The 94,787-nt window shown below is 57.0% G+C and carries 56 protein-coding genes and 1 tRNA gene (1 of these 57 cut by a window edge); 27 read left to right on the top strand and 30 right to left on the bottom strand.

From position 1 onward, the window contains the following. A partial coding sequence (locus R2A130_RS15510) for a tandem-95 repeat protein (protein WP_009758774.1) occupies positions 1 to 16,886 on the top strand: 16,886 nt, incomplete at its 5' end. A gap of 106 nt (positions 16,887 to 16,992) precedes the next feature. Here the strand turns inward: R2A130_RS15510 and R2A130_RS15505 are convergent. From R2A130_RS15505 to R2A130_RS15480, 6 genes are all read right to left on the bottom strand, one after another. After that, entirely contained in the window at positions 16,993 to 17,655 is a 663-nt protein-coding gene (locus R2A130_RS15505) for an outer-membrane lipoprotein carrier protein LolA (protein WP_009758773.1), read from the bottom strand. A gap of 119 nt (positions 17,656 to 17,774) precedes the next feature. Then, positions 17,775 to 20,309 (bottom strand): DNA translocase FtsK, encoded by a 2,535-nt coding sequence (locus tag R2A130_RS15500; protein ID WP_247869285.1) that lies wholly within the window; start codon positions 20,307 to 20,309, stop codon positions 17,775 to 17,777. Positions 20,310 to 20,715: 406 nt separating this feature from the next. Continuing rightward, positions 20,716 to 21,924 carry an ammonium transporter gene (locus tag R2A130_RS15495; protein ID WP_009758771.1) on the bottom strand — a complete coding sequence of 403 codons (1,209 nt, stop codon included), beginning with the start codon at positions 21,922 to 21,924 and terminating at the stop codon, positions 20,716 to 20,718. 222 nt (positions 21,925 to 22,146) lie between these two features. Next, positions 22,147 to 23,493 carry an ammonium transporter gene (locus R2A130_RS15490; RefSeq protein WP_009758770.1) on the bottom strand — a complete coding sequence of 449 codons (1,347 nt, stop codon included), beginning with the start codon at positions 23,491 to 23,493 and terminating at the stop codon, positions 22,147 to 22,149. Positions 23,494 to 23,518: 25 nt separating this feature from the next. After that, on the bottom strand, positions 23,519 to 23,857 hold the full coding sequence (locus R2A130_RS15485; protein ID WP_009758769.1) for a P-II family nitrogen regulator: 339 nt from the start codon (positions 23,855 to 23,857) through the stop codon (positions 23,519 to 23,521). A 206-nt stretch (positions 23,858 to 24,063) separates the two neighbouring features. Next, complete coding sequence (locus tag R2A130_RS15480; protein WP_009758768.1) at positions 24,064 to 24,996, bottom strand: acyl-CoA thioesterase II; 933 nt, start codon at positions 24,994 to 24,996, stop codon at positions 24,064 to 24,066. Positions 24,997 to 25,116: 120 nt separating this feature from the next. On the opposite strand from R2A130_RS15480, the gene R2A130_RS15475 reads away from it, so the two are divergent. Beyond that, a complete protein-coding gene (locus R2A130_RS15475) occupies positions 25,117 to 26,367 on the top strand; it encodes a ubiquinone biosynthesis hydroxylase (RefSeq protein WP_009758767.1) in 1,251 nt (416 codons plus the stop codon). A gap of 13 nt (positions 26,368 to 26,380) precedes the next feature. On the opposite strand, the gene R2A130_RS15470 is transcribed toward R2A130_RS15475, so the two are convergent. The 10 genes from R2A130_RS15470 to R2A130_RS15425 all read right to left on the bottom strand — a co-directional run bounded on the left by R2A130_RS15470 (position 26,381) and on the right by R2A130_RS15425 (position 37,031). Beyond that, positions 26,381 to 27,130, bottom strand: coding sequence for a carbonic anhydrase (locus R2A130_RS15470; protein ID WP_009758766.1), 750 nt, complete (start codon positions 27,128 to 27,130; stop codon positions 26,381 to 26,383). Between the two features lie 85 nt (positions 27,131 to 27,215). After that, positions 27,216 to 27,404 carry a Trm112 family protein gene (locus tag R2A130_RS15465; RefSeq protein ID WP_040306302.1) on the bottom strand — a complete coding sequence of 63 codons (189 nt, stop codon included), beginning with the start codon at positions 27,402 to 27,404 and terminating at the stop codon, positions 27,216 to 27,218. A 73-nt stretch (positions 27,405 to 27,477) separates the two neighbouring features. Continuing rightward, positions 27,478 to 28,158, bottom strand: coding sequence for an LON peptidase substrate-binding domain-containing protein (locus R2A130_RS15460; protein ID WP_009758764.1), 681 nt, complete (start codon positions 28,156 to 28,158; stop codon positions 27,478 to 27,480). 69 nt (positions 28,159 to 28,227) lie between these two features. After that, positions 28,228 to 29,955, bottom strand: coding sequence for an FAD-dependent oxidoreductase (locus R2A130_RS15455; protein WP_009758763.1), 1,728 nt, complete (start codon positions 29,953 to 29,955; stop codon positions 28,228 to 28,230). A gap of 18 nt (positions 29,956 to 29,973) precedes the next feature. Next, complete coding sequence (locus R2A130_RS15450) at positions 29,974 to 30,603, bottom strand: hypothetical protein (protein WP_009758762.1); 630 nt, start codon at positions 30,601 to 30,603, stop codon at positions 29,974 to 29,976. An 18-nt stretch (positions 30,604 to 30,621) separates the two neighbouring features. Next, entirely contained in the window at positions 30,622 to 32,826 is a 2,205-nt protein-coding gene (locus R2A130_RS15445; RefSeq protein ID WP_009758761.1) for a xanthine dehydrogenase family protein molybdopterin-binding subunit, read from the bottom strand. Positions 32,827 to 32,829: 3 nt separating this feature from the next. After that, on the bottom strand, positions 32,830 to 33,357 hold the full coding sequence (locus R2A130_RS15440; protein ID WP_009758760.1) for a (2Fe-2S)-binding protein: 528 nt from the start codon (positions 33,355 to 33,357) through the stop codon (positions 32,830 to 32,832). Between the two features lie 79 nt (positions 33,358 to 33,436). After that, positions 33,437 to 35,056 (bottom strand): ABC transporter ATP-binding protein, encoded by a 1,620-nt coding sequence (locus tag R2A130_RS15435; protein ID WP_009758759.1) that lies wholly within the window; start codon positions 35,054 to 35,056, stop codon positions 33,437 to 33,439. Between the two features lie 5 nt (positions 35,057 to 35,061). Further along, positions 35,062 to 36,051 (bottom strand): ABC transporter permease, encoded by a 990-nt coding sequence (locus R2A130_RS15430; protein ID WP_009758758.1) that lies wholly within the window; start codon positions 36,049 to 36,051, stop codon positions 35,062 to 35,064. An 8-nt stretch (positions 36,052 to 36,059) separates the two neighbouring features. Further along, the gene (locus tag R2A130_RS15425; protein WP_009758757.1) at positions 36,060 to 37,031 is read right to left on the bottom strand and encodes an ABC transporter permease; all 972 of its coding nucleotides are present in this window, start codon (positions 37,029 to 37,031) and stop codon (positions 36,060 to 36,062) included. A gap of 235 nt (positions 37,032 to 37,266) precedes the next feature. On the opposite strand from R2A130_RS15425, the gene R2A130_RS15420 reads away from it, so the two are divergent. Together R2A130_RS15420 and R2A130_RS15415 are read left to right on the top strand one after the other, a co-directional pair. Then, complete coding sequence (locus R2A130_RS15420) at positions 37,267 to 38,886, top strand: ABC transporter substrate-binding protein (RefSeq protein WP_009758756.1); 1,620 nt, start codon at positions 37,267 to 37,269, stop codon at positions 38,884 to 38,886. 170 nt (positions 38,887 to 39,056) lie between these two features. Further along, complete coding sequence (locus tag R2A130_RS15415; RefSeq protein WP_009758754.1) at positions 39,057 to 41,060, top strand: CocE/NonD family hydrolase; 2,004 nt, start codon at positions 39,057 to 39,059, stop codon at positions 41,058 to 41,060. A gap of 18 nt (positions 41,061 to 41,078) precedes the next feature. Here the strand turns inward: R2A130_RS15415 and R2A130_RS15410 are convergent, their stop codons facing one another. The 3 genes from R2A130_RS15410 to R2A130_RS15400 all read right to left on the bottom strand — a co-directional run bounded on the left by R2A130_RS15410 (position 41,079) and on the right by R2A130_RS15400 (position 43,258). Further along, positions 41,079 to 41,969 (bottom strand): DMT family transporter, encoded by an 891-nt coding sequence (locus R2A130_RS15410; RefSeq protein WP_040306140.1) that lies wholly within the window; start codon positions 41,967 to 41,969, stop codon positions 41,079 to 41,081. Positions 41,970 to 42,455: 486 nt separating this feature from the next. Further along, positions 42,456 to 42,531, bottom strand: a tRNA-Ala gene (locus R2A130_RS15405). Between the two features lie 283 nt (positions 42,532 to 42,814). Then, positions 42,815 to 43,258, bottom strand: coding sequence for a TIGR02300 family protein (locus tag R2A130_RS15400; RefSeq protein ID WP_009758752.1), 444 nt, complete (start codon positions 43,256 to 43,258; stop codon positions 42,815 to 42,817). A 194-nt stretch (positions 43,259 to 43,452) separates the two neighbouring features. On the opposite strand from R2A130_RS15400, the gene aroA reads away from it, so the two are divergent. The 3 genes from aroA (at position 43,453) to gyrB (ending at position 47,865) form a co-directional block, all read left to right on the top strand. After that, on the top strand, positions 43,453 to 44,814 hold the full coding sequence (aroA, locus tag R2A130_RS15395; RefSeq protein ID WP_009758751.1) for a 3-phosphoshikimate 1-carboxyvinyltransferase: 1,362 nt from the start codon (positions 43,453 to 43,455) through the stop codon (positions 44,812 to 44,814). Then, positions 44,811 to 45,248 carry a dUTP diphosphatase gene (gene dut, locus R2A130_RS15390; RefSeq protein WP_009758750.1) on the top strand — a complete coding sequence of 146 codons (438 nt, stop codon included), beginning with the start codon at positions 44,811 to 44,813 and terminating at the stop codon, positions 45,246 to 45,248. Before aroA ends, dut begins: the two co-directional genes overlap by 4 nt. Before the next feature lie 163 nt (positions 45,249 to 45,411). After that, entirely contained in the window at positions 45,412 to 47,865 is a 2,454-nt protein-coding gene (gene gyrB, locus R2A130_RS15385; RefSeq protein WP_040306290.1) for a DNA topoisomerase (ATP-hydrolyzing) subunit B, read from the top strand. Positions 47,866 to 48,464: 599 nt separating this feature from the next. Here the strand turns inward: gyrB and R2A130_RS15380 are convergent. Further along, a complete protein-coding gene (locus tag R2A130_RS15380) occupies positions 48,465 to 49,028 on the bottom strand; it encodes a hypothetical protein (RefSeq protein ID WP_009758748.1) in 564 nt (187 codons plus the stop codon). Next, positions 49,016 to 51,775, bottom strand: coding sequence for a hypothetical protein (locus R2A130_RS15375; protein WP_009758747.1), 2,760 nt, complete (start codon positions 51,773 to 51,775; stop codon positions 49,016 to 49,018). Before R2A130_RS15375 ends, R2A130_RS15380 begins: the two co-directional genes overlap by 13 nt. A gap of 155 nt (positions 51,776 to 51,930) precedes the next feature. On the opposite strand from R2A130_RS15375, the gene R2A130_RS15370 reads away from it, so the two are divergent. Then, positions 51,931 to 54,000 (top strand): hypothetical protein, encoded by a 2,070-nt coding sequence (locus R2A130_RS15370; protein ID WP_156798556.1) that lies wholly within the window; start codon positions 51,931 to 51,933, stop codon positions 53,998 to 54,000. Positions 54,001 to 54,017: 17 nt separating this feature from the next. Here the strand turns inward: R2A130_RS15370 and R2A130_RS15365 are convergent, their stop codons facing one another. The 3 genes from R2A130_RS15365 to R2A130_RS17820 are packed head-to-tail and all read right to left on the bottom strand — an operon-like array spanning position 54,018 to position 57,535. Beyond that, positions 54,018 to 54,704 (bottom strand): SH3 domain-containing protein, encoded by a 687-nt coding sequence (locus R2A130_RS15365; protein ID WP_009758745.1) that lies wholly within the window; start codon positions 54,702 to 54,704, stop codon positions 54,018 to 54,020. Between the two features lie 12 nt (positions 54,705 to 54,716). Then, complete coding sequence (locus tag R2A130_RS15360) at positions 54,717 to 55,469, bottom strand: hypothetical protein (protein ID WP_009758744.1); 753 nt, start codon at positions 55,467 to 55,469, stop codon at positions 54,717 to 54,719. Then, the gene (locus R2A130_RS17820; protein ID WP_009758743.1) at positions 55,466 to 57,535 is read right to left on the bottom strand and encodes a VWA domain-containing protein; all 2,070 of its coding nucleotides are present in this window, start codon (positions 57,533 to 57,535) and stop codon (positions 55,466 to 55,468) included. The genes R2A130_RS15360 and R2A130_RS17820 overlap by 4 nt, the downstream gene beginning before the upstream one ends. Before the next feature lie 132 nt (positions 57,536 to 57,667). On the opposite strand from R2A130_RS17820, the gene R2A130_RS15350 reads away from it, so the two are divergent. The 9 genes from R2A130_RS15350 (at position 57,668) to R2A130_RS17815 (ending at position 66,119) form a co-directional block, all read left to right on the top strand. Further along, entirely contained in the window at positions 57,668 to 58,750 is a 1,083-nt protein-coding gene (locus R2A130_RS15350; RefSeq protein ID WP_009758742.1) for a hypothetical protein, read from the top strand. Positions 58,751 to 58,761: 11 nt separating this feature from the next. Beyond that, positions 58,762 to 59,346: a LemA family protein gene (locus R2A130_RS15345; protein ID WP_009758741.1), complete on the top strand. Its 585-nt coding sequence runs from the start codon at positions 58,762 to 58,764 to the stop codon at positions 59,344 to 59,346. A 25-nt stretch (positions 59,347 to 59,371) separates the two neighbouring features. After that, positions 59,372 to 59,794: a hypothetical protein gene (locus R2A130_RS15340; RefSeq protein ID WP_009758740.1), complete on the top strand. Its 423-nt coding sequence runs from the start codon at positions 59,372 to 59,374 to the stop codon at positions 59,792 to 59,794. A gap of 409 nt (positions 59,795 to 60,203) precedes the next feature. Beyond that, complete coding sequence (locus R2A130_RS15335; protein WP_198008764.1) at positions 60,204 to 62,039, top strand: serine aminopeptidase domain-containing protein; 1,836 nt, start codon at positions 60,204 to 60,206, stop codon at positions 62,037 to 62,039. A gap of 93 nt (positions 62,040 to 62,132) precedes the next feature. Beyond that, complete coding sequence (locus R2A130_RS15330) at positions 62,133 to 63,407, top strand: transporter solute:sodium symporter (SSS) family (protein WP_009758738.1); 1,275 nt, start codon at positions 62,133 to 62,135, stop codon at positions 63,405 to 63,407. 563 nt (positions 63,408 to 63,970) lie between these two features. Then, entirely contained in the window at positions 63,971 to 64,447 is a 477-nt protein-coding gene (locus R2A130_RS15325) for a TetR family transcriptional regulator (RefSeq protein ID WP_009758736.1), read from the top strand. A 52-nt stretch (positions 64,448 to 64,499) separates the two neighbouring features. Then, entirely contained in the window at positions 64,500 to 65,423 is a 924-nt protein-coding gene (locus R2A130_RS15320; RefSeq protein ID WP_009758735.1) for a hypothetical protein, read from the top strand. An 18-nt stretch (positions 65,424 to 65,441) separates the two neighbouring features. Beyond that, positions 65,442 to 65,849 (top strand): NAD(P)H-binding protein, encoded by a 408-nt coding sequence (locus R2A130_RS15315; protein WP_050786181.1) that lies wholly within the window; start codon positions 65,442 to 65,444, stop codon positions 65,847 to 65,849. Positions 65,850 to 65,873: 24 nt separating this feature from the next. Beyond that, complete coding sequence (locus tag R2A130_RS17815; RefSeq protein WP_009758733.1) at positions 65,874 to 66,119, top strand: hypothetical protein; 246 nt, start codon at positions 65,874 to 65,876, stop codon at positions 66,117 to 66,119. 171 nt (positions 66,120 to 66,290) lie between these two features. On the opposite strand, the gene R2A130_RS15310 is transcribed toward R2A130_RS17815, so the two are convergent. Both R2A130_RS15310 and R2A130_RS15305 read right to left on the bottom strand, forming a co-directional pair. Next, positions 66,291 to 66,575, bottom strand: coding sequence for a hypothetical protein (locus R2A130_RS15310; RefSeq protein WP_040306138.1), 285 nt, complete (start codon positions 66,573 to 66,575; stop codon positions 66,291 to 66,293). Positions 66,576 to 66,656: 81 nt separating this feature from the next. Further along, positions 66,657 to 67,709 (bottom strand): glutathione S-transferase family protein, encoded by a 1,053-nt coding sequence (locus tag R2A130_RS15305; RefSeq protein WP_211098059.1) that lies wholly within the window; start codon positions 67,707 to 67,709, stop codon positions 66,657 to 66,659. A 121-nt stretch (positions 67,710 to 67,830) separates the two neighbouring features. On the opposite strand from R2A130_RS15305, the gene R2A130_RS15300 reads away from it, so the two are divergent. Continuing rightward, the gene (locus tag R2A130_RS15300; protein ID WP_050786180.1) at positions 67,831 to 68,793 is read left to right on the top strand and encodes a LysR substrate-binding domain-containing protein; all 963 of its coding nucleotides are present in this window, start codon (positions 67,831 to 67,833) and stop codon (positions 68,791 to 68,793) included. A gap of 94 nt (positions 68,794 to 68,887) precedes the next feature. On the opposite strand, the gene R2A130_RS15295 is transcribed toward R2A130_RS15300, so the two are convergent. Next, positions 68,888 to 69,547, bottom strand: coding sequence for a GntR family transcriptional regulator (locus R2A130_RS15295; RefSeq protein WP_009758729.1), 660 nt, complete (start codon positions 69,545 to 69,547; stop codon positions 68,888 to 68,890). 184 nt (positions 69,548 to 69,731) lie between these two features. Here R2A130_RS15295 and R2A130_RS15290 point away from each other — a divergent pair, with 184 nt between their 5' ends. The 9 genes from R2A130_RS15290 to R2A130_RS15250 all read left to right on the top strand — a co-directional run bounded on the left by R2A130_RS15290 (position 69,732) and on the right by R2A130_RS15250 (position 77,107). Next, complete coding sequence (locus tag R2A130_RS15290; RefSeq protein WP_247869278.1) at positions 69,732 to 70,724, top strand: ABC transporter ATP-binding protein; 993 nt, start codon at positions 69,732 to 69,734, stop codon at positions 70,722 to 70,724. An 11-nt stretch (positions 70,725 to 70,735) separates the two neighbouring features. Then, on the top strand, positions 70,736 to 72,025 hold the full coding sequence (locus R2A130_RS15285; RefSeq protein WP_009758727.1) for a PotD/PotF family extracellular solute-binding protein: 1,290 nt from the start codon (positions 70,736 to 70,738) through the stop codon (positions 72,023 to 72,025). A 28-nt stretch (positions 72,026 to 72,053) separates the two neighbouring features. Beyond that, positions 72,054 to 72,953 carry an ABC transporter permease gene (locus tag R2A130_RS15280; protein WP_083804345.1) on the top strand — a complete coding sequence of 300 codons (900 nt, stop codon included), beginning with the start codon at positions 72,054 to 72,056 and terminating at the stop codon, positions 72,951 to 72,953. 2 nt (positions 72,954 to 72,955) lie between these two features. Then, positions 72,956 to 73,798, top strand: coding sequence for an ABC transporter permease (locus tag R2A130_RS15275; RefSeq protein WP_009758725.1), 843 nt, complete (start codon positions 72,956 to 72,958; stop codon positions 73,796 to 73,798). 2 nt (positions 73,799 to 73,800) lie between these two features. Then, a complete protein-coding gene (locus R2A130_RS15270) occupies positions 73,801 to 74,460 on the top strand; it encodes an aspartate/glutamate racemase family protein (RefSeq protein WP_009758724.1) in 660 nt (219 codons plus the stop codon). Next, positions 74,460 to 75,329: a GNAT family N-acetyltransferase gene (locus tag R2A130_RS15265; RefSeq protein ID WP_009758723.1), complete on the top strand. Its 870-nt coding sequence runs from the start codon at positions 74,460 to 74,462 to the stop codon at positions 75,327 to 75,329. Before R2A130_RS15270 ends, R2A130_RS15265 begins: the two co-directional genes overlap by 1 nt. Before the next feature lie 414 nt (positions 75,330 to 75,743). After that, positions 75,744 to 76,085: a hypothetical protein gene (locus tag R2A130_RS15260; RefSeq protein ID WP_040306133.1), complete on the top strand. Its 342-nt coding sequence runs from the start codon at positions 75,744 to 75,746 to the stop codon at positions 76,083 to 76,085. Between the two features lie 92 nt (positions 76,086 to 76,177). After that, on the top strand, positions 76,178 to 76,645 hold the full coding sequence (locus R2A130_RS15255; RefSeq protein WP_156798555.1) for a hypothetical protein: 468 nt from the start codon (positions 76,178 to 76,180) through the stop codon (positions 76,643 to 76,645). A 30-nt stretch (positions 76,646 to 76,675) separates the two neighbouring features. Next, on the top strand, positions 76,676 to 77,107 hold the full coding sequence (locus R2A130_RS15250; protein ID WP_211098058.1) for a BLUF domain-containing protein: 432 nt from the start codon (positions 76,676 to 76,678) through the stop codon (positions 77,105 to 77,107). Positions 77,108 to 77,374: 267 nt separating this feature from the next. Here R2A130_RS15250 and R2A130_RS15245 read toward each other — a convergent pair whose 3' ends face one another. From R2A130_RS15245 to R2A130_RS18560, 3 genes are all read right to left on the bottom strand, one after another. Further along, complete coding sequence (locus R2A130_RS15245) at positions 77,375 to 78,685, bottom strand: HlyD family type I secretion periplasmic adaptor subunit (RefSeq protein WP_040306130.1); 1,311 nt, start codon at positions 78,683 to 78,685, stop codon at positions 77,375 to 77,377. Then, positions 78,672 to 80,432, bottom strand: coding sequence for a type I secretion system permease/ATPase (locus R2A130_RS15240; RefSeq protein ID WP_009758715.1), 1,761 nt, complete (start codon positions 80,430 to 80,432; stop codon positions 78,672 to 78,674). Before R2A130_RS15240 ends, R2A130_RS15245 begins: the two co-directional genes overlap by 14 nt. A gap of 63 nt (positions 80,433 to 80,495) precedes the next feature. Beyond that, on the bottom strand, positions 80,496 to 94,787 hold the 3' portion of the coding sequence (locus R2A130_RS18560) for a tandem-95 repeat protein (RefSeq protein ID WP_009758714.1). Its footprint extends 7,710 nt past the window's final position; only the last 14,292 of its 22,002 coding nucleotides appear in the window; its start codon lies off the right edge, out of view; it ends in the stop codon at positions 80,496 to 80,498.

Here is a 94,787-nt window from a genome sequence, read left to right as displayed (position 1 = left end):
TAGACGGTACCGTTACGATCAATGGTGATGGCACTTTGAGCTATACGCCAAACACAAATTTCAGTGGCAGCGACACGATCAGCTACTCGTTGGAAGATGGAAACGGCGGTGTAACTTCCGGTACGGTTTCCGTAAATGTGTCCGATGTGAACAGCGCGCCTGTCAGCGGCACACCTGCTGTGCAGGTCACGGATGAAGATCTATCGCTTAGCGCTATCGACGTATTGTCTGCCGCCAGCGATCAGGATGGTGACACGCTATCAGTGCAACCGGGTTCGGTCTCGGCCCTGAATGGCACTGTGACTATCAATGGTGATGGCACACTCAATTATACACCTAACGCAGACTATAACGGTTCCGATACAATTTCTTATGCTGTCGAAGATGGCAACGGAGGTATCGCCAACGGCACCGTTGATATTACGATTAATCCCATCAACGATGCGCCTGACGCTGGTACTCCTACGGCACAAACTACGCAGGAAGACGTGTCTATCGGGTCCATCGACGTGCTGGCTGCCGCCAACGATCCTGATGGCGATGTGCTTTCTATTTTGCCCGGATCGGTATCTGCCACCAACGGCACCGTTACAATTAATGTTGATCAGACCCTGAGTTACACGCCGGACGCAAATTTCGACGGTATCGATACGATCACCTACATGATTGATGACGGCAATGGCGGGCAGACAGCGGGCTCGGTACTCGTCACCGTAAACGATGAAAACGCTGCGCCGGTTGCAGGCACACCTGCTGCCGTTTCAACCGATGAAGATGTGGCGCTTGCATCCATCGATGTCGTTTCCTCTGCAACCGATCAGGATGGTGATCCGCTTATTGTCGATCCGGGTTCGCAGTCTGCATTGAACGGTACGGTAACGATCAATGGCGACGGGACGCTGAATTACATTCCTGACGCCGATTTCGTTGGTAACGACACGATCAGTTATATCATTTCAGACGGTCGCGGCGGGACATCAGCCGGTAGCATCGGTGTGACGGTATCGCCCGTCAACGACGCGCCAACCCTCGATTTGGGCGACACGGAAAACGTTGTTGTCAATTCTAATTTCCAACCGGTTTCTCCGGCCGATTGGGCGAACTGGACTGAGACGGGGACCTTTTCTTCAAGCGGTGCCGCAGCCTTCGCGCCAACCATGGTGGTTGACGGTAGTGGAGCAACCGCCAGTGTGACGCAGACCGGTCTCACCGGCTTGAATGATGGTCCTGGAGCTTTTGGTGCCGCGATCGTTCGTATGTCCGTTGGTTTCAACGAAGCTGGCGGTTCCAATTCGATACAGCAGCAGGAAGTGCGGGTCACGATTGGCGGCGTGGACTACGCTGTCATAACCTCACCCAGTGATACGACCCCCGTCAGTATCCAGTATCTGAACGGGGCCAGTGGCTCAACGACTACGCTTACCGCCTCGACTTATCTCGACTGGACCTATGAGTCGTTTGAATTCGCGTTGCCTGCAACGGTGGCAGCAAGCGGTGATGCCGTGCTCACCTGGACAAATCTTTCCGGTGGGAGCGGCAGTAATGACGATATTTCTGTCGATACATTCGAAGTCATCGTCAACTCCGCGATACCCAGCCAGATCGACCGCCTCGTCAACTATGAGAACGACGATCTGCCCGTTCAGCTGGTCGATGATACGGCCTCGATTTCCGACATTGATAGTGCTCAGTTACAGTCGGCGCAGCTTACGCTGACCAACCCGCAGGTTGGTGACAGCTTTCAGCTCAACGGCGCGATACTGGTCGATGGGAGCAATGGTTCGCTGCCGTCTGGTATCAACTTTTCGGCTTCGATTTCTGGTGTGAGCATGGTGATTAATTTTACCGGCACTGCCTCGCCTGCCGATTATCTTACTGCTTTGCAGGGTGTAACATTCACCAGTTCTTCGGCAACACCTTCAGCAGTGAACCGCAGTATCGATGTGTTTGTGTCTGATGGTGAAGCCGTCAATGACGCTTCGCCTATCGCGACGACGACCATTATCTTCGATGCAACACAGCGCGCCGCGGACGTGATGAGCGATAGCGGCTCCGGCCTCGAAGACAACGTTGTGACTGTCGATGTTCTCGCCAATGACTCGCCGGGCTCCAACGCTATCGATCCTGCCACTGTGCAGATTGTCGGCACTGCTGCTGCAGGCGACAATCTGTTGGTAGCTGGTGAAGGTAATTGGACGATCAACTCGGTGAGCGGTGCGATTTCGTTCAATCCGGAAGCTGATTTCAACGGAACACCGACGCCGATTTTTTATTCGGTGGAAGATATTTCCGGCTTCAGGTCTGCTGAAGCTCAAGTCGTTGTCACTGTGACCGCCGTCAACGATGCCCCCACGATTGATCTTAGTGCAGCGCTTGCCGGTACCGGTAATTCCGTGGCCTACGCCGAGGGTAATCCACCGGTTGCTCTTGCTGCTGCCGATGTGGTGGTGAGCGACCCGGATAGCGATATTTCGAGCATCACGATTGGGCTGACTTTTTCGGGCGCATCTGATGGTAACGATGAAATACTGAACCTCCCCACCGGGCAGGTGATCATGGGTGGTGCAGCCAGTTCCGGTTCGTTCGCATTTGCGGGTGTGCCTTTTGCTTGGTCGTATAATCCGTTTCCTGCCGAGTTGACCATCAACCACCAAAGTGGTGCTGCTACGCCGCTGACTGTCGCGCAGGTTGAGGGGCTTCTTCAGGCGTTGACCTATCAGAACAATGCTGCAGACCCTTCCGCAGGTTTCCGTAGCTTCGATATTACCACGATTGATATGGATGGTGCTGCATCCAATGTGGCAACTTCGACGGTCTCGGTTGTCACCAGCAACGATGCCCCGACCGACATTACATATCCATCTGCCGACATTGATGAGAATTCTGCGCCGGGTGAGGTGGTTGCCAATATGTCGGCAGTGGATTCCGATTCCACACCTCCATTCACTTATTCCATCCTGTCGGACCCATCGGGGTTCTTCGAGATTTTGGGCGATCAGATCGTTGTAGCTACCGGCGCTGCACTCGACCGCGAAACCGCGACGTTCCACGATGTTTTGGTGCAGGTGGAGGACAGCGGTGGCGCGACCTATAGCGAAAGCATTCGCATTACCGTCAATGATGTGAATGAGGCGCCTGAGGCAGGCCCGCCGCTGACCCGCACCGGTAGTGAAGATGTGCCGCTGACAATCACGAATATCCTCGATGGTGCCACCGATCCCGACGGCGACCCGCTCCAGATCATTGCTGCCAGTTCGCCCAACGGTTCGGTGCTTATCAATCCGGACAATTCGCTCACCTTCACCACGCCGCCGGAATATAGCGGCATTGCGACGATCAACTATACGATCAGCGACGGTCGTGGCTTGTTCGATAACAACTCGATCACAGTCTTCGTGAATGACGTCAACGATGCGCCTGTGGCGGTTGCTGACAGCGCAGCGGTTGCCGAAAACGGTGCGGTTATCATCGACGTGCTAGACAATGACAGCGATATCGATGGCACGCTGGACCCGGCGACCGTTCAGATTGTGGGAACTGCTGCTGCAGGTGATCCTCTTTTGGTTGCAGGCGAGGGTAGCTGGACCGTCAACCTAACCACGGGTGCGATAACGTTCACACCGGAGACCAATTACGACGGTGCTATTACAGACATACAATACACCGTTCGTGACGATGGAGGTGTCGCGTCGAATCCCGCAACCATTTCGGTTTCGATCGCTGCAGCGAATTCGGCACCGACCTTCACGCCCAACCCAAGTGGCGGTGGCATCATCGTCACCGACTTTGACCCCGGTACGAACGAACGTGCATCCAGCATAGCGGTGCAGGATGATGGCAAGACGCTTGTTGGTCTTGGTCCGGAAAATTTCGTAAATGGTGACGCAGTGCTTGCGCGTTACAACGCGGATGGCACGCTGGATGCCAGCTTCAACGGCGGCGGCACCGTCACATTTACCGGAGGTGATAGCCACGCGGTTAAAGATATTTTTGTGCAGGCCGATGGCAAGGTTCTGGTCACCCACACGGCTTTTACCAGCGGCTTTCCCGGCACCACAAGCGCTGAACTGACACGCTACAATTCCGATGGTTCCCTCGATACCACGTTCGGCGGTGGTACCGGGTCAGTTGCAGCAAGCGGTATCGACACTCAGGCGGTCTTGGAGCGCAGCGACGGGACGATCGTTACGGTTGGTACTTACATACAGTCAGATCCGTTTGGCCAGGACCCAATCGGCATTCAACTGAGCGGTTTTCAAGGTGATGGGTCGATTAACACCGGCTTCGGTAGCGGCGGTTCTACATCATTTGCCATTAGTGGAGATAGCGGGTTCTCGCCCGAACGGTTGATCGAGCAGGCTGATGGCAAATTCATAGTCACCGGTTCATTGTATGATCTCGGCCCAACGGGGCTGCTTCTGTTCCGCTTCAACGCAGACGGAACCGTGGATACCAGTTTCGGCGGTGGCAACGGTTTCATCTATTCGGATTTGAGCGCTGGCCAAGATATTGGCCACGGGTTGGTAATTCAATCCGACGGAAAATATCTTGTTGCCGGCGAAGCGGATGGGGAGTTTTCCGTATCCCGCTACAACACAGACGGTTCGATAGACACGAGCTTCGGTGGCGGCGACGGAATTTATACCAATGCTGCGCTGACATCCGCCAATCAGATATTCATTCAACCCGATGGCCAGATCCTTGCGATGGGTTCATCGGCAACAGATTTCGTTACGGTACGGTTGAACCCGGATGGGACCATTGATGGCAGCTTTGGCACCGGTGGTACCGTTACGACCGACGTTTCTAGCAATACCGACAACGCATTTGATGCTGTTCTTCTGGCAGATGGATCATTCGTCCTGGTGGGCTCTGGCAACGGCGACACAGCTATCGTGCGCTACAACGCTGATGGCACAATTGCGTCGTCTATCGGTATTCTCAACTCCAGCCTCGACGCCACACCCAGCTTTATCGAAGGCGGCACTGCCGTCGTTCTCGACACTATCGTTGACGTGTCTGACCCCGAACTTGATGCATTAAATGGCGGGCTTGGCGACTATGACGGCGCGTCCATTGCGTTACTACGCGATACCGGTCCTGACGCTGATGACGCTTTCGGTTTTGCAAACGGTAACGGTATCACGCTGGTAGGCGCGACGCTGGTGAAGAACGGGCAGGTGATCGCCCAGTTCGATACGACTAGCATTGCGGGACAGCTTACCATCGCATTCGACAATGCGACCGGTGAAATTCCGACTTCTGCTGATGTCGATTTAATCCTGTCGCAGATCACTTATTTCAATACCTCCGACACCCCGCCTGCATCCGTGCAGATCGACTGGACATTTGATGACGGTAACACCGGAGCGCAGGGTGCTGGCCCCGCGTTGCAGGCGCTGGGCTCAACCACTGTCACCATCACACCGGCAAACGACGCGCCGACAACGGTGTCCGACAGCGGCGCCACGGCGGAAAACTCGTCCGTCACCATCGATGTGCTGGCCAACGATAGCGATGTCGATGGAACCGTGGACCCGACGACCGTGCAGATTGTCGGCACCGTATCTCGGGGCGATCCGCTGGTGGTGGCTGGCGAAGGCACATGGTCCGTCAGCGCAACGACGGGTGAGATCACCTTCACGCCGGAGGCGAACTACACGGGTGCGGTGAACGATATTCAATACACTGTTGATGACGATGGTGGGGCGACCTCTATACCGGCAACGGTTTCAGTAAGCATTTCTGCAATCAATAGCGCGCCTACATTCGTCGCCTCCGATGGAACGGCGACTTACGATTCGACGCCGAATAACGATGTGCCGCGCACGGTTTCCCTGAATGGCGATGGAACATTCTACACTGCAGGCAGCTCGTTTGGGACGATCACAGTCGGGGATTTTTTCCTGACAAAGCACGACGCAGATAGCACACTGGACCCATCATTCGGTACCGGTGGCATCGTTGTAACCGATGCGGCCGGTGGCCGGGATGTAATGCTGGACTCAGTGGTGCAGCCGGACGGCAAGATCGTGCTCATGGGGTACGAGCAGGCGAGCAGAGACATCCTGATGGTCCGCTACAATGTGGATGGCACGTTGGATGGAAGTTTCGGCACCGGCGGCATCGTCCGTGAAGCCTACGCTGGAAGCTCGCCCTGGCTCCGCGATCTCGAATTGCAGGCCGACGGAAAGTTGGTGATCGGAGGCGAGACCGAAGTTGGTGGTGGAGGCGATGTTTTCACCCTGATCCGTTTCAATGGCGATGGGTCCCTCGACACAGGCTTTGGCTCGAGCGGCTTTGCTACTACCGATCTAGGGTTCGACGGGCAGACAGTGAGCAGTGTCGAACAACTGCCGGACGGAAAGTTGCTGGCTATCGGTTACAACTTCGACAGCGGCGGTTTCGCGCCAGTGCTTCTGAAATACAATACCAACGGTTCGCTGGACACTAGCTTCGGCGCTTCAGGAAGCGTCGTGACGCCAAACGGTGGCGACATTTGGCTCCTGCGAACGGGAATAGTGCAGAGCGACGGAAAAATCGTCGGCGTTGGTGTGTCAGGATCTGGTGCAGCCTCAGATATTCTCGTCATCCGATACAACGCAGACGGTACGCTGGATACCGGCTTCGGTGGCACCGGCATAGTTGAAACGCCAGTGGGCCCATCGGCTGAACAGGCCTATGCGGTCACCGAGCAGTCTGATGGCAAACTGATCGTGGCTGGTTCTGCACTTAACGGTAGCAACTCCGACTTCGTGATTGTCAGATACAACTTGGATGGAAGCCTCGACACTAGTTTTGGCACAGCTGGTATTTTTACGTATGATCTTGGTGGATCGGACACAGTCAACGACATCCTGGTGCAGCCTGACGGCAAGATCCTTGTTGTTGGATACACAAATAGCGACGATGCTAAACTCATTCGCTTGAATGGAGACGGCACGCTAGACACGGATTTCGGTAGTCCGGTCACAACGCTGGATGGCTTTTCGGCCTTCACCGAAGGGGCCGCAGCGGTTGTTCTCGACAATACGGTGAACATTTCCGATCCCGAACTCGACGCGCTTAATGGCGGTGCTGGTGACTACGACGGAGCCACTGTCACCCTGCTACGCAACGCTGGTGCTAACGCCGACGATGTGTTGGGCTTCCAGAACGGTAGTAATATTGCGCTCGTGGGCGGCAATCTGGTCAAGAACGGTCAGGTGATCGCCACGTTCGATACGATCACTACAGCCGGTGAACTCACCATCACCTTCACCAATGCCAATGGTGAACTTCCCGACTCTGTCGATGTGGATAACATCCTGTCGCAGATCACTTACTCAAATTCGTCCCCCACACCGCCTGCATCCGTGCAGATCGACTGGACATTTGATGACGGCAACACCGGAGCGCAGGGTTCCGGGTCGAACCTGACCGCAATTGGGTCGTCAACGGTCAACATTACCCCGATTAATGATGCGCCAGTGACAGCCGCTGATAGCGACACGGTTACGGAAAATGCCAGCGTCGAAATTGATGTTTTGGCCAATGATAGCGATATCGACGGGACACTCGTTCCTGCCACCGTGCAGATCGTCGGCACCGCGTCGCAAGGGCAGTCGCTCACCGTTTCAGGGGAAGGTGTATGGAGCATCAACGCGACCACAGGCGCGATCACTTTCACGCCGGAAGCGAATTACGATGGTGCGGTGACAGACATTCAATACACCGTTCAGGACGATGGCGGCGCCACGTCCAATCCGGCAACCGTTTCGGTTTTAATCAACAGCACAAACGCTGCGCCAACCGCCGTTGAAGTGACGGGTATTCAGGCATCCAATGGTACAGCCATCAACATGGATGGTGGAAACGCAGCCTATTACGAGGCCACTGCACCGGCGGCGCTTGCGGGTCTGACGCAACTTACGCTTGAAGCGCAGTTCTCGGTTGCAACCGGTCTTGCCGATCAGGATCAGTTCTCACTGATCAGCTACAATAACGGTTCGCCAGGCGATCAACTCGAATTGGGAATTTCGACCGACCAGGGTTTTTTCGCACCGGTCTTTTACTTCGAGGTTGCCGATAATGCCGTCTTTGCTGCAGGTGTCGACGCCACCCCATATCTCGATGGCGGCCAGCACACGCTTGCCGTGACTTGGGTAAGCGCAACCGGTGCCTGGGAAATCTTTGCAGACGGCGTATCCGTTGCGACGGGAACTGGCCTCTCTACCGGCGCATCGGTTGCTGCGGGTGGCGTGCTTGCAATCGGCAAGGAGCAGGATGCGCCGGGCGGTGGTTTCGATCCCACACAATCTCTCTCTGGTTTGTTGCACGATGTCCGGATTTTCAACGATACCCGTACACCAGCTGAGCTTGCTGCTTCATCCAACGCCACTCTTGCTCCCGGCGAACCGAACCTGGTCGCCAACTGGGTGTTCGGTAACGGCTCTCTATCCACCATCCCGGACACAGCCGGTTCCAGCGATCTGACGCTTCAGCAAGTGACAGGCGCAGGTTTCACGCCATCCGCCCCGCAGCATGTCGTCACGATGCGCGAAGACGCCGCTGCTGCTACCGACGTTGCGAGTGTGCTCGGGATCGATCCGGATACGGGCGACACGTTTACCTACACCCTCTTGGACGACTCATCAGGTCGCTTTACGCTTACGGGCGCCCTTCTGGAGCGGTCCAATTCCAACTCGGTCAGTTTCGAAGATGGTCCGATCTATACTGTGCTCGTTCGTGTCGAGGATCAGTCCGGTGGGGCTTATGATGAGGCGGTCAACATATATGTCAGCGACGTGGCTGAAAGCCTGACCTTTACCACCGCGACAACGTTTCAGGACGATGGCGTAGCCGAGCTTTCGATCATTGGCAGCAATGATGCCGACACGTTCATCGGCAATTACGGTGACGATAATATTGATGGCCGGTTTGGTAATGACGTTATCTATGGGCGTTCCGGTAGTGATACGCTGACAGGCGAGTTAGGCGACGATCAACTCTTCGGTGGAAATGGCGACGACATCCTCCGAGGAGAGGCCGAAAACGACCTGCTCGAAGGTGGTGCTGGTGCCGATGTTCACGATGGCGGCTCAGGCTTCGATACGGTCAGCTATGCGGACGCTAGCGTTGGCGTTGATGTTCTGTTTTCAGACAGCGATACAGGAGGCCTGAACGGCGCCTATGTGTCTGACACAGCAGGTGGCAAAACCGGTATTGCAAGCGGCGACACCTTTACTTTGGTAGAAGCCGTTGTTGGCAGCGATCATAATGACCGGATCTACGGACAGGATGGCAACTTCACCGCAGATCTTGGCGGTGGCAACGATCTTTATGACGTTACGAAAGCTGATACCGGTATCGATACCGTCGACGGGGGCGCTGGCAACGACACGATCTTCACCGGCGCGGGCGATGATATACTGTCGGGTGGAGATGGTGACGATGAGCTTTCCGGGGAAGCCGGAGCAGATGTGATTGATGGCGGCGCGGGAAGCGATACCGTCTCATACCGCTATGCCTCATCCGGCGTTGCGGTCCTTCTGGACGATACAGATGCAAACGGTGTCGCTGGGGTCTTCACTAACACCACGGCTGGTGGATACCTGTCAGACGCTGCCGGCGATACATTTACAGACATAGAGAACGTGGTTGGCTCTCGATTCGACGATGTCGTGTTTGGCGGGGCTGCCGCAGGCACGTTCGAACTTCTGGATGGCGACGACCGGTTCGATAACGATTCCGCAGTCAGCGTTACCGTATTGGCAGGTGGCGGTAATGACATCGTCTATGGCGGTGCGGGTGTCAGCACCATAGAGGGCGGGGCCGGTAACGATTTTGTCTATGGCGAAGCGGGCGATGATATTCTCAACCTTGGGACAGGTGATGACGTTACGTCTGGCAACGAGGGTAATGACACGATCGATGGCGGTGCCGGTAGTGACACAGCAATCTACCTCGGCAACCGCGCCGACTACACGATTACCAACAATCCAGACAACTCGATAACCATCGTGGATAACCGCCCCGGTTCGCCCGATGGCACGGATATTTTGCGCAATGTGGAATTCGGCGAGTTTGCCGATGGTACGATTGCCTTTGGCTCTAACAGCAGTCTCATAATCGGCACACCCTCCGCAGATGCTGGCCTGACAGGTTCCGGCTCGGCCCAGTACATCTATGGTCAGGGCGAAGCTGACGCGATTTCAGGCGGTGGCGGCAACGACGCTCTGCATGGACAGGATGGTTCTGACACGATCAGCGGTGGTGACGGCGACGACACGATCTTAGGTGATCGGGTGACGCAGGTAACGGATTCCGTCGGTGGCCAATCCGTCATCAATACGACATCCATTGGTATCCAGTCCGGGCCCGTCACCGTGGCATTGGCGGACGGCAGCGTTTTTGTTGCTTGGTATGATGACGCTTTTGGAGATGGTGCCGATACGTTGATTGTTCGCGGCCAAATCGTTCAACCCAACGGCACTAAAGTTGGCAGCGAGTTCGTCATCTCACCGTCTGCGACGGTAGAGGGGTCTCAGGCTCTAGAGCTTCCGCCATTGACTGCCACTCGTCTTGCTGATGGTAACGTGCTTGTTGGCTGGGTCAGCGATAATGCTCTTGTGACTTCGCCCGACGGTGACTTGAGAGCTGTTGTTGGTTCGATTGTGGACGTTACTTCTCAAACGGCTGGCCCGGAATTCACGATCAATACGACCGGTACCGGAAACCAGTCTGCCCCGCTGTTCGCGACACTTGATAGCGGACAGGTTCTGGCGGTCTGGTACGATGTGTCCGGTGGTGCCGGGGCCGGTTCGCAAATCCGCGGGCAATTCTTGAACGCTGATGGATCGACCAGCGGTACCGAATTTTTGATCGGCACCAGCAGTGTCGAGGGTAACGACCTGATGCCAACCGCACCGTTATCAGTGACCGCGCTCTCGGACGGCAATGTCAGCGTTGTCTGGGCAACCGATGATGGCACTGCGACCGATGGCGATGGTGGTGGAATCGCAGCCTCAATCATTAATTCGACCACGCAAACCGCAGGACCGGAATTCTTCGTCAACACATCAACTGCGACCAGTCAGGGTGGCCCAGTAACTGTGGCTTTGTCAGCCGGTGGAATGCTGGTTGTCTGGTACGATGATGCCTTTGGTGGGAATAATGGCAGTCTCCAGCTACGAGGCCAGTTTATAAACGATGATGGCAGTATGGCAGGTAGCGAGTTTGCGGTCACTGGTGGCCAGATCGAGGGTGCTCAAACAATTGAGCAGAACCAGATTGCATTGATTGAGTTGGCGGATGGCAACGTCATGCTGGGCTGGCAGAGCGAAGGAGATTTGAATCTCGATGGGAGCGTAGCCGCGGCCGTGATCTCGGTCATCGATACCGGCACACGCACGGCTGGTGCGGTGCAAGTGGTCAATACCAGTACAGCAGCGTTCCAATCAGCGGCGGTTCTGACAGCCCTGCATGATGGTCGTGTCTTTGCGACCTGGTTTGACGACTCAAATTTCTCAAATGGCAACGCTGTGGTTCACGGACAGTTTCTGAACGCCGACGGATCGTTGGACGGCTCTGAACTCATCCTTGGAACGGCTCGTGTTGAGGGTGACAACACCATCGACATGCCGCCGCTTACCGCAACCGCCACGATGAACGGTGATGTCTTTGTGTCATGGCAGAGCGATAACACGCTCGACGTCGATGGTGATGGAACGGCTGTAGTTTCGGTTCTTGTGACCACACGCACCACGTCAGGCAATGATATTCTGTCAGGTGGTGACGGCAACGATATTATCGACGGCGGCGACGGCGATGACACGCTGACCGGCGGTGCTGATGATGACACGCTTATCGGTGGCCTCGGTTCCGATACAGCCGTCTTCAGCGGCAACCAGGCTGATTACACCATCACCGATCTGGGTGGTGGCCAGGTCGAAGTCCGCGACGACCGTGTGGGTTCCCCCGATGGCACCGACACACTGACCGGCATTGATTTCCTCGATTTTGCCGATGGGCCAATCCCGACACCCGTTACTCCGCCGCAGCCGCCTTTGTTCCGTCAAGGCACGCCTAATGTCGATGCCTTTGCCACCCAAAGTGAGTTCACTTACGGCCAAGGTTCAGACGATACCATCACCGGTGATAGCGCTGACAACAGTATTTTTGGGCAAGACGGTGGCGACACGATTGTTGGTGGTGCTGGTAATGATACGCTCGTTGGCGACCGCATTTCGCGCATCGACGCAGTTGGCACTCAACAGACGATCAACCAAACAACCGCTGGCGATCAGGGTGGACCGCTTACCGTTTCACTCGCCGACGGCACGGTGTTGGCTCTGTGGTACTCCGATCCCAATGGCTTCGGTCCGAAGCAGATTTCGGGACGTATCCTGAATGAGGCCGGTACACCGGTATCCAGTGAGTTCGCTGTTGGCACCTCACCAGTTGATGGCAGTGACAACATCAATCAGCCCGTCCTTTCAGCAACATTGCTCGCCGATGGAAACGTGTTGGTTGGCTGGTTGTCCAACGACAGTCTGAACGCGGATGGAGACGGCAGCGCTACGGTGGGCGTTGTGGTCTATCCTGCCGTTCCAACCAGTGGCCCAGAATTCGTCATCAACACCTCATCTGCGGGTGATCAATCTAGCCCTGTCCTGATGAGCCTCGATGGCGGTGGCGCGCTGGCCGTGTGGTTTGACGGTGCGCTTGCCGATGACAACTCCATGCAGGTGCGCGGGCAATTCCTTGCAACAGACGGTAGTAAAACCGGTGGTGAGTTCTCCATCGGCACATCGCCCGTAGAGGGGGGCAACGCGCGCGATATGCCACCGCTTACCGCGGCCAAACTTGCAAATGGCGATGTTGTCGTTGCTTGGAGCACCAATGACTCCGATGCTGTGAATGGTGATGGTGACGGTTCTTCCGTGGCCGGGGTCGTTATCGACACGGTAGCGCGTACGGCGGGTGGCGAATTCCAGATCAACGCTGATGCGATTAGCGATCAGTCCGGTCCCGTCATCGTGGCGTTGGCGAACGGCGAGTTCTTCGCGACATGGTATGATGTTGCCGATGGCGACAGCAATGCGGGGATGCAGGTGCAATACCGTTATTTCAATGCGGACGGCACACCGGCTAGCGGAGAGATCGAAGCCAGCCTCACCACGATCGAGGGTTTCGATAACCACGACATGCCACCTCTCACGGCGGTGGAACTTGCTGATGGCAACATCCTGCTCGCATTTCAGGCGGACAATGGCGAAGCGGTTGAAGGGTTTTTCGACAACAACGGTCTGCTCGGTATCGTCGTTGATTCCGTGTCCCGGGCTCCGGGAGCCGAATTCGTCATCAACACCAGCACAGCTTTCGACCAGTCGGGTACAGTTCTCTCTGCCCTGCATGACGGGCGGGTGTTTGCGGTCTGGTATGACGATTCCGATCAGGATGCTTCAACCAACATGCAGGTGCGTGGACAGTTTCTGAATGCAGACGGAACCAAATCCGGCGCAGAAGTGATGCTGGGTGTGAGCGACGTCGAGGGCAACAATTCCATGGACATGCCACCGCTCACGGCAACGGTGACCATGAATGGCGATGTGCTGGTGACTTGGCAATCCGAGGATTCCGTTAATGCGGATGGTAGCGGTTCGGCGGTTATTTCCGTGATGGTGCGAACGCAGACGACGGCAGGCGATGACGTTCTGTCCGGGGGACTTGGCGACGATGCCCTGTTTGGGGGTGGCGGTAGCGATTCTCTCTTTGGCGAACAGGATAACGACAATCTTTTCGGTGGCGCTGACGATGATGATTTGTTCGGCGGCGCTGGCGACGACCTTCTCAACGGTGGAACCGGCAACGATATTCTTGACGGTGGTGCGGGTGCAGACTCCTTTGATGGTGCCAGCGGTACGGACCGCGTGACCTATCAGACTTCCGCCACAGGCGTGGATGTTCTTTTAGAATCCACCGGACCAACCGGCGACGTTTGGGGTGCCTTTAACAACACCGCAGCTGGTGGCTATTCCGGCGACGCGTTGGGTGATGATTTCACCTCTATCGAGGCACTGTCCGGTAGTGAATTTGGCGATCGTGTTTTTGGTACCTCATCGGGCATGGATGTCGACCTTCTCGGTGGTGATGATGATTTCAGCGTCTCTGCGTTTTCGACTGCCATTGATACCGTGACCGGTGGTGCGGGCGATGACCGCATCTTCACCGGTGGTGGAGACGATTTCCTGTATGGCAGCACCGGTAATGACACGCTCGATGGTGGTGCTGGCTCGGACGAACTTTACGGAATGGAAAATCGCGACACGCTGAACGGCGGTCAGGGTGATGACTTTCTATACGGTGGAGCTGCTGCGGACACCCTTGATGGTGGTCAGGGTTCCGACACATTGTACGGAGAAAGCGGCATCGACACGTTGATGGGCGGGGCGAACGACGACTTCCTTAATGGCGGTAGCGGTAACGACATTCTTAATGGTGGTGATGGCAGCGATATTTTATACGGCGGCAGTAACAACGACGTCCTGTCCGGCGGTAATGGAAATGACGATCTGTTCGGCGAAAGCGGCAACGATAGGCTGCGTGGCGATGCAGGTAACGACTTCATGGACGGTGGTTTCGGAACGGACACTGCTGATTACTCTGCTTCCGGTGCGGGCGTCGTGGCTATTTTCTCCAACACAGATGGCGCTGGCATTCAGGGCAATTTCACCAATACCGCATCCGGTGGCTATCAAGGTGATGCACTTGGCGACAGCTACACTTCTATTGAGGTGTTTGAAGGTACGTCCTTCGATGACCAGGTTTGGGGGCGCGCCGATAGCTTCACCGCCAACCTTGGTGCGGGCGATGACATCTACGAAAATGGCGCAACCGGCAGTGACAACGTTTCAGGTGAAGCGGGCAACGACATCATCGTGACGGGTGGTGACGCTGACCTCATCAACGGCGGTGCCGGTGATGATCGCCTTCAGGGCGGTGGTGGAGATGATAACATCGACGGCGATGCTGATACCGATACGGCTGTCTATTCCGGCAACCGCGCGGACTATTCCATCAACGATCTCGGCTTTGCTTTACAGGTTGTCGATAACCGTCCCGGCTCACCGGATGGCACCGATGTGCTGTTCAATGTGGAGTTCATCGAATTTGCTAACGGAACTATCGACCCGTTCAACGAAGCAGATACGCCACAGCTGGACTTGAACGACAACGCCGTTGGTCGCGGCCACGAGACCCTCTACAGTTCCCTGATGCCCGATGATGCCAAGTTCGTGGCACCGAATTTCACTTTGTCTGACCTTCAGGAAAATATCACAACGATGACAATCGTTGCTAGCGGTATCACAGAGGCCAGTTTCGAATGGTTCCAGGTCGGTGGTTCGGGCGGTGGCGTGCGTATGGATACTGACTCATTAGGTACACAGGCTCTGACCAGCGTGTCGGTCGACGTCATCTATACCTCTTCGACCAATACCCTTGTTATCACCAAAACAGGTGGCGGCAACTTCACGGATGCCGAAGCGCAATCGCTGTTGGATGATATTCGCTACAGACACGATAATGTCGGCACAACCATGAGCGACAACGACCGTAGCTTCTCAATCACGTTTGAAGATGCTGACGGTAATGTTTCGCTGCCGTCAATCTCGACGATCAGTCTCGTGGACAACGATCGCGCGACCAACAACATGATCAATGGTTCATCCGGCAATGATGTGGCGCTGAACGGCACGGCGGCGGATGACCTGATCCAAGGGCTTGGCGGTAACGATACCATCGATGGCTTGGACGGTGATGATAACCTCGTCGGTGGCAGCGGTAATGACATCATCAACGGTGGCCAGGGCAACGACCGTATTCTGGGTGGTGATGGCGATGACACGATCACTGCCGGAGACGGCAACGACGTCGTCTATGGTGAGGATAATAATGACACGATCACCGGTGGTCTCGGTGCCGATGTGCTGCATGGCGGTAATGGTGATGATACCATCATGGGCGGTGACGGTGCCGACCATCTCGATGGTTTTGCAGGAAATGACACCCTGACGGGCGGCGCGGGTTACGATATCATTGAGGGTGGCGGCGGTAATGACATCGCGATCTATAGCGGCAACCAAGCTGACTACACTGTCATGGATAATGGCGATGGTTCCCACACCATATCCGATAATCGCGCCGGTTCCCCAGACGGTGTCGACATTGTTCGAAATGTGGAAATTTTTCGTTTTGCTGATGGAGACTTCGGTCCCAATTCCATTGATGTGCCTTCTCCCATCGCTTTCGACTTCGACCGTTCAGGTGCAATCGAAGTGACCGGTGAAACGACTGCCCGAGACAAGTCCGATACCGAAATTGGCGAGACCGTCGAGTTCGATATGGATGGTGACGGTAGTCTGGAAACTATCGAATGGCTTGCTGGCACAAACGGTGGTTCCGGCGACGGTTTCCTCGTGGACAACCGCGATGGCAATGCCGCAACCGACATGAACGGTACACGCCTCTTCGGTGACGAAGACGGCAAGTACGAACACGGCTACGAGAAGCTCGCCGAGCTCGATGCCGATGCCGATGGCAAGATTGCCGGTGAAGAACTTGATGGTCTTCAGGCATGGATCGACGATGGCGACGCCAAGGTCGAAACCGGCGAATTGTTCTCGCTTCAGGACATGGGCGTGAGCGAAATCTCGCTCAAGCTGGAAGCCGACGCGGTTGATGCTGAAGGGCGCGATCTCTTCCGCTCAACGGCTGTCATGGCAGATGGTTCAGAGGTGATGACCGAAGATGTGTGGTTCATGGAAGACATGAGCCATGACGAACGGTTGATCCGACCTGAGCCCGTGGAAGACACCCGCGTGCTGGAAGATGCGCATAATTAATCCGGAAAGTGCTGCAGGGTTTTGGAAATCTGGCGATATTTTACGAAAAAGGGGCGGACCTTTGAAAAGATCCGCCCCTTTTGGCTAAAAACTTTGTGCGGTGAGGCTAGCGGTCGTTGCTGTTCTGCATGCGCTGCAGAATTTCACGCTGATTCATATAAAACAGGCGTTTCGACAGTTTTACGTTTTTCTGCACGTTGAAGATCATGACCGAGGTGTCTTTTCCCTGATCGTCCGTGATCGTCCATTGGCGCAGGTCGGAGGTTTCCGGGTCGAACATCATGGTGATCTTGGAATTGCCGAAGACTGATTTGTTGGCCAGCATGACGGTGGTCAGGTCTTTCTCGCGCTTTACAGATTTGATGGACTTGTCGTTCACATCGATCTTGTCGGACAGCAGCAGGCGTAGCGGTGTTTTGCGCAGCGGGAAGAAGTCCCACGTTTTCAGCTTCTTGTTGTTGATGCCGACCGTCTTGCCATCGGCCTTTACCGTGATCGGCGAGGGGTTCGCATAATCGAAGCGGATTTTGCCGGGGCGCTGGAGGTAGAATTTGCCGCCAGTCTGTTCGCCGTTGGGGCCGAACTGAATGAACTCGCCCGCCATGGATGGCACGCTGGAAAAATGCTGCGAAATCTGCGCGACGGCTTTTTTGTCAGCGTTCGTCACCTTGGCGCTGGCCGGGTTTGCCATGAGGCTCGCGATGCCCGCGATCATAACCACAAGCGCCGCAATGGCGGAGTTGCGCAGAACGGTTGCGAAGTTTGCCATGTCGTATTCTCTTTCGCTGTTCAGCCCGAACGGTTGGGCTTGAAGGCTTCAATCTGGTCTATCTGCCCCGAAAACGGCTGAAGTCGGGCAGAATTCGTGTCACTATGTGATCGTTTGCATCACATTGTTTCATCTTCGGCAGGAACAAGAATTTCGCGTTTGCCGGCATGGTTGGCGGCCGAGATCAGCCCTTCCTGTTCCATGCGTTCGATGAGCGAAGCGGCGCGGTTGTAGCCGATGGAGAGGCGACGCTGGATGTAGGATGTCGACACTTTGCGGTCACGCAACACCACGGCAACCGCCTGATCGTAGGGATCATCACTGTCTTCCATATTACCGCCGCCCGACGAGCCATCGCTGCCGCCTTCGTCCTCATCATCTTCTTCCGTGATGGCTTCGAGATATTGCGGCACGCCCTGCATTTTCAGGTGGTTGACGATGTCTTCGACTTCCTGGTCGTCGACGAAAGGTCCGTGGACGCGGGTGATGCGGCCACCACCGGCCATGTAAAGCATGTCGCCCATGCCGAGCAGTTGTTCGGCACCGCTTTCGCCCAGCATCACACGGCTGTCGATTTTCGACGTCACCTGAAAGGAGATGCGGGTGGGGAAGTTGGCCTTGATCGTGCCGGTGATAACGTCTGTCGACGGGCGCTGGGTCGCCATGATGACGTGGATACCGGCGGCGCGGGCCATCTGCGCGAGGCGCTGAACGGTGCCTTCGATGTCTTTGCCGGCGACCATCATCAGGTCGGCCATCTCGTCGATCACGACGACGATATAGGGCAGGGCTTCCAGATCCATCTCTTCGGTTTCGTAGATCGCCTCGCCGGTGTCGCGGTCGAAACCGGTCTGTACGGTGCGGGTGATCGGCTCGCCGCGCGCGGTGAATTCTTCCACCTTGGCGTTGAAACCATCGATGTTACGAACGCCGACCTTGGACATTTTCTTGTAGCGGTCTTCCATCTCGCGCACGGTCCATTTCAGCGCGACGACGGCCTTTTTCGGGTCGATCACGACCGGCGTGAGCAGATGTGGAATGCCTTCGTAGATCGACAGTTCGAGCATTTTCGGGTCGATCATGATGAGTTTGCAGCGGTCCGGGCCATGCTTGTAGAGCAGCGACAGGATCATTGTGTTGATCGCCACCGACTTACCGGAGCCGGTGGTACCGGCGACCAGAAGGTGAGGCATCTTGGCCATGTCGGCGATCACGGGTTCGCCGCCGATGGTTTTGCCCAGACACATGGGCAGCTTGGCCTTGGTTTCGCGGAATTCTTTGGAGCTCAATTGTTCGCGCAAATAGACGGTCTCGCGACGCTTGTTGGGCAGTTCGATGCCGATGGCGTTGCGGCCTGGGACGACGGCAACACGGGCGGCGATTGCCGACATGGAGCGGGCGATGTCTTCGGCTAGGCCGATGACACGGGACGATTTCACGCCAGCTGCCGGTTCCAATTCGTAAAGCGTGACCACGGGGCCGGGGCGGACCTTGATGATTTGGCCTTTGACACCAAAATCTTCCAGCACGCCTTCGAGTTCACGAGCATTGGTTTCCAACGCTTCGGTGGAGAGCGTGGGGTCTTGCACCATGGCCTTTTGTTCGGACAGCAGTTCGAGCGCGGGCAGTTCGAAATTGGCAGGATCACCGGCGAGAGACGGTGCGCGAGCCACGATTTTACGAGGCGGTGCGCCTGCTGGCTGTTTTACTTTTGGCGCAGCAACTGCTGCATCGGTGTGGGGTACAGCTTCATCATCGGCATGGGCCTGTCCGCGGTCGAGCACGACGCGGTGGTCTGCGAAGGTTGCTGGTGCGACATCCGTTGCAGCTTCCATATTCATCGCAGGTGCCATCTCTGAAGCTAGTGTGACTTCCACTTGCTCCTGAGTGACGAATGAACCGGACGTTGCGAAGTCTGGTCCTGCGTTGAAGCCGGGTTCGATACGTGGTGTCGACGCGTGTTCTACAGGCGCGATTGTGCTCTCGCCGAAGGGGTCACGTTCTGCGCGACGGCGCGCAACGGCGGCCTTGGCGCTATAAACCCAGTGACCGATCATGCCGATGGGAGCCATCAACAAACCGCTCCAGTCGCGACCTTCGTCTTCGAGATCATCATTGCCATAAGGATCAGCGACCAACGGTGCATCCTCTTGTGCAACAGTCTTTTCGGTGGTGGCGTGAGCGCCGATCAGGTCTGTTGCCGAAAGAGCAAGCCAAGCTGCAGGTGCTGCGAAAGCGAGACCGATAATTGTTGCCAAGATGCCGCCGGGATACGAGCCGAGAAAGGCGCGGGGAACAGACAGGATGGCATCGCCGACAACGCCGCCAAGCCCAACATGCAGCGGCCAACCTTCAGAGATTGGCAGGCAGCCGAGTGCAGCACTGGTGCAACCAAGTGCAGCAACCGCAAAGCCGATGCGGCGTAAGAGCGGAGAACGATCGCGGTTGCGGATGATGAAGAACGACCAGACCATCGGAATGGCCAACAGCAGTACGGCGGCAAAACCGATGAACTGCATGGTGAGGTCAGCAAAGCTTGCGCCCCAGAAACCCAGCCAGTTTTCAGCGCTCTGGCCGTTGGCAAATGTGAGTGACGGGTCGGAAATGGTCCATGTGGCGAGCGATACTGCGCCTGCAAGGCAAGCGGCACCCATGGCCCAACCGGCAGCGCGCAGCAGTGGCGCGCGCAGGGGGCGGGGGATCAAAAGGCGGACGAGCGAAATCGTGGGTCGGCGGTTGGCCATCTTCGCATCGTGTGCGCCACCGGCGGTTTCGCCATCGAAACCCGTTGCCCGCTCCGCCGTCATCATGTCTGCCTGCATGCTCACGCGCCCGCATCCCTTCATTACGCAATCGCCAGATGCCCGAGATCGTCATGGGCTTCTGACGCGACGCGGCATATGCCGCACCGATTCACCGTTCGTTCCGGCTCAATCTAGGGCGGGCAGGGTTAAAGGCGCATTAACCATGGGCCGTTCGTCGTGAAGCTGCACAAAAAGAAAGGCCGCCCTTCCCGTAAGGAATGAGCGGCCTGACCTGGTGCTCTATATGGATTGCGATTTAGCGCATCATATCGCTTTCGGGGTTGGCTCCGATCTTATGAATGGTGAGGTCAGCGCCCAGCCGTTGCTCTTCATCGGTAAGGCGTAGGCCCATGATCGCGCGCAAAACGCCATAGACGATAGCGCCTGCGATGGTGGCGTAGATGATACCGGCGAGTGAGCCGATAAGCTGGCTCATGAACGATACGCCGCCCATGCCGCCCATGGCTTCGACACCGAAAATACCGGCAGCGAGACCGCCCCAAAGGCCGCAAAGACCGTGGAGAGGCCAAACGCCCAGCACATCATCGAGCTTCAGCTTGTTCTGGCACCAGTCGAAACCATAAACGAAGATCACGCCAGCCAGACCGCCGGTCACCAGCGACCCGATGGGATGCATGACGTTGGAACCGGCGCATACAGCGACAAGACCGGCAAGCGCGCCGTTGTGGACAAAGCCCGGGTCGTTCTTACCAACGATCAACGCCATTACGATGCCGCCGACCATGGCCATGAGCGAGTTGATGGCGACGAGACCGGACACGGCCTCCAGCGATACGGCGGTCATGACATTGAAGCCGAACCAGCCAACGCAAAGCATCCACGAGCCCATGGCGAGCCACGGGATTGACGATGGGGGAATGCCGCGCGTCTTTCCGTCAGCGCTGTAGCGGTTGTAGCGCGGGCCGAGCAGCATAACCGCTGCAAAGGCCATCCAGCCACCGACTGCGTGGACCACGATAGAGCCTGCAAAATCGTTGAACGGCGCGCCGAAGGTTGTTTCCAACCAGCTGTTGAAACCGAAATTGCCGTTCCACATGATGCCTTCGAAGAAGGGGTAGAACAGGCCGACGATCATCACGGTTGCCACGCATTGCGGCAGGAACTTCATGCGCTCGGCGATGCCGCCTGAGATGATGGCGGGGACGGCTGCAGCGAAGGTGGTGAGGAAGAAGAACTTCACCAGATCGTAGCCCTGCGGCGCAAAGCCCGTGCCTTCGCCACCTGAAAGCGTTGCAGCCGAGACGAGGAAATTCACGCCGTAAGCGACGGAATAACCTATGAAGAAATAGGCGATGGTGGAGAGCGCAAAATCCACGAGGATTTTCACCAGCGCATTCACCTGGTTCTTGTGTTGGACGGTGCCCACCTCGAGAAACGCGAAACCACCGTGCATGGCGAAGACGAGAATCGCCCCGACCAGCACGAAAAAGACGTCACCACCCATATCGAAATTCCCCAGACAATTGATCGCCCGTCGCACCTTTCCGGTGCGTTCAAGCGGTGTGAGGTGCGTTATTCAGCGATGCACCTCCACTGACAAGGGCGCCTTCTCCCTCATGGCTTGTTGCCCAAAGAAAAAGCCACGCTGGCTGCCCATTGGGCAATCAGCGTGGCTTTGAAATCTGCGAAGCTGGCGGAAGAATTCTCCCGCCAGTCCGTTGGTCGGTTAGCCGCGACCGTAGGTGAACTCGGGATAGGCTTCGACGCCGATCTCCGCTTTGTCGAGGCCCATGACCTCTTCTTCTTCACTGACGCGGATGCCGATGGTGGCCTTCAGCGCAAACCACACAATGGCGGAAGCGACGATGGTGAAGGCTGCGTAGGCCGCGATACCGATGATCTGTACGCCGAAGGACGCATCACCATTTGTCAGCGGCACAGCAAGTGTGCCCCAGATGCCTGCGAACAGGTGTACGGGAATCGCACCCACGACATCATCGATTTTCAGCTTGTCGAGCATTGGCACCGCGAAGACCACGATAGCACCACCAACAGCACCGATGAGGATCGCCATCAGGGGCGATGGAGCAAGTGGTTCAGCAGTGATGGCAACGAGACCGGCGAGAGCACCGTTCAATGCAATCGTGACGTCGAGCTTGCCGTAGAAGATCTGCATCAGCACCAGCGTGGCAACGACACCGCCAGCGGCAGCAAGGTTGGTGTTGGCGAAGATGCGCGACACGTCGGAAATATCACCGATGGAACCGGCAGCAAGCTGCGAAGCGCCGTTGAAGCCGAACCAACCGAGCCACAGGATGAACGTACCCAGTGTGGCGAGCGGGATGTTGGAACCAACCATTGGAACGACGCGACCGTCAGCAGTGTATTTGCCTTTGCGGGCACCGAGGATGAGCGCACCGACGAGAGCGGCCCAGCCACCAACGGAGTGAACGAGGGTCGAACCGGCGAAGTCCTGGAAGCCCATGGCATCCAACCAACCAGCGCCCCATTTCCAGGAGCCTGCAATCGGGTAGATGAAGCCGGTGAGGAACACGACGAAGATCAGAAAAGGCCAGATCTTGATGCGCTCGGCAACCGTGCCGGACACGATAGAAGCAGCCGTTGCCACAAACACCATCTGGAAAAACCAGTCGGATGCTGTGGAATAGCCGGTGCCCAGAAGAGCAGCTTTTGCAGCATCATCGCCAGCGCCGACCACGTCCCACGAATAGGGCAGGAAGGAACCGATATAACCGCCATCAACGCCCGTATACATGAGCGAGTAGCCGACGACCCAGTACATCAGGCCAGCAATGGAATAAAGGCCGATGTTCTTCAGGCACTGCATCGACACGTTTTTGGAGCGAACGAGGCCCGCTTCCAGCATGGCAAAACCTGCCGCCATGAACATGACGAGGAAGCCGCCGATGAGGAAGAGGAAGGTGTTGAAGATATAGGCGACTTCGGGCGAAACGCCTGCGGGAGCAGCTGCGTCCTGCGCGAAGGCAGGAAACGCTGTCATCGTCGTCAGAGTGGCAACCACCAGTCCAACAGATTTGAGATCGAGTTTCATAGGAGGAATTCCCGTTGAACTAAGGTTAAAGGGCGTCCGCACCGGCTTCACCGGTACGGATGCGAAGGGCGGATTCAAGATCGAGCACGAAGACTTTGCCATCGCCGATCTGGCCGGTGGAGGCGTTGGTCTGGATGGCTTCGACGACCTGCGCTGCAAGCGCATCGTCGACCGCGATTTCCAGCTTGAGCTTTGGTACGAAATGCACCGCATATTCAGCGCCGCGATAAATCTCGCTTTGCCCTTTCTGGCGGCCGTATCCTTTGACTTCCGTCACGGTCAGACCCTGCACGCCGATGGCGGAGAGGGCATCACGGACTTCGTCGAGCTTGAACGGCTTGATAACTGCCACGACAAATTTCATGTCTTGCGTTCCCGTCTTTGTGGCCACCGATCCTGCGCCGGTGCCTTCATTCGTTTCATGGCGCAAAAACGCCACGGCACGACGAAGTACATTCAAGACTCGTGCCAGTTTGGCAGAGGCTTGGAATCATTGACGAAAAGTTAAGGCAGGCTGAAAGGCGGCAGAATTACGCTCAAATTGTGAGCATTAATAATGTGCCTATGTATTTATGCCTGTTTTTTAGGCATTCCTGATTGCGCTCTGTGGGATGGGTCGCGGGGACGCATCAGTCCCTCCTGCGCGGTGGAGGCCACCAGCGTGCCGTCTATCGAATAAAGTGACCCGCGCGACAGACCACGCCCGCCGTTCGAATTCGGCGTATCCTGTGTGAACAACAGCCACTCGTTCATATCAATTGGGCGATGAAACCACAGGGAATGATCTAGGCTCGCCGTCTGAAGATCGGGATCATAGACCGTGCGCCCGTGCGGAAAGAGCGCGGTATCGAGCAGGGTCATGTCGGACGCGTAGGCGAGTACGGCTGCTTGTACCGCCTGATCTTTCGGAATTGGGCCGGTGGCGCGCACCCAGACATGCTGGTGCGGTGGTTGAGGATCGCGGGACAGATAATGATCCAGCGACGTCCAACGCACCTCGATAGCCCGCTTGCGCTTCCAGTAATTTTTCACGCCATCCGGCGCGTGGTCCATAAATTTCTCTTTCAGTTCAGCTTCGCTGGCTAGTGTGTCCGGGTGGGGCATGTCCGGCATGGGCATCTGGTAGTCGAGACCTTCCTCACGTTTGTGAAAAGAAACCGACGTCGAGAAAATTGCCTTGCCGTGTTGAATGCCGATCACGCGACGGGTCGTGAACGACCCCCCGTCGCGAATGCGGTCGACCTCGTAGATGATGGGCACGGAGGGATCACCGGGCCGCAGGAAATAGCCGTGCAGCGAATGGACGGGGCGGGCGTCATCACCTTCGTTTTCCACCGTCCGTTGCGCTGCCACCAGCGCCTGCCCGATGACCTGACCACCGAAAACGCGCTGCCAACCCGTCGCGGGGCTGCGACCGCGATACAGATTGCGCTCCAGCGGTTCCAGGTCGAGTATGGCGAGGAGCTCTTCTACAGCCGTGAGTTCGGAATTGTTGTCTGACATGTGGTCGCTGCGGGTGGTGTCATCCCGCGCCCTGCACCATATGGAAGGTGAAGTGATGTTACGCCACCGGGCCGCCGCTTGGTAGGCCCATCTGCATGGGCCAAAACAGAAAGTGCGATTATGAGTGATGTTGAGATTCGTGATGTTGTTATCGCCGGTGGCGGCTATGTCGGCCTGTCCACTGCTGTAGCCGTTGCCCACGCTGCGCCGCACCTGAAATTGACGCTGGTGGATGCCGCTCCTGCCGATGCCTTGTCGAAAGACGAACGTGCGTCGGCCATCGCCGCTGCTGCCGGTCGGATGCTGGACCAAATGGGCATCTGGAATGGCCTGCTCGACCACGCGCAACCGATCAATGAAATGATCGTCACCGATAGCCGCACGAATGATCCCGTGCGCCCCGTGTTCCTTACCTTCGGCACCGGTGGCAAAGATGTGGAGGAGGGCGAGCCTTTCGCCCACATGATTCCCAACAAGGCGCTGGTCGGCGCATTGCGTGAACGGGCCGAAACGCTGGGCATCGAAATGCTGCACGGTGAGACGGTGGCTGAGTTCGAAACCGAAGATCCGGCCACGCTGGTGACGCTAGGTTCCGGTCGCACCCTTCGCACCCGCCTTCTGGTGGCCGCTGATGGTGTGCGCTCCGGCCTGCGCCAACAGGCGGGCATTCGCACGGTGAACTGGCAGTATGGCCAGATGGGTATTGTCACAACGGTCACCCACGAAAGGCCTCACAATGGCCGTGCCGAAGAGCATTTTTTGCCCGGTGGCCCTTTTGCAACGCTGCCGTTGAAACCGGATGCCGATAAAGGCAACCGCTCGTCGCTGGTGTGGACGGAGCCGGATGGCAACGCCAAGCGGTTGATGGCGGCAGACGATTTCACCTTCGAGTTGGAGCTGGAAAAACGCTTTGGTCACAAGCTGGGCGAAATTTCATTGGCTGGGCCCCGCAAAGCATTTCCGTTAGGATTAACCCTGGCGCGCGACTTCATCCGCCCTCGCTTTGCGCTGGTTGGAGACGCTGCCCACGGCATCCATCCCATCGCAGGCCAAGGCCTTAATCTCGGCTTCAAAGATGCCGCAGCATTAGCGCAAGTGATCGTCGAAACCGACCGTCTCGGCCTCGACATCGGTTCGGTGACAGCGCTGGAGCGTTACGAGCGCTGGCGCCGGTTCGATACTGTCCAAATGGGCGTCGTCACCGATGTGCTCAACCGGTTGTTCTCCAACGATATCGGCCCGCTTCGCATGTTACGTACCGTTGGTCTCGGCATCGTAGATCGCCTGCCGCAACTCAAGTCCGCGTTCATCGATCAGGCCGCTGGCCGTTCGGACAGTTCGCCTGCTTTGTTGAACGGTGAGGCCATCTGACCGTTAGCGAAATCTACCCAAACGGCTTTTCAAACTCACCTGTTTCGGCGTCCAACGTCCACAACTCGCCGTCTGAAATATCGAACCATGCGCCGTGGAGCGATAGTTGTTCGCGTTCCAACAGAATGGAAACGCACGGAAAAGTCTTCAAGTTTTCGATGGATTGGCGGATGCCTTCTGCCTCCAATTTGAACTGAAGGTCGGATGCGCTTTCGCCTTCCGTGCGGGTGATGCGGGCGGCTGCCGGCTCCAGAAGCGAAATCCATTTGCCGATGAAATCGCCCGGTGACAGAGGTTTGGAAGCTGCTCCTGTCATCTGCTGAACCACAGCGCCGATGCCGCCGCAGCGACCGTGGCCCATGACAACGATATGTTTTACGCGAAGCTCCTGAACGGCATATTCCAGCGCAGCTGATGTGCCGTGAAAGTCGCCGGTGTCGGCGTAGGGTGGTACGATGTTGGCGACGTTTCGCACCACGAACATTTCACCCGGTGCTGCGCCAAAAATCGTTTCCGGTGCAGAACGGCTGTCGCAGCAGGCTACGATCATCGTGTCCGGGCGTTGTCCGGCAGCGGCCAGTTCCTCGTAGCGCTCGCGCTCGCGCGACAGGCGGTTTTTGCGAAAATGCGCGTAGCCCCCCAGCAGCTTGCGTGGAAATTCAGGCTCCACCAATTCCCGGCGTCGTTTTGGAAAGGGCGCTTCCACTTCCACACCGTAACCGCTGGACTGGTTGGCGTAGTTGGTATCGGTTTCGTCAGCCATTTCTCAAGCCCCGGCAGTCATTGTTGGCAGGCGCTATAGCAGAGGGTGATAGTGTGGGCCAATCAACAAAACCGCCGTCCATGCTTTAGTCTTCGATGGCGCGGGCTTCGCTTTCCAACAAAATCGGCACGCCGTCACGCACCGGATAGGCGAGCAGCGAGCGTTTACAGGTGAGTTCCTGTGCGGTTTCATCATAAACCAGCGAGCCATGGCTGCGGGGGCAGACCAGGAGCTCTAGCATCTTCACCGAAAGCGATGGCGCCTCGCCACGCATTGCGTGAGCGGAATGGCCGACGCTTGGAACGGCTTTCTTCTTTTTTGCCACTTCTTTGGGAGAAGCCATGACCCTACTGCAACGTCGAGGATGACGTGCCAGCTTCGCGTGCCAGCATGATTTCGGTGATCGCCACCAGCGTTTCAGAACGTGTTTTCAGGTCCGGTGCCTCAAGCAGCGCCTGCTTTTCGGCGGGGCCGTAGGGGCTCATCATCGACAGTGTGTTGACCAGCGTTTCGGTGTTGGCTTCACGCACGCCATCCCAATCGGCTTCCATATCGTTGGCCTCGAGGAACTGCTTGAAGGTTCGTAACAGGCCATCGCGGTCCACAGCCTTCGCGGCTTCCGGGTCTTCGGAAAGATCATCTGCAAAGCCTGCGACTTTCGCTGTGCGGTAACCGTTGACCAGTTTGGTTTCTTCACGAATACGGAAGCGCGCTACGCCGGACAGGTTGATCATAACCCGCCCGTCACCACTTTCCTGATGTGCTGTGATGCGACCCATGCAGCCCACTTCGCACAGTTGTGGATGGTCTTCGCTCTGTTCACCATCGGCAAGATCGAAGCGCGGCTGCACCATACCGATGATACGGTGCCCGGCAATCGCGTCCTCCAGCATGGAAAGATAACGCGGCTCGAAAATGTTCAGCGGCATGTTACCAGCGGGTAGCAAAAGCGCGCCTGTCAGCGGAAAAAGCGCCAATGATGTCGGTAGGTCCGCAAGGTCCAGATATGTCTGATTTCCAGCTTTCATGGTGCGCGGTCCTCCTTACCGGTGCTCTAGAGGTAAGCGTCCGCAGCGCGGTTCACAACCGGCCCGTTGTCACATCTGCGCGTCGGGTGGCATCATGTCCTCGCGTTCCCGCAGGGCGGCAAGATATTGATGGACGGAAGAGATGCAGACCGACCCTTCGCCAACGCCGGATGCTACTCGTTTGACCGAGCCCGAACGCACATCGCCCACGGCATAAACACCGGAGACAGAGGTGTCGAATGGCGTGTCGGCGTCTTTGCGTGCTTTGGGTCCGGACAGCACAAAGCCCCGCTCGTCCAGTTCCACGCAATCACCCAGCCATCCGGTGTTCGGAACAGCGCCGATCATAACGAAGACGTTGCCCATTTCTTTGATCTCGCTTTCGCCGGTCTTCGAATTCTTCCACGTTACCTGCTCCAACATCCGACCACCGTCCAACGCGGTGATCTCGGTATGGCTGTGCAGCGTAATGCGAGACGATTGATCGATGCGTTGCACCAGATAATCCGACATGGTGTCGGCCAAACCATTGCCGCGCACGAGAACATGAACGTGGCTGGCGAAGCCGGACAGAAACACCGCTGCCTGACCGGCAGAATTTCCGCCGCCGATGACGGCGACTTCAGTGCCGGAGCAAAACTGCGCTTCCAGAGCGGTGGCTGCATAGTGGATGCCCTGACCTTCGAATTTCTCGTAGTTTTCCAAATTCAAGCGCCGGTATGTTGCCCCGCACGCTAGAATGACGGCGCGGGCTTTTACGCCGATGCCGCCTTCGGTTGTGAGGTCGAAGATATTGCCGTTCTGCCCGATTTCGGTTGCACCGCGAGCGATCGCAAATTGCGCGCCGAATTTCTGCCCCTGAATCCATGCACGGCCAGCAAGCGCCTGTCCGGAAATGCCGGTGGGGAAGCCGAGATAGTTTTCGATCTTCGAGCTGGTACCTGCCTGCCCGCCGGGCGCTTCCGCTTCGATGACGATGGTGTCGAGATTTTCCGATGCGCCATAGACGCAGGCCGAAAGGCCTGCTGGCCCAGCGCCCACCACGGCCAGATCGAAAACGTGCTCGCTGTCGATGTCCTCTGTCAGACCCAGATTGTCGGCCAACTCAGCGGTGGTGGGGTTCTTCCACACTTCGCCGTCCGGCGCGCGTACCAGTGCCACGTCTGCAGGTTCGATATTGCACTCGCTCATATAGTGCTTCGTCTCGGCGGCGGATGGCTCCATGACGGAAACGGGGTAGCCGTTGCGCGTGAGAAAACGCTGCATCCGCACCACATCGCGGCCATTGGGATTGCCGATAATCGTAACGCCGGCCTCTTGATGGATAATGAAAGCCGTGCGCCTTAAAATGAATGCGCGCATGATGATCTCGCCGATATCCTGCTCGGTCGAAGACATGCGGCGAAACTGGTCACGGGTCAGACGCAGCAGGCATGAATCTTCGCCTGTCTTGCCATCGACCAAAATTTTGCGCTGGTTGAACAGGTCTAACTCGCCGGTGAACTGGCTCGACCCATGGGTGGTTATTATGTTGTCGCCGCCATCCACATCACCGTCGATAATTTGCACGCTGCCGGACAGAATGACGAAGAAATCGACGCCGCGCTGGCCTCGCTGAAACAACATCGTTCCCGCTGGAGTGTCCTCAACGGTGCCATAGGCCGTGATGCGTTTCAGCTGTTCGTCGGTGAGCTTGGGAAAAGTTTGCGCTTCACGTGCATAAGGATCGGCTGCGCCTGTGGCGGCTTCTCTTGCGCCTTCCGCAGCAGAACCTTGGGTGGTGGTCTGTTCACTCATATTACGTTTTTTCCGTCACTAGCTGGTCGGGCAATGTGCGCCGTTGTCGATCCATAATTTAGTCAGCTGGCCAAATACATCCTGCGTGCCGGGAGCGGGTTCGCGGCCTTCGCCGGGGTTCCAAGCCCAACCGACGAGGCCGTCCTCCGCCATGTGCTCATGGATTTCCGCCATGGTGCGGTCACCATTGCGTTCAGGATCCTTCAACTGCTCGCAGATTGCGCCTTTTGACAGGCCTATCCAGCCCATGGAAAGCGGTGCGACGTGCCATGGATCATGCCCCGGAATGGAGCCTTCGGAGCCGACATAGGACACATTTTCGTTGCCGTGACAGGTGGCGCAGCGCATGGCGGGTGCGCCGAAATCATCGACACCGCGCACTACAGGCGGCTGGTGCATGGCCATATCCATACCCTGTCGTGGACTGGAATCGCGTGGGTGGCAGTTCATGCAACGGGGGTGGGTGACGACTTTGGCCACTTCTTCATATGCGGCCAGCGAGCGCTCACGCTCGTCACCTATGGCTTCGATTTCTGATGCCGGGCGCAGGGTTTCTGCATCCTGTGCGTAGGTGCTGGCGGCACCGAACAGGGTGAGTGCCACAATCGTTGCGACGGCTGATTTGAAGGCTGTTCTGGAAAATATCATTTGGAAAATCCTTGGGCGTCAGACGCTGGGCGTGACGAAGGGCAATTGACGTGTGTTGGTGCCTGTAAGCGCGCGCCATGCGTTGGCGATTGCCGGTGCGATTGGTGGTGTGCCGGGTTCGCCTATACCGGTGGGCGGCTCGGTGGATGGGATGATCGATACCTCTATTTCCGGCATCTCGTTGATGCGCAACATGCGGTAGTCATCAAAGTTGGACTGCTGCACCTCGCCACCTTCGCCAAGCGTGATTGCGTTGAACAACGCTGCGCCCAAACCGTAGCCGATGCCACCTTCGATCTGTGCGCGGATGACGTTGGGGTTGACGGCCACGCCGCAATCGACGGCGCACCATATTTTATGAACCTTCGGCTGTCCGCTATCGTCGGAGACCTCGGCAGCCATAGCGACATAGGTGTTGAAGCTTTCGTGCAGGGCGATGCCTCGCGCTCGACCATTGACCTGTTGTGGTCCTGCCCAGGAAATCATGTCTGCCAAGCGTTTCAACACCCACGCATCGCGCGGTGAATCCGCGATCAACTCCAGGCGCCCTTCAACGACATCTTTGCCGCCGGCCAGCAGTGCTTCATCGAGAAATGTCTCGGTTGCAAAGGCCGTGTGGGTGTGGCCGACCGAACGCCACCACAGGCCGGTGACCGGCGTCTTCATTTCCGCCCAACTCACCCGATGGGCAGGCCATTTGTACGGCATCTTCACCGCGCCTTCGATGGCGGTGGAGTCGATGCCGTCTTTGATCATACCCTCAAAGGCCGAACCGCGGAGGAAAGACTGGTTGGCGATATCGTTGCGCCACGCGACGATTTTGCCGTCGGCGTCCAATCCGGCTTCCAGATGGTGCGCGGTCAACGGGCGGTAGTAACCGCCGCGAATATCATCGCTGCGCGACCACAGCATTTTATAGCTGCCCGCTTTATCTGGCGCGGCTGCGATAGCTGCCAGTTCTGCAGCCATGGGCGAACCCGGCTGGGCGCGACGACCGAACGAACCGCCTGTGAGGGTGGTGTTGAGCGCAACGCGATCTTGCGGAATTTCCAGCGTGCCTGCGATGGTGGCGTGGTCGACGGTCTGCAGTTGCGATCCCATCCAGACCTCTGCCTCGCGGCCCGTTTCTGCCTCGCGGATTTCGATCACACCGTCGATAGGCTCCATCGGTGCGTGGGCGAGGAAAGGGAACGTGTAATCAGCTGACAGGGTCTTTGCCGCACCTGCCATGGCTGCATCGAGATCGCCGGATTGTTCGGCAACCGTGCCGCCTTTTTTGGCGGCTGCTGCCCATTCTTCGTTCATCTGAATCGTGGACCGTGTCTCGGCCTTTGAGAAATCCCAGTTCACGTCCAACGCATCGCGCCCTTTGAAGGCGGCGTAGGTGTTGGCAGCGTAAACCGCGACGCCGGTGGGCAGCTGGTGAACGAATGCCACGCCTTCGACTTCCAACGTTTTCGTGTCATCGAAATTGACGAGGGTCGCGCCGAATTTCGGCGGGTGCTGCACGGCGACCGTCAGCATGTTGTCGCGGTAGATATCGATTGCGAATTCAGCGGAGCCGTCGGTTTTGGCGAGGCTGTCCAGCTTGGGCTGGTCGGTGCCGATGAAGACGAAGTCTTTCGCCTCTTTCAACGGCACATCGATAGGTGTTGCCACCTTGCTGGCGGCATCTGCCAGCGCGCCGAAGCTGGATTGTTTGCCGGATTGTTCGTGGCTGACTACGCCGTTCGCTATCGCGATTTCTCCAGCAGGAACATTCCAGCTTTCAGCAGCAGCGGAGACAAGCATGGCGCGGGCGGCAGCGCCGGCTTTGCGCATTTGCATGTAGGAATTTGCCATGGCGGTGGAGCCGCCGGTGCCCTGCATGCCGAACAGGGTGTTGGCATAAATCTTCGCGTCGGCAGGTGCCGATGTGGCGCGCATTTGCAGCCAGTCGGCATCCAGCTCCTCTGCGACCAATGTGGTGAGGCCGGTATAAGTGCCTTGGCCGAACTCGATATGTTTGATTAGCACCGTGACCGTGTCGTCCAAGGCAATGCGGATGAAGGCGTTCGGTTCGAATGGCGTGACAGGTGCAGCATCTGTTGCCAGCACTGCGGCGGCACCGGATTGGGCGGCAGCGCGGTTGCCGAGCGGCAGGAACAGGCCGAGCGTCAGTCCGCCTGCTGCGGTGAGGAATTGGCGGCGATTTGGTTGCCCCGATTTTACAGAGATGTTCATCGCTTACGCCTCCAGCTTTTTGGCAGCGTCATGGATAGCCTGTCTTATTCGCACATAGGTGGCGCAGCGGCAGACATTGCCTGCCATGGCGTTGTCGATATCTATATCTGTCGGTTTGCGGTTTTCGGTCAGCAGCGCGGTTGCGCTCATCACCTGGCCAGACTGGCAGTAACCGCATTGGGGCACGTCGATGGCGACCCATGCTTCTTGAACGGCTTTTGCTTCGGGGCTATCGATTGCCTCGATCGTAGTGACGATACCGCCATCGGCAGCCGAGATTGGCGTGACACAGGAGCGGATGGTCTGACCATCCATCATCACCGTGCAAGCGCCGCATTGGGCGATGCCGCAGCCGTATTTCGTGCCGGTCAGACGCAGTTCGTCGCGCAAAGCCCATAGGAGAGGCGTGTCGGGGTCGATGGCCAACTCGCGGTCCACGCCGTTGACGCGCACCCGCGTGATGCCGTCATCCAGAGCTTCTTCCAGCTCAGCCCCTGTGGGTCTGGCAGTTGGGGTGGTGACGGTGGCCATGGTTGTCTCTCCGGCTGTAGCGGAAGATCAGGTGGCTGACCTTCAATGGTCAGTAACGCGCGAACGCCGCTTCGAGTTCCTATTGCGATGCGCGTTCGGTTGCGATGTCGTCCAGCCAATTGGGGTCCATCTCAGGCACGGAGTCCAGCAGCAGTTTGGTATAGTCTTTGAAGGGCGGTGCGAGAACATCGTCCTTGAGACCCTGCTCGACGACCCCGCCCTGAAACATGACAACGATTTCGTCGCTGATCGCCTTCACCACCGCGATGTCGTGGGTGATGAAGATATATGTGATGCCGAATTCGCGTTGCAGGCGCAGCAGCAGTTTCAAAATGCCCTCCTGTACGATCTGGTCGAGAGCGGATGTAACCTCGTCGCAGATGATGATGTCGGGTTCGGCTGCCAGCGCGCGGGCGATGCAGATGCGCTGCTTCTGGCCACCGGATAATTCACCGGGAAGGCGGTCTGCGAAGCTGGCGTCGAGTTCGATCATGTCCAGCAGTTCGACCACGCGGGCATCGCGCTGCGCGCCGGTCATGTCGTGGTAAAACGACAGCGGCCGCCCGATGATTTCGCCGACGCTTTGTTTCGGGTTCATGGCCGTGTCTGCCATTTGGTAGATCATCTGGATGCGGCGAAGCTGATCTTTGGAACGGGATTTCAGTTCCGGCGGGAGCGGTTCGCCATCGAAAGTGATGGAGCCTGTCATTGGCGGCAACAGACCGGTGACGACACGGGCGGTGGTGGATTTACCGGAACCGGACTCGCCGACGATGGAGACGGTGCGCCCGCGCGGCACGCGGATGGATACATCGTGCAGCACTTTGATGTTGCCACCATAGGCAGCGTCGACATTGTTGATCGACAACACAATGTCATCGGATGGATTCTGGGGTTTTTCCAGTGCGCGGACGGACCATAGCGACTTGGTGTAGTCCTGCGTTGGAGCCGACAACATGGTGGCGGTGTCGGCATCCTCCACCTCTTCGCCGTAGCGCAGCACTTTGATGCGGTCTGCCATCTGCGCGACCACGGCGAGGTCGTGTGTGATGTAGATGGCGGCTGTGTTGAACTCTTCCACGATGGCGCGCATCGACAGCAGCACGTCCACCTGTGTGGTCACGTCGAGCGCGGTGGTGGGTTCATCGAAGATGATGAGATCGGGGCGCGGCGACATGGCCATGGCCGTCATCACGCGCTGCAACTGGCCGCCTGATACCTGATGCGGGTAGCGCTCGCCGATCGTTTCAGGGTCGGGTAACGAAAGCTGGCGGAACAGGTCCACCGCGTCTTCGCGAGCCTCGGCCTCGCCGCGCACATTGTGGGCGACGGTGGATTCCACCGTTTGGCCGATCAACCTGTGGGCAGGGTTGAACGATGCCGCAGCAGACTGCGCGACATAGGCCATGCGCGAGCCCCACAGCTTGCGCTTTTCCGCCTCCGTCGCGGCCATGATGTCGATGCCATCGAACATGATGGAGCCGGATTTGATTTTGCAACCAGGTTGCGCGTAGCCCATCGCGGCTTTGCCGAGGGTCGATTTGCCCGCGCCGGACTCGCCGATAAGGCCGAGCACTTCGCCACGATGAAGGGCGAGGTCGACACCCTTGATGATCTGGTGCCAGCGGTTGTCGGAAAACCCGTCGATGCGGGTGTCCTTCATTTCAAGCAGGACATCGCCTTTTCTCGCATCACTCATCACGCTTATTCATCTCTCAGGCCAGACGTTTTGTGCAGGAACCAGTCGACCACGAAATTCACCGCCACCGTCAGCAGTGCAACCGCACCGGCGGGCAGCAAGGAGGGTAGGGCGAGCGTCCAGTCATAGGCCACGAACTGAATAAAGCGGGACCCGTCGCGCACCATAGAGCCCCAGTCTGCCGTTGGCGGCTGGATGCCGAGGCCGAGGAAGGAGAGCGCAGCGATGGTCAGGAACACGAAGGAAAAACGCAGACCGAATTCTGCCACCAGCGGCGGCATGATGTTGGGCAGAATTTCCTTTCGCATGATCCAGCCGAGGCCTTCGCCGCGTAATTTCGCGGCCTCCATATAGTCCATCACCACCACATTGACCGCGACGGAGCGGGTGAGACGGAAGACGCGGGTGGAGTCCAGAACCGCAATAATGCCGATGAGAGACGGAATGGATGAGCCGAAGATCGACAGCAGCATCAGCGCGAAGATGAGCGACGGAATGGACATGAGAACGTCCACACCGCGTGAAAGTATCTGGTCCAGCCATGAGCGGTTTATCGCAGCGATCAGACCGAGCGAGCCGCCAATGAGGAAAGACAGCAGGGTCGTCATCAGCGCTATGCCGATTGTGTTCTGCGCGCCGTAGATGAGGCGGGTCAGCACATCACGACCGATCTGATCGGTGCCGAAGAAATGCTCCGATTGTCCGCCTAGCGATGCCCAGGGTAGCTCGGCTTTAGCGAAAATTTCCGCCTCGCCATAGGGCGCGATAAGCTGCGCAAAGATGGCAACGAACGCGTAGAGCGCAATGACGATCAGCCCGAACCATGCGGTCGCCGGAGCTTTGCTCAAGGCAATACGTGAGCGCTCCCACCGGCTGCGACGAACCCGTACCGCACCGGCTTCTGCAGCAGCGGAATAGGCTTCCTGCTTCGCATCGGATGCAGCAAACGCATCGGCAGGCACGTTGGCAGGTTGGGTATCTTTCAAATCATTCATCTTATCTGTCATCGCGGATGCAACAGGCGCGGATTGGTGACGATGCCGATGATGTCGGCCAGCAGATTGAGCAGGATATAGGTGGCGGCAAAAATCAGCGCGCAGGCCTGTGCCACAGGAATGTCACGGGCGGACACGCTGTCCACCATCAACTGCCCGATGCCGGGATAGACGAAGACGACCTCGACCACGACGACGCCAACGACGAGATAGGCAAGGTTGAACGCGATCACTGTTGCGATGGGCGCCCAGGCATTCGGCAGGGCATGTTTCAGGATGACAGTCGTTTTCGAGGCACCCTTCAACTGCGCCATCTCGATATAGGGGGAGGCGAGAAGGTTGATGATGGCGGCCCGCGTCATCCGCATCATGTGGGCGATGATGACCAGTGTCATGGTGAGCGCTGGAAGTGCTACCTTGGACAGTCGCTCACCCAGCTCCATTTCCGGCGTCACATTGGCGAGGGTCGGGAAGACGCCTGCTAGGAACACGATCAGCAGATAAGCGAGGAAGAATTCTGGGAAGGAAATCGTGGTCAGCGTAACCGCATTCACGCTGCGGTCGTAAAGCGAATTGCGTTTCAAAGCTGCGGTGATGCCGAGGAACAAGGACAGCGGAACAGCAACGATTGCCGTGACGCCTGCCAGGAACAGCGTGTTCCAAAGGCGTGGCCCGATGAGCTCGACCACCGAGCGGGAAGCATCCACGCCCGACGACGAGCGCCCGGAAAATGAAGTGCCGAAATCGCCCTGCATGACGCCGCCAATCCATTGCAGGTAGCGTTTCCAGGCCGGCTGATCGAGACCTAGTTCGCGGCGAAACGCTTCTACAGTTTCCGGGAGGGCCGTCTGCCCCAGCACCTGTTCGCCAAAATCTCCGGGCAAAAATGAGATGGCGGAGAAAATGATGATAGACACGAAAAATAGCGTCAGAAGGCCAAGCCCAAGCCTTTGTAAAACTGTCGCCAGTACCGGATGCACGCTTGTCTTCTCCCCGCTGCAGTTTCCCCGGCTGCAGACCTTCGTTGCCAAAGGCTAGGACAAGCGATTTCAGAATGTAACCGTGAATCGGGAAAAAACAGGAGCTTGTGGACGGGGGCTCACGTAAACATCTGCTCTTACTGTTTGATCTCGTCACATTGGTATGTTCATTTAAACGCGATGAACCCGCCACACAGGCGGATTTCACGATTTTGCACATCATAGGGAGAACTCGATGCGCAACATGAAGAACATCTTCATTCAAGATCAGGCACGTAAACTGGAAACGGGCGGCATAAGCCGACGCCAGTTCATTACGTCCATGCTGGCCGCCGGTGTGGTGCTGCCCACCGCCATTTCCATGGCAGGCGACGTGCTGGCCGCGACCCCCAACAAGGGCGGCCTGTTCCGTCATGCTACCGGCTACGGCGGCACCAACGATACGATCGATCCGTCGACATCCAACAACGGCTTTTCGCAAAACGTCATCTATTCGCGCGGCAATCATCTGACCGAAATCGGTCCCGATGGCACCCTTCGCGGCGAGTTGGCCGAGAGCTTCGAGCCTATGGATGGCGCGACCAAATGGGTCTTCAACCTTCGCAAAGACGTGACCTTCCACAACGGCAAGACGTTGACTGCAGACGATGTGATCGCATCATTCAACATCCACCGTGGTGATGATACGAAATCGGCTGCAAAGGGTCTTGTGACCGCTGTCACCGACATCAAGAAAGACGGCGACAACCGCGTGATCTTCGAACTTTCCGGCGGCTCTGCAGACTTCCCTTACATCGCGTCCGACTATCACCTGATGATAATGGCGTCGAAAGACGGCAAGGTCGACGTGACCGCCATGGACAACGGTTCCGGTGGCTATCTGTTGAAGAACTACGAAGCCGGCGTGCGCGCCGACTCCGAAAAGAACCCGAACTACTGGAAAGCCGACAGCGCGCATTTCGATGCTCTGCAACTTCTTGCCGTCGTTGATCCGACAGCCCGTCAGCAAGCATTGCTCAACGGTGATGCAGACTATGCCGATTCCATCAGCCCCAGCACGGTGGATCTTTTGGGCCGCGTGCCGACAGTGGACATTCTGGAAACCAACGGCACCCAGCACTACACCTTCCCGATGCGTCTCGATGTTGAACCCTTCGGCAATCACCATCTTCGCATGGCGCTGAAAATGGCCATCGACCGGCAGGAACTCGTCGACAAGATCCTGCTGGGCCACGGCGTTGCGGGCAACGATATTCCCGTCAATCCATCCATGCCGTTCTTTGACGCCAGCATTCCGCAGCGCACATTCGATCCCGAAAAAGCTGCCGAACACTACAAAAAGTCCGGTCATTCCGGTCCGATCCAGCTTTCTGTTGCAGACGCCGCCTTCGCCGGTGCCGTCGATGCTGGCCAGTTGATCGCAGCTTCCGCCAAAAAGGCCGGTATCGACATTCAGGTCGTGCGTGAGCCGAACGATGGCTACTGGTCCAATGTGTGGAACAAAAAAGGCTGGTGCGCCTGTTACTGGGGCGGTCGCCCGACGCAGGACTGGATGTATTCCTCCGCCTACACGGCAGACAACCAGTGGAACGACACGGCATGGCGCGACACGGAATCTGCCAAACGCTTCAATGAAGTGGTGGTTCAGGCCCGTGCCGAAACCGACGATGCTGCGCGCGGTGCACAGTATTCTGAAGCGCAACAACTGCTGCATGATGATGGCGGTGCCATCGTTGCCATGTGGGCCAACTTTATCCATGCCCACACCAAAAAGCTGGCCCATGGCGACAACGTCGCCGCCAACTGGGAAAACGACGGCAACAAAGTCGGCGAGCGCTGGTGGTTCAACGCGTAAGCGCTTTGCGCTTTCGCTGTCTGGTTTGCACTCACGCTGTCGGGCTTCGCCCTTCGCTGCGTGGGCGCGCCACATAAGTGGCGGGCGGCTCTTCGCCGCCTGATACGGGCAAACCATAGATTGGAGGCGTCGCGGGAAACTGCGGCGCCTTTTTCATAGAGGACATCAATATGCGTATCGACACCACGTTCCCTCGCCAGATTACCGAAGACCCTGACTTCGGCATCACGATGTCCGATGGGGTGCGACTGTCGGCGCGTGTTTGGATGCCGGTGGATGCGGAAGCTGATCCGGTGCCGGTGATCTTGGAACATCTGCCTTACCGCAAGCGCGACGGCACCATTCAGCGTGACCAGTTCAGCCACCCTTGGATGGCGGGGCATGGCTACTGCATCATTCGCACTGACCAACGTGGTACCGGTGAGTCCGAAGGGCTTTCGGAAGACGAGTATTCGGCGCAGGAACTGGCGGATGCCTGCGAGATTATCGCTTGGGCCGCAGGCCAACCGTGGTGCAATGGCAATGTCGGGATGCAGGGTATTTCGTGGGGCGGCTTCAACTCATTGCAGGTTGCAGCGCTACGCCCGCCCGCGCTGAAGGCCATTATCACGATATGCTCCAGCGCTGATCGTTTTGCAGATGACATTCACACCCATGGCGGCTGCCAACTTGTGGAAAATTGGGGTTGGGCGTCGCAGATGCTGTCCTACAATTCCCGCCCGCCGGACCCTTCGCTTGTGGGCGATGATTGGCAGGGTATCTGGCGCAAACGCCTCGACCACGAACCATGGTTGTGGAGCACGTGGATGCGCCACCAGACCCGCGATGACTACTGGAAGCATGGTTCCGTTTGCGAAGACTATTCCACAATCGAAGCCGCGGTTCTGACCATCGGTGGCTGGCACGACGGTTACCGCAACACGCCTGCCGCGCTGGTGGAAAACCTTTCGGCCCCCGTCAAAGCAATCATTGGTCCGTGGAACCACAAATACCCCCACTATGCGGGACCAAAACCCGCCATCGGCTTTCTGCAAGAGGCAAAACGCTGGTGGGATCGCTGGTTGAAAGGCGAGAACACCAGCGTCGAAAACGATCCCGATATGCGTCTCTATTTGATGGATTCGATGAAACCAAAACGCTGGTATGACGAGCGACCTGGCAAGTGGATCGCGGAAAGTGAATGGCCCTCGCAGAATATCTCCGACCACATGATGCACCTGACGCCGGAGGGTCTTTCTACCACCAAAGGTTTTTGCGGTCTGACCGTCTTCAGCTCGCAAGATTGCGGTGCGGCCAGTGGTGAGTTCTTCCCCTTCGCCTTCTCCGATGAATTGCCGGATGAACAGTCCGGCGACGATGCGAAGTCGATCTGTTTCGATGGCGCACCGGTGGAAAGTGAGACCGATATCGTCGGCGCTCCCCGCATGAGTTTACGCTTGAGTGCCGACCGACCCAACGCGCTTGTCGCAGTACGCCTTTGTGATCTGCGTCCTGATGGAACATCGGCGCTCATCACCTACGGTCTGTTCAATCTCACCCACCATACTTCGCATGAACATCCCGAAGCGCTAGTGCCGGGCGAAATCGTGAACTGCGAGTTTTTGCTGGACCAAATCGCCTATCGTCTGCCTGCAGGTCACCGGTTGCGGGTCGCAATCTCCACATCCTATTGGCCGTTTGTCTGGCCGTCGCCAGAACAGGCGGCGGTGACGATCCACGATGGCCGCATTGCCATTCCGCTGCGCCAGTCTTCGGACACAAAGGACGAGTGGGCCTTTGAAGAACCGGCTGGCGCGCCTCATTGGCGAACTGAAACCCTTCGCGAAAGCAGTTACAGCCGGACCACAAGGACCGATGCGACAACTGGCATGGTCACAACCTTTATCAATAGCGATGGTGGAGAGGTTCGCGATCTCGAACACGGACTTATCTCAGGCTCGCGCGTGGAAGAGCGTTTCACCATACATCCGGACGACCCGCTCTGCGCGTTGGCAAGCGCAACATGGGAGCAAACCGGCGGGCGCGAGGGCGCGATGTGGCGCACAAAAGTGGAAACAGCCATGTGGTGCGAGGTCGATCAATTCGTCTCCCGCGCCAAGCTCACCGCATGGTGCGAAGATGAGCTGTTTTTCGAGAAATCGTTTGATGACACAGTGCCGCGCAATTGCGTCTGATGCGAAAGCTGCGCCGCTTTATAGCTTATCGATAGGCTTGTTATTGCTACCCTTGACCGCCAGCAATAACGCTGCTGCGACAATGAGGACCGATCCTGCAATCGCAACGCTGGACGGAACGACGCCGAAGATTGCCAGATCGTAGAGGGCTGCAAACAGCAACACACTGTAAAATGCTGGCATCACGAAACTCGCTTCACCGCGTTTCATTGATTGAATGAAGAATGCCTGTCCGGTGACCATGATTGTACCCAGCGCAATCAAACCCAACCATTGCAGGCCGGTTGGTGCCGTGAACACGAATGATGCCGCCGCCAGCGCAATGATCATTCCTATGGAATTGCTGACAAACAGGATCTGCATTCCTGGCTCTGCGTCCGACAAGCGTTTGATGAAGATGGCTTCGATGCCCATCAACACGGCTGAGCCCAGTGCCATAATGCCTGCTGGTTGCAACCCGCTCGCATCAGGCTGCAAAATGAGGGCCGCACCGCACAGTGCCATTGCGGCGGCCAACAGTTTGCGGGCTGTTAAATGTTCACCCAGCAGCAAAACGGAAAGCAGCATGGTCAGCAGCGGGCTTAGAAAGCTGATCGCGGTTGCTTCGGCCACCGGCATATAGTTTACGGCTGCAAACATGCAGGTGATGCCGGACCAGCCGCACAACACGCGAAATATGTGCCAGCGCCAGTGGACGTTGTGAAATGCGGGGCGGATTGTCGGGCGACCGCAAAGTACGAGCGCCAACGCGAACCATGCGAACACAAAACGACCAGCCGTAATCTGAAGCGGATGCAGGCCGGCACCTGATGCTGTGGGCAAGCCTAGAGCCTTTGCAAAAAGCGAGGTCGCGGCCACCAGTGCGCCGGCTATCAACATTGAAGCTATAGCCAGTTGAGAGCGGTTCATGATGGTTGAAATGCCTTGTCTCGTAAATGATGACTTTCGCCATTCGACGTATCGTCGACGCCAGCATACGCGTGTCTGCACCTAAAATAAAAAACTATCGAGAAAATTGGAGCGGGCGATGAGATTCGAACTCACGACCTAAACCTTGGCAAGAGAAGACTGAATTTTCACCCCTTAAAGGCTTGCTCAACAGTGGAGCAAGTAAATGCCAACAATCAGAAAATCCCCTCGGGAAAGTGGAATGCTCAGGTTCGAGTTTCCGGAAACGAGCACGAAGTAAATCGTTCTTTACTGACCACCGCTTTTCCCTTGGGGCCGCTTCGATCGCCATAACTCAACTCCGAGACAATTTTCCCAGCCGTCTTGTCACCCCCTCTGGTGACAACAAGGTGACCGGAGACCTCATGCAGATCGGTGACACCGGCTCGACCAAGTAACACGTTACCTCGAACCCATTCCAAATATGCATCAAATCGGTTTGGAAAATGGTGGAGCTAGACGGAATCGAACCGACGACCTCTTGCATGCCATGCAAGCGCTCTCCCAACTGAGCTATAGCCCCTGATCTTTTGTGCCGCTCGTTTTACGAGGGCCGGATCGGGTGGGCGCTTGGCTTTGGGCCTTGCGTCCGAGATGGTTTAACCACTTTTTATGTTGGCCGAACGGCGCTTCCTTACGAAACGCTGGTTAGTAAGACAAGCCTGTTTTGCAGGCTCGTTTCACCAATCATGTGATAAGCCGCCAAGCTTTATGTGCAGCGACTATCTCGACTTGAAATCTAAAGTTCCAGATATGCCACGCAGGCATTAAATGCTCGCGTGGCTTCTGTCTTCACCCGTGCTGGATCAGGTGTCTTCTTTGTCGTCGTCACCGCCTGTTGGAATGATGTCGGCAAGGTTGTCATTGTCGTCATCATCGTCGTCGAGGAAGGTGGAATCATCCGCCTTGTCATCGTCGTCATCATCCAGATCGACGTCGACATCGGGAATGTCCGGCGTGTCGTCATCATCGTCGTCACCGTCCACGGTGTCGCCGTCATCGTCTTCTGCGTCTTCGAGCGAGATGACCTCTGGACCTGCATCGTCCACTTCGTCTTCATCTTCGTCGTCGGCTGCTTTTTCCTTCGCTTCGGCTTCCTTCTCAGGCTTGGCCTTTGCGGTTACGGCAGCGACTGCAATTTCGAATTGCGTGCCGCATTTCGGGCAGATGATGGGATCGCGGTTGAGATCGTAATATTTAGCGCCACATTCGGGGCAGGCGCGCTTTTCACCGAGTTCTGGTTTGGCCAAGGAACTGCCTCTTTATTTTCGGTCGGTCATGGAAGTATTGGGCGGTCTAACGAGGGGGGCGTGACCTGTCAAAGGGTAAAGCGCCACGAGAGCTATAGACAGGTGGTCGGGTGACTTCATGGTGACAGGGCTTGTCGCTTGCCGTAGGAAAATCTCGCCGCGCCAATCGCTCCACACCAACGACAGACAGCTCTATGAGCCACCCTTCATCCGCATCTGGACACGACCACGAACCACAGCCGCTAACCGCACATTCGGGCAACGCCCTTTCCGGCACCGTGAAGGTGCCCGGCGATAAGTCGATCTCCCACCGCTCACTCATTCTCGGCACCATCGCAGATGGCCACACCACCGTCGAAAGTCTGTTGGAGGCTGACGATGTGATGGCCACGAAGTCGGCCATGCAAGCGCTAGGCGCCACCATCGAGAAGCGCGGCGACACATGGCATATTGATGGCGTCGGCAACGGCGCGCTGCTGGAACCGCGCGAGCCGTTGGATTTTGGCAATGCCGGCACCGGTTCGCGCCTGACTATGGGTCTGGTTGCGGGCTACGATTTTCCGGTCACCTTCATCGGCGACCCCTCGCTGTCCAGCCGCCCCATGGGCCGTGTGCTGAATCCATTGCGCGAAACCGGGCTACAGGTGAAAAGCACGACCACGGAAAACGGGCCGGATCGTCTGCCGCTCACCGTGCATGGCGCACCGCTTCCGGTGCCGGTCACCTATAGGGTGCCTGTTGCGTCTGCACAGGTGAAATCCGCCGTGCTGCTGGCCGGTTTGAACATCGCCGGCACCACGACTGTCATCGAACCTGTCTTCACCCGCGACCATACAGAACGGATGCTGGCGGGCTTCGGTGCAAACGTTTCTGTGACAACGGATGATGACGGCGTTCGCACGATAACCGTAGAAGGCCAGACACCGCTCAAGCCGCAGGACATCACAGTGCCTGGCGATCCGTCATCGGCCAGTTTTGCTATCGTCGCTGGCCTTGTCGTGCCGGGCTCTGACGTGACGGTGAAAGACGTGCTGCTGAACCCAACGCGCACCGGCCTGTTCGACACGCTGGTGGAAATGGGCGCGAACCTTACGATTGAAAACCGTCGCACCACCGGTGGCGAAGAAATCGGCGATATTCGCGTGCGCCATTCGACATTGAAGGGCGTCTCGGTTCCCGCCACCCGCGCACCGTCCATGATCGACGAATATCCCGTGCTCGCTGTCGCCGCCTCCTTCGCGCAGGGCGAAACAGTTATGAACGGCTTGGACGAATTGCGCGTGAAGGAATGTGACCGACTTGCCGCCACCGCTCGCGGGTTGGAGGCCAATGGTGTCGATTGCACCGAAGGCGAGGATACGCTTACGGTTCGCGGTGGACCGGTCGTCGGTGGAGGCGATGTGGAAACCCATCTCGACCACCGCATCGCCATGGCGTTTCTCGTTATGGGTCTGGCAAGCGAAAAGCCGGTGCGGGTGGACGACACGTTCATGATCGCCACATCGTTCCGCGAGTTCCGCCCGCTGATGGAATCGCTAGGCGCGAAGTTCTCGTGACCACGCTGCAGATCAAACGGCTGCCCCATGGCGAAGGGCTGGAACTACCCGCCTATGAAACAGCGGGTTCTGCTGGTTTTGACCTGAAAGCGGCAGAAGATTTGACCATCGAACCGGGAGAGCGGGCGTTGGTGGCCACCGGCCTCGCCATGGCCCTGCCTTCTGGTCACGAGGGACAGGTTCGTCCCCGTTCCGGTCTTGCTGTGAAGCACGGAATTACCGTGCTGAATTCACCCGGCACGGTGGATGAAGACTATCGCGGCGAAGTAAAGGTGCCACTCATCAACCACGGTCACGAAGCGTTCGTCATCACACGCGGCATGCGGATCGCGCAGATGGTGGTCGCACCGGTGGTGCAGGTCGATGTCGCGGAAGTGGACGAATTGGACGACACCTCACGCGGCAGCGGTGGTTTCGGCTCCACGGGCGCTTAAAACGTACTGGGGTCCATCCCCATAAAAGCGTTGCGAAAGTTTGGTTTTCGGGGGCGCAGCACCTAAATTCAAAGCATGTTGCCGCGCTGATTCGGACGATTTTGTTTGCCTGCGCGAAAGTGCGAAAACCAGCCCGGTTTTCGCCGCCCGAAAGGACGACCGTTTGACCGAACCGACCCCCGAGAACACGCCTTCCAATTCCGAAGAATACGGCGCCGATTCCATCAAAGTGTTGAAGGGGCTGGACGCCGTTCGCAAACGCCCGGGCATGTATATCGGGGACACCGATGATGGCTCCGGCCTGCACCACATGGTCTATGAGGTCGTCGATAACGGCATCGATGAAGTGCTGGCTGGCCATGCCGACGCGGTGAACGTGACCATCAACAACGATGGCTCCGTCACGGTGACCGATAACGGTCGTGGCATCCCCGTGGACATGCACGAGGAAGAGGGCATGTCGGCTGCCGAGGTCATCATGACCCAGCTTCATGCGGGCGGTAAGTTCGACCAGAATTCCTACAAGGTCTCCGGTGGACTTCATGGCGTCGGCGTGTCCGTGGTCAACGCGCTGTCGGTGTCGCTGAAATTGCGAATTGCCCGCAACGACAAATGGCACGAAATTTCCTTCACCCACGGCGTATCCGACGGGCCGTTGGAAATCGTTGGTGATGCGGAAGCCGGTTACAGCGGAACGGAACTCACGTTCATGCCGTCATCGGAAACCTTCACCAACATCAAGTTCGATTTCGACCGGCTGGAACATCGCCTGCGCGAACTCGCGTTCCTGAACTCCGGATGTCGCATTATTCTATCAGACGATCGCGGCGGTGCGGACAAGCAAACCGAGCTTTATTACGAGGGCGGGTTGAAGGAATTCGTGCGTTACCTCGACCGCGCAAAAGGCGCGTTGATCGAGGCGCCGATCTACCTGAAATCCGAACGCGATGGCATCACCGTCGAACTCGCCTTGTGGTGGAACGACAGCTACAACGAAAACGTCCTCTGCTTCACCAACAACATTCCGCAGCGCGATGGCGGCACGCATTTGGCCGGTTTCCGTGGCGCACTAACGCGACAGGTCACGGGTTATGCCGACGCTCAGGGAATCATCAAGAAAGAGAAGGTCTCACTCACCGGCGATGATTGCCGCGAAGGCCTGACATGCGTGTTGTCCGTCAAAGTGCCGGACCCGAAATTCTCGTCCCAGACAAAAGATAAGCTTGTCTCTTCCGAAGTGCGCCCCGTGGTCGAGGGCCTCGTCAACGAAACGTTGAAAGAGTGGTTCGAGGAAAATCCCGCCGACGCGAAGACCGTCGTATCCAAGGTCGTGGAAGCTGCCACGGCGCGTGAGGCTGCCCGAAAGGCGCGTGAGTTGACGCGGCGCAAGGGTGTTTTGGATATTGCATCGCTTCCAGGAAAATTGGCCGATTGTCAGGAAAAAGACCCTGCATTGTCGGAAATCTTCATCGTGGAGGGAGACTCCGCCGGTGGTTCCGCCAAACAGGGCCGCAGCCGTAAAAATCAGGCCATCCTGCCACTGCGCGGTAAAGTGCTGAACGTCGAGCGCGCGCGTTTCGACAAGATGCTGTCATCGGAGCAGATCGGCACGCTCATCACCGCTCTGGGTACCGGCATCGGGCCGGATGAATTCAACTTGGACAAGGCGCGCTATCACAAGGTGATCATCATGACTGATGCGGATGTCGATGGCGCGCATATCCGCACGCTGCTGCTGACATTCTTCTTCCGCCAGATGCCGGAGCTGATCGAGCGCGGCTACCTCTACATCGCCCAACCGCCGCTCTATTCCATCAAACGCGGCAAGTCGCTCCAGTACCTGAAAGATGAAGAGGCGAAGGAAAATTACTTCATCGAAAACGGTTTGGATGAAGCCTCGCTTCATCTCGGTTCCGGCGAAGTTCTGGTGGGTGCCGACCTACGCTCCGTCGTCGATGAGGCGCTGAAAATGCGCCGCCTGCTAGAAGGTCTTCACACGCGCTACAACCACGGCATGGTCGAACAACTCGCCATCGCCGGTGGTCTCGATGTGGAAGCCATGTCGATGCAATCCCATGCCGAGCAAGTGCTGCGTGACACCGCCACCCGTCTCGATACGCTGGCGGAAGAGACCGAAAAAGGCTGGCAGGGCGACTGGCGCAAGAAAGACGATGGTCGTGTGGAATTCGTCTTCCACCGCACCGTGCGCGGCGTGCGCGAAGCCCATGTGCTGGACGCTGGCCTAACCGGTTCAGCAGACGCCCGCGCCATTCACGGTAAGCATGAGCACCTCGATGAACTCTACGCACAACCAGCGCGACTGGAACGCCGCGGCATGTCGAGCGATGTCTTCGGCCCCCGCAGCCTGCTGGAAGCCGTGTTCAAAGCCGGTGAAAAAGGCATCACACTACAGCGCTACAAAGGCCTTGGCGAAATGAATGCCGAACAACTTTGGGAAACCACGTTGGACCCAGACGCCCGCTCGCTACTTCAGGTAAAAGTCACCGAAGCCAGCGACGCCGACGACCTCTTCACCCGTTTGATGGGCGAAGAAGTAGAGCCTCGCCGCAACTTCATCCAAGACAACGCGCTGTCAGTGGCCAATCTGGATTTCTAGATAATTGTAGAATGACACGAAATATCAGTTAGCGACGTAATAGTTTCGATTGAATGAAACGGTAATTACGCATGTTCTTTAAGTGCCGTGGAGCGGTTCTGTTTAAAGTTTTACTATGACGTAGCCTGCATGCGGAACAAAGGGTTCCACGCCTTTGAAATCAATTTTCTGTTTCCGCGATGGTCACCGCTTATGGGCGGCAAATGCTTAGCTGTGGGAGAACGTTGCTGGCGGTTCGCTTGCCGCTGTCTTCTGGCTTGAACATGGACTTGAACAAAATATGAGGCTCTCGACGTGGTGCTCTGCAGTCATCGGTCGGAAAGGCGTCGCCTAATCTTGAGAGATTTGGTCCGCTATGCGCCCCCAAATTGCACATTTGGGAATAAGGTTGGTTGTCCCGATAGCGGACGCTGACGTTCAAGCGGCCTCACCATACGTTGACCGGCATATGTAGACGGGAAGCGAACCTTCAAAGTCGCATTTACACCTCGCGTGCGAGTGAGCGGAAAGCAACCGACCTACAGTTTTGCTGCATATGCCGAAGTTGTTGTTTGGAGATCCAGCGTTTGTGACCTGTACCGTCGCATGCACCAAGTTTCTTACTCTAGTGGGGGCCTGTCTCGCATGATTGCGATTGTGCTGCCCTTTGTGCGCGCGACCGGTATTGCTCCGATTTCGGTGGAGCAAAGATTCAGCGAATAGCAAGCGGCACCATCCGGCGGTGCGATACCATTTTCAGGTCCGCAAAGAAGGTTTCGCTCGTCATCGCTTCTGGCTAGCCGCCACGTTCGAGCTGTCTGGTTTTCTTCGACGGACCAAACGTTACCGCGCCGTCGAGCAGAACGACAGGACATGATGCCGTCTTCGATAGTGCATTTCTGAAGGCGTTGGAGTGATGCGATACGCCCTGACTTCCGCATAACGGTGATGAAACTCATACCAACGCCATTTGCAGCAAAGACTGTTGGAGACGTGCAATTGCCCTGCAAAAGTGCGCCCGCCACAGCCTCCGGCATGTTCGGGTTTGGCGGCGTGTGAGGAACAAGCGAATAAATGCCCGTCAGCGGGAATACCCCGTCCGCCGGCGTGATGACCGGCTCCTCCGCAACAGATGGTATGACCGAAAGCAACAAGGCCGTCGTGGCGATGATTAGTTGGCGCATCTCAACTCCTCCACAATTTCGCAATCCGTACAAAACACGTGAGACGCTCCGCTGCTGCGGGGGTCTGGTGGCGTGTCATAGCTGTTGGTCATCAGGCCAAGGACAGCGACGCCCTGACGCTGATTAAATTGTGTTGAGCGGGGCGCGACCGCGCCACGCGTGATGCAAGCTGGGCCTCTTACCCCACCGCCGCGAAGTCCGTACCCCTCCGTATACGCAATGCATAAATGTATCGGAAGTGCGGTTTCATCCTTCGAAGCGCCATCCATGCAAGTGCCGTCTTGGTTGCAGATTGCGATCGGCGTGCCATCAGCAAGGGTTGGCCGGGTTATCACATTGGCTTCGACGCCATTACACATAGCAACGTTGGTCTTGGGCGGTTCATCCGGGCCAAGGGGTGACGTGAGAAGTACCGTTTGCTGCGCGATGGTGAATGTCTTCGGTGTCGTCGTTGCGTCGATGATCGCCAGATGTGGGGCGCCGCCGAGTTGCACCAAGCCGTAGCCTTTCATACCAGCAGGGATCACACCGCTAATGGCAAGCGCTTGCCCGACAGAGCCTGCCAGTTGCGAACAAATCGCGGGATCGGTCTCAGCAGCGCAACCGGCATAGCTATCTACAGTCAACGTACCTGAACGTTCAGACCCTTTGAGAATGACGGTGCCACCGTTGCCGCTTTGTGAGAGCTGTTGCACGAGAGTGCCGTTGCCGTTCTCCGGCCAGGGTTCTGCACCGGTTGCGGTGAGCCCGAGCGAGTTTATCAATGCTGTTGCTGAGGTACAGTCTCGCACCTTGCCGTCGTCGCTCGCAGTCTCGCCTATGGCTGTCAAAACGTGGCGCACGGTCTCGAAGCGCATAGGTTGTGAGACGAAGGCCGCGACCCTCGGACAGATTGTGGCACTTGCGTTTGGTTCGATCGGAGGCGCCGGGACCGGTTGGTCCGACAGGTCACTCATGGGTCCTTGGCGAAATGTGAACACGCGACCGTCTTCGAATTCTGCTGTGCCTCTCTCACCCAACTTCAGGAGCAACCGTCCGCCACGGGGATACATCGACAGCCCCGCATCATATGGGCCGAATGTGTTTGGCCAGGACATCTGTCCCTGCCAATCCTTTTCACCTGCGGTGATGCTGAATTCTGTTCGCAGGGACGAGCCGTCTTTGTCCATCTTTTCTTCGAGACGGGCATAGGTGAGGTTGGGCGGATTATAGGGTCCAACTTCTTTGAACCCTTGTAGAACCACATTGAGGGTGTCACCGGAGGCCTGCGTGACATCCATTTCATAAACCGTCTCGGTGGGACCGGCCTTCGACACCCACTGTCCGATGACGGATGCGAGATTGATGGCGTTGGACGGCTCGAAATCTAGCTCGTCCCAGTTATCGATCGGGCGAATGGCGATAGCGTTGGTGAGGCCCTGTGAAACGAGACCGACAGTCGCCTCTCCTCCGCGCTCTAGCGTAAGCTCCATAAGGTGATCGAGCGGCTCGCTGCGACCGTTGGCGTTTTGAAACGAGAGCCTGCCTCTATAGGTGCCGCTGCCGTCGCCCGGCCCCACGAGTTCGCCTTTTGCTGTAGCAGAGCCACCCTTGTCCAAAACCTCGCACATGGTCTTGAGCAAGCCGGCGACGGGGCCGCAGCCGTTTTGGTAAAATGTTCTGACCTCAACACCTACCCGTGTCCGGTCTACCGGCGTGAAGCGGTACTGCAACTTGGGAAAAGCGGAGGATGTGGCTTGCCAGAAGCCAGTGAGTTGCCCGACAAAAATGTTATTGGGGTTCGCGTTCACCACGAAATCGCGGGCGTAGTGATCAAATCCTTCCGGCCGCGGCCAACCGGGGGCGAGGCGCATCACGCCAGTGTCAGGCTCTATGCCGATATTGGTCAGCGGCACACCGCCACCGTTTGGCATAATTGCGCTGCGGTAAGGGTTGGTGCCCGCTGATAAAGTAGCAGTCCCTCTATAGGTTTGACCGCGCGGTTTGCTTTTCGCGGCAGCACATATTGTCTGCCACGTCGGTCCTGGTCCCGGGCACTCAGCGTCCGGCAACATGCGGGCACCAAAATCGTATGGCAGCATGCTTGCGCTACCACCCGGCGAGCGTGGCTTACGCTGAAAGTAAAAAGACGCCTTTTCCGTTTCCAGATTGAAGCGCGCCTCACCAAACGCAAAATCGTTGCTTCCCACGACCGGTATGTTGGAGGGTACCCCAATGGAAATTGTACCCGGATTTACCAGCGAGCGCGGATCGTTGAACTCGCTGGTGTTGTCCAACATTCGCAGTGTCAGCAGCGATTGCTGGTTCTGATCGAACGATAGTCTCGCAATCTGTGTCCCGTCCGGCGCAGTCAGGATGCCGGAATAGAGTGGCGGCGTGGTGCCGGTGCGGATCAAGGCCGCCTTTGCGTTCAAGTATCCGCCGCCGTCGAGGGCAAACTTGCACAGATGTTCCCAAGCCAGACCACGCGCCTTGAAGACCGGGAGCAGGCAGTCGCGCGGGGCCGTTACCTTGTATGTCAAAGACAGACTCGGCTGCCCGGCGCGCGTGTCTGCCGCTACTGCAAGGTCATAACGCCCTGATATGACGCTGCTGTAATATTCGATACCAGGCGCAACCGGTTGCGCCACCGCCTGCGGAGCGGCTGCGCCTGCGCCTGCAAGCAGAGTTAATCCTGCCAAGCCGTAACGCCAATGCTTTCGTAACGTCGAGATGTGCGACATTTGCAATGTAGGGAAAACAGACATGACAGATCTCCGGGGCAACAGGCGTTGAAGCCACGCTAGAGATGCCGGTTTGGCGGCGCGTCATTCATTTGGGTGACGGGTGCTGTGGAACCTTGCTCCACATTGGTGAGAACATGCTGTCCGATGCGGGTGGCAACACTTGCCAGGAGAGTTTCATGCGCGCGCCCACAGTTCCTAAAGCACTCTACCTTTCGACAGCGACTTTGATGATGCTCACAGCCAGCACTGCGCTCGCGCAGCTCAAGGTGCCGGCCAAACCGTTGCAGGTGCCCGGTGGTAAACCGGCGGTAAACCAGAACGCACCGAAAACGCTCGACCCTGACGTTCGACCGTTGGTGGAAAGGCCCGACCTCAAGATCGACCGACCGCTACGCACGCCGCCAGGATCTGTTGGTCAGGTCGTGGTAGTCGACGGAACCGGTCTGGCTGGAGAATGGACGAGCGTAAACGTTACCAGTTTCGTGGATGCCAATGCCAAAACACGCGACACCGCTTCCCGCGCCATTGTGGATATCAAGACTGAAGGCAGTTCATTCGTCTCGCCCACGCTGGATGCTAAGATCATGCCACTAGCTGGCGGCTATGACGCTTTGATGGCCCGTTTTGGCGGCAAAGTGGTTTTGACGGAAAGCGACATCCCTTTACCGACCGCGTTGAAAGGAAAGCCAGCTGTCTTCACGTCAACGTTTCCAGATGGGTCGACCAGCGAGATCCTTCTGAGCGGCAACCAGATTTTCGTGCTGGAAGGCGCGCTTGTCGTGCCCGGCACCGTGGCGTGGAGCCTACGCAAATATCTGCGCACAGGCGTGGAAACGACGAATGTCGCGGTTCTGCCCACGCCCACGCCCACGCCAAGTCCTGTCGATCCCTTAGACCCGAACACACAGGTCAATCCACTCGTAAAGCCCACGTTGAAACCGGCAATGCCCAACGTGCCTGTGCCCGCCCCGCTACAAGCAAGCGCCTGTCAGGAACTGGATATCGTCACGGGGCTTCTTAACACGAAAGGTGGCACCGAAATGGTGCAGCTCGTCCGCGGCTTTTATGTCGAATTTGGCATCGCCTTCAATTCCCAACCCACGGAGCAACAATGTGCTGCGACGTTGGACGCTATGCGCCGCGCAGGTCTCAACCCGTCTTCTCCGGACGGTGGCCTCGCTGCGGCGCAGGCATTCTTGACCATCAACCCGCAACCGTTCGTGCTGAATCCGCCTGACGTGCCTATGTCACCGGTACCTGCGGCGGGTTCCGGTTGCGGTGCCTATTTCGAACTTCTCGCCAACCTGTCGGCCAGCGGCTTTGACAGCGCAGTCTCGCTGGTTGTCAGCCTGAGCGGCGGCGTCGGTGGTGGGGTCGGTGGCGTTGGCTACGATAACGGCTCGTGTTCGCGTTACGTCGAACTGTTCGTCGAGGCAGGGGTAAACCCGCAGGCTCCTGATGGAGGGGTCGATACGGCCATCGTCTGGTTCGAAGACAACCCACAGCGGCTGGTTGATCTGGCCGTGGAGATCGGGCCGGATTTCGAGCCGATACCTGCACCAGATCCAGCGCCCGCGCCGAAGCCTGCACCCGCAGCAGAGACAGGGCCGCTCGGCAACTACAATCCCGGCCCTGACACGCCTGATTATACCAGCGGCAAGACACCGGATTATGCAATCTACGCACGCCCCGCAGCGCCCGGTGCAATGCGTGACCAGCCGCGCGATGTGCTGGCTGTGCTGCACGTAACACCCGACAACGTAACCGGTAGCTATGCTGCGTCTGGTAAACCCGAAACATGCGACGGACCGCGCCGCCTCTCCATGGCCGATCACATGCGCGCATGGGCCTCGGTGCGCGAAGCGATGCGATGGATCGGAACGCCGGGCGAGATCGTCTCGTCGCGTGAATGTGCAAGCGTTGAGCTTGCCGTAGCTGTTTCATACGCGACAGCAGGCGATCCGAGCTACGCGGATGGGCCTGACGAATTGATCCCGTCACAAATGACGAACGTGTACGACAATTTCGAAAACACGGCGCAGAACCGCGCTTATGCGCTCGAACGGATATCGCTGGCGCTGAACGAGCCTGTCGCGAACAGTGACCCTTGGCGGATGGTCCTTGCTCCCAAGAACGCAGTCTCAGCGTTCGTCAGGCAGGATGTCGAGATCGGCTCGACCTACGTGGTGGATGTCACCACGGGTACGCTGGTCGCAACGTATCGTATGTCAATGCCGGGCGACTGACGAAATTAGATGCGCCGCTAGCGCGGTCGGGAAATATAGTCCTGTAGCACCCAACCCGTTACGCCCGACGACGTTTGGACGATGGCGCACCAACCGTTGATACATTGGCGCAGGCCAGCGATATCACAGACATCTGGCTTCAGTTTCGCAACGTTTCCATACGTCTTTGCCGGCCCGCTGCGCACATTGAGGAAACTGCTTGGGTCTACGCCGGTGACGCACATAGCACCGGGAACATTTCGCGGTACTAAAACAGGCTTAGGCTGAGGAGCAGGCGCTATAATGCCCGTGGCCATTGTTACGAATCTCAAAACCGCATTAGGTCCCTCATGGACGTTGTCGACAATCGCGCAACCATCTTCGGCCAGCACGGGCGCTGCGCCTCTCAATGTGAAAGAGTATGGCATCCGCATCGGTCCATAGACGTGATACGGTGTAGGGTCGCAGCCTCGTTTGAAGATGCGCGCATCTCCGTCGACATAGGGCGAACCATTGTCCGCTGTGCTCATTCGCCCTCTGAACAAGACCGTGCCGGGACGAGTACCGGCGCGCTGCGAACCGTCCTTTGGTGAAACATAAGTGATCGTCACCTTGTCACGGGAAACATTCACCTTCACTTGCGCTCCATCATACATGTAGTCGCTGGCCAAAGCTGTGGTTGCCGACAGCAAGGCGGCTAATGTGGTTGCGATGGAACGGATCATCGAACGGTTTCCCTAGTTAACAACGGGCGTGAGATAACGGCCTTTAATGAAGCCTTGTTGATGTCCTTCGACGTCTCGGACTTCGCACCAGCGCTCTGCCAACAATGCGACCCGATCTGCGTGGCTAACGCTGTCGAAGTGGTTGCCGTCGATGGCTGGACTGCATCGCTCCATCAGCAAACCGCGCTTGTCGGCAGGCAGCGCGCCGACCCGTGTGCTTTCGCCTGATGGCTTTGCGCGCAACGTGATGCGTTTGCCGGCAGGCACGCCTACGAGATCATAAGAGTAAGACGTCGCACCCTGCACGGGACCAGACCTTGAAGCAGCTTGTGCCTGTTCATCAGGCGGGGCGAGACCGCCCTGATACGCTGCGACATAGCGCAGTGTTACCAAAGCGAAGCGTTCGCCCTCGCGCAGCGAACCCCGCATCGGTCCCCCCGGCCTTTTTGGCAGTGTCAGAAGCAGTGGCGTGACACGTTTCAACCCGCTGCCGCCTTCGTCGAACATCACCTGCAAATGAACGCCGTCATCGGTGATATTCACGCTTTGCATACGAACTGCGAGTCGTCGCCCTGCAAGTACACTTTCCATAAGGGTTCCGTTGCCCAGCACCCGACCGTCCCGCAACACAAGACCGAAATTGCCGAGGCTTTCACTGGTTTCCGACACCATTTCCCATTCGCCAGTCAGAAATTCATGTGGCCCGGCCTGTGCGGTACTTGTCGTCAGGCAAAGCAATAACGCCAAAAAACGACTGCTCTTCATCGCGGTGCCGCTTCAAGGGCATCGCGCGCTGACTGATCGAGACCCGCGAACGCATCCGCATCGCACCGCTGCATACGGGCGCAAAGGCGGGAGCCCGATCGACCATCTGGTCCCCCAAGGCAAAGCTGCGGATTGGGGGCATCCGGGACGAGCGAGATCAACAAAGCTGCGCCTTCTGGTTTGCAGTCGAATTCACCACTTTCATGAGGCACGCAGGCACGCTGATCCTTTTGTATAAACCCCTCCGCGCTACGGCGCAGGTCGATCATTCGTCCATCCTGTAGAATAGCCAACGGAGTGGACGTGCAGAGCTGTGCCAGCTGGTCGGGGTCTACACCTTCACGATTTCCTATCCGCGCCCAGAATCCCTGAAAGTCAGCGAACGTGGACATCGCGCGCGGCTTGTTTTCAAGCGTATCGGGTTCTGATTTTGCTTGCTCTTTACCGTCACTCTGCTGATCAGCAAAAGGAACGAGGCAGCCTGTGTGCCTAACACCCACATACGCTTTGCAAGGTCGGTACGAGGGGGCCGTCAGTGCGGAAAGGTCGGCTTCTGAGAGGGTTTGACCTTCCGGCACAGCAAGATTGATCGCACTTGCAGTAGCCGGAACTTCGAGCAGGATTTCGCTGCGTCGCTTTCCGCCGCCCTCCCGTCCAAGGTTTACCGCCCATTGGCCGGCTGGCAGGTAGAACGGGTTCTCTGTGCTGCCAAAACCTCCGCGCCAATAGTTCCGGCCCGCTGGGGGTTTATCGTAGAAATACGTCGTCTGACGATCAGTCGCTTGACCGTCCTGTTGTGCCACAAGAGTGACGGTGGACAGGTCCATGTCGAAGTCGATTTCCGTCAGGCCACCGGCATCGACGTCGATCTCGCGTTCGCGCGTCGTGGTTCGGTCCATGGTGCCACGCAGGAGATATCGACCAGGCGGCACTCCGATTTCAAAGCCGCCCTCCTCGATAATGACTGGCTGTTCGGAGACGACATCGTTCTCGACCGGGTAGAGAGCAACATAAAGGTAGGCGCTATTTTTCACCCCGCCAGCAGGCGGGTTTTTGGGGTCGTAGGGCAGACCAGCACGAATGAAAGCATTGACCTTCAGCCGCGCGGCCATCGCAATATCGATCACTTGGACCCCTTCGCCAGGCTCTACGGTAAAGGTTAGGGGCGCGGTGTATTCCTCCGCCCGTCCCGTGCCAGCACGGCGCACGCTGATGGCGTAGGTGCCAGGTAGAAAACGACCTTCAGCACTGGACGGCGCACTTTCATAACTCAATTGGAAGTCGCTCGGCCATGGCTGGGCGTTACTGTCATCCGGTGTGACTTCCAGATGACGTTTCGTGAGCATTTCACTGTTGGAGGTATCGCGCAGCGTCAGTTGTACATTGCGTGGAAGGACTGCCTGATCGATTTCGGGTTCTTCTTCGAAGTCGCTCAACGTCTCATCAAGTGCGGCTTTCAATTCATCTGCATCATCGGCGGAGATGAACTTGCCGCCGGTATTGGCCGCAAGACACGCAACCTGACGCCCCTCGTCTTTTGAAAGCCCGAAGCCGACCACGTGGGTGGTGAAATCAACACCGGACTCCTCCAGTTCCGTCGCAAGCGCACAAGGGTCAGCGTTGCAGGTTTCGATACCATCGGTAACGAGCACAACAGTTGCTTCATTCTCGGTATAGCGCAGACTTTCAGCGGCCTTCCGCACGGCATCGGAAAGCGGGGTCTTGCCCTTGGGTTTGATTGCGTTGGCCCGAGCAATCATCTCGGGAACTGTGCTTGCCGCAGGACCGGGGGCGACGACTGTCTCGATGTCTGAACACTGGCCCTTTTTACGGTGGCCATAAGCAATCATACCGATTGTCATGTTGCTTGTTGTCTCGCCCAGAACGCTGGAGAGGACGTCTCGGGCAATCTCGATTTTTGCACGACCTTCGATCTGTCCCCACATCGAGCCGGACCCGTCGAAGACCACCATCACGTTACGACTGCTCTGCGTCTGTTGAGCGTTGGCGGGTTGAGTCAGCGTCAAAGAGGCAGCCGCAAGGATGAGAGCAAAACGTTTGAGCATAGTAGTCACACTCCGCGAAGGGTTGGACCACTTCATAGGAGAGTGCCGCATCGGTCGCCGTCATTCAAATGGGTGATGCGTGGGGTTTGAGCCGCTGACACGTTGGAGCCAAATCGAAAGGGAACCACTGCAATGAACACACATGTCGCTACAGACTGGGACCCTTTCGAAGGCAGTGTTCCAGCGGGACGGGAAGAGGTTCGCGAACCCAAGGGCCGGGTGCGTGTACCTGGCTGGGTTGCTGCGGGGGGAATTGTCGGCGCGCTCATCGGCTTCGTTGTTCTTTTTTCCTATACAATTTTCGACAGCGAGAACGTGCTCTTTACCGGGCTTGGCTTTATCTTCTGCGGCTTCCTAATGGCGTTCGGAGCCGAAAAGGCGATGAAGTCCGAACAGTGGAAGCGCTGGACGTACTTTCGGGTGGCGCGTGACAACAATTGGTCGTTTCGACTGGTCAAGAAACCCGTCACGCGCGAGAGCGATGGTGCCAACCGCCCGGTCAATCGAAAGGCAGTATGGCAGGCGAAGCAAACCGCTAAAGGCATGGGAATGGACCCGGGTATGGCAGACAAGCTGTCCGGTTTCGCCATATCGGTGGGCGCAAAAGAAAGGGTCTACGACCCGCTCATCGCGCAGGCCTACCGCAAGATCGGGCAGCTCATGGCGTCACGCCCGGGGCAGCTTATTCCGATTGATATCGAAGCACTGTTTCGCGGTCGCACGAAAGGCGGCACCCCGTTCTGGCTAGGCGCGCAGATGGCCAAGACGGTGATGGTAGGCGCGTCCAAGACATTGAAGACCGATGCGCGTGGCAATTCCGAGAAATACGGCCACGGCGTAGCCATGGTGCTGGGTTTTCCGCTGAACCGCGATACCGGCATCACTGCCGAATTACTGGCAGAGGCCATTTGGGACTCACGCGAGGACTTCGACACGGAGTCGACGGAGTTCAACGACCTTTTTCGCATTCGCCTCCTCAGTGGCGACGGTGGAGAGGCAGACCTGCTGCGCGTCCTTTCGCCTGCCACGCAAACAGCCATGATCGATCTAGCCACGCGCTACAAAGCGCAATTCATGATCCGCGGCGAACATATTTTTATGTCCGGCCATGACCTCGTGAACATCGAAGACGCAGAAACCATTGCCGACTTAATGGCCGAGACTGTGGACGACTTCGCCAACGCCGCAACGTCTTTCAAAGCCTACGCCGAATAGGAACCAGCTTTATGGAACTGCTCATGTCCATCATCGTGCCGATCACGATGATCTCACCAATCTTCGTGGTCTACGTTGTCCTCTACAACGCACTGCGTCGGTCGCAGACCAAGGTTGCTGAAGCCTGGTCCGGGGTCGAAGTGCAATTGAAGCGGCGCCACGACCTCATCCCGAATCTACTGTCTTCGGTAAAGGCAGCAATGGGACATGAAGAGGCGATTTTTACGCAGCTCACGAAGGCACGCAAAACAGCCCACGACGCGCTGACCAGTCATGACCCTCAACTCATTGAAACAGCAGAGGCGAACCTTTCGGCCAAGCTGTCAGGACTTCGGGTTCAGATTGAGGACAATCCGGAAATCACGGCGACAGGCAACGTGGAGACCTTTCAAAAACAACTGGAAGAAGCAGAGGACCAGATCGCTGCATCACGCCGCCTCTACAACGGTAATGTGCAGAAACTGAACGCTGCCGTAGCAACCTTTCCCGGCAACCTCGTCGCGGCACGTCATAAAATCGGTCCGGCGCAACCTTTTGCACTGGAACCGCTGGAATACGACGCCGCGCTTATGCCTCCACAATTGAATTTCAACTGATCGCGTTACAAAGGAGAATACCGAGATGAAAACCTTGCTCAAGTTGGCTTCCGTCACCGCTACCATCGCAAGTGCGGTTCTCATGACTGCCGCTGCTGCATACGCGACACCGCAATGCGACATGGCCTTCTACGACCACAACGGTTCTGAAATGGCGGTTCATGTCTGCGACGGCGAGATGGTCATCGAATACGAGAATCCGAGAAAGGGCATTTCAGCGAAATCAGGAACGGTGCTGTTTCGCGGGGAGATGTTCGAGATGACGGGTGGTTCGAAGATCAACGGACGCGCCCGTGTCTTCCGCCGTGGCTGCAAACCGGCGAGTTATGAGGTGAATGGCTGGATGGAAAACGGCACCATAACAATGGCAGGCCGCGCGCCAGTGCGCGGGTCGGATTGCAAGGTGCGGCGCTATCGAAATGACAAACTGCTGTTCCGTGGTCTGTAACTCATGTCACGGGCACATGTCGGCCTGATAATGGCCAGTATAGTCCTGGCAGGACTACCTGCCATCGCGCACGCCTGTCTGCTGAAAATTGATACGCGTGGTTCGGCTATAATATCAGACCTATCTGTAGAAATAGAAACTCGATTTGGCGGGCGCATCGCATTCCATACTGCCGGTGGGGAACATCTGCATCGCCTCCTGCTACCTCCTCCCTTCTGCAATCGACCTTTCGCCGTTCAGGTTTCTGCCGCCTGCAAAAACGGGACGCGTGCAAGAGCGCGTTACCCAACTCGGGGCCACAAAAGAGTTTTCAACGTCAATACACACCGCTTATGCGGTTGACCGTCTTGCCCAACGCGCCCGTTGAACTGCATGCTATCATATGTGCATTCAGATTTCGCGAGCCTCTTTGCAAAATCAATCTAATAGCAACGTAATCAGCGACACAGGCCGCATTGCCAATCTTGTCGCGCGCGATGGTACGGTGCTGCACACTCGCGCTTGGTCGGGCGACAAAGGTCGACCGACCGTATTCATCGGCCATAGCCAGCCGACACATAGCGGACATTTTACGGCGCTCGCGCAATCACTGAACGACCGTGGCTGGTCTGTCGCCAGTGGTGACTTGCGCGCTCACGGCCATTCCACTGGTCCCGGTCAACCGCTTGTCCATCTGACGTCCGATATAGGGTGGGGCGCGTTGATTGATGATATGCAAGACCACCTGCAACACGCTTTCGATGGCGTACCTTTCGAGCAGCGTGTGGTGGCCGCGCAAAACATAACGGCCTTACTAACGCTCGAAGTGCTCAAGCGTGAACCTCGCTTGGCACGCCATCTTGTACTTACTCTGCCAGCAAACCAGCCCACAGTTGCAATGCTTGCCCGCTCGTTTGCGCGCGCGCGGATGAAACTGAAACCGGTTGACGAACCAGACGAGCAGACGCACCACCACCTCTACAGCTTTCTCGGCGCACGGTTGCGCCAACGTCGTCACCTTGCCGATGTCATGTCTGCTGACACTGCATTGGTGGATTGCATCGTGGCCGATCCGCTGGGATTTCCCGTGCCGACGCTTGGATATTGGGCCGAGGTTTTTTCCGGCATGGAACGGGCCTGGAACTGGCCTAAGGACACGGCGATTGATCCTGACACTCGTGCGCTTCTATTCTACGGCGAAGAGGATCCTCTCGTAGCCAATGGCAAGCTGGTAACACCCATTCGCAAGTGGTTTCAACAGGCTGGGTTGGCCGATGTCGATGTTTCCGTGGTTGTCGGTGGGCGGACCGCAATCCTACTGGATGAGGCGACACTCGGCGTCTCGAAATATCTGATTGAGTGGGTTGAAGGCGACGCGCCATCCACGTCAGGCGATGCGGTTGCAGATGAAACGTTCGAGACAATTTCCGAGAAGGTGTTGGAGCGTTTCGGGCGGGACGAAGATGGTCAACCACTCGACACCGACAAGTTGATTGCTCTCTGCTACGACGCAGTTGACGATGAGACGCGATGGATCGAAGTCCTATATCGTGTAGCGCTCGATATGGCGCGTAGCGGTGGCAGCGACCGTGATCGCATAGAGGCAACCCTCCATTCGCTTATGCCCCATTGGGACCGGTCCTACTCAATCAACCGGCGCGTGCTGGCATCCACGGCCTTGGGCATGGTGCTGCAAACGGTTATTGAACGGCTGGATATAGGCACAGCCTTGATGTCCACACAGCATAAGGCGCTGCACCACAATGCCGCATTCGAACAAGTCTTGCGTCAGGCGTGTCACAAGGCAGGACTGACTGACGGCAGTGACGTGGATGGCAATCTGGAAGCCGTGATGGATGATGAATTTCGCAAGCAGATTGCAAATGGACAGGAGACATCCGTTCTGTCGATCGGTGGTCATCCGATCGGTTTCTATTTTAGACCTGATGCCCTCAAACTTGTCGGAGGAAGCGACCCTGCTCCTGCCGGACTGTTGGTGTTACGAAATCAGGATGGAGAAGCCTCTGACGAGGACACACGTATCTCGATGCTGGAATTGTCGTACGGGCTGACCCGGCAGGAGGCTTCCGTGGCGCTCCACATCACCCGCGGGCATGCGCCGGCCGCAGTGGCTGAGCGTTTTGATGTGTCGATCAATACCGTGCGAACCCACCTAAAACGTACATATGAGAAAATGGCCGTTGACGGTCAGACTGAAATGGTAGCCCGTATAATGGGTGGAGCCATCGGTTGGCTCGCGCGCTGATCATGTCGAATGACGTAAATTGCCAATGCCAGCAATGGACTTTAGACACGTGATAGTCGGTGGGAACCGGCGCGTGTGGGGTGGCTGGCAATAATGCTCGATATCGGATTTTGGACCGTGATCGCCGTTCCGCTGATCATTGCGATCCTGCGGGCTCGAAGCATCGATACAAGGGCCTTTGCATTCAACGACGGTGCGACGAACCTATTCGCCTCCGCGTGTAGTGTGGTCTGCTCCAACGTCGGGGTCGGCACGTTCGTTGCTATCTACCTCTTCACAAGGGCAAGCCCTCTCATCGGCGCGACGATCGTCATCGCTTACACATTTGGTCTGCTGCTGTGCGCTTGGTTTGCTCCGCTAATTCACCGCCAAAGTCGCGATACGAATACATTCACACTTGTAGATCTCATCGTGGTGCAGCACGGCAGCAGATCGATATGGCCAGTCTGGCTGCCGATCTCATTAATCTTCGTTCTGCGTAGCGCTGTGCAACTGGCTGCTTTGACCATCATATTGTCGGAAGCGATGGACCTATCTCCGCTCGTTTCATTGTTCATCGCAACCTCTTCCGTCGCTCTCTATTCGATCGTGGGCGGGTATCAGGCTGCGACGAGCACAGACATCGTACAGGCAATCATAATTCTTGTGTTGGTCGGTCTGCTGCTTTTTGGGTTCTCAGATTTTCAAGCCGAACCACGTCCATTCTTTGATCTCGGCCCTCACGCGGTAACGCTGCTCATCGGAATCGCGCTGTTCGTGCCATTGAGCCCAATACTTGCGGTAGATAATTGGCAACGCATGGCAACAGCCAGCGATGCAAGCACGGCCCGCAAAGCTTTCCTTGTCGCGGCTCCGCTTTGTGCGATTGTGTATGGTGCGATTTTCTGGGCTGGTATGCTGCCATCACCCACGGGCGATGTGTTGCAGAGCTTTCGCACGTTCATGCCCTACGATCAGACTTGGCTGGCCGACATGCTGTTCATGATTGCGATTGTCTCGTCGATAGACACTTTCGTCATGCCGCTGGTTTCGTCTTTCCAGAGACTGGGGGCAAGCTTGGCGACGATGCGGGTCGCGGTCATCGCTATATTTGCTGCTACGGCTATGCTTTCCTGGGCTGCAGGAGATATTTTGAGCACCGTCATCGCATCGTTCAGCAGTCTGACTGTCCTGTTGCCTTGTGTTATCGGTGCCTTCTTTGTCTCACGCCCGAGCACCAATGCAGCGTGGTTTTCCTTGAATATTGGTGTCGCGACAACACTGATCGCAACTTATACCTTTCCGGATGCTGCCGCTCTCCTCGGCTTTGCTACAAGTGTGATAGTCTATTGGCTCTGGAGCAATCAGGGCCGCGCTATATCGATTTAATGTATTTTCGAAGACAGCGCAGATATCTCATGTTTCTCGAATTTGAGCCGTTTATATTAGTTCGAATAACCTAGAGTGCATTGCCCATTGCTATCGTACGCGTGGAAAGAATCCGCTTCCAGTAAGAATAGAACGAGACACCGAGCGACAGCCAAGAGTCGAAAGCGCCTCGACTTGGTGTTTCAGGAGCTGCGTAATCGGCTAAAATTGCCTGCTGGCAATGTCTTCTATCCAAACTGTGAGCTTTAATTCGTAAGGTCTGCTATTGGCCACAGGAGTGAGGGCGGTTTCCGTCGCAGTGTGCAATGTTCGCCTTTCGAACGAATGCATCCGAAGATCAGACTTCTAAGAACATTGTAGCCGCACCAAGGGCCCATTCAGCATAGGAACTGCGCATAAATCCGTGTGTCTACTTTGACTGCCAACAAAGACGAGCGGTCGGATAGCGGGAACGATGCGACAAAGGACGAGAACAAGCGGCGGGCCATCATCATCGACACAGTGTCGTTCGAGGTTGTCGAAGGGGGCATTGCGGACGCGTCCGTTACTACCGTCAAGCGAGTGTGAGCCAAGGCACAATCTACCTCTATTTCGAAAACAAGACCGCACTTCCGACGGCAGCCTTTCTCGATACGAAGTCGGCCATTCATGCAGCTCTCATGGATGCTGCGGAACCACATGTGGAGGCAGGTCGGTATCGTGACGCGATCGAGGCGCAGTGGATTGCCATCTTCGACTTCGCGACCGAGTGGCCTGACGCTTTCACTTTTGCCGAACAAATTTCTGCGGCGCGGCTGGTAGACGAGAATGCCCAGTCGGAGCTCGACCGGATGGCGGGAGAGTTGGCTGCCATCATCGAACAGGCTGTCGACAACGGTACGCTTCGTGAAGCCCCCGTTTCCGCGATCATACCCGTTCTCACCGTCTCTATACTGCAGTTGGCCAAACACTCGGTGCAGCGCCAGTCCACGGTGCCCCGCAATGAACTGCAACTAAGTTTCGATATGGTTTGGAGAGGAATTGCGAACGACGACTACTAAAATGAACGTTTAGTTATTATGAATGAGGTGTTGCAAATGGAGAGCCCCATTTATGATCCGGAACGCACTCGCAGCGACCGCTATCGCCGCATCGCTCATCATTCCAGCAGGAGCCGCAGATTTGACCACCCGTGAGATCGAAAACGGTTTCAAACGCCATGCTACGCTGACGCAGCTTCATCGCTGGTATCTGCTCTATGAAGAACCTACCTATGGCATCGCCAATCAGCTCGATATTCTGGACCCCTACGTACGTGTCGTCTCCGGACTGGGTGAAGCGAACGGGCACGAGGAATACGCGGAACGGCTCAACCAGATTCCGACAACGTGGAAGAACGCTCACGACGTAAAGTCCACGGAGGTGACCATCGCTGACGATGGCGGCGTCTCGCTGACGGCCAATATCACCTATCTTAATCAGGGACTTTTGCCGGACGGCAAGGTGCGTTCTGCAGACCTAACCTACACCACCAAGCTGACGCCCGCCGATGGCGTGCTGCCGAAGTTCACTGCCATCAAAATAGCGCAGAATTCGGAAGGAACCGCCGAAGCTTTCGAGAGCCAATACGGCAACAACCGGATGCGCGCGCTGGTTCATTACTGGCTCGCCCTAATCGAGGATCCCTCTCGCGATGCAGAACCGGTTCGCGAAATTCTGGCGGACGACTTCGTACTCGACTTCTCATCGGGTGCGATTTCGGACTTCGACGGGTTCAAGACATGGCTTGCCGGTCCCGGTTCCGCCGTTCGCGCTTCAACGCACAAGATCGAAGGCTTTGCCCAGCGCAAGCTCGACGATGGCACCTACGAGGTGGTGATGAAGTTCGACTGGAACGGCATCCTGCCCAACGACACGGAGATGCTCGCCCGCACGCGCCACACCTGGATCGTGGAAGATGATCCGACAGCCCGCTTCGCCCGCATCAAGCGTATGGGTGTCGAGGTGCTGGAGCCGTTCCGACCCAAGGAAGGATAAGCGCTCATGCGATGTGTGATGATCGGGGGAACCGGAGCGGTGGGTCACGCCACGGTCGAGGCGCTGCTTCAAATCCCGGAGCTCGATCATCTCACGTTGCTCGTGCGTCGCGAGACGGGACTTGCCGACGAGCGTGTTTCGGAACACGTCGGTGATCTGCGCGACTCCGCGACCTATCGGCACCATCTGGACGATCACGATACGGCAATCTGCACGCTTGGCGTTGGTGAACCGACGAAGATGGCGAAGGACGAGTTCAGGCGCATCGACCACGACATGCCGTTCGCCTTTGCGACCGCCTGCCGGGAAGCTGGTGTCGAGCATTTTTTGCTGCTCGGCTCCGTCGGTGCCAGCGCATCATCGCAATCCTTCTTCCTGCGAACGAAGGGCGAGTTGGAAGAGGCTATTACGGGGCTTGGGTTTTGACAGGTCAGCCTGTTCCAACCCTCCATGATCCTGACCCCGACCAACCGCTACGGCCTGTCGCAAGCGCTAACCCTCGCTGTCTGGCCGAAACTGACACCGTTGCTGCTTGGACCGCTTCGAAAATTGCGCGGTGTACGGGTCGCCACACTTTGCAAAGCCATCGCGACCCGCACTCTGTCGTCAGATGCCGGCATCCACAGACTGCGCTGGGATGATTTTCGGAATATGCAGGCCTCAAGCGCGGTGGCACCAACGGGAATAGATACCTAGACGTCCGCTTACCGAAACTATTGGAGGCTGGGCATCGCTAGCGCTAAAAGTCGCTTGGGTAGGGGCGCTCCAACTGCGATGCAAGAACACGAACGCCGTAAGCGTGATGAGCACTAAAAACGAAGCGTCACGTTGAGCGGCGTGTGCCGCATCAACGGTCATGGCTAGAACCTATGTTTTGGGGTTGGCGATCTGAAGCGCCACAATGGGGAATAACAGGCCACCTTTGGACGCCAAACTTTCGTCGTCCAATAAACCGTTCGAAGTCCATTCTCCAACAATCGTTCGGATGGCTAGGTATAGATGCAGCGCGGCCTCTACGTAACGCAGCGTGGCTTTTGCCGTCGGCCATTGTGCGAGCATGGCATTGAGGCCGAAATGAAAAGCGAGAACCTTGCACATGCCTCCCACCACGATTCCGCCGATCGGAGGAAATCGCGTTTGCAATTCGTCCACGGCTCGCCGCTTGCATGACCACGAAGTTATTCGGACCGGGCGTTATCGCCGCCGCAAATAGAACAGTTGCGATTGAAAGGCTCATGTCTTGGCAGCTGGTTGCGAGGGTGTTGGCTGGTCCGACGTACTCTCATCCCAGAGGGCCTTCGGGACCGTTCGTCCATCCCGCAAAGTGACTTCCTTTACCCCAAGCCGCTGACGCCCATGCGGTTCCTGCCAGTCCACGATCGGGGCGGTCGCTACGATCCCGAATGGGTTCTCGTCGCGGTCCTCGCCATAATAGGCCGTGCGTATTGCTGGCTCATCGAAAGTCGCCTCGACGCCGGGCCAGGAATGAATGTCCCGGGCATATCCCCACAAGTGTTCGTAGTCCGTCAGTCGTTGCTGAGAGCATTTGAAATGCCCGTGGTAGACGGCGTCAAACCGCGCCAGCGTCGGCCAGAGACGAATATCGGTTTCGGTCAGCGTGTTCCCGTGCAGATATCGTGTTCTCGATAACCGGTCGTCGAGCATGACGAAGGTCGCAAATACTTCGCTCACCGCTTCGTCGTAGGCGTCCTGCCGCCGAGCCTTTCCGGCTCTGTAGACTGCATTGGACAGTTCGCGCTGGACAAGATCTGCGAGCGTATCAATCTCTTGCGCCAGTGAGTCCGGCCTGAGAGTCCAATCGGGGCCATAGTTTGAACGTATGCCATCTAGGCCGCGCAGAATATGCACGGATTCATTTGAGACGATCACCTGCTGTTCTGCATCCCAGAGAACGGCAACGGTGGCCCGACCTGTGTAGCCGGGATCGGCAAAGGTGTAGAGTTCATGCAAGTGCTCAATCTTGCAATCGGTACCGGGTACGACCCAAGGCTGATCGACTGTGCCAAGCCGATAGCCCTCAGTGCGAGGGGCGCCCGCTATATGGACGGGAACGTACGCTTCTAGCCCTTTAATCGCGCGCGCCAGCGTTGAGCGGTGGGACCAAGGGCAAGACAGGGAAGCAACGAGGTGAAAGCGTCCCGGTTCTGCCACGATCGCGCACACTATGGATTCGTCGAGCGGATCGCCGTACGGGGACGGTGCGCGCACATAAGCTCCGTCTTCGATGGTTCTGTCCTCGTTGCTCCAACAACCCTCAATCAACATTCCCATCTCGTTCTCCACTCATTCGTGCAGCCCCGGCGGCTGTTGTTCGGGTCGGATACTAGTGGATGACCGGAGAAAAGACTGTTCTCAACGAAGTGCGTTTTGGTCTAACGTTGTCACCATGCGTGATCTTCCTTTGAACGCCCTACGAGCTTTCGCCAGCGTCTATCTGATGGGAGGCATTCGCCCTGCTGGCCGGTCGCTCGGCGTTGCTCATTCCGCAGTGGCCCGGCATGTCACCGAGCTTGAAGCTCTCGTTGGTGCACCATTGATTGAACGAGGTGGCACCGAACGTGCACTTGCATTCACGCCTCTCGGCGAACGTCTAGGTCGAGAGGCCTCTAAGACGCTTGGATCGCTCGAAAAAACGTGGTTGGCAGCGCGTGAGCGACGACCACCCAATGCGGTCATTATCTCCGCTGTGCCCTCAGTTGCAGCCTTGTGGCTCTTGCCGCGCCTGCCGCAACTCGCGGAAGCGTACCCTGGTATCGAGATCAGCGTACTCGCCGAACAGCGCGTTCGGGGTCAGGCTGATGAGGGTTGCGATCTATCAATTCGCATGGGTAAACCGCAACCTGGGGAGCGTGCCATACCCTTCATGGACGACGCGCTAACACCGGTTTCCAATCCGGACCTCTTCGCACGCTTGCGTCTAGAACGCAGCAATTTAGATACAGGTTTGTCTGCATTGCTTTCACAAACCGACGTTCCCTTGCTCCATGACCGCGATCCGAATGCAGGATGGTCATTATGGACAGACAGCCGTGGACCGATCGGCCGCGATCTTGCGAGTGGCCCTCGATTCTCTTCGTCAGATCTAGTGTTACGGGCAGCGAAGCAAAGTCAGGGAATAGCTCTCGCCCGGCTCAGACTGGCGCAAGACGATCTGGCAGCGGGGACGCTCATACGATTGTCGGACCATAACGTGAGACTGCCAGATGCCTATTGGATTATCATTAGCCGTGAGCGGGAAGATCGCGCAGCGGTTCGTCTTGTGCGGGAGTGGTTGTTCCATGAAGGCAAAGCGCCGGTTTCTGTTCTGGACGGACATCCAAGTCACAAGCCAAACAAACGAGTGCTTTAGAAAGTCCGCTTTCCGACATTTGCGGGTGCAATCGGAGCGTCTGCAAACGGCCATTGTCAGAAACGTAGCTAAGTTGTCAGATCGACCACCAGCATTAGCCCGTCAGGGCTTCTGATAGCGACATCGGCGTTTCACGTTTCTGCGTCAGGTCGAGGCCGGAATGAAGGTCCACGATGTGACTACGCATTATGGCTTCGGCCTCTTCAGCCTTTCCCTCTGCGAACGCCTTCAAAAGCGCTTCGTGTGAATGGTGCTCGCAGGTTACCTCGGAGCGTTTCCAGTAGAGCGCGATGATGAGAGATGAACGTTTCACCAGAACTTTCAAAAACTCGGTGAAGACGTCGTGTGCAGCGATATCTGCGATTTCCAGATGGAAGGTACCTGACAAGGCGAGCGCCTTGCCTTTCTTGCCGCTTGCCAATGCCTCATGTTCAAGCTCGATATGCCGTTTCAAGTGCTGCAAATGTTGGGCGTTCATGTTGCGCGCGGCCATCGCGGCAACCCGCGGTTCCATGAGGCTTCGCGCTTCGAACACCTCGTGAGCGTCGCGGATTGAAGGCTGTGCAACGAAGGCGCCTTTGTTCTTGCGGATCGTCACTAGATGTTCGTGCGCGAGCTTTTGCAGCGCTGACCGCACCAAAGTGCGGCTAACACCGTAGACCTGCCCAACCTCGTCTTCAGACAGTTTCGTTCCGGGCAACAGACGGTGCTCGAAAATTGCCTGCTGAAGGCCTTCTGCGATGTTCAATCTCATATCCTACCCAGCTGTCGCGGTTTGACGCTTGACGTCCACGAGGTTTCGTGAACTATTCACTTACATATTGTATACGATCAATAATATGATCGTGCTCATGTGAGATTGATCATGTCGAAAAATCAAGGCCCACCATCGCCTTTGTATCGAAAGAGCTTCTGAAGTGAACGTAAGCAGCGAAGGGTTGGAGCTTGCCGCAGTTACGAAGACCTACGGCAACACCGTCGCCGTCGATGCCATTTCGCTGCGTATACCCCAAGCCAGCTATGTTTGCCTGCTCGGACCGTCCGGTTGTGGGAAGTCGTCAACACTCCGCATGGTCGCCGGACACGAGGATGTCACCAGCGGCGACATCATCCTGAACGGCACCAACATTACTCACCTGTCGCCCACGCAGCGCGGCACAGCGATGATGTTCCAGAATTACGCGCTCTTTCCTCATCTTACCGTCGCTGAGAACGTGGCCTTCAGTTTGAAGATGAAGGGTACGGGGAAAAGCGAACGGCTGTCTTCAGCGAACCGCACTCTGGAGTTGGTCGACATGACGGCACTCGCCGAACGCTTGCCAGCCCAGCTTTCAGGCGGACAGCAACAACGCGTGGCACTCGCCCGCGCACTCATCACTGATCCTGCGATGCTGCTGCTCGACGAGCCGCTCTCGGCGCTGGATCCGTTTCTGCGTCTGCGCATGCGCACCGAGCTGAAGCGCTTTCAGCGCGATCTCGGTATCTCGTTTCTGCACGTCACGCACAGCCAGGATGAGGCGCTGGCGCTCGCCGATATCATCATCGTCATGAATGAGGGTGTGATCGAGCAGATAGGCTCCGCAAGCGACGTATTCAACATGCCACGCACCCCATTCGTCGCGCGCTTCATGGGCGGCCACAACGTGCTGGCGGGGCCGCAGGGCAGTTTTGCACTGCGGTCCGACAAGGTGACGATCACCGCGAAGCCTAGTCGCGCCAAAACCGCGCTGCAGGCCACCATCAGTGACATCGAGTATTTGGGCACCGCGTTTTCGGTCGCCGCGAAGACGGACCACGGCGACGATGTTCTCGTCACCGTGCCGGATACTGACTTCGCCGCAAGCCCTGTCGAAATCGGACAGACCGTTCATCTTCAATGGGCGGCCTCCGATGCCCACCCGCTCTCCTCCCAGGTGAGTGCGCATTCCTGAAAGGACCAGACATGACTAACGTAAAATCGACCGGCATCAGCCGCCGCTCCATGCTGAAAGGCACCGCTGCAGTAGCAGGTACCGCTCTAGGCTCCGGCTTGGTAACGGGCTTCCCCACCGTTTGGGCGCAGAACATCAAGAACGTGACTTTGCGCCAGTTCGGCACCGGCGTGTCGAACCTCAACGATGTCGCCACCAAAGTGAAGGAAGACCTTGGCTTCACGCTGGAAATGACGGCGCTCGATTCCGACAGCGTCACCCAGCGTGCGGCCACGCAGCCTAAGAGCTTCGATATTGCGGATATAGAATACTGGATTTGCCGCAAGGTCTGGCCAACCGGTAACCTGCAGGCGATGGATACATCCAAGATCGCCAATTACGACAAGATCGCGCAGCTTTTCATCACCGGCAAGTTGACGCCGGAAAGCGATATTGCCCAAGGCACCGCGCCGCACACGGTGGGTTTCGTGGAAGGCCCTGGCGGCACGTCTTTCGTGGACAATCCATCCGGCTGGATGACGCTGATCCCCACCATCTACAATGCAGACACGCTGGGCATCCGCCCGGACCTCATCAACCGCCCCATCGAGTCTTGGGCGGAGCTGTTGAATCCGGAATTCCGCGGCAAAGCCTCCATCCTCGACATTTCGTCGATCGGCATCATGGACATGGCTATGGTCTGCGAGGCCATGGGCGAGATCCAATATACCGACAAGGGCAACATGACGAAGGAGGAGATCGACAAGACCTTCGCCATCTTCACCGAGGCCAAAAAGAACGGCCAGTTCCGCGCCTTCTGGAAGAGCTTCGATGAAAGCGTCAACCTGATGGCATCGGGTGAGGTCGTCATTCAGTCTATGTGGTCGCCGGCCATTACGGCCGTGCGCACCAAGGGTATCCCCTGCGTCTACCAACCGCTCAAAGAAGGCTACCGCTCATGGGGTGGCGGGCTCGGCCTGTCGGCCAACCTGTCCGGCATCGAGCTAGAAGCAGCCTACGAATACATCAATTGGTATCTGTCCGGCTGGGTTGGCGGCTATCTTATGCGTCAGGGCTACTACTCTGCCGTGCCGACGACGTCGAAAGACTTCATGTCGGAAAACGAGTGGGGCTACTGGTACGAAGGCAAGCCTGCCACGGACGCGATCACCAGCCCGACCGGTCAGCAACTGGCCGCTGCCGGAGACGTGCGCGACGGTGGTTCTTACCTCGACCGTATGGGTTCGGTGGCCTGCTGGAACTCTGTCATGGACGAGAACCAGTACATGGTCCGCAAATGGAACGAGTTCATCGCAGCCTGATCCGTCCGATCACCAAGCCTCGCCCCCAATGGGGGCGGGGCCTTTTCGTTTCCAGAGAGATATCGTGGCCGCTTCACACCGTTCCAACACTACCATCGGCTGGTTGCTGGCATCACCGCTGGCGATCGTGTTGGTGCTGTTCCTCGTGCTGCCTATCGTGATGATCGTCGTCGTCAGCTTTTGGGGCGCCACCGAGTTCTCGATCTACCCGGCATTTCAACTCGACAATTACGAATTCCTATTCGCCTCGCCCGTCACATACACGGTGTTTCTCAACACTCTCATGTACACCGTCATCACATGGGCCTGCTGCCTGCTGATCGGTTTCACGGTGGCATACTTCCTCGCCTTCCACGTCCACAGTCTCACATGGCAGATCGCGCTGTTCCTTCTGTGCACAATCCCGTTCTGGACATCGAACATCATTCGCATGATTTCGTGGGTTCCGTTTCTCGGCCGCAACGGCATCGCCAATCAGTCTCTCATCGGCATGGGAGTGGTTAATGAGCCCGTCGAATGGCTTCTGTTCTCCGACTTCGCAGTCATCCTCGCCTTCGTGCATCTTTACGCACTGTTCATGGTGGTCCCGATCTTCAACACCATGATGCGCATCGACAGATCGCTATTGGAGGCCGCACGCGATGCGGGTGCCAGCGGTTTTCAAACGCTCACAAACATCATCATCCCGCTGACCACACCGGGCATCATGATCGGGTCGATTTTCGTCGTCACGCTGGTGATGGGCGACTTCATCACGGTGCGTTTCATGAGCGGGTCGCAATCCGCCAATGTGGGGCGGCTGATCTCCAACGATGTGGCGCTGCTGCAATATCCGTCCGCGGCTGCAACATCGGTCGTGTTGCTGCTCACCGTGCTCATCGTCATCGGCATCATGCTGCGCTTCGTGAACATCCGGAAGGAGTTGTGAGCATGGGCGCGAAACGCGGACGTTCCTTCTACGCACTGGCTGCATTCTTCGGTCTATTCATCCTGTTCCTCTACGGGCCTACGATCACCATCGCGATCCTGTCCTTTCAGGGGCCACAGGGCGGATTGACGTTCCCGATGAACGGCGTGTCGCTGCACTGGTTTCGCGACCTGTTCGCCGAACAGGCGGTTGGCGACATCTGGGGCTCGTTTTCGCGCTCCCTGCTGCTGGGACTGATGGTCATGATCACGACGGTCGTGGTGTCTGTCATGGGAGGTCTTGCCTTCCGAAAACGTTTCGCCGGCAACTCGGTGATCTTCTATCTCGTCATCACCAGCCTCATCATCCCGTCCATCCTGATCTCGCTCGGCGTGGGTCTCATCTTCAACCAGCTGGGCCTGGACGTGCATTGGACGACATCGGGCTTCGGCGCGCAGCTCACATGGACGCTGCCCTTCGGTCTGCTCATAATGTTTGCCGTCTTCAACCGCTTCGACAAAGCCTATGAAGAAGCGGCACGCGATTTGGGGGCGACGCCTTGGCAAACCATCCGTCATGTGGTGCTCCCCATCATCGCGCCCAGTCTGATCGGCGTCGCGCTTTTCGGCTTCACGCTGTCCTATGACGAGTTCGCGCGTACGCTGCTGACAGCCGGTTCCTACAACACACTACCGCTCGAAATCTTCGGCATGACGACCAACGTCACGTCGCCGGTGCTCTACGCGCTGGGCACGCTAACCACGGTATTTTCGTTGCTGATCATCGGTGCCTTTATTTTGATTGCGGTGCTGCTGCGCCGTCGTCAGGACGCACGCGGCTCCGATGCCGGACAGGGTGTGTTGTAGCTGTGGGTACGCGTATTCTACTCATCAATCCGAACTCTACTGCGTCCATGACGGCTGAGATTGCGTACGCTGCGCGTCTTAGCGCGGCTCCAAACACAACCATCCGTGCGGTGAACCCGGATGCCGGACCGCCCAGCATCCAGGGCGCAATGGACGGTACAGCCTGTCTGCCGCACCTGTTCAGCCTGTTTGATCGTGAAACGGCGGCGGAAAACTTTGATTGCGTCATCATCGCCTGCTTCGATGATACAGGCTTGCAGACGCTGAAGGCCCGTTCGCCCATTCCCGTCCTCGGTATCGGCGAAAGCGCCTTTCATCTCGCGGCCCTGCTCGGCGGAAAATTCGCCACCGTCACGACCTTGCCGGTGTCAGTGCCCATCATCGAAGCCAATATCGAAGCCTACGGTTTCACTGATCACAGCGTAGGCGTGCGCGCTTCCAACGTGCCGGTGTTGAGCGTGGGCAAGGATACGGAAGCGGCCATCGCCGAAGAGGTAGGCGCTGCCGTCACCGAGGATGACGCGAGAAGCGTTATCCTCGGCTGCGCCGGTATGGCAAGCCTTGCATCCCGCATATCGAAAGATCTCGGCGTCCCGGTTATTGACGGCGTCATGGCCGCAGTCGGTTTTGCAGAGCAACTGACCCGCTTGAAGGCGGCTTGATGAGAGAACCAGCCATCGTCATTCGGCAGGCCACCCGCGACGAGTTCGCCAATGCCGTTGACTGGGCTGCAGCCGAGGGCTGGAACCCCGGCCTGCACGATCTCGACACCTTCTACGACGCCGACCCCGAAGGCTTCATCATGGGCTTCGTGGACGGAGAACCTTCATCTTCCATCAGCGTCGTACGATACGGCGATAACTTCGGCTTCCTAGGCTTTTACATCGTTGTACAGGAACATCGCGGAACCGGCCTCGGGCTCGCGACATGGAACGCCGGCATGGCGCATCTTGCCGGTCGAACGATAGCACTGGACGGCGTGGTCGATCAGCAGGAGAACTACGCGAAAAGCGGGTTTCAGACGATCGGTAGAAACGTGCGCTACACTGGAGTGCCCGTGCTGCAAGAGACACTGGCGCACGGCATGTTCACCCGCACCGCGCGATCGACCGATCTTGATGACATTGCGACGTTGGACCGGCTGCACTTCCCGCACGATCGCACGGCATTTCTTGAAAGTTGGTGTCTGCCTCCTGGTTCCGAAACCCGCCATACTGTCGTGTGCGAAGCCGGTGACGGTGCCTTTCTTGGCTTCGCCACGATCAGGCGGTGCCGTGATGGCTACAAACTAGGTCCAGTTTTGGCGCATCACCGTAACGTAACGCAGGTTCTCTTGGCGGCCTGTGTCAGATCAGTGCCCGAATGCAGCAAAATCACCATCGACGTGCCGCACAGCAACAACAACGCTATTGCGCTAGTGGAAAGCCTCTCGCTCCAGCCGGTGTTCGAAACGGCCCGGATGGTCAAAGGCAATCAATTCAACTCCAACATATCCACCGTCTTCGGCATCTGCACCTTGGAGCTGGGATAATTCCAGCTACGGCGAAGCGAGGCAACGTTAGTAATGGACGTCATTCACATCGCGCAATTTCGCCCGAGACCAAAACATATTCTCTTCGGGCATCTGCCAGCCGAGGCGACTGCCTTTGGCCCGTATTTTACGTCCGCTATCCGATTGAGGACCGGTTCTGCCCAAGGTCCGCTGTCGGCCAGTTTCGCGTGGTGTTTTGCGACAAACTTTTCCGACCGCTAGCCGATTGAAATCATTGAGGCTGTGAAGCCGTCGCAAAAAGGAAGGTTTTTGCAACGGTTTTCTGGACCGTGTAATTTCAGCTAGTTAGCTGTCGCAAAATAATCGCTAGTTTTTCGATATTTGTGGCTCTTTCAACGGTCGCCACGTTGATGCGATACCGTAACGAGTGAAATTGAGTCAAAGAGCTTTGTGATGGCTATTTCGGGAAATGACGTTCGAGTGCTTCATGCCTATGCAGAGGGTGTGATGAACCGCGCTGACCATCATGCTGGTCAGGTGAAGGGCATTGCACTTGCTCTTTTGGGCGGGATTATCTGGCGAGGAAAGCCTGATACTATCAAAATCAAGCAATACGATGGAAATCTAGCGAATGTCCTTTGGGTGGAGATTGGCACGAAGGAATACGCCTTCGCTTACAATCACGATACGGAAGAAATAGAAATTCGCGACAGAACCCAATCGGGCACAATGCTCCACAGTTTCACCAACCAGACCTCACCAGCACAAGTTGAGGCTGTCTTTCGATCGCTATGAAAACGAGCCGCAGGCTGCATTGCGAAAAGGATGGATTTTGCAACGGTGAAATTTTACACGATTAAGCGAGCTATATTACTTTGATGGAACACATGGCATCCCACAAAGCACGCATCGTGCGTCCTCTATCAAATGTCAGCCGCGATGAATGGCGAATAAAGCGCTATGCAATTCTGGCAGACGGGAGAACGTACGACGACGAAATTGCAGAAGCGGCTACGAAGGAGGCAATTCGTAGATTGCCGCTTGCGGGGAATTTGAACGATGTTGATAGAAATCATGGCATTGCCATTCAGCTAATCCACTTTGCTGAGACAGCCGTAGTTTCCCCTGTATTTTATTGGAAGTGGGGAATGGTTCTTGGGCACATAGACCAGATGCGGGCTCAATGGCGTGAGCCAACGAACTTCCAAACCGGGGTCCGAGAGGTCGTGGGATGCATTTGGGAAATGGATATTATCAGCTTTGAAATCAAAGCTTGGAAAGAGCGTGTGCTGAACAAGTCAGGCTCAATTGATGACCTTGTTACCGATTATCTCAACCACAGCCAAGTTGCATAATTGAATGTATAGAACGTTCGCTCTTCCGATGTGGGCGCTGACATTCTGACTTCCGCTTCCGGCCATTGCCGTTCCGTTAGCATTGAATCTATATCCGAAATAAGTGCGGCGATCTCGTGGATTTGTGAGATAAGGGCTGAGCCACCCTGCAACGAGCCGGTCACAATCAGCCTCTTTCATGCGATCTATTCGTCAACACCGTTCGGCTACAATTTTCAAACGCTAGCTGCCTTGTTGCTCGATGCGCGGCGCCTTAACAAGCGTGACAGCATAAAGGGCGCATTGATCTGTCGGCGCGATATTTACCTTCAATTGCTCGAAGAGCCCGAGGTAGCTGTGCGCGCTACGTTGGACCGGATCAAACGGGACGATCGGCATGTCAACCTAGTGCTGCATGTCGAAGCGAGCGCTTCCGAGCGGATGTTTGGTGAGTGGGACATGCTGCACGACCCGGCCATATGAAAAATCTGGAATCGGGATGCGGTTGCCGACAACGCCGTCGCCCGCACCACGCCCGGCGAGGTTACGAAATTTTTTAAAGAGCTTCGGCGTGACGTCGATCTAACCGAAGCTCGCCCGCTGTGATCTGCTCACTGGATTGAATTCAAAGCGACGAGTGTTGATGTGCGAGGTACATTCCAATCAATAGAAGCGCAGAACCAACAGAGCGATGTCTACTTTCCAAAGTTCGAGTGGTACTTGTGAACGTCTGATACCGGCCATCTTGAATTACTCCTCGCGAAAGGCTCGATCGAGCTGATCGCTTAATGGACGTGCCAAGTAGGACAAGACTGTGCGCTCTTGCGTTTGCAGGAAAGCACTAACGGGCATGCCAGGTAGCAACTCAAGTTCACTGATTTTCGCCAGCTCCCTATCTGGAACCTGAATACGCACCCGGTAGAAGGTTTCACCCGTTGCCTGATCTGCAACCGTGTCAGGAGAGATTGCGCGAACGCTTCCGTTGAGTTCTGGCGTCGTGCGTTGGTTAAATGCTGTCAGCGTGACGCGGGCAGGCTGTCCGACATGAACCTGATCCACGGAAGCCGGGTCGATGCGAGTATCGAAGGTGAAGCCGCCATCCGTAGGGATGATTTGAGCAACGGTGCCGCCGGGGGGAACAACACCACCTATCGTGACGATTTGCATCTCGTGCACCAACCCTGCGACGGGCGCACGAATATCGATGCGTTCCAACTGACGCTGGGTGGATATGATCTGCTGGGTTAGTTCTTCAAGCGATGCCGTAACGTCGCGCAACTCGGTAACAGCCTCCTGTCGGCGCTGCCGCTCTTGCTGGATCAGTTCCAGTTCGGTGTCGCGGACGGAGTTGGCGATACGGGCCAGTTCCGAACGATGCTCCCCCAACTGGCCGAACAAATCAGCTCGGCTGCGCTGGATAGCGAGAACTTGGCTGTCACGAACGAGTTTTTGGCGTTTGAGCGATGACACGCTTTTCAGCTCTCGTTCTATATAGCCAAGCTGCTCTTCCTTGGCAGCGATGACCTGGCGGGTGCCGTCGATCTGGTTGCCAAATTGCTTGATCTTTTCACGCAGCTGCTCGCGTCTGCCGGCACGCATTTCTGTGCGCGCTTCGAAGATGGCGACCTGTCCCGTACGGGCACCGTCGGCGGACGTGTTGGCGAGAAAGGATGGAATCTCGTTGAACGCTAGCTTTGGCAGGTCCAACATTTCCGCATTCAGGCGGGCAGCAAGAGCATCGGCATTGACGTAGCGTGCGCGATAGATCCGCAGGTTAGCTTCCAGCACCGTCGGGTCGAGGCGCATGAGCAACGCGCCCTTCTTCACGGCGTCGCCATCGACGACGAGGATCTCTTCCACAACACCACCATCCAGATGTTGAACAGAGCGAGGTTTGCCGCTGACGGCGATGGTCCCCACGGCTATAACCGCGCCCTGTATGCGGGTGTAATGTGCCCACGCGGCGCTTCCACCCAGCAGGCAAAGGCTGGTCACGACGGCCACGATGCCAGGCCAGCGCAAGCCTGTATGTGGACGTTTGTTCGCCTCAAGCGGTTTCATCGAATTCCACCTTATCGTTGGCACCACTCTGCGGTGGTGATGGCGGTGCAGCGCGTGTCGCGCGGCGTAGCACTTCAGCTTTTTCGCCAAGGTCGACGATACGTCCGGCGTTGAGGACCATAAGTTTGTTGACGGCAGCGATAGCGCTTGGACGATGAGCCATCACAACTACCGTCGAACCCTGTTCCCGCAGAGCCACAATAGCACGACCCAGGGCTTCGTCGCCTTCAGAATCAAGATTTGAGTTCGGCTCATCAAGCACCACGAGTTTGGGAGAACCGTACACCGCACGAGCAAGGCCGATACGCTGTGTCTGGCCACCCGATAAGTTGGAGCCGCCCTGCCCGACCATCGTGCCATAGCCATCGGGCAGCCCCAGCAACATCTCGTGCACACCAGCCATTTGCGCTGCCGCGATGACAGTTTCGTCTTCAGCCTGCGGATCGAAACGAGCGATATTGTCACGAATAGATCCGGGCAGAAGTTCGACGTTTTGCGGCAGATAGCCCAAATACCGACCAAGATCATCCGACGACCATTGATCAAGTGTTGCACCGTCCAAACGCACGTCCCCTGCGTTTGCCGTCCACGCTCCCATGAGCAGGCGCGCCAACGAGGTCTTACCCGATGCGGAAGGACCGATGACGCCCAAGCCATCACCAGGGTCGAGTGAGAAACCTATGTCGTCGAGAATAGGGGCTTGGCCGCGGCGGTTTGCTGGGCCGGGAACAAATTTGGTCAAGCTACGGACGGTCAGGGCGCCCTTAGGTTCGGGCAAAGCAATTGGCGCTGCACCGGAACCGATGCCCGCCATCGTTGCTTTCAACCGCTTATGCGCTTCGCGAGAACGCACGACATTTCGCCATTGCCCGATAACCTGATCCACCGGTGCCAATGCGCGACCCGCAATAATGGAGGCTGCCACGATCATGCCGGGTGAGATTTCCTGCTGGAGGGCGAGATAGCCGCCAAGGCCCAGCAGGCAAGACTGCAGCAGGAGCCGGAAGGCTTTTGTTGACGCAGCAAACCCCTCGGCCCGCTCACTGCCTGTCTGACCTGTCTTCAAACCAGCGGCATGCATCGTCTGCCAATAGTTACCCACTTTGCCCAACATGCCGAGCGGAACGAGAGTTTCACCATTGCGGTGCGCCTGCTCCACGAACATGGCCTCGCGGCCATCCATCGTCATGGCTTTTGCGAAATGGCGATGGGTCAGGAACTGGTTGGCGAGCGCCAGAATGGTGACGACAACAGCACCGAACAGCGCCAGCATGCCAAGCCACGGATGGATGATCCACACGATCGCGAGATAGAACGGCATCCAAGGTAGATCGAAAATTCCCAACATTGCCGGGCTGGACAAAAAGGCGCGGACAGTCGCTAGGTCGTTCAATGGGCGCTGCGGCGCGGCCTCGCCTGAAATACCGGCCTTCACCCAGATGTCGAATGCCTTTGGTCCGATTGCAGCATCCAACCGATAGGCGGCACGAGACATGATGCGGGCGCGTAAAAAATCGTAAATACCAAGGAAAAGGTAGGCTGCAACCACGATGATCAGCAGGCCCTGCAACGTCGCTACCGACCCGCTTGCCAGCACACGATCATAGACCTGCAGCATGAACAGCGGCCCGGTCAGCATGAGGAGGTTGACCAGCGCCGACAATATGGCCGCGCCGACGAAAGCCCTTCTCAATCTTACGAACGCATCGAGATACGGGTTCGTTTCGTTGCCGATGTCATGCGTCATTGAGCTGCCGCTTCCCCAAAATCGCGGTACCGGCCTGCAGACCAAAACCCCATGTCATGCCAATCAGAAGAACGAGAACTGGTTCTCGTCGAGCGCAGCCAATTGTGTGCCGCGAAGGAAGAGCTCATCCCCACCACCGAAGTCGAAAAGAACGCCTCCGCCTGACTGTGAGCCATATGAAAGCAGCTGTGCGAAACTGTCTATGCCATCGATCGAAATAGCGATCTGATCGCCAGCGATAAGGCTAGAATTCGTGCTGCGTGTGGTCTTGAAGTCATATATCGTGTCGCGACCGCTGCCCTCACCAAAGACGAACGTGTCGACACCACGCCCGCCGAACAAAACATCTGCTCCGGCACCACCAGTGATCGTATCACGACCGCGACCACCAAATATGATATCGCGCCCCTCATCACCGTTGATCGTGTCGCCACCACGGCCACCGAACAGAAGGTCGTTGCCGCTACCACCGTTCAAAACGTCTGCCCCGCGCCCGCCGAACAAAACGTCCGCTCCAGCACCGCCTGACAAATAGTCCGCACCGCGACCACCGAAGAAGACATCGCTACCGTTGCCACCGATTTCGACGTCATCATAGGGATTATCGACTTCGATCTGAACCAGACCGTCCACTTCCGTAGTGCCATCGCTCACCGTATACGTGAATGCATCCACACCCTCGAAATCGATACCAGGCGTGTACGTGATCTGATCGCCGTCTAACACGACGTCGGCATTTTCACTGGCGTTCACCGCCGTGATGGTGAGCGCATCACCGTCCGCGTCCGTGTCGTTTGCGAGCAGGTCGGAAACATCGATGACACTGGTTCCGGGTGCCGTGGTCTGGAAACTATCGACACCGGCCACCGGAGCAGCGTTGCCTTCACCGAAGACGAGGGCGAAGGAACCCTGCGTTTCGAACTCTCCATCTGAGGCACGCAACACGAGGTCGAGTGTACCAACGGCACTGCGTGGCGCGGTGCCAGAATAGGCTTCACCATCGAAGGTCAGCCACGCAGGCAACGGGCTGCCATCAGCCAAGGTCGACGCATAGGCCAGTTGATCTCCATCAGGATCGACAAATGCATCGGTCGGGACAGCTATTGAGAACGGGCTTCCAGTCATGAGCGGGTCGCCTGCAGCATCGGCAGTAACGTCTGATAGCCCACCAGCAAGCACGGGCGCGTCATTGATCGGTCGGATCGTCAGCATGAAGTCGTCAGAGATCGAAGCCGAGCCGTCGGAGATGAAGATACGCAGCGCTATATCACCCGAGAAATCGGAAGGCGGCGTGCCGGTGAGTGAGAATGTATCAGCATCGAAGCTGACCCAGCCAGGCAGGTCCCCGCCATCGTCGGCGCGCACGTCGTAGGTCAGCGCATCACCATCGATATCGCTGGCGAGATCAGCCTGAAGTGCAATGCTAAACGGCGTATCTTCGTCTGCGAAACGGTCCGAGTATGGTGCAGCCAATATGGGCAGATCGTTGACATGTTCGATCACGAGATCGAAGGTTCGCACGGTGGTTTCAACACCGTCAGATGCAGCGATTTGCAAATTCAATATGCCCGCGAAATTGACTGGCGGCGTGCCAGTAAAGCGCAGAGCAGTATCGTCGAACGAAAGCCAATCGGGAAGATCGGCACCACCGGCGCGGGTGGCGGTGACAGCCAAGCTATCGCCATCCGGATCGGATATTGCGTCAGCAGGCAAGGCCACCGAAATCGGCTCGTCTTCATTCGACCGCAGCGCGGTGATGGCTTCGATAACCGGGGCCTGATTTGCGCTTTCGACATCCAAAGTCAGCTGAGCCGCAGACGTCAACGAGCCGTCAGACAGGACGTATTCGACGACAAGTTCGCCAGAGAGACGTGGAGCCCGTTCGATGATGAGTTGATCACCATCGATGGTGACAGTCACGCCCTCGGGTGCAGTCACCGAGACGATTGTAAGTGCATCGCCATCCACATCGGTATCATTGGCAACCAGCTGCGTGAAATCGATGGTGCGGATGACATCCGTGTCCATATCGATGCGGTCATCCGTTGCGACTGGCGCATCGTTGATGGCCGACAAAGTGATCGTGACCGGATGAATGGTCGTCAGGTTTCCATCGCCTACGGCAAGCTCAACGACGAACGAACCATTGGCATTTAACGGCGGTGTGCCGCTGAGACGCAAATTGGCGGCATCGAACGTCAGCCAGTCAGGTAACGGCATTCCACCCTCACCCTGCATAGCGATATTCAACAGATCACCGTCCGGGTCGGAGAACATGTCGGGCAGGAACTGAGCCTCGAAAGCGGTATCTTCCGCCCCGGAGAGCTCCGTTGGGGCAGAGACGACCGGCGCGTCATTGACGCCTGCAATCGTGATCTCGACCCGAGCCGTGCTTTCGATACCGGTGGAGTCCATCAAGGTGTAATCGAAACTAGCAAGGCCTGTCTGGTTCAGCTGCGGCGTCAGGATCAACGTACCGTTAGGTCCGATCTGAACGTCTATGCCTGATGTCGCCGAAACACCGGTGAATGAGAGGGCATCACCATCGACGTCGATATCGTTGGCAAGAAGACTAGCCGTGAAGATGGTTGTGACCTCATCTTCCACCATGCTGATCATATCATCGACACCCACGGGATCATCGCTTACCGGCAATACCGTGAAAGTGACGGTGCCCGTGACCGGATTTCCCAAGCCATCTGCGATGGCATAAGTCGCGCTGATATCTCCGAAAGCGTTTTCAGGTGCCGTGATGGCCCACGTGCCGTCTCCAAGCTCCGTCGCGTCAATGCCGTCGATGATACCGAGGAAGATGATCGCATCTCCGTCCGGATCGTAATCATTGGCGGTCAGCAATGCCGGATCGAGAATGAACGTCGTGTCCTCGTCGAAGCTTATGCCTTGATCGGACACCGTAATAGGTCGGTCATCCGATGGTAGCACCGAAATTTCAACGGAACCGATGGCTTCTGCACCACCGGCATCTACGACGCGGTAGCTGAACCCGGCATTGCCGAAATGATCGGCTCGCGGCGTGAAGACGGCCTGATCGCCGACCATTTCAACGGTACCATTACGGCCGTCCAACACTTCGATAATGGTGAAGTCGTCACCATCAATATCGACATCATTGATCAGCAGGCCAGCAAGGTCGATGGAAACAGCCGTGTCTTCCAGCGTTTCAAATGGCCCATCGGTGTTCAGAACCGGGGCGTCGTTGACAGCTTCGAAATCGACCTCGATCGTGCCGGTGCTGCTCAATCGCCCATCAGTGATTTCATATGTGATGGTGCGGACACCGTTGATATCGAGATCGGGCACGATCTGTATTGTTCCGTCCGGCAATGTGAAGGCCCGCAGCTCTGCGCCCGCACCCGCAATGGAAACGAAGCTGATCGCATCTCCATCAAGATCGCTGTCATTTGCGAGAAGCTGGTCCACTGTCAAAATGAACGGCGTGTCCTCGCGCCCAACGAAAACATCGCGTCCGGCGGTCGGTGCCAAATTGGTGCTGGCGAGATCGATCACCACCTGCGCGACTGTTTCGCCATCCGCTCCATCGGATACCGTGTAGTCGAACCCTGCCTCGCCAACATAGTCTGTTGCGGGCGTGAAGGTGATGACCGCGCCGTCAAAGGAGACCGTGCCGTTAAACGCGTTGGAGACGGATGTGATCGTCAGCGTATCGCCATCAACGTCGCTGTCATTGGCCAAGAGATCGGAGACATCAATCGTCGAGATGCGGTCTTCGAACCCGTCGATCAGATCATCCATGGCAACGGGTACATCGTTCACTCCCACCACTTCGATGGTGGCGGTGCCAGTACTTGTATTGCCGGCTTCATCAAGAAGGATGTAGTCGAAACTGACGGTGCCTGAGAAACCTGCCGGTGGCGCGTAGCGAATCTGTGCGTCTGGTCCGCTACCGATCAGCTCAACCACTCCGATATCGGCGTCGCTGATCGACTGTATCTGCAGACGGTCACCGTCGAGGTCCCTGTCATTCGACACGAGTTCGGCAGCATTCCAAACGGAGATCGTGTCTTCCATGCCTTGCAGCATGTCTGCATTGGCCGTTGGGTCCTGATTTTCAGGCGTCACGTTCACGATGATAAAACCGGGCTCTTCTGCAATCCCGCCCTTCTCGTCCTCAGCAAGGTAGTGAATCGCGACGATGCCATCGAAATCATCAGGCGTGTTGATGTCGATCCGTTCGGGGCGAGTGAAGTCTGGAGCGAAGAAATCCTCGTTGACCACGAAGATCTCGTCGATCACGATTTCGGTAATGATTGAAACCTTCTGCCCGCCAAAGTTTGCTACCATACGAACAGGCACACTGCCGACGTAAGCCGCCGGTGGCTCTCCGGAGAAGGTGACGGTTTCTGCGTCGAAGGTCAGCCAGTCCGGCAACGCGTTTCCGTTTTCGAGCGTCGCTGCGATGTCGCTTGCACTGGACAGGTCCAACGCAAAGCGGTTCTGCGCGGCAAAGAAAGGGTCGCCTGCAAAGATTGCATTAATCACACCAAGATCGATAGCCGTAGGGTCGACCATGAGTTCGATGGCAAAGGTTCCTGTAGCCGTCGAAAAGGTATCGTCTGGCAATGCACTGGTGTTGCCTTCGAAGACCAACTGCACGCGCGCTATATCGGCATCTGCCTCCGGTGCGATCCCGGTTTCGACGAGCGACATCGTATCGGCATCAAAATCAAGCCAGTAGGGCAGCGGACGACCGAATGCAGAGCGAGCAGTAAAGATACCATCGGCAGTATCCAGAAGCGCAATATCGCTAGACCATGCGATGCCCTCGGCGAGCGCAGGGTCGGTCGGGTCGATGCTGAAAATTTCACTGCGGTTGGACACCTGTCCATCTGCAGCTGTGTGTAGGAAGGTCAGTTGCACGTTGATGACGTCAGTCTCGCCAGCAGGGGGCGTTCCGGTGAAAATCACCGTATCAGCATCGAAGGTCAGCCATTCGGGGAGCGGGCTTGCGCCATCCGCCAGAGTTGTGGAGACGTCGACACCGTTGCCCATGCCGGTGAAAGCGAACGATGTCGTCATCTCTTCGCGCAGAGCATAGCCTTCGGGAACAAGCGTGCCGAATTCGATGCCCGCCAGCAGTTGTGCCGCATCATCAGCAGTGAAGCTGATCGGTTGCAGGAACACGCGATCGGCATCGGGGTAGGAGATGATGACCTGCACATCAATCGATGCATCGGGCGCCAGGTCTGCGGGCATCTCGCCACTAAATGTCATCGTTTCTGCGTTGTAGGTCAGCCAATCCGGTAGATCACCATTATCGAGGGACGCGCCACGAATGACCGGCTCACCCGACAGGAACCGCAACGTCATTTCGCCAAGCACATCGACGGACGTGAAGAACAACACGTCGCCGTCCGGCTCCACATCGTTACCGAAGGCTTCGGCAGCCAGAATGAAGATGTCATCGCCTTCCGACGACGTCAGGATATCGGTGTTCAGGATCGGAGCATCGTTGCGCGGTAGCACTGTGATCGCAACGAAGCCGACATCAGACAAGCCACGACCATCGGTGATCTCGTATTCGAAACCGGCCTGCCCGTTGTAATCGGCGCGCGGCGTGAACAGGATCATCCCGTCATCTGTCAGGCTTACTTTGCCGTTTGTCGGGAAACGCTCGAATGTGACGAACTCGATGGTGTCACCATTCTCGTCCGTATCGTTGGCAATCAGGTCCGCGGGGTCGATCAGGAACGGCGTGTCTTCGATAGCAGTAAAGCTGTCATCGTTGGCGATGGGCGCATCATTGAGCGGGCGCACGCGCATGTCGAAATCGAGCGTTGCCTCAGCACCGCGGGCATCGCGCACGTCAATTTCAAATGATGCGGTGCCCAACATGCCCGGGGTGAATGAGATCACCCCGTTATCGACATCCCAATCCAGCGTTCCGTTTACCGGGCGCTTGATATCGATGATGGTGAAGTCGTCTTTCTCGATATCGTAGATGCGGTTGATGAGGTCCGACATATCGAAATCGGTGGTCGTCTCCAAACGGATCCACGGCTTGATATCGAGAATGCGTGGCGCATCATTGACCGGGTCGAAATACAGTTGCACCGCAGCTGTAGATGTTAGTCCGTCAGGGTCCGTGAGCGTATAGGTGAAGCCTGCAAAGCCAAAGAAATCTTCAAGCGTCGTGAACTCGACAAAGCCTTCACCCAACGCGACCTGACCGTTGGTCGCATTGTAGAGATCACTCGCATCAATGGTCTGGCCATCCACACCGATGAGCGGACCAAAGCCTGTTGCTACGATGCTGAGACTATCACCGTCGACGTCGATATCGTTTCCGACAAGTTCGGCAAATGTGATGCGAAGCGCTTGATCTTCATCGGAGTGGAAAATGCCGTCATCTACGCCCACAGGAGCGTCGTTGACAGGTGCCAGATTGACTTCGACTGTTGCGCTGGACTCACGTCCGAACTCGTCTCTGACCGTGTAGTCAAAGAACGCATCACCCGTCACATCGCGGTCGCCCAAAAACGTGATCGTTCCATTTTCTAACAACGTCACGGTGCAGTTGATGGCGGCGGAAACGGAGACGATGGAGAGGCCCGTAGCATCGCCATCAAGGTCATTCTGCAGCAATGTTGCAGGATGGATAACCAACAGCTCGTCTTCCACCGCCAAACGCAGAATGTCGTCTTCGGCGTTGAACCGATCGAGGCGTGTGAGCGCGTCGATACGATCACGGTCCCAGATTATGCCGTTGTTGAAGGAGATTTCCTCGATACCAGTTTCGCGACCAAGGAAGTGATCGGTCACCCGAAGCGTATCGATTAGAAGCCCGCCTTCGCGCTCGATTTCGACTAAAAGATCGTCGCCCTCGCGGATGATGGAAACGTCTTTGGGTTCAAGATCGGCGGTCAATGCGATGCGATCTACGTCAGCAGCATCACCATTTTCGATCACCAAGTCAGTGCCGCTTTCGGTGCCGAACACATAGGTATCTGAACCGGCTTTGCCGGACATCGTATCGTTACCCATGCCGCCGTCGAACGTATCTGCAGCCGTGCTGCCAGAGAGCGCGTCGTCGTAAGACGAACCAGTGACTTTCTCGATGGAGATAAGCGTGTCGCCAGCGGCTTCACCCGCTGTGCCTACACCGGTACCAAGGTCGAGTGTTACCGGAGTTTCAGAACGCGAGTAATCGGCGGTGTCGAAGCCGCCGCGTCCGTCAAGAACATCTTCGCCCAAACCGCCACGCAACATGTTATCGGTGCCATCACCGCGTAGAATGTCATTATGGTAGGAACCTTGAATGACTTCGATGCCATCGAAAGTGTCACCCGTCGCATCGCCGCCACCTGCGGCGCCGTCCGCCATATCGACGGTTACGCCTTCAGCTGACAGGGTGTAATCGGCGATGTCGATGCCTGCGCCGCCCGACAGCGTATCAGCGCCTCGACCACCGATTAGCAAGTCATCACCTGCCATGCCACGAAGCACGTCATCGCCGCGACCACCGATCAGTATGTTGGTGCCGTCGCCACCTTGCAGATCGTCGTTGAACGCACTGCCGGTGAGGTTTTCGATGCTGGTTAGCGTGTCGCCGTGTGCGTCACTGCCAGCTGCAGTGCCGTTCTGCAGAGACACGGAGACCGCTTCTGCAGATAGTTCATAAGACGCGGTATCATTGCCATCGCCGCCTGCAATGACATCGGCACCATCGCCGCCAGTTAGAACATCATCGCCCTTACCGCCGGACAGATCATCATTACCCGAACGCCCGTCCAGCGTGTCGTCGCCGTCGTTGCCAACCAGGCGTTCATCGCCTGTCGAGCCGCCGAGTGTGTCGGCATATTGTGTGCCAAGAAGAGCTTCTACATTGGTATAGACATCACCTTGCGCGTGGCCGCCTCGACCAATTCGTGACTCCAGATCAGCGTTCACGCCGGTGTTGGAATCTGCGAAATCGACGGTATCATATCCGTCGCCACCATCAATCGTATCAGCACCATCGCCACCGATGATGACGTCGTCGCCGTCACCGGCGCGGATCGTGTCGTTACCCGAGCCACCGTCGATAGTGTCGTTTCCACCAAGAGCCACCAGAAGATCATCACCGGCCAATCCAGTGATGGTCTCAGCGTCGCTCGTGCCTTCGATGAGGTCCGTGACGTCTGAACCTACCAACGTGAGATCGTATGTGGTGGCAGCGTATCCAGTAGCAAAACCGAGATCCTGAAGACCTGTCTCGTCCTCGATGAGATAGCGGACCGTGATGTCGCCGCTGAAGCCAGGTTCAGCTCGAACGATGATGAAGGTTTCATCGCCAAAGGCGACGATCTCGTAAGTGCCGTTGCTGACGGAATCGACACCAACGAACGTTAGGCCGGCCTCGACACCGTTTTCCGCATCGGAAATATCCACGTCCACATCGTTGAACACGAGTTCGGACGCGCGCAGAACGAGCGGAACGGAGAATGGTGTTGTTCCACCGTCATCATCCGTGGCCGTCGGTTGATCATCGACCGGCAAGATATTGATTTGCACTTCACCGGTATCCGTACCGTCACGATTGTCAGTCACGACATAGGTGAATACCGAAACCCGGTTGGTGTCCGCGTCCGGTGTGAACAAAAGATCGCCATTGGCTTGCTGATAGATATCGCCGTTGGTGAATTCCGGCACCAGCCACTGCCACGACACGAACTCCAACTCGTCGCGATCAATATCTGTGTCGTTGGCCAGAAGCAGTTCCAGCGGAATCGTAAACGGCACATCCTCATAGACTTCAATAACATCCGTATTGGCAACGGGCGGGCCATCGCCAACATTGTCGAACCAAAGAGAAACCTGACCCAACTGGGTCGCGCCTTCCGCATCGGCAACGAGATAGGCAAAGCTGGCTTCACCCCAAAAATCGGCATCAGGCGTGAAGATAACCGTGCCACGATCGGTAACCTCGACATCGCCTTCGATACCACTGCCGGCGCTACGGAACGTCAGCGCGAAACCTTCGGGATCAATATCGTTGGACAGCAGTTCGGAGATGGCGATTTCGAGCGGTACGTCTTCCTGACCACGATAGATCGATGGGCCGCTGGGTAAGCCGGTCAGCGGATCGACAACGTAACCGTCATTAGTGACAACGGGACCATCGTTGACAGCTTCATAGTCGAGAGAAACAGTGCCCGTGGTCGAACCGCCCTGCCCGTCATCAACTGTGTAGTCGAAGCTGGCAATCCCGTTGAAATCCTGGTTCGGCGTGAATAGGATCGTGCCATTTTCCAGCAATCGCGCTTCGCCCTGCGGGCCCGAAACAACGCCTGTGACAGTTAGCGTATCACCATCCGGATCGCTATCATTGGCGAGCAGAGTTGCCAGATCGATGACGGTTGGATTGTCTTCGCGCAGCCTTTCGCCGCTATCCATGGTGATGAGATCATCGATCACCACAGGCGCATCATTGACGGGTTCTACGGTGACTGTGACCTGGCCTTGCGCGGTCGAGCCTGCACCGTCCGACACCACATAGGTGAAGCTGGCTTCACCGAAGAAGTCGCCCCTTGGGGACACGAGGATCACACCGTCATCGGTGAGCGATACATCTAGATCGGTGGTGGGAACGACAGAAGATATGGTGAGATCATCACCGTCGATGTCGCTATCGTTCTCCAACAGATTTGCCGTATCTATAACAAGGCTGCCGCCTTCAAGAACGAGGAAACCGTTGTCATCCAAAGCGACGGGTTCATCGTTGACGCCGGTGACATCAATGAATACGCGAGCCTCAGCGCGACCGCCATCGGCGGTGTTGGCGATGTAGCTGAATGCAGCTGAGCCGTTGTAGTCTGCATCCGGCGTGAACAGAATTTCGCCATTGCTGGAGAGTGATACAGTGCCGTTAGTCGGGTTCAAAACCTGCGCCAAAACCATCCGGTCGCCGTCGGCATCGTTGGCAAGCAGGCGTTCGGTGCGAATGACGAGCACGTCATCTTCGGCCACAGTGTAGCCTGTATCATCACGCGCTTCCGCCACAGGCCGAACACGGATGTTGACGCTGGCTTCGTTCAGGCCGTTGCGACCATCCGAGAGGGTATAGGTGAATGTTGTCGCGCCGGTGAAATCACCATTGGCGGTGAAGACGATATTTCCATCAACGTCGAGTTCAGCCGTGCCATTTTCACCGCCATCAACGGCGATGATGGAAAGCGTATCGCGGTCGGGATCGAAATCATTGGCGAGAAGATCAGCCGCCAGAACAGTTGTCGCCGCACCAGAAACAGCGGAGAGATATCCGTCATCCACCGCGTTGGGCGCTTCGTTGTCCAGCAGACCAAGAATGATTGAAGGCGTCCAGATAACACCGTCCGTGAAGGTGTATTCCGCGACTGCTCCGAGCAAGCCACCGAACACTGTCAGGCTATCGCGGGGCGAGGTGGCGAAGGTGAAAACCAAAGCATCGCTACCCTGATAAAGCCGGTCGACGGACACTTCGCTGGACACGAAGTCGAGGAATTCCACGCGGTCGCTGCCGCCTGCCTCAACGGTATCGTAGATTGTATCCTGCCCACTGCCCCGGGCGAACTGGTAGAGATCGTCGCCATCACGACCCCACATGGTGTCGTCACCTGTGGTCGACAGGAACGTGTCATCGCCTGCAAATCCGTAGATTTTGTCGTCGCCCGATGTCGACGATGTCGCCATTGTTGCCGCACGCATGTCGTCTGCGGTCCACACGGTTCCGTCCGCGAAGGTGATTGTGTCTTCATTGGCTCGCGGCGTGAGCGCGCGTTCGATGATGAGACGGTCACGCTCTCCGCCGAACATAATGACGAGATCGTCGCTATCTGGCCCGCCACGCGTTACGTAGGCGATATCATCGACATTGTGATCCGGCAGTTCGATCAAGCTCGAATGCAGGCTTGACCGGTTGGGCGCGATATCGATGATGCGATCATCGCCATCGCCCGCGCGATAAATATAGGTGTCCGTGCCGTCATTACCTTGCAGCACGTCGTCGCCAACACCGCCGCGCAACACATCATCGCCAGTGGAACCGAGGATCGTATCGTTACTGTCACTGGCGGACTGCGCCAGCATGATCGCGCGAATATCATTGAGGGAAAGCGTTTCTCCGCTATCGCTCAGGACGATCTGTTCAATGCGGTTCGCGCCGTTAGAAAGGCCACCGATGATCGTGATTTCGTCGTCGAATTGGGCCAAGCGAATGATCAATTCACTACCCTCAAGACCACGGCTTGCGAAGGTCAATTCTGACAGGGCGTAGCCTGCGATTTCCAAGCGATCGGTGGAGCCCGAAGCATCTTCGATGCTGTCGAGGCCATCGCCACGGGAATAGAAATAAGTGTCGTCGCCTTCGCCGCCGAGCAGACTGTCATTGCCACCTAGCCCGGTAAGATCATCGTCACCCGTTGTTCCGATCAGCAGGTCATCATTGCCGGTGCCGATATTGCGCCCGATCAGCGTTGCAAAGTCGCTGCGCTGCCAGACCGTGCCATCGTCGAATACAATTGCTTCGATGCCGCGTGTGTCATCACTATCCAATGAGTTGCGCACTGTGACGCGACCGCCGTCGATGCCATCGGTGATGGTGGGTGCGATAATGACGTTCAGATCAGCCCCGCCGCCAGTAGAACGGCCATCGTCGAAACCAATGCGAAGCGAAACGTCAGAAGGATCAATGCCGACGAGTTTTAGAGTATCGACAGCGCCATCGGTGGAAACGTCCGAAATGATATCGGAGCTGTCACCGCGCGCGTAAGTGTAGGTGTCGGCACCATCGCCGCCCAAAAGGGTATCGTCACCAAGTCCACCAGCCAGCGTATCACCGGTTGCAAAGCCGGTTATTCGATCATCGAAAACCGACGCCTGTTGGGCGATCAGACGGGCTGAAATTGCGTCACTGTCGATGATGGTGCCGTCTTCGAGTTCGATGCTTTCGATAGCGGTTCCCAACGGGTCGCCAAGAAGGATGACGGTCCCGCCATCGCTACCAGCACTGGTTGCTGCAATCGTGACGATAAGGCCACGCGACGCCTGTTCGAAAAACAAATCGCCTTCTGTGACACCGGCAAGGCGGAGGCGATCAACGCCGCCGATGTCGGAAATTTCATCATGACCGTCACCACGCGACCAGACGTAGGTGTCGTTTCCTTCGCCACCGAAGAGCAGATCGCTTCCGCCATCGCCGGAAATCTCATCGTCGCCAGCCGTACCGGTGATTGTGTCAGCGCCCTGCGTTGCATCATCGCGGATAGATTGTGCGATGGCGGTGGCGAGACCTATCTCTTCACCATCGGAAAAACGGAAAATCTCGATCTGTCCACGGGTGCCGATCAGTGCATCAGAGATAGTGATGGAGCCCGCAATTATACCCCGTGCGGCGTCAGCTTCGATTACGACGGCGAAGCTGTCACCGCGACGTTCGAATTTTACATCGCCGATCAGAAGGTCCGCAAACTCGACAATGTCGGCACCCTGCGCACTATTGGTGCCCTCATCGAAATAGACGTCACGACCATCGCCGTTGCGGTAGATGTACATATCGTCGGTATCGACCGTGCGGACATAGTCGTCACCCGCTCCCATCTCGATAGGCAGGCCATCGGTCGGTTGGTCGAGAATTTCGTTCGGTTCTGCAAACGCGGCCGGACCCGTCCGCGCCGCAATATCGCTGCTCGACCAAATTGTGCCGTCATCAAACTCGATCTTGGTGACGCGCGCGCGCAACAGACTGCTGGTGGAGCGAACGACGATCTCGTCATCCGTTCCCACAAATGTTACGATGAAACCGAGCGGTTCGAACGGGTGCGCCGTTAGGATCACGTCATCAGGAAGGTAGCCTGACAATTCCAAAGTGTCCGACGTGAACGCGAACACGACCTTCGCTTCGATAGTATCGCGACCGTCTCCGCGCGCGAAACGAATGGTGTCCTGACCTTCCCCGGTTGAAATCGTATCGTCGCCAAATCCGCCATCGAACACCGAACTCGAAGAGCCGGAGTTGGGATCGCGCAGAGTGTTGTTTCCAACATCTCCGGTGGTCACGCTGAGCGCAGCCGTCAGATCGTCGATGGAAAGTGCGCCATCATCCGCAATCAAGAAGGGACGGGTAGTATCTCGGTCCGCACCTGAGAAAGTGTACTGCGCCGGGCGCTCGATCACGACTTCATCAGCCGTGCCTGCAAAGCGAATAAGAATGTCGCGGGTGGTGTCGGGAACGCTTGAAATCAAGAGTTCGGACAGATCGTAACCGCGAAGCTCAACGCGGCTTTGGGGCACAGTAGCTTCGATAACGATGTCGCGACCTGCGCCACGCTCGATGACGATGGTGTCGGCGTCATTGTAGCCGGGCTGGAAAACGTCGTTGCCGTTGGTCCCGGTCAAAACATCATCGCCACTTGTTCCAGTGATGATATCTGCATCACTAGCTGCATTAGTGCGGTCGTATAGGTCGATAATCTGAGCGTGGGTCCAAACCGTTCCGCCATTGAATTCAAATCGATCAATAGACCTGCTGAAACGGTTGAGACCGTTCACCAATATGATCTGATCGCCATTGCCCAAGAGCATCAACAGGTCGTTCGCGCTGCCTTCGACGCCGCGTACCTTCAGCTCGGAAACGAAATGGTCGGCGAGGACAATCTTGTCGCCATTGGTGGCCGAACGGGGATCAGTAATGATGTCGGCACCATCGCCGCGCCGGAAAATGTAGATGTCGCTGCCATCCAGACCACGCAGCACGTCGTCGCCACGGCCACCCTCGAACACATCGTTACCTAGCGTTCCGGTCAACTCATTAGCGTAGGCTGTGCCTTGACCCACAGCGGTAGAAATCAGGTCGTCGATCGCAAATTCGGTGCCGTCGCCGAATGCCACGGTTTCGATCCGACCGCGCAGCACGATCTCATCGTTTGTGCCATCGAAAGTCAGCACGATTTCTTCGTTGCTTCCGCCTACACGGGAGACCTGCATCTCTTCAGCCAGATAGCCGCGGATTTCCAATCTGTCGGTGCCGCCCACCTCTTCGCGACGATCATCGGTCAGCACATCGCGACCGTCGCCACGACGGAATATATACGTGTCATCTCCGGCACCGCCGCGTATGTCATCGTCACCGGAACCGCCTTCCAGCGTGTCAGCGCCCACGCTACCGAACACGAGGTCGGAACCGTCGGTTTGTTGCGTTTCCACAGCACGGGCGAACAGTTGCTCGGCCGTCCAGGTTTCCCCATCGGCGAAACGAATGATGGGAAGCTCGCTTGCGTCCACGGCATCCCGTAGCACCACTTCGTCTCCACTTTCAGGCACAAGGATCGTGAGATCGCCGGACGACTGTCCGTCTACGCG

It is taken from the genome of Ahrensia sp. R2A130 (assembly GCF_000179775.1).
GTDB lineage: Bacteria > Pseudomonadota > Alphaproteobacteria > Rhizobiales > Rhizobiaceae > Pseudahrensia.
This window is presented reverse-complemented; position numbering and strand designations above follow the sequence as displayed.

Bases quoted from the DNA above. Each gene is read 5' to 3' on its own strand.
- R2A130_RS15505 (WP_009758773.1), bottom strand. From the start codon at position 17,655: ATGGCAAACTTCGCAACCGTTCTGCGCAACTCCGCCATTGCGGCGCTT.
- R2A130_RS15500 (WP_247869285.1), bottom strand. From the start codon at position 20,309: ATGGGTGCCGCTTGCCTTGCAGGCGCAGTATCGCTCGCCACATGGACC.
- R2A130_RS15495 (WP_009758771.1), bottom strand. From the start codon at position 21,924: ATGGGTGGTGACGTCTTTTTCGTGCTGGTCGGGGCGATTCTCGTCTTC.
- R2A130_RS15490 (WP_009758770.1), bottom strand. From the start codon at position 23,493: ATGAAACTCGATCTCAAATCTGTTGGACTGGTGGTTGCCACTCTGACG.
- R2A130_RS15485 (WP_009758769.1), bottom strand. From the start codon at position 23,857: ATGAAATTTGTCGTGGCAGTTATCAAGCCGTTCAAGCTCGACGAAGTC.
- R2A130_RS15480 (WP_009758768.1), bottom strand. From the start codon at position 24,996: ATGTCAGACAACAATTCCGAACTCACGGCTGTAGAAGAGCTCCTCGCC.
- R2A130_RS15475 (WP_009758767.1), top strand. From the start codon at position 25,117: ATGAGTGATGTTGAGATTCGTGATGTTGTTATCGCCGGTGGCGGCTAT.
- R2A130_RS15470 (WP_009758766.1), bottom strand. From the start codon at position 27,130: ATGGCTGACGAAACCGATACCAACTACGCCAACCAGTCCAGCGGTTAC.
- R2A130_RS15465 (WP_040306302.1), bottom strand. From the start codon at position 27,404: ATGCGTGGCGAGGCGCCATCGCTTTCGGTGAAGATGCTAGAGCTCCTG.
- R2A130_RS15460 (WP_009758764.1), bottom strand. From the start codon at position 28,158: ATGAAAGCTGGAAATCAGACATATCTGGACCTTGCGGACCTACCGACA.
- R2A130_RS15455 (WP_009758763.1), bottom strand. From the start codon at position 29,955: ATGAGTGAACAGACCACCACCCAAGGTTCTGCTGCGGAAGGCGCAAGA.
- R2A130_RS15450 (WP_009758762.1), bottom strand. From the start codon at position 30,603: ATGATATTTTCCAGAACAGCCTTCAAATCAGCCGTCGCAACGATTGTG.
- R2A130_RS15445 (WP_009758761.1), bottom strand. From the start codon at position 32,826: ATGAACATCTCTGTAAAATCGGGGCAACCAAATCGCCGCCAATTCCTC.
- R2A130_RS15440 (WP_009758760.1), bottom strand. From the start codon at position 33,357: ATGGCCACCGTCACCACCCCAACTGCCAGACCCACAGGGGCTGAGCTG.
- R2A130_RS15435 (WP_009758759.1), bottom strand. From the start codon at position 35,056: ATGAGTGATGCGAGAAAAGGCGATGTCCTGCTTGAAATGAAGGACACC.
- R2A130_RS15430 (WP_009758758.1), bottom strand. From the start codon at position 36,051: ATGAATGATTTGAAAGATACCCAACCTGCCAACGTGCCTGCCGATGCG.
- R2A130_RS15420 (WP_009758756.1), top strand. From the start codon at position 37,267: ATGCGCAACATGAAGAACATCTTCATTCAAGATCAGGCACGTAAACTG.
- R2A130_RS15415 (WP_009758754.1), top strand. From the start codon at position 39,057: ATGCGTATCGACACCACGTTCCCTCGCCAGATTACCGAAGACCCTGAC.
- R2A130_RS15410 (WP_040306140.1), bottom strand. From the start codon at position 41,969: ATGAACCGCTCTCAACTGGCTATAGCTTCAATGTTGATAGCCGGCGCA.
- aroA (WP_009758751.1), top strand. From the start codon at position 43,453: ATGAGCCACCCTTCATCCGCATCTGGACACGACCACGAACCACAGCCG.
- R2A130_RS15380 (WP_009758748.1), bottom strand. From the start codon at position 49,028: ATGCGCCAACTAATCATCGCCACGACGGCCTTGTTGCTTTCGGTCATA.
- R2A130_RS15375 (WP_009758747.1), bottom strand. From the start codon at position 51,775: ATGTCTGTTTTCCCTACATTGCAAATGTCGCACATCTCGACGTTACGA.
- R2A130_RS15370 (WP_156798556.1), top strand. From the start codon at position 51,931: ATGCGCGCGCCCACAGTTCCTAAAGCACTCTACCTTTCGACAGCGACT.
- R2A130_RS15365 (WP_009758745.1), bottom strand. From the start codon at position 54,704: ATGATCCGTTCCATCGCAACCACATTAGCCGCCTTGCTGTCGGCAACC.
- R2A130_RS15360 (WP_009758744.1), bottom strand. From the start codon at position 55,469: ATGAAGAGCAGTCGTTTTTTGGCGTTATTGCTTTGCCTGACGACAAGT.
- R2A130_RS17820 (WP_009758743.1), bottom strand. From the start codon at position 57,535: ATGCTCAAACGTTTTGCTCTCATCCTTGCGGCTGCCTCTTTGACGCTG.
- R2A130_RS15350 (WP_009758742.1), top strand. From the start codon at position 57,668: ATGAACACACATGTCGCTACAGACTGGGACCCTTTCGAAGGCAGTGTT.
- R2A130_RS15345 (WP_009758741.1), top strand. From the start codon at position 58,762: ATGGAACTGCTCATGTCCATCATCGTGCCGATCACGATGATCTCACCA.
- R2A130_RS15340 (WP_009758740.1), top strand. From the start codon at position 59,372: ATGAAAACCTTGCTCAAGTTGGCTTCCGTCACCGCTACCATCGCAAGT.
- R2A130_RS15330 (WP_009758738.1), top strand. From the start codon at position 62,133: ATGCTCGATATCGGATTTTGGACCGTGATCGCCGTTCCGCTGATCATT.
- R2A130_RS15320 (WP_009758735.1), top strand. From the start codon at position 64,500: ATGATCCGGAACGCACTCGCAGCGACCGCTATCGCCGCATCGCTCATC.
- R2A130_RS15315 (WP_050786181.1), top strand. From the start codon at position 65,442: ATGATCGGGGGAACCGGAGCGGTGGGTCACGCCACGGTCGAGGCGCTG.
- R2A130_RS17815 (WP_009758733.1), top strand. From the start codon at position 65,874: ATGATCCTGACCCCGACCAACCGCTACGGCCTGTCGCAAGCGCTAACC.
- R2A130_RS15305 (WP_211098059.1), bottom strand. From the start codon at position 67,709: ATGTTGATTGAGGGTTGTTGGAGCAACGAGGACAGAACCATCGAAGAC.
- R2A130_RS15300 (WP_050786180.1), top strand. From the start codon at position 67,831: ATGCGTGATCTTCCTTTGAACGCCCTACGAGCTTTCGCCAGCGTCTAT.
- R2A130_RS15295 (WP_009758729.1), bottom strand. From the start codon at position 69,547: ATGAGATTGAACATCGCAGAAGGCCTTCAGCAGGCAATTTTCGAGCAC.
- R2A130_RS15285 (WP_009758727.1), top strand. From the start codon at position 70,736: ATGACTAACGTAAAATCGACCGGCATCAGCCGCCGCTCCATGCTGAAA.
- R2A130_RS15280 (WP_083804345.1), top strand. From the start codon at position 72,054: ATGGGGGCGGGGCCTTTTCGTTTCCAGAGAGATATCGTGGCCGCTTCA.
- R2A130_RS15275 (WP_009758725.1), top strand. From the start codon at position 72,956: ATGGGCGCGAAACGCGGACGTTCCTTCTACGCACTGGCTGCATTCTTC.
- R2A130_RS15265 (WP_009758723.1), top strand. From the start codon at position 74,460: ATGAGAGAACCAGCCATCGTCATTCGGCAGGCCACCCGCGACGAGTTC.
- R2A130_RS15260 (WP_040306133.1), top strand. From the start codon at position 75,744: ATGGCTATTTCGGGAAATGACGTTCGAGTGCTTCATGCCTATGCAGAG.
- R2A130_RS15255 (WP_156798555.1), top strand. From the start codon at position 76,178: ATGGCATCCCACAAAGCACGCATCGTGCGTCCTCTATCAAATGTCAGC.
- R2A130_RS15245 (WP_040306130.1), bottom strand. From the start codon at position 78,685: ATGAAACCGCTTGAGGCGAACAAACGTCCACATACAGGCTTGCGCTGG.
- R2A130_RS15240 (WP_009758715.1), bottom strand. From the start codon at position 80,432: ATGACGCATGACATCGGCAACGAAACGAACCCGTATCTCGATGCGTTC.